Genomic DNA, 114,656 nt, shown 5'->3' with positions numbered 1-114,656 from the left:
GTGCAGATCACTGTAGACGGCCTTCACGGGGACACTCCTGTTGGATCGGCGGCTGAGCTGGACAGAGCGAGGGCAATGTGCCGCACGCAAGCTCTGGCTTGCGCGTTGTACACTATCAGCGTCGGCGACGATCTGAAACCGAGCGCGATTTCATGCTATGCCCGCATGCAGCGCAATGATTGAAAGACGCAGGACGCGAAGTCCGGCCATGGCCAGCGGCAAGACGGTGACAGAGGAAACGGCAACGGGGCGGCGCGGGCGGCCGCGTTCCGCCGCGACCACGGCCGCGATCCTGGAAGGCGCCTATCAGCTGATGGCGACGACCGGCCTCGCCGCGACCACCATCGACGCGATCGCCAGACATTCCAACGTCTCGAAGATGACGATCTACAAATGGTGGCCGTCGCGCGAAGCGTTGCTGATCGATGCCTTCCTCGACCAGGCCTCGCGGGCCGTGCCGCTGCCCGAAACCGGCAGTCCGGTGGCCCGCATCCGCCGCCATGTCGCAACCTATGTCGAGGCGTTGCAGGGCGAGTTCGGCCGGGTGCAGCTCGCCGTGATCTCGGAATGCATCTCGAAGACCGGCACGGCGGAGCTGTTCTACGAGCGTTACCTCGGCCTGCGTCGCAGCAGGATGCTGGAGATCATCGCCGCCGGCCAGAAGGACGGCAGCATCGGCGCGCCGGGCGTCCCCGGCGATATCTATGACGCGATCTATGGCAGCCTGTTCTATCGCTACGTCTTCGGCATCAAGCCGTTGACGCCGGCCTACGCCCGCAATCTCGTCAATCTGGTGCTGCGGCCCCGCGCGGACGCTTGACTATCAAGCAGAGCGCTGGCGCTGACGGCGGAACCAGGCCCAGGTCTCGCGCGTCACGGCCCGGTAACTGCTGCCGCGATACACGATGTGGCCATCGACGATGGCGTTGAGCTTCGGCAGCGCATGGAACGGCACCGTGGGATAGGCGTGGTGCTCGACATGGTAAGGCATGTTCCAGGCGAACCATTTCATGATCCTGCCGGTCATCGTTGTGCGCGTGTTCTCGAACGCGCTCCGCGTCCGCTCGCAGCCGGTGTGCTCGGCATAGAGATAGGGGCGCAGGATGAGCTGACCGGCCAGGAGCGGCACGATCCACACCCAGAGCAGGATCGCACTGTGCAGCGCGAACGATGCCGCGAGCAACAGCAGATAGCCCGCGAGATAGAGCCTCGCCTCCAGCACGATCGCGGCACGCTTGTGCTCCGGAATCCACGGCACGACCACCTTTCCGGTGAGTGCATGCCAAAACATCAGGCGGAAGCGAACCAACACCTGCAGCAGTCCCGAATAGGCGATCGCGAGCTGGGTGTCCGACGCGGGCTTGGGGCCGACGATCAGCTCCGGGTCCTTCTCCGGATCCTGCGTGTGGCGGTGATGGTCCCAGTGGAACAGGCAGTAGTACTGGTAGGGCAGGCCGATCATGAAGGCGGACAGATTGCCGACGACAAGATTGAGCGCTGGACTGCGGAACGCCGTCTTGTGCGCGGTCTCATGCACCACCATGAACAGGAACGCGACGAAGTAGCCCTGCACCGCAATCAGCGGCAGCGCCCATGGCAGACCGTAGCGCGATGAGACCAGGGAGATCAGCGCGCCGACGATGACGATCATCCCGTAATGGCTTGCCGCGCGCACCGCGCCGGCAAGGTTCGACTTGGTCGACAAATCGCGCAAGGTCAGCGGGCTGAGCGGCTTCAGGCGGGGTCCGGCGTCACTGGTCTCTGCGGTGCTCATGGTCGTCTCACCTGTCAGCGTTGCAGCAGCGCCGAGATTTCGGCGTTGATGAAGGCGCGGTCTTCGGCGTTGTTGGCGGGATTGCCGGCCCGGTGCCCATGGATCGACGGAATTGCGTGCAGCGCGGCCGAGCGCGCGTTGACCAGGCGGCCGAGTTCATCCTCGTTGTCGCGCGCGTCGAAATAGCGATCGGTACGCCCCGGCATCAGCAGGATATGCGCCCTGATCGCGGCGAGCGCGCGGTCGAAGTCGCCGCCGAATTGATCGCAACGGCTGATATCGCCGGCCTGCCAGATCGCGACCTGCGCCAGCAGATCATTCGCATCGCGCCGCGCGAAGGCACCGTCCCAGGACCCCGCGAGGTAGTGCTCGAGCGAGTTAAAGCCGGCCGCGCGCCAGACTTGCTCGCGATAGAACTCATGCGACATCGCCCAGCCGGCGTAGACGCGCCCCATCGCACGAAGGCCCGCCGCGGGCTTGCTGACGAAGCGGCCGTCCCGGTAGGCCGGGTCGGCGGTCAGCGCGGCCCTCACGCCTTCGAGGAACACATGATTGTACGGCGAGCATCGCGCGCTGCCGCAAACCACGGCTGCGCGCTCGACCATGTCGGGATACCGCGCGGCCCAGTGATAGGCCTGCATGCCGCCCATCGACCAGCCATAGACCAGCGCGAGCCTGGTCACGCCGAACCGCTCGACCAGCAGCCGCCGCTGGATCGCGACCGCGTCATGATAGGTGAAGGCAGGAAACGGCGCGCCGCCGAGCACCTCGACCGAATTCGACGGCGAGGACGACAGGCCATTGCCGAACAGATTCGCGATGACGATGAAGTAGCGCTCGGGATCGAGCGCACCGCCCGGCTGTACCAGCCATTCGATGTCGGTGTGCTGTGCGGCGAACGACGTCGGATAGAGGATGACGTTGTCCCGCGCCGCATTCAGCGTGCCATAGGTCTTGTAGGCGAGCCTCAGTTGCGGAAACACGGCACCGCCCTGCAGCGTCACATCACCTGCCTCGAACACCTCATAGTCGCGCGGCGTGGTCATCAGCATTCGATCTCGAGCAGCCGGGCGCAACGCTGCGCCCTTAATAACTGTACTATTGGTACACTAAATACGAAACCCTGGCAATAGCGGCAAAGGTGGAATGACACCGGGCCGATCCATTCAAAATCGGTATGGATCAATACCCGTTTCGGCTTGGACCCATTGTCGTCATCTCTCTAGGACAGACCCCGAGGAAATTTTCGAGGAGGCGCTAATGAGCGCAATTGTGTCCGCCGCAGACACGCGGCGATCCCGCGTCCGGCTCTTGATCGTGACGATGCTGTTTCTCGTCACCACCGTGAACTATGCCGATCGCGCTACGCTCTCGATCGCCGGCCCCGCGCTTTCCAAGGAACTGCATCTCGATCCCGTCGCGATGGGCTACGTGTTCTCGGCCTTCGGCTGGTCCTATGTGGTCGCGCAGGTGCCGTGCGGCTGGTTGCTCGACCGCTTCGGCTCCAAATGGGTCTATGCGATCAGCATCATCGTCTGGTCGATCTTCACCGCGATGCAGGGCCTGGTTGGGTTTCTGTCCGCGGGCGCGGCCGTGGTCCTGTTGTTCGCTCTGCGCTTCCTGGTCGGCATCGCCGAGGCGCCGTCATTCCCGGCCAATGCCCGCATCGTCGCCTCCTGGTTCCCCGGCAATGAACGCGGTACCGCCTCGGCCTTTTTCAATTCGGGGCAGTATTTCGCCACCGTGATCTTCGCGCCGCTGATGGGCTGGATCGCCCATGAGTATGGCTGGCGCCATGTGTTCTACGTGATGGGTGCGCTCGGTATCGTCATGGGCATTGCCTGGATCAAGACCATCTACGAGCCGAAGGAGCACCCCGCGATCAACGAGGCCGAGTTCGACTACATCAAGCAGGGCGGCGCGCTGGTCGACATGGACGCGGCGAAGGCCGGCAAGACACAGGACAGCGGCCCCAGCTGGGACCACATCCGTCAGTTGCTCGCCAACCGCATGATGCTCGGCGTCTATATCGGCCAGTACTGCATCAACACCCTGACCTATTTCTTCCTGACCTGGTTCCCGGTCTATCTGGTGAAGGAGCGCGGGCTCTCGATCCTGCAGGCCGGCTTCGTCGCGACCTTGCCGGCGCTGTGCGGCTTCATCGGCGGCGTGCTCGGCGGCGTGATCTCGGACTATATCCTGCGCCGCACCGGCTCGCTGACCATGGCGCGCAAGATCCCGATCGTCGGCGGCATGCTGCTGTCGATGTCGATCATCGCCTGCAACTATGTCGACGGCCAGGCACTGGTGGTCGGCTTCATGGCGCTCGCCTTCTTCGGCAAGGGCATCGGCGCGCTCGGCTGGGCGGTCGTCTCCGACACCTCGCCGAAGGAAGCCGGCGGCGTTTCCGGCGGATTGTTCAACACCTTCGGCAACCTGTCCTCGATCACGACGCCGATCATCATCGGCTACATCCTGGCCGCCACCGGCTCGTTCAACGGCGCGCTGGTGTTCGTCGGCGCCAACGCGCTGGTCGCGGCGATCGCCTATCTGTTCATCGTCGGCGAGATCAAGCGGGTGCAGCTCAAGGCGGCGTGAACGCGCTTCACCTCTCCCCGTAAGAACGGGGAGAGGGAGCAGAAAACCAAACGGCGGCTTAGGCCGCCGTCTTTGTCTGCTTGTTTGTCTGCTTTTTTGTCTTCTTGGCCAGTGGGAGGCATCGATGCTAGAACGTACAAATCCCCGCGCGATCAATTCCGGGCTTGCATCGATGTTCGACCTGAGCCAGCTCCGCTGCTTTGTCACGGTGGCCGAAGAATTGCACTTCGGCCGCGCCGCGGCGCGGCTCAACATGACGCAGCCGCCGCTGAGCCGGCAGATCCAGGTGCTCGAACACATCATCGACGCGCCGCTGTTGGAACGCACCAGCCGCTCGGTGCGGCTGACGCCGGCCGGACGCAGTTTCCTGCCCGAGGCGCGGCGCATCCTCAAGCTCGCGGAATCCGCCTCGCAGGTTGCCCGCCGCATCGCTCTCGGCAAGACCGGCTCGCTCAAGATCGGCTTCACCGCCGCGGCCGCCTACGGCTTCCTGCCCGACCTGATCGCAGCCTGCCGCTCGCGCCTGCCCGAGGTCGATTTTTCGCTGAAGGAGATGGTCTCCGGCGATCAGTTCGAGGCGCTCACCACCGGGCAGATCGACGCCGGCCTGCTGCGCCCGCCGATCGCGCGGCCGGAATTCGCCAGCCGGCGCGTCGTGGCCGAGCCGCTGCTCGCCGCGATCCCGAAGAAGCATCCGCTGGCCGCGGCCGAGACCGTCAGCATCAAGGATTTCGACGACCAGCCCTTCGTGATGTATTCGCCCTATGAGGCGCGCTACTTCCATGATCTCCTGGTGTCGATGTTCACGCGCGCCGACGTGCTGCCGCGCTATGTGCAGCATCTCAGCCAGATCCACTCGATCCTCGCCATGGTGCGCGCCGGGCTTGGCGTCGCGATCGTGCCGGAAGCGGCCGCCAGCCTGAAGATCGCGGAGGTCAAGCTGAAGCCGCTGAAGCTGCGATCACCCGTGCCGGTCGAGCTGTTCATGGTGTGGCGGCGCGATCACGAGAACCAGTTGCTGCCGCCGCTGATCGAGATCGCAACCGAAATCGCAGCGCCGCATCTGCGCGGCGATTGATGCAGAGTTAGCATCGCTCGATACCGCGTTTGGCTTGGACGCGCATCGAAGCATTCCCTAGAAATTCCGCCATGGACGCGCGCTGCTCGCGCATCCCGTTCCCAGAAACATTCAAGGAGTGGCGCCATGAGCAAGATGACCCCTCAGGAGATGGCCGCGAGAATCGGTGGCGGCCTCCTGTCCTTCCCCGTGACCCCGTTCAACGCGGACTATTCGTTCGACGAGGCGACCTATCGCGCCAACATGGACTGGCTGTGCGGCTATGACGTTGCCGGCCTGTTCGCCGCCGGCGGCACCGGCGAGTTCTTCTCGCTGACGCCGAGTGAAGTTCCCCACGTCGTGAAGATCGCGGTCGACGAGACCAAGGGCCGCGTTCCCGTGCTGGCCGGCACCGGCTACGGCACCGCGATCGCGCGCGAGATCGCGGTTGGCGCCGAGAAGGCCGGCGCCGACGGCCTGCTCTTGCTGCCGCCCTATCTCACGCATGCCGAGCAGGACGGCCTCGCCGCGCATGTCGAAGCGGTGTGCTCGTCGGTCAAGATCGGCGTCATCGTTTACAACCGCGACAATGCGATCCTGCAGCCCGATACGCTGGCGCGCCTCTGCGAGCGCTGCCCGAACCTCGTCGGCTACAAGGACGGTATCGGCGATATCGAGCTGATGACCCGCGTCTACACCCGGCTCGGCGATCGCCTGACCTATATCGGCGGCCTGCCGACCGCGGAGACCTTTGCCCTGCCCTATCTCGACATGGGCGTGACCACCTATTCGTCGGCGGTGTTCAATTTCGTGCCGGAATTCGCCACCAAGTTCTACGCCGCGGTGCGCCGGCGCGATCATCAGACCATCCATGCAGGTCTGAAGGATTTCATCCTGCCGCTGATCGCGATACGCAACCGCAAGAAGGGTTATGCGGTGTCGATCATCAAGGCCGGCATGAAGGTGATTGGCCGCTACTCCGGCCCGGTGCGGCCGCCGCTGACCGATCTCACCGCGCAGGAGACCGCCGAGCTCGCTGCACTGGTGGCCAAGCTGCCGCGGGCCGCCGCGCAGCAGGCGGCAGAATAAGCCGAACGGGCCAAGAAAACAGCAAAGGACGAAGGGAGGAGCAGATGATCCAGGACATGATCCGCACCGGCTTTGCCGGCGCACCTGTTGTCACGGCGATGGAGGTGATCCCGGTCGCCGGCCGCGACGGCATGCTCCTCAATCTGAGCGGCGCGCATGCGCCGTTCTTCACCCGCAACCTCGTTATCCTCGCCGACAACTCCGGTCACACCGGCGTCGGCGAGGTGCCGGGCGGCGAGAAGATTCGCAAAACGCTCGAGGACGCCCGCGACCTCGTCGTCGGCCAGACCATCGGCGCCTGCAACAACATCCTGGCCTCGATGCGCCAGGCCTTCGCCGACCGCGACGCCGGCGGCCGCGGCAAGCAGACCTTCGATCTCCGCGTCACCATCCATGCGGTCACCGCGGTCGAATCCGCGCTGCTCGATCTGCTCGGCCAGCATCTCAATCTCCCGGTCGCAGCGCTGCTTGGCGAAGGCCAGCAGCGCGCCAGCGTCGAGACACTCGGCTATCTCTTCTTTGTCGGCGATCGCAAGAAGACCAGCCTTCCCTATGTCGAGGGCGAGACCGGCAAGCCCGACTGGTTCGATCTGCGCCACCAGGTTGCGATGACGCCGGAGGCGATCGTGCGCCTCGCCGAAGCGACGCAAGCGCATTACGGCTTTGCCGATTTCAAGCTCAAGGGCGGCGTGCTCAGGGGCGAAGAGGAGATCGAGGCCGTCACCGCCATTGCAAAACGCTTTCCGAAGGCGCGCGTCACGCTCGACCCGAACGGCGCCTGGTCGCTCGACGAGGCGATCCGGCTGTGCAGCAACATGCATGGCGTGCTCGCCTATGCCGAGGACCCCTGCGGCGCCGAGGCCGGCTTCTCCGGCCGCGAGATCATGGCCGAGTTCCGCCGCGCCACCGGGCTGCCGACCGCGACCAACATGATCGCGACCGACTGGCGCCAGCTCTCGCACGCACTGCGGCTTGGCGCAGTCGACATTCCGCTCGCCGATCCGCATTTCTGGACCATGCAGGGCTCGGTACGGGTGGCGCAGACCTGCCGCGACAACGGCCTGACCTGGGGCTCGCACTCCAACAACCATTTCGATATTTCGCTGGCGATGTTCACCCATGTCAGCGCCGCCGCGCCCGGCAAGGTGACCGCGATCGACACCCACTGGATCTGGCAGGACGGCCAGGCGTTGACGCGCCAGCCGCTCCAGATCAAGGGCGGCAAGATCGCGATCCCGGATCGGCCGGGCCTCGGCATCGAGCTCGATCGCGGTGCCATCGAGGCCGCGAACGCGCTATACAAGCAGCATGGTCTCGGCGCCCGCGACGACGCGCTGGCCATGCAGTTCCTGATCCAGGGGTGGACCTTCGACGACAAGCGTTCCTGCCTCGTGCGCTAAACAAGAAAGGTTGGAAACATGACCGCTCACCAGAAGAACTTCATCGCCGGCGAATGGGTCGACGGAACAGGCATCACGCGGGACATCAACCCCTCCAACACCAAAGACGTGGTCGGCGAATACGCCAGGGCCGACAAGGCGCAGACCGAAAAGGCGATCGCCGCCGCGAAGGCCGCATTCCCGGACTGGGCGCGCTCGACGCCGCAGGAACGCTTCGACGCGCTGACCAGGATCTCCGTCGAAATCCTCGCCCGCAAGGAAGAGCTTGGCCGCCTGCTCGCCCGCGAGGAGGGCAAGACGCTGCCGGAAGGCATCGGCGAGGTGGCGCGCGCTGGACAGATCTTTGCGTTCTTTGCCGGCGAAGCGCTGCGGCTGATGGGCGAGAAAGGCGCATCGGTGCGCCCCGGCCTCGACGTCGAGATCACCCGCGAGCCGGTCGGCGTCGTCGGCATGATCACGCCGTGGAACTTCCCGATCGCGATCCCGGCATGGAAGATCGCGCCGGCGCTCTGCTACGGCAACACGGTGGTGTTCAAGCCGGCCGAGCTGGTGCCGGGCTCCGCCCATGCACTGTCCGAGATCATCGCGCGTTCCGGCATTCCGGCGGGGGTCTTCAATCTCGTGGTCGGCTCGGGCTCGGTGGTCGGCCAGACTCTGCTCGATCATCCCGATGTCGCCGCGATCTCCTTCACCGGCTCGGTGCAGACCGGCCGCAAGATCGCTCAGGCCTGCGTGCTCTCCAACCCCATGAAGAAGTTCCAGCTCGAGATGGGCGGCAAGAACCCGCTGGTCGTGCTCGACGACGCCGACGTAAAGGTCGCGGTCGAGGTCGCGGTCAACGGCGCCTATTTCTCGACCGGCCAGCGCTGCACGGCGTCCTCGCGCCTGATTGTCACCGCGGGGATTCACGACCGCTTCGTCGCCGCGATGACCGAGCGCATGAAGGGGCTCTCGGTGGATGACGCGCTGAAGAGCGGCGTGCATGTCGGCCCGGTGGTCGACCAGAGCCAGCTCGACCAGGACCTCCGCTACATCAAGATCGGCCAGGATGAAGGCGCCCGCCTGCACTGGGGCGGCGAATTGTTGAACCGCGAGACGCCCGGCTTCTATCTGCAGCCGGCGCTGTTCACCGAGGCGACCAACCAGATGCGCATCGCCCGCGAGGAGATCTTTGGCCCGGTGGCCTGCGTGATCCGCGCCAAGGATTATGAAGAGGCGCTGGCGATCTCGAACGACACCGAGTTCGGCCTCGCCTCGGGCATCTGCACGTCAAGCCTGAAATACGCCTCGCACTACAAGCGCAACAGCGAAGCCGGCATGGTGATGGTCAACCTGCCGACCGCCGGCGTCGACTACCACGTCCCGTTCGGCGGCCGCAAAGGCTCGAGCTACGGCGCACGCGAACAGGGTGCCTATGCCCGCGAGTTCTACACCACGGTGAAGACGGCTTACACGTTCCCGGGTTGAGACAGTTTGAGACGCGATGCAGCCGCGTAAGTGCTGCGCCCCCGCTTGCGGGGAAGGGTTGGGGTGGGGGCTCTCCCCGCGTGTCATGCCGTGGAGAGAGCCCCCACCCGGATCGCATCTTCGATGCGATCCGACCTCCCCCCGCAAGCGGGAGAGGTGAAGTGAAGCCAGGAGGAATACGGCATGGACCAGTCGATCGGCGCGCAGGAGCAGCCCCGCTACATCAAGCTCAACGAGCACGACAACGTCGCGATCGTCGTGAATGATTTCGGCCTGCCCGCCGGCTCGCGCTTCGCCTCGGGTCTGACGCTGCGTGCTTTCGTGCCGCAGGGCCACAAGACCGCGCTCGAAGACATCGCCGAGGGCGCGCCGATCGTCCGCTATGGCGAAGTGATCGGCACGGCGCTGTCGCCGATCCTGGCCGGTGAGTGGGTCGACGAGGCACGCATCCGCATGCCCGAGGCGCCACCGCTCGATCAGCTCGAGATCGCGACCGTGGTGCCGCCCGCGCTGCCGCCGCTCGAAGGCTTCACCTTCGAGGGCTATCGCAATCCCGACGGCTCGGTCGGCACCAAGAACATCCTCGGCATCTCCTCCTCCGTGCAATGCGTCAAGGGCACGATGGAATATGCAGTGAAGCGCATCCGCGCCGAGCTCTTGCCGAAATATCCCAATGTCGACGACGTCGTGCCGTTGACGCACGCCTATGGCTGCGGCGTCGCGATCACGGCGCCCGACGCCGTGGTGCCGATCCGCACCCTGCAGAATCTCGCGCTCAATCCGAATTTCGGCGGCGAGATCCTTGTCGTCGGACTCGGCTGCGAGAAGCTCGCGCCCGAACGGCTGGTGCCGGAGGGCGTCGGCGATGCCATCGTGCGGATGCAGGACGAGGCGTTTGACGGCTTCGGCGCCATCGTCGACGCCATCATGACCCAGGCCGAGGCCCGGCTGAAGGTGCTCAACGCGCGCAAGCGCGAGACCTGCCCGGCCGCTGACCTTGTGATCGGCCTGCAATGCGGCGGCAGCGACGCGTTCTCCGGCGTCACCGCGAACCCCGCGGTGGGCTTTGCCGCGGACCTCTTGGTGCGCGCCGGCGCGACCGTGATGTTCTCGGAAGTCACCGAGGTGCGCGACGCGATCCAGCTGCTGACCCGCCGCGCCGTCAACGAGGATGTCGGCCGCGCCCTGATCCGCGAGATGGAATGGTATGACGGCTATCTCGCGCGCGGCGGCGCCGACCGCAGCGCCAACACCACGCCGGGCAACAAGAAGGGCGGGCTCGCCAACATCGTCGAGAAGTCGCTCGGCTCGATCGTCAAGTCGGGCTCCGGCCCGATCGCGGGCGTGCTGTCGCCGGGCGAGAAGGCGCGGCAGAAGGGCATGCTGTTTGCGGCGACGCCGGCGAGCGACTTCATCTGCGGCACGCTACAGCTCGCCTCCGGCATGACCTTGCAGGTGTTCACTACCGGCCGCGGCACGCCCTATGGCCTCGCCGCCGCGCCGGTCATCAAGGTCGCGACCCGCAGCGAGCTGGCACGACGCTGGAAGGACCTGATCGATTTCGACGCCGGCTGCATCGCCACCGGCGAGAAGACCATCGAGGAAACCGGCTGGGACCTGTTCCGCCTGATCCTCGACGTCGCGAGCGGGCGCACCAAGCCATGGTCGGACCGCTGGGGCATCCACAACGATCTGACGCTGTTCAACCCGGCGCCGGTGACCTGAGCAACCGTGCCTCCTTAACCACCCGTTAGCCACGTCCTGATCGGCCGGGGAACGTCGCAATTCGATTCAAATTGTCTGGGCATGGAGGCACACATGACCCGGACCATCAATGATCTCAGAGATCAGGCCGACCGCGCGGAGCGGCTGGCACGCACCGGCATGGACTCGTTGACGGCCGAGCGCCTGCGTGCCTACGCGGAGGAATGTCGTATCGCAGCGGCCGAGCGGGAGAGGCAATCGGGGGCATCACCAGCGGCATAGATGTCCGGGGTTCGCCACCACACGCTCGTCAAAATTTCTCGAGTCCTCGCACTTCCCTGGCGGCGACCTTGATCAGCGGCTTGACCGCCTGTTCCTCTCGGCCAAGCACAACGCCCGAGGCAAAGGCGCTGGCGCGCTCCTTCCGATGCGGGGCCTTCAGCGCCGCATCGACCGCCAGCTTGCGGTGCGCAACAAAATCGTTGAGCGAGCCGAGCGCATCCTGGACCCGCTTCAGGTGCCTGGACAGCCGCGCGAGTTGCCTACGCTCACCCTTGCGCGGAAACAGGCTTTCGAAGAAATCGATCGCGTATCTGAGCTTCTTGGCCCTGATGCGCAGCTTGTGCCGCTCCCGGGCCGACAGCTCGTCGAGACGCCGGCCATCCTTGCGCAGCTTCCTGATGCGGCGATGCAGCAGCGCGGCGGCGAAGTCCTCGATCGGACCGCCTTCGTCCTCCGCGGCAATGGTCTGCTTTGCCTCGATCCATTGCAACGTGTCGATCAGCATGGAGCGATAGCGCCGCGAATTGACCGCGTGCCTCGCGCCGGCAAATGCGCGGTCGCGGCGACCGGAAAACTCCTGCCGGATCGCTTTGCCGCCGCGCCGCAGCAACGCGTCATGCGATGCAGGCTCGATATCTTCCTTGACGAACACGTCAAGCTCGCGCGCCGGGGCGAGCGCATTGGTGAGCCACTTCAGCTGCGTCTTGATGTCTTCCGTCGGGGCCACGGTCAGGATCTTCGAGAACAGCGAGATCGCGGCGCGCAGCCGCCGCAACCCGACCCGCATTTGGTGAATGCCTTCCGCCTCGCCCTCGCGGACGGCCTCGGCATTCGACGAGAAGTGACGAAGCGCGGCGCGCGCGATCACCCGGAACGCCGCGCCGGCGGTAAGTCCGGCGTCGAGCACGATGCTCCCGGCGGAGACGACGACATGCTCCTCGCCATCGGCAAGTTCATAGCCGTGTTCGGCTTTCGAGCGCAGATCGAGCTCCGCCGCCGCCTTCCGCTCCAGCGCCCTTGCGACCCGGAACAGGTCGAGCGGGCGGCCGCTCTTGAGTTCGAGTTCGACCTCGTCGATTCGGCGCGAACGGTGCCCGGCCGTGGTGTAGCCGCGATCGATCGCGAGTTCGATCTCGCTGCGTTTGGTCCGCAGCGGCACGGTGATACGCCGCACTGACGTCTCGAATACCGGCTTCAGCTTGCGACCCAGCCTGCCAGACGCGAGATCTTCGAGCGGCGTACCCTCGGCCTTATCGAGGTCGAAGTGTCCGTCCGCTAGGTCAGTCTCCCATTCGCCCCGTTCAAACTGCGGACCCGCTCCCGACTTGATAGTCTGAACATAGTTGCCGCCATCCCGCCGCACGCGCAACGTCAGTCCGTGCCGCTTGAGCTTGTGCTTCGTGGTGTCGAAATAAGTCGAGACGAGATCGCTCTCGGATGGTGCACCGCTCTTGCTGCCGGCGACCCGCGGTTTCTTCAGTCCCTTGAGCTTGCGCGCGGGAACGTGGAATTTGAGCTCCGTCTCGGCCGCCATCGTCGCTCCATCGCCTGGGGCACCAAGCAAACGTCCGCCGTGACGAGGTCAGCGACGGACGTTCATGCTCGCACAGGATCGCCTGAGTTGGCGTCAATCGTCGTCGTTATGGATGACGGTCTTGCTGCGATTGCCGAATTCGTCCCGCTTCTTGATGACCGTGGTCCGGTCATGGCGCGGCTCACGCTCCCTGATCACCGTGGTGCGATCACGATCGCGATCGCGATATTCGGGTGCCCGACCAACCGTTACGCCTGCGCCGACGGGACCTGCGCGGACACCGATATCATTGGCGAACACAGGCGATGCGATCGCGGTCACCATGGCCGCGGCTAGCAGATACGTCCTCATGCCGTCTCTCCTCCTCCAGTTGCGACGTGAAGGAGGAACGTCGACTGCGACGCACCGTTCCTGTATCGACCGTGCTGCAATTGCTCACGCTCAGTTGCGAAATATCGCGCCGGGAACTCGCTGAACAGGCATTCATCTGTGTGGCGAAATACCCATGTTCCACGCGTTGAATAGCCTGAATTGATGTCCCACGTCCTTAACTAATAGGAGGACGTTCCATGAAACAGTCACAGCACTTCCGCGACAATGCGGAGAACTGCGCGCAACTTGCCGAGCGTGCCGACGACGGGCCGACCTACAATCGCTTCAAGCGAATGGAAGCGGCTTGGCGCGCGCTGGCAAAGGAACAGGACTGGCTCGACGGCGAGACCTCGCCATCGGAAAATGCAGCCTAGATCCGGGCCGGCCGTGGCGGCAAATGCGACGTCGCCACGGCCCGCGGCCTACTCGGCGCTGCGCTGCCGCTGCCAGCGCAACAGATAGGCCTGCAGCCGCCAGATGATCGCCGACAGCACCACGCCGACCAGCATCAGCACCACGACCGCAACCATCATGCCCGAGGCCTCGCCGCGCGCCTCCGATTCGATGATGAGGCGACCGATGCCGCGCTCGGCGCCGATGAACTCGCCGACGATCACGCCGATCAGCGCGAAGGAGATCGCGGGCGTCAGCGAGGCGAACACCCAGGCCATGGTCGAGGGGATCACCACCGTCCTGGTGATCTGCCACTCGCTGGCGCCGAGCAGCCGCGCCGCGTTGGTGAAACCCTCGTCGATCGAGCGGGCGCCCTCGAATGTGTTGAAGAACACCAGGAACACAACGACGATCCACGACGTCACGATCTTCGACATGTCGCCGATCCCGAATGCCAGCACGATGATCGGCGCCAGCGCGATCCGCGGGATCGAATTCACCGCGGTGATGAAGGGCTGAAAGATCGCGCTCAGCCGGTCGGATCGTCCCAGGATCAGCCCGGCGACGAAGCCGCTGACCACGCCGGTGATGAAGCCGAAGAAGGTATTCTTCAGGGTGATGGCGGTCGCGGCCCAGAGGTTGTTCTCGTTGCGCGCCAGGCACTTTCCGAAGTCGCCGTTGAACCAGCCGTTGAAGGCGCCGAGCTTCGAGGTCAGGCAGCTCTGGATCAGGAAGTTGTCGAAGATCATCGACGGCTTCGAGATGAAGTAGGGATCGAGCAGGTCGGGCACCAGCCAGGGCAGTTTGGTGCGGAGGTCGTAGCCCCATTGCCAGACCGACAGCACGACAACGCAGATCAGGACCTGCCAGCCGACCGTGCCGAGCGTGCCGTACCGTTTCATGTGCTGCGGCCCTTGACGAATTCCTCGCCCAGCGAATGCCAGATGTGCTGGAACAGCTCGGCATAATGCGGGGTCTCGCGCACCTTCACCGCATCGCGCGGGCGGTCGAAATCGACCTCGAACATGTCCTTGATCCGGCCCGGCCGCGCCGAGAACAGGATGATGCGGTCGGCCAATGTCAGTGCCTCGCCGAGATCGTGGGTCACGAACAGCACGGTCTGCTGCTCGCGCTCCCAGATCCGGAGCAGCACCTCGTGCATGTCGATCTTGGTGTGGGTGTCGAGCGCGCCGAACGGCTCGTCCATCAGGAGAATCTGCGGCTCGACGATCAGCGTCCGCATCAGCGCCGCGCGCTGCCGCATGCCGCCCGACAGCGCCGACGGATAGGCGTTCTCGAATCCCTTCAGGCCGGCTTGCGCGACGCATTCGGCGATGCGTTCCTTCCGTTCGTGAGCCGGCACGCCTGATAGCTCCAGCCCGTAGCCGATATTGTCGCCGACGGTCCGCCATGGAAACAGCGTGTCGCGCTGGAACACATAGCCGACATTGGGCGTCGCCTTGCCGGCGACGACGCGCTTGCCGTCGATCCGGATCTCGCCGCCGGTCGGGCGGATCAGCGAGGCGATCATGTTGAGCACGGTGCTCTTGCCGGAGCCCGACGGCCCGAGCAGCGCGACGAACTCGCCGCGGCGGACGTCGAAGGTGACGTCGCGCACGGCCTCGATCGTGGTTTTGGCGAGCTGGAACGACTTGCTCAGGCCCTTGACCTCGACGCGGCGATCGGCCGAGGCGCGCGGCGATACGGTTGCGCTTGTCTCGAGCGCGCTCAACCCGGATAGGCCTTTCGCGCCGCTTCGATCAGGTTCGAATTGACCACATCGGCGATCTTGAGCGGCTTGATGCCGGTCATCTCGCGGAACCAGACCTTCTCGCCGCGAGCGAAGCTCGCGGCGTCGATCGAGCCCTCATAGTCCGCGACCTTCTGGATCGACGTAATCTCCAGCAGATTGGCCTCGCGCGAGGTGCTGCCGACATAGGGCTCGATGGCGTCATAGACCTCGGTCGGCTTGTGGGTCTTGATCCACTGCGAGGCCCGCCACAGTGCGGTGACATAGGCCTGCATCTTGGCCGGGTCCTTGTCGATGGTGGCTTGCAGCGTGAAATGCGCCGTCACCGGCACCTTGCCGCCGATATGCTTGTTCCAGATCGCCTCATCGGTGCCGTCGAACAGCAATTCGCCCCAGCCCTGCTGCTGTGCCTCGTTCAACAGCGACAGCGAGCTGACGAGGATATCGACCTGCTTCGACTTCAGCGATCCCAGCATGGTGTCGACATTGCCGGTGCCGATCCAGGTCACCTTGTCGTCGAGCCCCATGGTTTCCATGTAATAGGACGACCAGACATGGTTGGTGCCGCCGAGCGAGGAGACCGAGACGATCGGCTTGCGGCCGTCGGGCCGCTTCCATTGCGTGAACGCCTCCAGCGAGTTCATGCCCTGGTCCTTCAGATCCTTGCGGATAATGAACATCACCGAGTTCGATCGCGTGTCGACCGGCAACAGCACGCGCGCGGCGCGGCCGTGATTGGTCAGCTGCATCGGATGGGTGACGTCGCCGATGCCGATATCGCCCTGCGACGAGGCGATGATCTCGCGGGTCTTCACGCCGCTGCCGCCCTGCACCAGCTTGCAGTCGAGCCCGGCCTCCTTGAAGTAGCCTATACGGTCGGCGACGAACTGCGTCTGATAGACTGGCACCGCGACCGGATAGATAGCGCGGCCCGCGGCCGCCTGCGCCCACGCACGCCCGGTCGCCAGCGCGGCGCCGCCGGCGGCGATGACCGTCAGCGCCGATCGCCTTGAAATGTGGGGCATGGTGAGGCGCGCCATCACGCGTGCTCCTTGGCCGAGATCCTGTCGAGTGCGCCGAGCACCGCATCGCCCATCTGGACAGTCGACAGCTTTTTCGCCCCGGCCTCGGCGATATCGGCCGTGCGGGCGCCGGAGGCCAGCGCGGTCTGCACCGCCTTCTCGAGCAGGTCGGCGTCCTCGGGCCGGTTCAGCGTCAGGCGCAGCAGCATCGCGACACTCAGGATCGAACCGAGCGGATTGGCGATGCCCTTGCCCGCGATATCGGGCGCGCTGCCATGCACCGGCTCATAGAGCGCCTTGCGCCGGCCGAAGCGATCGACCGGGCCGAGCGAGGCCGACGGCAGCATGCCGAGCGAGCCCGAAGCCATCGCCGCGCAGTCGGACAGGATGTCGCCGAAGATGTTGCCGGTCACCATCACGTCGAACTGCCGCGGCTCGCGCACGATCTGCATCGCGGCGTTGTCGACATAGAGATGGGTCAGCTCGACATCGGAGAACTCCTCCTTGTGCAGCTTGATCACCTCCTCGCGCCAGACCACGCTGGTCTCCAGCACATTGGCCTTGTCGACCGAGCAGACCTTGTTGCGCCGGGTCCGCGCCAGTTCGAGGGCCGAGCGCGCCACGCGGCGGATCTGGTTCGTGGTGTATTGCTCGGTGTTGAAGCCGCGGCGCTGGCCGTCGGGCAGCGTCTCGATGCCGCGCGGCTCGCCGAAATAGATGCCGCTGGTCAATTCGCGGATGATGACGAAATCGACGCCGTCGAGCACCTCGGCCTTGAGCGGCGCGGAGGCCGACAGTGCCGGGCTCGCCACGATCGGTCGCAGATTGGCATAAAGATCGTATTTGCTGCGCAGGCCCAGCAGACTGCCGGCCTTGCGTGCCGCGGCCGGCACTTCGGTGGTCTCCGGCCCGCCGGTTGCCCCCCACAGGATCGCGTCGGCCTCGTCCATCGCCGCGGCGGTATCCTCGGGCAGCACCTTGCCGGTCGCCAGATACGGGATCAGGCCGTACTGCGCCTCGCGCAGCGTCATCGGAACGCCGCGCTTCGCCGCGAACCAGTCGAGCACGCGGCGCGACTGCGCGGTGACCTCGGGGCCGATGCCCTCGCCGCCGACGACGGCGACCTTGACCATGTTGGATTGCGTGCTCATGCCGGTGTCCTTGAAGCGGATGTCGTTGTCGAATGAATCCATGGCCGCGCCGCGCGGTCGGAGGCCTGGAAGGCGTGGATCTCGTCGTCGCGCTGCAGCGTCAGCGCCACCTCGTCGAGCCCCTTCAGCAGCCCCTCGCGCCGCCGCGGATCGATCTCGAACGAATGCCGCGCGCCCGACGGCGAGACGACGGTCTGGGCCTCGAGGTCGATCGAGACCTTGCCCGCGCCCTGCGTCGCCTCGATGTCGGCGGCAAGCTGATCGACCACCGCCTTGTCGACGATGACGGGAAGGATTCCGTTCTGGAAGCAGTTGGCGAAGAAGATGTCGCCGAAGCCGGAGCCGATGATGGCGCGGATACCGCGCTCCTGCAGCGACCACACCGCGCCCTCGCGCGAGGAGCCGCAGCCGAAATTCGGCCCGGTCACCAAGATCTCCGCCTCGCGGTACGGCTCGCGGTTCAGGATGAACTCCGGATTCTCCGAGCCGTCGGGCAGATAGCGCAGCGAGCCGAACGCCCATTTACCGAGCGTGCCGCGGATCGAATTGCCCACCAGCCGCTCGATGCGGATGATGACGTCGGTATCGATATTGCCGCGCATGATCGGCGCGGCGGTTGCGGTGAGCTTGTCGAACGGTTTTGGCATGCTCTAGCGTCCCATCATCCTGACATCGGCGATCGCGCCGGCAATCGCGGATGCTGCGGCGCTCGCGGGGCTCGCCAGATGCGTCCGCGCGCGCGGCCCTTGCCGGCCGACGAAATTGCGGTTCGAGGTCGAAACCGAGCGCTGCCCGGGCGCCACCACCTCGCCATTGGCGGCAAGGCACATCGAGCAGCCCGGCTCGCGCCACTCGAAGCCGGCGTCGATGAAGATCTTGTCGAGCCCTTCGGCGACCGCCTCGCGCTTGACGTTCTCCGAACCTGGTACCACCCAGGCGCGGACCCCGGCCGCGACCTTGCGGCCGCGCGCAACCTCGGCGGCGGCGCGCAGATCGCTGAGCCGGCTGTTGGTGCAGGAGCCGATGAACACCCAATCGACCGGCGTGCCCGCGATCGGCGCCCCGCCTTGCAGGCCCATATACTCCAGCGCGGTCTCGATCGCGGCGCGCCGCAAGGGATCGTCGACCGCCTTCGGATCGGGAATCACACCGTCGACGCCGACGACGTGCTCGGGGCTGATGCCCCAGGTCACCTGTGGGATGATCTTCTCGACATCGATCACGACCTCGCGGTCGAACACCGCGTCGGGATCGCTCGGCAGTTCGCGCCACGCTTTCACCGCGAGATCCCACATCGCGCCTTGCGGCGCATAGGGACGGCCGCACAGGAATTCGAAGGTCTTCTCGTCCGGCGCCACCATTCCCATTTTGGCTCCGAGCTCGATCGAGAGGTTGCAGATCGTGAGCCGGCCCTCGATCGGCAGCGCGCGGATCGCACTGCCGGCATATTCGACCGCATAGCCGGTGCCGCCGGCGGCGCCGATATGGCCGATCAGCGCCAGGATCATGTCCTTGGCGGTGACGCCGAGCGGCAGCTTGCCCTCGAAGCGCGCGCGCATCGTCTTCGGGCGGCGCTGGATCAGCGCCTGCGTCGCCAGCACATGGGTGAGCTCGCTCGATCCGATGCCGAAGGCGAGCGCCCCCAAGCCGCCGTGGGTGCAGGTGTGGCTGTCGCCGCAGACGATGGTCGCGCCCGGCAGGCTCAAGCCGAGTTCCGGACCGATGACGTGGACGATGCCCTGGCCGGGCTGATCGACGTCGAACAGGGTTATGCCGCTCGCCGAGGTCTCGACCCGCAGCGCAGCCAGCAATTCCAGTCCGATCTTGCTGGTTCCGGCGCGGCCGGGCGCCGTGGACAGCGCATGATCCGGCGTTGCAAAGGTCAGTTCGGGATTGTGGACCTTGAGGCTCCGGCTCTTCAGATCGAGCAGGCCGCGCGAGCCACCGAGATCGTGCAGCAGATGGCGGTCGATATGAAGGAGGTCAGTGTCTTCGCTGAGGCGAGCAATGACATGCTGGCCCCAGATCTTCTCGAGCAAACTTCGGCCGGGCATCCGCCTTCCCCCGCTCTGTGCGTTTCCATGCGGCTTGATCTTATTGACGCCAATCTGGGCCAAAGTTGTCGTCAAGTGAAGCAGTTTTGCCCTAACATCACATATGTGATGGAGGTGCGGTACTTGACCCGCCGAGGAGCCAGCCATGCCGAATCCGAATAAGACGGCCATCGTCAAATCGGCCATGCGGACGTTTGCAGTTCTGGAGTTCTTTCGGAAAACAAAGCGGGCTGCTTCCGTGACTGAAATATCGTCTGCGCTGGAGATGCCCCAGTCGAGCACGTCAGTGTTGCTTCGATGTCTCGTTGAATTGAACTACCTGGAATACGAGCGAAAGACCCGGCTCTTCATCCCGAGCTACCGGGTCAATTTGCTGGGTGACTGGATCCGTCGTTCCCCGTTCCGTGATACCAAGCTCACCGATCTGATGGAGGAACTCTGGACCGCGACGGGCGGCGAAACCGTCATGCTCGGACAACAGGCCGGCGCCGCCGGGATGCAATATCTGCACGTTGTCCCCGGCGGCTCTCAGCTTCAGTACACGGCACAAGCCGGTCAAATACGACCAATGGTACGGACCGCGCTCGGACATGTGCTGCTGAGCCAAATGCCGAACACCAAAATTCGTGGCATTATCCGGCGCAACAATGCCGAGGAGCCGAGTCAATCGGCGCGCGTTCGCGAATCCGCCTTTCTCGAGGAGGTCGAGCGCATTCGCCGCCGCGGCTTTTCCGAGACATGTGGCCGCACGACGCCGGGCGCAAACACGATAGGCATGCTTGTTCCCCTGCCGAAGCGACGCGCTCCGCTGGCTATCGGCATTGGCGGGCCGATCGAACGCATCGCGGCAAAGCGCGCGCACATCATTGAAGTCATGCAGAACCGGCTGAAACAACTGGCAGATGAAGCCGGGCCAAGATTCGTTGAGAAATGACCTCTTGGGACGCATAACGCGTCGTGCGGATGACGGAGCCGTAGCCCGGATGAAGCGAAGCATTCAGACTAAATATCTGTCTTCTCCTTCCCCCTGAAAGGGGGAAGGTCGGGATGGGGGTCAGCCGCAGGCGACGCTCTATGTGGAGAGAGTTGATCCCCACCCGCTTTGCTCTGGCGAGCAAAGCGACCTCCCCTTTTCAAGGGGAGGTTGGGACCCGCGCTGCAGTTAGATCTTTCGAATTTCCTACGACGCCAGCGCCTCCTCGGGCATCACGGCCGACAGATGCTGGCTTTCGGCCACGGCGCGGTTCGTGATGCGGCCGCGATGGACGTTGAGGCCGGCGCGCAGATGCGGATCCTCGACCAGCGCGCGCAGTCCCTTCGCGGCCAGCGCCAGGCCGAACGGCAGCGTGGCGTGGTTGAGCGCGTGGCTCGAGGTGACCGGCACCGCGCCCGGCATATTGGCGACGCAATAATGCACGATGTCATCAACGAGGTAAGTCGGCGCCTGATGCGTGGTCGGCTTCGAGGTCTCGAAGCAGCCGCCCTGGTCGATCGCGACGTCGACCAGCACCGCGCGGCGTTTCATGCCTGCAAGCTGCGCGCGCGACACCAGCTTTGGCGCGCTGGCGCCCGGCACCAGCACCGCGCCGATCACAACATCAGCCGCGAAGACTTCTTGCTCGATCGCTTCCAGCGTGGCGTAACGGGTGCGGACGCGGCCGAGGAAGAGGTCGTCGAGCGCGCGCAGCCGCGGCAATGAGCGGTCGAGAATGGTGACTTCGCTGCCAAGGCCTGCCGCCATCCGCGCCGCATGGGTGCCGACCACGCCGCCGCCGATGATCGCAACCCGCGCCGGCGGAACGCCGGGCACGCCACCGAGCAGCTTGCCCATGCCGTCGGCGGATTTGCGCAGCGCGGCGCCCGCGGCCTCGATCGCGAGCCGCCCGGCGACTTCGCTCATCGGCGCGAGCAGCGGCAGTCCACCTTGTGCGTCGGTCACCGTCTCATAGGCCACCGCCGTGCAGCCGGAGGCGATCAGACCCGCGGTCTGCGGCACGTCGGGCGCGAGATGCAGATAGGTGAAGAGGATCTGTCCCTCGTGCAGCCTGATCCATTCGGACGGCTGCGGCTCCTTCACTTTCACGATCATCTCGGCGACGGAGAACACCTCTTCGGCGGTGTCGGCGATGCGCGCGCCGGCCAGGGTGTAGACGTCGTCGCCGGCACCGATGCCGTCACCGGCGCCGCGCTGGACCACGACCTCGTGGCCGTGCGCCACATATTCCCGCACCGAGGCAGGCGTCAGCCCGACCCGATATTCCTCGACCTTGATCTCCTTGGGCACGCCGATGCGCATGGTCCGCTCCTCGAAGGATTCGTTTCCGCCGTCGTCAAGGCTATGCCCCGTCACCTGGCGTTTCTCAGCGATTTCCGGCTTGCTCACAGCCAAATACGCCCATATCCTTCGTATTCAGCTCAGCTCTTGAAGGAAATCTGCGTGGACGGTCTCGATCGTATCGATCTCAGAATCCTCGCCGAGCTGGTCAGCGATGCCCGCGCGAGCCAGATCGAGCTTGCCGAGAAGGTCGGGCTGTCGCCGACCGCCTGCGCGCGGCGGATCCGCCATCTCGAGGAGATCGGCGTGATCCGCGGCTATCGCGTCGACCTCGAACCATCAGCGCTTGGCCTCGTGACCACCGTCGTCGTCACCATCACGCTGGAGAAGCAGAGCGAGGATTATCTCGCAGCCTTCGAGGCGGCGATCGCACGCTGTCCCGACGTCGTGTCCTGCCATCTAATGTCGGGCAGCGACGATTATCATCTGCAGGTGATCGCCCGCGACATCGCCGACTTCGAGCGCATCCACAAGCAGCATCTGTCGCGGATGCCGGGCGTCGCCCGCATCCATTCCAGCTTCGCGATGCGCGAAGTGGTCCGCCGCACCATTCCCGAGACCGCGCTGCGCGGCTGACGGTCACGCACCACCACGCACTGTCACAATCGGGCACTGTCACAATCGGATCTGCCCGGCTTGCTCCCACACGCAATTTTTAATTCGTGATTCGCCGCCTTCTATGACAGAATTGCTACAGTTCAATATCAATTCGGTTACACGCGGAGCGGTGAATGAGCATGGAGTGGCGGGCACGGCCGGTTTCGCTGGCTTGGTCAAATCCAGTGGTCCGGTGGTGGGGCTTCTTGAGCCTCGTCAGCGCCGCCAACATCGCGGTCTGGTTCGCGCTCTACCGCCAGTTCAATGAACGGGCCAATGGCAGTTTCAGCAACACCTCGGGCATCGGCCTGATGATGCTGCTGTGCGCGGCCTATGTGTTCGGCTGCGCCTTCCGCTCGGTCCTGCCGCGCGCCGACGTGCAGCGCATCTGCCTGTTCGACACCTGGCTGTCGAGCGTCATGGTCGGCCGCACCGTGGCCACCGTCGCCGAGGTCTGCTTCGCCGCGCAATGGGCGATCATCCTGCATCAGCTCGGCACCATGACCGGCGCCGAGACCACCGTGAACATCGCCTGGATCATCGTGCCGCTGATCATGATCGCGGAATGCTTCTCCTGGTATGCGGTGCTGACCACCCATTATCTCTGCAACGCGATCGAGAATTCAATCTGGGCGGTTGTGTTCTTCCTGGTCGGGATTGCGCTGTGCCGACTGCTGCCGGAGTTTCATGGCCCGGTGCGCTGGGCCTTCATCGTCGCGATCCTCGGCATCGCCGCCTTCCTCGCCTTCCTGATGACCGTCGACGTCCCGATGTATCTGAACCGCTGGCGCGCCAACCTCGCCGCCGGCGGCACGCTGCTGCATCCGCTGGAAGGCCTGCGCGACGTCAGCCGGCGCTGGGTCGTGACCCATGACATCGCGGAATGGCGCGAGGAGATCGCCTGGATGTCGCTGTATTTCAGCATGGCGGTCTGGTCGAGCCTCGCACTCTGCGTCGGCTACGCGCTCGAGGATCAGCTGCCGCGCTACCGCACCGAGCCTGCGATCGTCGCAACGACGCCGGCGCCGACAGCGCAGCACACCGCCACGATCGACGCGGCGGCACCGTCGCGGAATTGATCGGCGACCGCCGCGCGCGGCTTGTCGCCGCCAGTGCTTTCGGAGTAAAGGCTGAGGCATCCCCGCTCATCTGTCAGCGCGTTCCATGCCCCGCATCACCATCATCGAAACCGGGCTCGTCAACCCGCAAGCCCGCGAGCGCCACGGCAGCTATCCGCAGATGTTTCAGCGGATGGTGGCGACCGCCGATCCATCTGTTGGCTGCGACGTCGTCAGCTTCGCTAGCGGCGAGACACTGCCGGATCCGGCCGCATTGGATGCGATCCTGATCACGGGATCAGCCGCCGGCGTCTATGACGATGTCGAATGGATCGCGCCGCTCGAAGCCTTCGTGCGCACGGCCCATGACAAGCGCATTCCGACTGTCGGCGTCTGCTTCGGCCATCAGCTGATCGCGCAGGCGCTCGGCGGCACGGTGCGCAAATCCGAGAAAGGCTGGGGCATCGGGCGCCATGTCTATCGGATCGCGCCGGACAACGGGCTGATCGACGGCGAGACGATCGCCGTCGCCTGCTCGCATCAGGACCAGGTGGTCGACGCGCCCGCCTCCGCGCGCACCATCCTGTCGTCCGAGTTCACGCCGCATGCCGGCCTGCTCTATGCCAACGGCACGACGCTGTCGGTGCAGCCGCATCCGGAATTCACCGCCGACTATGCCGGCGCGCTGTGCGACCTGCGCCGCGGCCTCGCGCCCGATAGCGTGGTCGAGACCGCCAAGACCTCGCTGGCAGAGCCGCTCGACCACGCCACGCTTGGCGGCGTGATCACGCGCTTCCTCGTGCGCCGTAGCAACTAGACATCGTGTTCGCTTGGCGGCCGCAACGGAACTGCGCTCCCTCGCCCCGTTCTTACGGGGAGAGGGTTGGGGTGAGGGGCTGTCACCACGTCAACGGCGCCAGAAAAATTCGCGGAGGCTCCCCCTCACCCGCATCGCATCTTCGATGCGATGCGACCTCTCCCCGCACGCGGGGGAGAGGTTAAGGAAGCGCTTGCTTCGCTGTAAAGCCTTCATTCGCAGCTAGCCCTTGCGCCACTGCGCGGCGGCGTCGCGGGCGAAATCGCGATAGGCCCGCGGCGCGCGGCCGAGCAGCTTCGTCAGGCGTGCCAGCTCGTCGGCCGTCGCGACCGCGCCGTCGCTCTGGTACCGGCCGAACATGAGGCGCATGTCGAGCGCGAGCCATGCCGGCATCGCTGCCTTGAAACGCTGCTCCATCGCCGCGAGATCGTCGCCGCCATAGCTGACCGCGCGGCCAAGCTCATCGCGCCAGATCGCAGCCGCGCCCTCGCCGGTCACGACGTCGGGGCCGATCAGCGCGTAAGTCTCGCGGCCGAGCGGGGCGGACGCCCGCTCGCGGCGCAGCAGCTCGATCGCGGCCGCCTCGCCGATGTCGCGGATATCGACCATCGAGATGCCCTTCGCGCCGATCGGCATGCCGTAGGCGCCGAAGTTCAGCAGCGGCTCCTTCAGCCGAAGATCGTTCTGGATGAAATAGGACGGACGCAGGATGGTCGCGGGAAGATCGAGCGCCTCGATCATCCGCTCGACCGTGTGCTTGCCGGCGAAATGCGGCACGTCCGCATAGGCCTCGCCCTTGAACACCGAGAGATAGACGATGCCCTTGACGCCGGCCTCGCGCGCGGCGGTCAGCGTCAGCATCGCCTGCGTCAGTTCGTCGGCGGCATTCGGCACCAGCAGGAACAGCGTGCTGACGCCAATGAGCGCCGCGCGGACCGAATCCACGTCGGCAAGATCGCCGCGAACCGCCGTCACGTGCTGCGGAAATTGCGCCTTGCCGGGCGAACGCGTCAGGGCCCGAACCTCGACGCCCTGACCGGCGAGATGATTGAGAACCTGGATGCCGATGGTGCCCGTGCTGCCTGTCACCAGAATAGCCATGTCGAATACTCCTTCTCTTCGGCAGACCGTCTGCCGTCGCCGAGAAGCTATCCGTTCCAATTTTACTTTGGAGATGCCATTATTTGGACATACCGTCTCGAATATGGAACAGAACCGATGGACCTTCAGGCGCTCACCGATTTCAACCTGGTTGCCGCGCATGGCGGGTTCGGCCGCGCCAGCCGCGCCTCCGGACGGGCCAAGGCCACGCTGTCCCGCCGCGTCGCCGAACTGGAACAGAGTCTCGGCGTCCGCTTGATCGAGCGGGGTTCGCAGAGTCTGCGATTGACCGATGAGGGCCGCGCGCTGCACGAGCGCACCAGCGGTCCATTGTCCGACATCGCCGAGGCCGGCGAAGCCGTGGTGCTCGGCGCATCGACACCGCGCGGCCGCTTGCGGGTCAGCGCGCCGGTCTTGCTCGCCCATGTCGCGTTCGGCCGGATCGGTGCGCGCTTTGCGCGCGCCTATCCCGACGTCCAGCTCGAGATCGTCGCCGAGGATCGCCTGGTCGATCCGGTGGAAGACGGCTATGACCTCGTCATCCGTATCAACCCGTCACCGGATGAACGTCTGGTCGGCCGCCGCTTCCTCAGCGACGAGTTGCTCGTCGTTGCGCATCCCGATCGACAGCCGCCGACGACCGCCGCGCGCGATCCGGATGGCGTCTCGGTCGATGCCGTTCTGATGTCGCAGACGCCGCCGGACACGCTCTGGCACATCCGGAATGAAAGCGAAGAGATCACGCTCAGGCCACGGGCGGTGCTGCGTCTCTCATCGATGCTGATGATGCGCGATGCTGTGCTCGCAGGCGCCGGCGCGGCCCTGCTGCCGAAGCTGCTGGTCGATGACGACATTGCCGCGGGGCGGCTTGCCTATTGGGGAACGGATGCCAGACCTCCGGTCGAGATCTGGGCGCTGCAGAGCTCGCGACGGCTGGTCGGCGCAAAGGTTCGCGCGTTTCTCGACGTCGTCGAGCAGGCATTCCCGAACCGGGTGTTCGTCCCGCCGGCCTGAGTTGCAGCCCGGACGATGCGCCTCAGGTCATGCTGCCCGGCATGAAGCAGCGCACGCGCGGGTGACCGTCGATATAGTGCTTCCACACCATGGTGCGCCCGATCTTGTTCGGCTCGGTGATCACTGCCTCGTTCGGCACGACAATCCATTCATTGTCGATGAGCACGCGATAGTGGCCGTGATCCGACTCCCAGTCGGGATCGGCGACCACATAACCGTCAGCATCCGAGCAGCATTGTCCATAGCCGCTGTGCAGGCTTTCGAACCAGGGTTTCAGCGGTGAATTGGCGTAGCGGCCGTCGTCCCGCGCCAGGGTCGGCGATGTCAGCCACATCGTCCCGAGCAGCAGTGCCGCACGCGTGATGGCGTGCATGTCGTCGTCTCCGTAAGTGTCGATCCAGCTGCGGGCGCGCGTCACAGACTGCTCGTCTGCGACGCTGCCGCCGCGGGCGAGAACACGACATATCCGCGCCCCAGCATCTGACATTGAGCGATGCAAGAGCAGGGCCAGACGGGAAGCCGGAAGACTACGGCCGACGAAAGTATAGGGCGTGCGGCACGATCAACGACCCGCTGCCGCAACCTCCGGAACGAGCGTGGGTGCGCTGCGCGACGCCGCCTGCAGCGCGCATTCGACGAACCGGCGCGGCAGCAGCGAGGCGCTGGAGCGCATCGCCACCAGCATGCGGCTTTCCGCATCCGGCGTGTCCAGCGGCTTCGCCACCACATTCATCACGCCGGCCTGCTGGTAGCACGACGGCAGGATCGAAAGCCCGATCCCGGCCGCAACCAGGCTGAGCACGGTGCGCAGCTCATGCGCCTCCTGCACCACGCGCGGGGCAAAGCCCGCCCACCGGCACAGCATCGCGGCCTGATCGCCGACACCGCAGCCGCTCTCGGCCATGCCGACGAATTCATGCTCGGCAAGATCGGCCATCTCGAGCGCGCCCTTCGCGGCGGCCAGCGGATGATCCAGCGGCAGGAACACCATCAGCCGGTCGCGCCACACCACATGGACCTGCAGATCGGCCGCCGGCCTGAAATCGAGCGGCGGGCGCATGATCGCAACATCGAGCTCGGCGTCGGCAAGCGCGCGCAGCTGCGTTGCCGTCGACATGTGCCGGAGTTCGATCTTCACCCGCGGATAGCTGGCGCGAAAGCTGCGGAACAGCTCGGCGAACATGTCGAGCATCGGGACCGAGCCGGTGAAGCCGACCCGGATCATGCCGGCCTCGCCGCGCGCCGCACGGCGCACCGTCTCCGACGCCAGATCAAGCTCGCTGACCGCGCGCCGCGCATGTTCCAGCAGCAACTGCCCGGCCTGCGTCAGTTCCACCGCGCGCCGCGTCCGCGCCAACAGGCGCGTGCCAAGCTCTTCCTCCATCGCCTTGATCTGTGTGCTCAGCGGCGGCTGGCTGACATGCAATCGTTTCGCTGCGCGGCTGAAGCTGAGCTCTTCGGCCACCGCGATGAAGTAACGAAGCTGCCTGTAATCCATCGCTTATTTCGATTCCCTATAAGTCGGGGGTCAACAAGGTATTTGACCTCACGGGGCCGTTTCCCGATCTTCGCGCGAAATCACCAGTCCTCCAAGGGAGAAGCGCGCGAAATGCGTCAGGTTCAGACACGACGGCGCGGCGCTCGCAGCGGGTCAGCCATGCAATATCGCAGCGGACGATAGAAGATGACCGTTCCGTTTCGCGTTCTCGTCACCGGCGACAGTCTCGCGCCGGCCGCTGTCAATGTCCTCAGCGAGATCGGTGCAGACGTCGTGCTGATGCGCGATGCCGTCACGCCCGAACGTCTCACGCACGAGATGGCGCGGGCGCCGACGCAGGCGATCCTGATGCGCGGCAATCCGGTGTTCTCCGCCGCCACCATCGCCGGCAATCCGCATTTGCGCGTGATCGCAAAGCACGGCGCCGGCGTCGACAGCGTCGATATCGATGCCGCAACAGCCAGGCGCGTGCTGGTGATGGTCGCGGGCGACGCGAATGCGCCCGCGGTCGCCGAGCACACCATCGCGCTGATCCTCGCGCTCGGGCGCGACGTCGTCAGCCTGAACGCGCGAACCCATTCCGGCGCCTGGGACCGCGCCACCTATCGCGGCCGCGAAGTCCGCGGCCGCACGATCGGCCTGGTCGGCTTCGGCCGCATCGCCCGGCACGTCGCGCGCGCGGCGGCCGCGCTCGGCATGAGCGTCGTCGCGCTCGGCCGAACCAGAGGCCGCGTCGATCCGGCACTGGCGCGCGAAGCCGCCGATCTCGCCGAATTGCTCGCGGTTTCCGACATCGTCAGCCTGCACGCACCGCTGACCGACGCGACGCGCGGCATGATCGATGCCGGGCGGCTCAACGCCATGAAGCCCGGCTCGCTCCTGATCAACACCGCGCGCGGCGCGCTGGTCGACGAAGACGCGTTGTGCGCGGCGCTGCGAAGCGGCCATCTCGCCGGTGCCGGCCTCGACACGCTGGCGGAGGAGCCGCCGGCGAAAGACAGGCCGATCCTGCAGGCGCCGAACCTGATCGTGACGCCACATATCGCAGCCCAAACCGGTGCATCGATCACGCGGACCGGCGTCGAGGCCGCGCGCAACATCGCAGCTGTCCTCACGCAACGCGACATCGATCGCGCCAATGTGGTCAACCCGGCGGCACTCGACGCGCCTTAAATCTCGCAGAAACGGCCCAGCAAGAGGCCGCGATATCAAGAGGAAACGAACATGAATCTGGGGTGGCTATCCAAGCTGTCCGCCGTCGAACGCAAGACCTTCTTCGCCGCCTTCGGCGGCCTTGCACTCGATTCGATGGACACCACGATCTACGCGCTGGTCACGCCGGCGCTGATCGCAACGCTGAGCCTGTCGCGGCCTGACGCCGGCATTCTGGCTTCCAGCTCGTTGATCGGCACCGCCCTGGGCGGCTGGGTCGCCGGCATTGCCGCCGACCGGTTCGGCCGGGTGCGGGTGCTGCAATTCACCATCCTCCTGGTCGCGGTCTCGACTTTTGCCGCCGCCTTTGCCGACGGCTTCTGGTATCTCTTGGTCGCGCGCGCCATCCAGGGCATGGGCTATGGCGGCGAGGCCGCGGTCGGTGCCGTGCTGGTCGCCGAAGTGGTTTCGGCCGGCATGCGTGGCCGCGTCGCCGCCGCGATCCAGAGCGGATACGCCGTCGGCAATGCGCTGTCGGTCGCACTGTTTCCCGTCATCTTCGGCTGGCTGTCGCAAGACATGGCCTGGCGCGTGTTCTTCGCGATCGGAATCCTGCCCGCCTTGCTGGTCTTCTTCGTCCGCCGCTTCGTGCCGGAATCCGCGATCTTCGTCGAGGAGCAGGCACAGCGCGCCGCCTTGCCGACGCACAGCTTCTGGACCATCTTCACCGGCGAGCATCTGTTCAAGGCTCTGGTCGCGACCTTCTTCACCACCGGCACGCTCGGCGCGGCCTATGTGATGATCACCTGGCTGCCGACCTATCTGCAAACCGGGCTGCATTTGCCGGTCACGCACACCGCCGGCTATCTCGCCGTCAACATCTTCGGATCGTTCGTCGGACCGATCGCCTTTGGCCTGATCGCCGATCGCATCGGCCGCCGCAAGGGTTTCATGCTGTTCTTGGTCTGCCAGGCACTGAACGTCGTCGTCTACACCCAGGCGCCGATCGGCCAGGGCATCACCATCATCCTCGGATTCTTTCTCGGCGCGCTGCAGGCCGGCCTCGCCTCCGGCCTGATGCCGACCTTTGCCGAGCTGTTTCCGACCAGCATCCGCGCCAACGGCGCCGGCTTTGCGCTGAGCGCAGGACGCGGCCTCGGCTCGATCGTGCCGGCGACCGTCGGCATTCTCTCGACGCGGATGCATCTCGGCGACGCAATGGCGATCTGCGCCATCTGCGGCTACACCGCCGCCTTCTGCGCGGCATTGCTGCTGCCCGAGCAGCAGGGCATCGACCTCAGAACAATGGCGACAGGCGCAGCTTCGGACGGCGCCGAACGGCTGCCTGCCGAACGAGAGGCCGGACACCCCAACAACATCCGAAATGGCGTCGCGACCCAATGAACGCCATCACAATGAACGGGAGGAATGCAATGGCCGGAGCGTCCGTCACTGAGCTCGAACAGCAGACCATCCGCCGCGTCTATTGGCGGCTGATCCCGATCCTGTTCGTGATGATGTTCTTCAACTATCTCGACCGCATCAATCTCGGCTATGCCGGGCTGACGATGAACAAGGATCTCGGTCTCAGCCCAGCGATCTTCGGCTTCGCGGCCAGCATCTTCTTCCTCGGCTACATGGTGCTCGAGGTGCCGAGCAACCTGATGCTGCACTGGCTCGGGGCGCGGATCTGGCTGGCGCGCATCCTGATCACCTGGGGCCTCGTCGCCGCGCTGACAGCCTTTGTCTGGAATCCGCTCAGCCTCTACGTCATGCGGCTCGGCCTCGGCGTCGCGGAAGCCGGCTTCATGCCCGGCGTGGTGCTTTACCTCACCTACTGGTTCCCGGCGCGCTATCGCGCCCGCGCGGTGGCGGGATACATCATCGCCGGCTCGTTCTCGGCGGTTTTGGGCGGGCCGATCTCGACCAGCATCATGACCTGGTTCGATGGCGCTGCCGGTCTCCACGGCTGGCAATGGATGTTCCTCGCCGAGGGCGTGCCGACCATTCTGCTCGGCCTGTTCACGCTCTATTATCTCACTGACCGCCCGGCCAAGGCGAGCTGGCTCACCAAGGAGCAGGCAGCCTGGCTGGAGGGCGAACTCGCCGCCGAGCGGGCCGAGATCGAGCAACAGGGGCAGCACAGGTTGATCGAATGCGTGCTCGATATCCGGGTCTGGCTGCTGGCGGCGCTGTTCGGCTGCGCACTGGTCGGGATCTACGGCCTCTTGCTGTGGCTGCCGCAGATCATCAAGGGCATGGGCGATCTCAGCAACATCCAGGTCGGCTTCCTCTCGGCGATCCCGCCGCTGCTCGGCGTCATTGGCACCATCGTGGTCAGCCGCAGCTCGGACAAGACCGGCGATCGCAAGTTTCATCTCGCAGCAGTTTACTTGCTCGCCGCGGTTGCGATGCTCGGCAGCGCCTATGTCGCGAGCCCGGTGCTGGCCTTCGTGTTCCTGTGCATCGTCGGCTTCAGCCTCAACGCCGGCAACCCGCTGTTCTGGAGTATCAATGCTTCGCTGCTGACCGGCGCGGCCGGCGCAGCCTCGATCGCGCTGGTCAACACGCTGGCGCAGTTCGGCGGCCTGATCGGGCCGTGGTGCATCGGCCTGATCAAGGACTCCACCGGAAGCTTCTCCTGGGCATTGGTCGGCATCGCCGGCTTCCTGCTCATCGCCTCCGCCATCGCCGCCACCATGCGCGTCAAGCCGCGCGAGACGGAATTGACGGGCGCGATCCCGTCATCCGTCGCCCACTGACACCCCTACCAAGGAAGCAACCATGATCATCGATTGTCACGGCCATTACACCACCGAGCCGGCCAAGCTGCAGATCTTCCGCGACAAGCAGCTCGCCGGCCTCGCCGACAAGTCGCGCCGGCCGCTCACCACCAATCTCGGCATCACCGATGACGAGATCCGCTCTAGCGTCGAGGGCGCGCAGCTTCGCCTGCAGAAGGAGCGCGGCACCGACGTCACCATCTTCTCGCCGCGCGCCGCCGGCATGGCGCATCACGTCGGCAAGGAAGCGACCAGCCGCGAATGGACCACGATCTGCAACGACCTCGTGCACCGGGTCTGCACGCTGTTCCCGCAGAACTTCGTCCCCGTCTGCCAGCTGCCGCAGAGCCCGGGCGTCAAGCCCGCGAACTGCATCGAGGAGCTGGAGCGCTGCGTGACGCAGCTCGGCTTCGTCGGCTGCAATCTCAACCCCGATCCCGCCGGCGGCTATTGGTGCGATCCGCCGCTGACCGACGAATGGTGGTATCCGCTGTATGAGAAGATGGTCGAGCTCGACGTGCCGGCGATGGTCCATGTCTCCTCGTCCTGCAATCCCTGCTTCCACGGCACCGGCGCGCATTACCTCAACGGCGACACCACCGCCTTCATGCAGTTCCTGACCTCGGACCTGTTCAAGCGCTTCCCGACCCTGCGGTTCATCATCCCGCATGGCGGCGGCGCGGTGCCCTATCACTGGGGCCGCTACCGCGGCCTGGCGCAGGACATGAAGCTGCCGCCGCTGTCGGAGCATCTCTTGAAGAACGTGTTCTTCGACACCTGCGTCTATCACTTGCCCGGCATCGAGCTGTTGACCAGGGTGATTCCCGTCGAGAACATCCTGTTCGCGTCGGAAATGGTCGGCGCCGTGCGCGGCATCGATCCCGAAACCGGCCATCACTTCGACGACACCCGCCGCTATATCGACGCGCTGCCGCTGAGCGCGGCGGACAAGGCCAAGATCTTTGAAGGCAATGCCCGCCGCGTCTATCCTCGCCTCAGCGCCCATCTCGACCGCCGCCCACATTGAACGAAGCGATCGATGTTTACGGCCCCGTCATTGCGAGGAGCGTCAGCGACGAAGCAATCCATCGCTCCGCATCTGCGGAAGCATGGACTGCTTCGCTTCGCTCGCAATGACGGTGATGGTCCTACAAGCAAGATATTTCCGTCGTCCCGATTGCAAACGTACGATCACGCCCAACACACCGGAGAAAACCGATGGCCATAGGATTTGCAATTCACAAGGCGAAGCGGAAAGTGTCGCCTGACCTCGTCGCGCGCTACCGCACGCTGCCGGTCGCCAATATCAGCGATTCGATGTCGCGGATCGCGGGCACTAACCGGCTGCGGCCGATGCACGCGGGCGGCTGGCTCGGCGGCCCGGCGCTGACGGTCAAGACCCGGCCCGGCGACAATCTGATGGTGCACAAGGCGATCGACCTGGCGCAGCCCGGCGACGTCATCGTGGTCGATGCCGGCGGCGTGCTGGTCAACGCCATCATCGGCGAGATCATGTCGACGCTGGCCGAGAAGAAGGGCGTTGCGGGCTTCGTGATCGACGGTTCGATCCGCGATGCTGGCGCGATCCGCGCCGGATCATTCCCGGTGTTCGCCGCCGGCGTCGCCCATCGCGGCCCCTACAAGGATGGCCCAGGCGAGATCAATTGCGCCATCTCGATCGACGGCATGATCGTCGAGCCCGGCGACCTCATCGTGGCCGACGACGACGGCGTGCTCTGCGTGCCCTATGACGACGCCGAGGCCATCTGCAAGCTGACCGAGGCCAAGAAGGCCACCGAGGAAAAGGCCATCCAGCAGATCCTCGCCGGCACCAGCGACCGCCGCTGGGTCGACGAGGCCCTGCAGCGCCTCGGCTGCGAGTTCAAGGACTGAGACGATAGGCGGTCCCAAAAGGCGGCGATGCCCGCCTTTTGGGCACGAATTTGCGCCAAGTCGGCCGGAATCATCCCGCCCGTATCGTGTGCGTGTGCCCGTCCATCAAAATCGGGAATTTTTCCCGATTACAGTTGGAAAAGAATCCCGGTCCCCCGGGATTGATCTTGTTTGCCAAAGCAAGGGCGTTCCCGCAGTCTCCGAGCCAAGGTTCGTCGGGGATCAAGCCGAACCGCGGCTTGGGGGTGGGCGTCATGGCTGCTGCGTTGTTGCGTGCGGCAACACGGTCTTTGTCTTCTTCGGTCTATACGCGAGGCGCTGCGGCCGTGCTGGCTGTTATTGGCTCTGCACTGCCATCGACTGTCCTGCATGCTCAGACGGCCGATCCGGTCCCCACTGAACTGCCGCCCGTCAACGTGATTGCGCCCACACCTCTGGCCGGCACCCGCAGCGCAAGGCCGACGGCACGGCCGGTGGTTCGGACCACGCGAACCGCGCGAACCCGAACCGGACCTGTTGCTCCGGCAGCGGGCCCCGATGTCGGCACCGCTGCACCCGGCCCCTCCGATCGCGACTCCACCCTGATTGATCGCGACAAGGTCCCGTCCAACACCGCGGTGATGACGACGCAGGATTTCAGCCACAACTACTCGACCAACTTCCTCGATGCTGTGAACCGCAAGCTGCCCGGCGTCACGCTCGGCGACCAGACCGGCAATCCGTTCCAGCGCAATCTCGACTACCGCGGCTTCACCGCCTCGCCGGTCCAGGGCACGCCGCAGGGCATCGCGGTCTATCAGAACGGCGTGCGCATCAACGAATCCTGGGGCGACGTGGTCAACTGGGATTTCATCCCGGAAAAGGCCATCGACAGCGTCGCATTGTTTCCGAACAATCCGGTGTTCGGCCTCAACGCGATCGGCGGCGCGCTGAGCATCCAGATGAAGAACGGCTTCACCTATCAGGGCTCCGAGGCTGAACTGTTCGGCGGCTCCTACGGGCGCGTGCAGGGCAGCGTGCAGGCCGGCGGCCACAGGGACAACATCTCCGCCTACGCTGCGTTCGAATCCGCGTATGATCGCGGCTGGCGCGACCACGCCAATTCGTCGCACATCAACCGCATGTATGTGGACGTTGGCGCACGCAACGACGACACCGAATTTCACGTCAATTTCACCGGCGCCAGCAACCTGCTCGGCAATGTCGCGGCAACGCCGGTGCAGATGCTCAATCAGCGCTGGTCGAGCGTCTACACCTGGCCGCAGACGACGCTGCTTCAACTCGCCTTCGTCAACGCCACGCTGAACCACAATTTCTCCGACACCTGGTCCTTCCAGGGCAATGCCTATTTCCGCGGCTTCCGGCAGACCCATGTCGATGGCAACGGCACCGACGTGCATGCCTGCGACGGGGGAGACAGTTTGTGCATCGGCGACGACCTGCCGATTTTCGGTCCGGCGGGAGGTCCCTCGGTTCCGAACACGCTGGGCAACGCCTTCCTTGGCGAAGTCGACCGCAACCGGGCCGCGACCAACAGCTTCGGCGGCACAGCCCAGCTGACCAACTCGGACAAGCTGTTCGGACACGACAACCACGTCGTGATGGGCGTCAGCGTCGACCACGGCAACACGAAATTCACGGCGACCAGCGAGCTCGGAACGATCGATCCGAACAACCTGTTCGTGACCGGCACCGGCATCTTCATCAACCAGCCCGATGCCGGTCTCGCCCCGGTCGACCTGCGCGCCACCAACACCTACACCGGCGTCTATCTCACCGATACCTTCGACGTGACGAACAGGTTCTCGGTCACTGCTGGTGGACGATTCAACTATGCCCAGATCGATCTGCAGGACCAGACCGGGACAAATAACCAGCTCAACAGCAGCAACCGATTCCAGCGCCTCAACCCGGTGATCGGCGGCACCTACAAGATCACGCCGAACCTCACCTTCTATGCCGGCTATTCGGAGGCCAACCGCGCGCCGACGCCGCTCGAGCTCGGCTGCTCCGATCCGGCCCGCCCCTGCGTCATCGATTCCTTCCTGGTGTCCGATCCGCCGCTCAAGCAGGTGGTGTCGCACACCATCGAGGCCGGCTTCCGCGGCACCTGGGGCAACGACGCCAGGACCGGCATGCTGAGCTGGGGCGTCGGCGCGTTCCACACTCTGTCCGACGACGACATCATCCGGGTGCAGAGCCCCATCGGCACAGGCAATTTCGGCTATTTCCAGAATGCGGGACAGACCCTGCGGCAGGGCATCGAAGCCAAGCTCGACTACCGCGTCAATCGCTGGAACGCCTATGCCAACTACACCTTCATCGACGCGACCTATCGAAGCGCAAACACGTTGCCGGCTCCCGACAACCCGAACGCCCTGACCGACCCGAACAACGATGACGTCCGGTTCATCAACGTCAAGCCGGGCGACCATATCCCGGGCATTCCGGCGCACCGCTTCAAGGCAGGTGTCGAGTACCTCGCCACCGACGCATGGAAGGTCGGCGCCGACATCAACGTGGTCGGCAGCCAATGGCTGATCGGCGACGGCACCAACCAGAGCCAGAAGGTCCCGGCCTACGCGGTCGTGAACCTGCACACCTCCTACAAGATCACGCCGAATATCGAGGTGTTCGGCCTGATCAACAACGTCTTCAACCAGCATTATTATCTCGGCGGCGCGTTCTACGAGACCGGCGGCTTTGCCAGCGCCGGAGCTGCGCCCAACCTGATGGCGCAGCTGACCGATCCGCGCACCTTCGTGCCCGGCATGCCGCTCGCGGCCTATGCCGGCATCAGAGCGAAGTTCTAAAGCGCGATGAGATTAGGTTGAATCGTCATCGCGCTTTAGCTCTTTGTTTGAGCATGATCTTTTCGGAAAACCGCTTCGCACTTTTCCGGATCATGCTTTAGGGCAATTCCTGGAAGACGCTACGCCACCGTCCCGCCATCGACCGGCATCGCGATGCCGGTGACGAACGACGCCTTGTCCGACAGCAGGAACACCGCGACCTCCGCGATCTCCTCGGGACGCGCGGCGCGGCCCATCGGATTGCGGGTGACCGCGGCCTTGATCAGTTCCTCCGCATCGGCCTCGTTGTGGCCCGGCTGGTCCGGCCGGTTGACGAACACCCGCAGCATCGGCGTGTCGATCGCACCGGGGCAGATCGCATTAACGCGGACGCCGTCCTTGGCGTGGCGCTTGGCGAGCGCGCGCGCCAGCCCGATCACGCCGGCCTTCGCCGCCGAATAGGTCGGGCTCCACGGCGAGCCGATCAGGCCCGAGGTCGACGCCGTGAACAGGATGCTGCCCTGGCGCCGCGCGGTCATCTGGCCGAGCGCCGCATTGGTGGTGATCAGCTGCGAGCGCAGGTTGAGATCGACGCTGAGATCCCAGCCCTCGAGATCGTCGATCACGGACGGACCGGGAATACCGAGGTGGTTCCACACGCAGTCGAGCGCGCCGAATTCCTTCACCGTCGCTGTGACGATGTCGCGCGCAAAGCCGTCATCGCGCAGATCGCCGGTCAGCGCCAGCGCGCGCCCGCCGCTCTTTTTGATCTCGTCGACCACCGCCTTCGCGCCGGCCTCGTTCTGGTCGACCACGGCGACCGCCGCGCCTTCGCGCGCGAGGATGCGTGCCCCGGCGCGGCCGGCACCGGATGCCGCGGCGGTGACGAGTGCGATCTTGCCCTGCATGTCCATGTTTCGATCCTGACTGTGCCCGTGACTTCGAGCCTTCTTGGGTTCTGACGTTTTGGTTGAATCAGGACCGCAGCGCTGCCGTCTTGCGCTGACGCGCTAAAGCATGATCCGGAAAAGTGCGAAGCGGTTTTCCGAAAAGATCATGCCCAAACAAAGAGCTAAAGCGCGATGACGATTCTCATCGCGCTTTACCGGCCGCCGAACAGGACCGGAGACTGGCCGGGCAGCAGCTGCGAATGGATGTCGCTGTCCATCCGCTCCGCCCCTTGCTGGGTGAAGCTCGCGCCGAAGGACAGGCTGAGATTCGAAGTCGGCCGGAACTCGAGGCCCGCGCGCGCAGAATAGCCGGCGTTGACACCGGGATTGCCGCTGAACGGCGCCAGCGGCCCGCCGGCACCGGGCGGATTGTATTTCAGGGTGTCGAAGCCGGCGAAGAAGGTCACGGGCGTATTACCGACGCCCCTGAAATTGTATCCGAACTGCGCGCCCTGATATTCCAGCGAGCCGAACGCCGCCGATTGGCCGAGTGCGTTCCAGCCGACGCGACCGCCTTCGCTGCCGGCGAACCAGCCGTCGGGCCGGCCGTTCAGATATGAGAAATCGCCGCCTTGCGCGCCGGCGGCGTCAAAGCTCGGAAAGTTTCCGTAAGTATCCGCCTTCTGGCCGTCGGCAAGGCTGCCGCCGAAGCCGAACAGCGAGCCCGGCGTCCAGTAGCGCACCGGGCCGGCCTGGGCACTGGCCTGCTGGCCGCTCAGGCACAGCGCCAACACTACGCTTGCAGGGCCGAATTTACTTACCAAAGTGGTCATCAGGTTACCGTCACGAGCGCCGGGATTATACGTCCCACCGACCGGGAACGCCAGCCTGCGCCCCTACTCCGCCGCGAGCAGCTTCTGTTTCAGCAAATCCGTCAGCCAGTCGGCAAACACCTGCAGCCGCCGCGACAGATGCTGACGGTGCGGATAGAGCAAGGTCATCGGCATCGGCGCGGCGCGGTGCCGCGGCATCAGCTCGACGAGCTCTCCGGCATCGAGGTGCCGCTTCACGTCGTAGGCGGGAATCTGGATCAGGCCAAGGCCGGCGAGGCAGCAGGCGATATAGGCCTCGGCGCTGTTGACGGTGACGCGGCCGCGCAGCGCGATGCCGCGCGACGCGCCCTGCTCGCTCCACTCCCACTCCTCGATGCGGCCGGTGGAGGGCGAGGCGTAGTTGACCGCCCAATGCGCGCCGAGATCGTCGGGCGTTCGCGGCGTGCCGTGGCGCGCGAGATATCCGGGGCTTGCGACATTGATCAGCGTCAGATCGCCGAGCGGCCGCGCGATCAGACCGGAATCGCTGAGCGGGCCGACGCGCACGACGCAATCGGCGGAATCCTCGATCAGGTTGATAGCGCGATCGGTGACGCCGAGATCGATGTCGATCTGCGGATAACGATCAAGGAAAGCCGGCAACGCCGGCGCGATGATCAGGCGGCCGATCCGCCCGGGCACGTCGACCCTGAGCCTGCCGGACGGTTCGGCGGCGGCGTGGCGAAACAGGGTCTCGGCCTCCTCGACATCGGCAACGACGCGCAAGGCTCGTTCGTAGAAGGCCGCGCCGTCATGCGTGGGCGACACCTTTCGCGTCGTGCGATGCAGCAGCCGCGCGCCGACGCGCTGCTCCAGTTCTGCGACCGCTGACGAGACCGACGAGCGCGGCAGGCCCAGCGTATCGGCCGCCCGCGTAAAGCTCGCGCACTCGACGACGCGAGCGAAGATGCGGAACAGGTCGATGCGGTCCAAAATCGTCCACGATTGTTCGCCATTCCCGACAAGTGAGATCAGGATGCATGGCTTTATCGGCAAATTCTAGACGATATCGTCCTCTCCAGAAAGCGGCCGCAGGGCGCGGCCGCGAGACCTGGAGAGGCGAACGCCATGACCGACCACAGCATCAAGGGCAAGACCGTCATCATCGCCGGCGGCGCCAAGAATCTCGGCGGCCTGATCGCGCGCGATCTCGCCGCCCACGGCGCCAGGGCGATCGCGATCCACTACAACAGCGCGGCCACCAAGGCCGATGCCGACGCGACGGTGGCGGCGCTGCAGGCCGCAGGCAGCAAGGCGGTCGCCTTCCAGGCCAATCTCACAACAGCAGGCGCGATGGAGAAGCTGTTCGCCGACGCGGTCGCCGCGATCGGCCGCCCCGACATCGCGATCAACACCGTCGGCAAGGTGTTGAAGAAACCGATGATCGAGATCTCGGAGACCGAATATGACGCGATGAGCGCGGTCAACGCCAAGTCCGCGTTCTTCTTCCTCAAGGAGGCCGGCCGCCACGTCAACGACAACGGCAAGATCTGCACGCTGGTGACGTCGCTGCTCGGCGCCTACACGCCGTTCTATGCGGCCTATGCCGGGACCAAGGCGCCGGTCGAGCACTTCACCCGTGCGGCATCGAAGGAGTTCGGCGCGCGCGGCATCTCGGTCACCGCAATCGGACCCGGCCCGATGGACACGCCGTTCTTCTATCCGGCCGAAGGCGCGGACGCGGTCGCCTACCACAAATCGGCGGCGGCGCTGTCGGGCTTCTCCAGGAACGGGCTCACCGACATCAAGGACATCGTGCCGTGGATCCGCCTGCTGGTGTCGGACGGCTGGTGGATGACCGGCCAGACCATCCTGGTCAACGGCGGCTACACCACGAAGTGAGGGGCGATCTCGGTCGCCTTTACCATTCGAATCGCGTGCCGACACCGACGGATGTCGAGCCCTTCGCATCGACATCCGACTCGACGCGGATATGGCGCGTCACGTCGACATTGGCCGACACTCCTGACTGGCTGGCGCTCGCGCCCGTCCGCACGCCCACGCTCAGCCTGTCGCCGATCGCGCGCGAGGCGCCGACCATCGGACCGCCCGCTCCGGCGCCCACATCCAGATTGTCGACCCCGAGCGAGCGGCGCATGCGGTCCACCGTTCCCTCGCCACCGCTTGCGAACTGAGCCGCGGCCCCTGCGAGCTGCACGGCCTGCGAGGTCGTCAGGCTGCCCGAAGCTTTCTGAAAGAGAATGCGCGACAGGATCTCGTCCTGCGGCAACTCGGGCTGCGAATGGAAGGCGAAGACCGGCGCGGCCGCCGGGCCCGAGATTCCGACCTGCGCGGTGATGTCAGGGGCCTGTATCTCTGCCGCGAAATCGAGCTCGGGCGCGAGATCGCCGTTGAAGGAGAGATTGCCCTTGGTGAAGGTCAGCGTCTTTCCGAGCACCACCAGCTTGCCCTGATAGAGCGAGAAGGCTCCCTTCGGAACCGGCGCGTTGCTCGTGCCGCCGACATGAACGGAGCCGCCGAGTTCCGCGGTTACCCCGCGGCCATGGATGAAGACGTGGTTCGGCGCCGAAACTGTCACGTCCAGCGCGGCATTGAAGAGCGCCGGACGCTTCTTGTTGCCTTTCGGCGTCTCGGCCTTGCGCGCAGCTGCGAGCCGTGCAGCGGCCTGTCCCGAGGCGTTCACATGGTTGATGCCGTCGATCGGCTTCAGCGTCGACGGCAGGCGATCCGGAATATCGACGTTGACGCGAGTCAAGTCGACGCGACCGACGATCCGCGGATCGCGCGCCAGGGCGCCTGTGACGTCGATAGCGAGATTGGCCTGCGCGGTCGCCAGCGCGCTGGAAGCAAGCGTCGCCTGCTGACCGCGAATCGAGACCGTGCCTGGAAAACCTGCATCCGGGGCGACCCGTACCTCACCGGAGCCGGACAACGTACCGCCGTTGGGCGTCACCGCGGTCAGGCGCTCCACGACGATGCGCTCTCCTTCGGCGGTGATTTTCGCCTCGACGGCATCGAGGCGCGTACCGAGCATGCTGTCACGGAAGGTACCTCCGCTCATGGTGGCGACACCGCCGATCTGTGGCCTGGTACGCGTGCCGCCGACACGGGCATCGAGCGTAACGCTGCCGGACACGGTACGGCCGGAGGCGGAAAGCGCGGCATTGGCGATGGCGGCATCGAGGCGGCCCTTCGCGGTCAGCGCGATCGGACCCGTGGCGTCGAGCGGCACCGTGCCCGACGCCGCGATCGCACCGGCTCTTCCCGCAGCAATTGTGGTGTTCAGGCTCGCGCGGCTGCCATCGAGCCGTCCGTCCGCGGCAACGTCGATCGGCGGCAGGCCGGCGCTTCTGGTCTGCGGCGCGGTAAGCTGCTTGACCGCGACCTTGTACTGGCCGGTCGGCGCGCTCATGGAGCCCGCAATGGCCGCTGACGCGTCGAGGGTCCCGCTCAGGCCCAGACCGGGTATCGCGACATCGGCCTCGCCGAGCGGGATCGCGTTGGCCACGGCCTTGAGGTCGAGCACCTGGCCGGCCTTGCCGTCCACCGTGAAGCGGCCACGTCCAATTGCGAGCGCCAGATGCTCGATCAGCAGCGTGCCATCGTCGAGCGTGAAGCCCGCGGGGCCCTGCAGCGCAATCGCTTTGGCGCCACGGCGCACGGTGAAGCGGTTGAGATCGAACCGCACCCGCTCCCTGGTGGTCAGTGCGCCCGCGGCATCGAGATCGAATCCGGCAGCCTTGGCGGACAGGCCGATCGTGCTCGCATCGGCATTGCCCGTGGCCGCCAGCGTGACGTTTGAGATTGTCTGACCGCCGAACTCGGCACCATTGACCTGCACATCAGCATTGAGCACCGGATGGCTGTAGAGATCGGCGCCATCGGCGCGCAGATCGAAATTGCGGACGGCCGCACCCGCGGCACGGATTCCGGCACCCTTGCCGGCAAGCCGGACCGACTGTTGGCCGCCGTCGGCCGAAGCGGCAAGGTCGAGTGAGGCCGAACCGGCGAGCTCTGTGAGGGCAAGCGGCGAGAGATCGGCGAGCGCCCCGGCTGCGAAGCGAATCTGCCCGCCGGCGAATCTCTGGGCGTCGATCGTTGCTGCCCCCTTCAGGGATACCGATCCGATCGCGATGTCGATGGTCTTTGCGTGCCATCCGGCAAAGGCGGGAGAAGCGCGATCGTCGGGCTCCGACGATCGACGACTCAGCTGAACAATCCCGCGCGCTGGCTTGCCGTCGACGGAGCCGTCGAGCTTGGCCTCGACAGCACAGACTCCGTTGATGTCGCTGACCGTCGCGGCGAGCGCCAGATGCGGAATCGGACGCCGCATGGCGGTGGCGCGATCCACCGAGGCCGCGAACGAAACCCCGGGATGCGCGAGCCCGCCGGTCAGGCCGACGTCGAGAGCTCCCGCACCGGTGAGGCGCGCATCGGCCGCCGAGAGATCCGGCAGGTCAACACGCGCCGACAGGTCGCTCGAGTCGCGCGTCACTGTTCCTTTGGCGCGAACCGCAACATGGGCTCCGTCGATCGACGCGCCGCGGACCGTGTAAGTGTCGCGGCCATCGCCAGAGATGTCGGCGGCGAGTGCGAGCCGCGCCCCCGCAAGCCCATCGAGCGCCGCAAGTCCCGTCGCAAGCTTCTCGCCGGCACCTGACATTCTGATATCGAAGTTGCCACGCTGTAAATCCGTGTCGAGATCGAGGCCGAACGCCACCGAGCCCGCAAGCTTCAGCCCGGCAAGGTCGGCAAAGGCGCCGAGGTCGGGCACGGTTCCGGTTGCCCGGCCATTCAGGCGATCGGCGCTGACATCGCCTGTATAGGTGGCCTGAACCGTTGATGTGCCGATCTCGAGACGCTCGATCCTGGCGTGGCCGCCCAGGTCCGTATCGCCGTGGAGCACGAGCGATGCGGTGTTGCCGATCGCGGCCGCCAAACTCGCGTCGCGTGGCGCAATGCCGGAAGCGCGCAGGTTCGCGTCAAGGACGATGCGCGTTGCGGGACCGCTGGCCTCGGCACGAGGAACGGCCGTGATCGAAGCATCAAGCGTCTCGACGTCTCCGTCCGGCAGATGAGCACCCGACAGCGCGAGCTTGACCGATGCTGTCGGAGCCTTGATTGGGCCGTTGACGCGGCTGTCGAAAACGAGGCTGCGGATCGAGCCTTGGTCAGTCTCGGTCACGTCGCCGTTGCTTGGCAAAGCGCGGACCGAAGCCGCGAAATCCACGACCTTATCGGCTCGGAGCAGACCTTTCGCGTCGAGCCGCGCGAGACGGCTCGTCAGCGTCAGCCCGTCCAGGGCGATGCTGCCGTCGTCACCAAAATGTGTCGTACTGTCGAGATGGGTTTCGCCGGCGAAGACCGGCGCGGCGATCGCCGGCAACAACGGTTCGAGGTGACTGGCAAGGCGCGTTGCGAGCACTCGGGCCGCGCCGTTTCGGTCAAGCGCAATCGTGCCGGTCGCATCGATCGTGGGGCCGGCCTGCAACTTCAGGGCACCGCGAAAGCTGTCGAGCGTGCCCTTGCCGCCCAGTGCGAATGTGACGGGCGGCTCGCCCGGCAGATGGCCGAGCTTCGACATGAGTCCGTGGGCTGGCTCGTCGAGCGTGACGTCGAGGGTAAGCGCATTTCCCTGCGGAACGTAGGCGAGAGCGGCCTTGAAGTGGCCCGGAAAATCCTTGCGGGTGGCATCGAGGTTGAAGACGAGCCCTTCCGAGGGCGAGCCGAGCTCGGTATTGCCGGTCGCCGCGACACTCAAAGCTTCACCCAGAATCGACTGTCCCAGCGTCAGGGCCCGCAGGTCGAAAGCCTTCACCTGCACCTTCACCGGAAGGTCAGGCAGCATCGGCTGATCGGACTCGGCGGCAGGCTGGTCGGACGGAAGCGGCTTTCGCCTGATCTCAAGCGTGCCGATCTCGAGACGGTCGATTTCCAGCCGCCCCAGCAACAATGCACTGCGTCGCCAGACGAGGCGCGCCTTGTCGAGCGTCAGCCAGACTCCGTCCTTGTCGGTGATGCTAACGTCGCGGACCGTTGCATCCGAGGACAGCACACCATCGACGGCGCCGACATGGACCTGGGTCGCCGGCGTCGAGAGCGTCCGCGAGACAAGACTGGCCAGCACATCCTGCTGGTTCTCGCCGCTCCCGCCCACCATTCCGTAGAGAACGACACCAAGCACCGCGGCAGCGATGAGACCCAGGGCCGCGACGGCGGAACCGATAATGAACAGCCGTCGGATGCGCATCAGAAGGCTTGCCCAATGCTGACATAGATCGCGTAACGGCTGTCTCCGGGGCGAGGGTTCAGCGGTGTCGCAACGTCAAGGCGGATCGGGCCGACTGGCGTGAGATAACGCAAGCCAAGTCCCGCGCCGTAGCCCACATAGTCGTCGAAGCCTGGCAGGGATGATCGGGAGGCGGTGCCAAAGTCGAAGAATGGCACGAGGCCGATGGTGGGCGTGATCCTGACCCGCACCTCGGCGGAGCCCTCGATCAGGCTGCGACCACCGGTGATTTGACCGAACATCATCGGCGAAATGGTGTTGAAGCCGTAACCGCGCACGGATCCGCCGCCGCCAGCGAAGAAGCGATGTGCATCCGGAATCTGGTCGAGCGGCGCGCCCGCAAGCGAGCCTGCGGCCAACCGACCCGCCAGAACGTAGTCGGCCTGCTCGTCGAGCGCATAATAGGCCGAGCCCGCAACCCGCGCTTCGAACAGATCGATCGTGGAACCCATCAGCTTCGGATAGGCATTGACGGTCGCCGAGAGGCGCACACCGCGCGTGGGGTCGAGCGGATTGTCTGTCGTGTCGTAGCGGCCGGTCGCCGTGAAGCCGATCAATGTCGCATCGACCCGCCCCAGCACGTCCTGCGATTTCGATTGCTCGACCTGGAGACCGGCCTGCAGCGAAGCCGCCTCCGAAAAGCGATGGATCACGCCGAACGTGCCGCGCACCGTGTCGTCAGTGTAACCGCCGAGGTCGTTGTTGCCGACACGCTCGCGGAACGCAGTGGCCTCGATCAGTAGATCGTTGGCCGTACCGAACAAGCCCGGCTTGATGAAGGTGCCGGTAAAGCGTGCGCCGAAATCCGAGCCGCTCAGATTATTGAAGCCGGTGAAGGACGTGCCGTCGATCCGTTGCAAAAGCGAGGCGGACGCTTCGAGCCTCAGGCGCTCGCCGCCGCCGAATATGTTCCGATCCTCGTAGTAGCCAGCAATGCCGGGACCATCGACGGTGGAATATTTCGCCGAGAGGCCCACCGCGTGCCTGGGCCTTTCCGTCAAATCGATGAAGACCGGCAGATTGCCATTCTCATCGAGCTGGTCCGCCTCGCGGACCCGAATTCCCCCGATGGCCGGGATCTTTGCGATCGAGGTTTTCGCCAAGGCGAGCCGCTCTGGCGAATAAGGCTCGCCTTCCCTCAGGTAGACGTGCGTGGCCACTACTCTCGGATCGACGTCTCCGCCCGAGATCGTCACGGCGCCGATGCCGGCCTTGGGGCCCGCTTCGACCCGCAGCCGAAGGTCCATCGCGGCGGCGCCATGATCGACGGTGGCCTTGACGTCGGCGACCTTCGCGAGCGGATGTCCGTTGCTGCGGAACCAGTCGACGAGCTTCACCTGCGCGGCGCGCAGGTCGGCAGAGATCGCGGGATCGCCGGACTTCAGCGCAAACGCGCGGCGCGGCAATCCCTGCGGCGCTTGGTCGCGCGGATAGTCTACATCAACGGCGCGCAGCTTGAACAACGGACCAAGTCGCGCGATGACCTTGACGGGCACAACGGTCCGATTGCGAAAGCTGTCGGCCCGACGCGCCGCCGCGGCGAGCCCGATCTCGTCGAGGGAGATTGGAACTCCATCTATCGTCACATCGATCTGGGCGTTGTAGCGGCCAAGCCCCCAAAGGGCATCAAGTAGCGGATTGATGTCTGCCTGCAGCCGGCGCGCGAGACCTTCCCCGTCCGGGGGCGGTTCCTGTCGAAGGCGATAGGTGCCGGCGGCATCGCGCAATGCCTGTTCGGCGTCGCTATCGTTCTTGCCCTCCGGCGTCTTGGCTTCGATCTCCAGCCGATAGGACAGCGTCGTGGCGCTGACCGGCGGCGGATCGTCGGAACCGAACAGGCCAAAGAAGTCGAGCGCGTGAGCCTGCTCGCACAGCGAGCAACCGACGACAGCGACGCACGCCGAACGCAGAACGCGCCGCGCTGCAGCGATGAAATACCTTCGCCTTGCCCGCCCCGGCAAAGGCGGCAGGCATCGTCGCACCACTATTTGCTTGATTGTTCCGCTCCGCCTGCCTGTTGACGCGACCCGAGTCTGTGCACCTCGGGTTCCGGCGATCCCCTGTCTCCGCATTCAACAGGCACCACACGCGAAGTTGATAGACTCATGATGGACAATGTTGGGCAAACGCAAGGGAACTTCTACGTTCGTCCCAATTATCGAAATCTCCGACGCGCGCCACCATCGGTTCCGGCAGCCACATCTTGCGACCAATCCGCCACGCGCGTCGCGAGGGGCGCTTCGCAATCGTCACGGACGCGGTGTGAGATGCGGTGGACGCCGAGCGTGAAACTGACGAGAGCGCGCAAGTCGAATGGCGAAGTCGTGCAGGCTTGACGCTTAGTGGCAGGTGTCCCCCCGTGAGATGCGAAGCATCTTCGCGGCAGCGGCGACAACCAAGCCCGTCTCGCCGGGGGGAGCGCGCGCGGAGAAAGCCGGATGTTTCCGATTACATCTGTGGTCTTACATCCCGCGCTTTCCATTTGCACGGGACCCATGGGGTGCGATCGGTATCCGGGTTTCCCTGCGCCTCTTCAAGAGCCAGGGCGGAACGAAGAGCAAAGCTCGGACAGATCATGTCGCGAGAACACAAAAGCATGACTTACCAGCCGCGCAACACATTCGGTGTCGTCCCGGCGAAGGCCGGCAACTGTTATGTTGGATTGGTCTGCAGGTACGGCTTTCGGTCTCGCATCATGGCATTGAGGACCGTCAACAGCTTCCTGGCGACGGCGATGAGGGCGAGTTTGGCTGGTTTTCCGGCCTGTCGCAGTCGTGCATAGAAGGCCTTGAACGGATCGGCCCTGCGAACTGCGTTGAGGGCCGCCATATAAAGGGCGTCACGAACGCGCTTTCGGCCGCCCGCAATCTTGCGCTTGCCGCGGAAGGCGCCGCTGTCGACGTTGAAGGGAGCAAGGCCTGCGAGCGCTGCGAGTTGTTTCGGTCCGACCCGCCCGAGTTCCGGCATCTGGGCGATGAGCTGCATGCAGGCCACCGGACCCACGCCGGGCAGCGAACGCATTAACTTCGCATCGTCCGCGATCTCCGCTTCGGCTTTAATCAAGGCGCCGATGTCGGCCTCGATCTCGGCGATCTCGCTGTCGAGGACCTCGATGAGGCGGCCAATGCGTTCGGCCATTGCACGATCGTCGGCCTCGCTGCGCCGGTTCTTCTCCTGGGCGCGCATGAGGACCAGCTGATCCCGCCGTTTTGCAAGCCTCGCCAAGGCGCCCCGTGCAGGATCGGCGACCTGCTCGGGGGCGGGCTGCATGGCCCGCGCAAAGGCCGCCAGCATCCGCGCATCGATCGGATCGGTCTTGGCCAGCAGGCCGCTAGCCCGTGCAAAGTCGCGGGCCCGGGCCGGGTTGATCCGTGCGAACTGGATCCCGGCCTGACGCAGCGCCTCGCGCAGCGCGAGGTCATAGATACCCGTCGCCTCGAAGACCACCAGCGCATCGCATTGCCAACGCGCCACCTGCTGTGTGATGGCCTGTGTCGCGTTGGCAATGCGCCTCGGCACACCGTCAGCCTCATCAAAGATATCGAGGTGCTTCTTGGAGATGTCGATTCCGACGTAACGAAGAGCTATGGTCACGGTGCCTGTCCCTGTGATGCGAGGTCTGTTGGCGCAGCCTCGTGCAACTGTTCAGGTTGATAGATGGAACGGGCGGGAGACCGAGCCGGCTCACGGCGTCAAGCGCCAAGGACCCAACGGCTTCCCGCCCACCCACATCGTGACAGACTTCCAAGACACAGGGACCCATAACCACCGAGCGTGATTGTTGAACGACGTGGAACGACGAGTCCCGTTCACGACACCCGCCGCGGCGTATGGGTCCCGGCTTTCGCCGGGACGACGTGCGGAGAGAGCCATGGACGGCATTCTCTCCGGTGTCATGCCCGCACATGCGGGCATCCAGTGCGCCGTGACTCGCGGCTCAAGCAGGACCGTTCTGGAATACTGGTCACCAGCTTGCCCGCTGACGACACCGAACAAGCTCCACGGCATTGCGCCGCGAGCCGCGCTGCGGCGCAACAATCAAAATGAGACTGCCCGTTAAGCCACCACGCGCCGACGACATCCGCGCCGCGCCCGCCTTCGGCTAGCTTTGCCGGCAACAACCGGACGCCATCAGCCTTCGCACGCCAGGTGGACGCCGGCGACAACACAGAGGGAGGAGCGCGATGTTGAAAGGCAGTTTGGGACTGATTGCGTTGAGCAGCCTGTTGCTTTCGGGCACAGCGTTCGCTCAGGAGAAGATCAAGGTCGGCGTCACCGCGACGCTCGAGGGCACCTACACGGTGCTCGGCGAAGACGGCATGCGCGGCTTCCAGACGGCGCTCAACGTGCTCGGCAAGAAGATCGGCGACAAGGAGCTTGAATTCGTCGTCGCCTCGACCGACGCGACGCCCGACTCCGCGGTGCGCGCGGTGCGCAAGCTGATCGAGCAGGACAAGGTGCAGATCCTGCTGTCGCCGCTGTCTGGCGACGAAGGCATCGCGGTCAAGAACTTCGCCAAGACCCATCCGGAGCTGACCTTCGTCAACGCCGCCTCCGGCGCGCAGGAGACGACCTATGTCGATCCGGCGCCGAACTTCTTCCGCTACAACATGGACGGCGCGCAGTGGCAGGTCGGCCTCGGCAAATACGCCTATGAGACCAAGGGCTATCGCAAGATCGCGACCGTCGGCGAGGACTACTCCTTCATCTACACCCAGGTATTTGGCCTGGTGCTCGAGTTCTGCGGCGCCGGCGGCCAGGTCACCAACCGGCAATGGGTGCCGCTCGGCACCAAGGACTTTGCCTCCGTGATCGCCGCGCTGCCTGATGACGTCGACGCGATCTATCTCGGCCTCGGCGGCGCCGACGCCGTCAACTTCCTCAACCAGTATCAGCAGGCCGGCGGCAAGGCGCATCTGATGGGCGGCTCGATCATGATCGACCAGACCATCCTGTCGTCGAAGGGCAACGCCAAGAACGCGCTGATCGGCACCATCGCCGCCAGCGGCCAGGCCGATACCTGGGAGGATCCGGGCTGGCAGAAATTCGTGAAGGCCTATCAGGATGCCTTCCCGCCGGCCAAACGCTTCCCGAGCCCGTCGCTGCTCGCGACCAACTATTACGGCTCGACGATGGCGCTGATCCTGGCGCTGCGCCAGGTCAATGGCGATCTCTCCAACAACCAGGCCAAGCTCAAGGACGCGCTGGCGAAGATCGAGATCGACGCGCCGAACGGCAAGATCAAGCTCGACTCCAACCGCCAGGCGATCGGCACCAATTTCGTCACCGAGGTGGTCGATGACGGCAAGGGCGCGCTGTTCAGCAAGGTCGTCAAGGTGATCCCGAACGTCAACCAGACGCTGGGCTACGATCCGGCGGTGTTCGCCAAGATCGGCCTGCCGAGCCGCACGGTCCCGGAGTGCAAGAAGTACTGACGTATTTGTTGCAGTGCAGGCTGAACGGCCGCGGCATGGTACGCGGTTGCATCAAGAGCCCTGCTCGCCCTTGCTTTCCGCGGGCGGATGATGAACCCTTGTCGAAAAGACAAGAACATCCCGCGGGAGGGGAGGCATGAGCAGGGCGCTTGCCGTCTTCCACGGCCGGTTCGGTCGCGCGACGGTCTATCAGTTGAACCGTCCCTTCAACGTGCATGCGCACCGCGAGGGGCATCTGATCTTTCATGTCGGCGGAACGCCGGCGCAGATCGACGTTTCGGAGCAGCGGCTGCTGCTCAAGGACGACACCGTCGTCGCGGTCAACCCGTGGGAACCGCACAATTTTCTGCCGACCGACATGGACCACGGCGCGATCTTCTTCGTGCTCTATGTCAACGCCGAATGGTTCGCGCCGCAGCCCGCGACGGCACAGGGCCTGCGGTTCGGCCGCACCTTCTTTCCGCGCACCGAAGCGCTCGACCGGCTGATCCGCCGCACCGCAGCACTAGTGTGCGGCGCGCCGTCGCTGCGCAGCCTCGATTGCGAACTCCGGCAGCTGATCGACTCCTGCTACGAGGAGAGCTGGCAGGCCGCGCAGGATGCGCGCGCGGCGACCGCGGTGACCGATTTCCGGGTCCGCAAATCGATCAAGCTGATGTCGGAAAGCCCCGGCGCCGAGATCGAGCTCGATGCGATCGCGCGCGAGGCCGGGCTGTCGCGGCCGCATTTCTACCGGCTGTTCCGCACCCAGACCGGCGTCACCCCTCACCTCTACATGAACACGCTGATCATGGAGCAGGCGCTCGATGCGCTGGTGGCGACCGAGACGCCGATCGCCGATATCGGCTTCGACCTCGGCTTCTCCTCGCAGAGCGGCTTCACCCGCTTCTTCGCCGCCAATGTCGGCATGGCCCCGACCGACTATCGCCGCGCCGCCAAGGTGTTGCGGCCGTGAAGGAGTTCCGGAGCGCACGATAAAAGATACTGTCGATCAAATCCTGAGCTTACGCCCTCGGTAGGATACTGGACACGCGGCCCGGCAGACGGTCGCGACCAGTGAGGGAACGCGACGGAGATGGCCAGGTTCATCGAACGCCATCCGGCCTGGGCGCTGATCGTGATCATCGCGGTCGCGGTGCTCGCGTGGCTGGTGTTCGCGATCTGGCCGCCGGGGCTGGAGGCCGCGATCGGCCGCAAGCGCGTGTTCCTCAACGCGGTGCTGAACGGCATCACGCTCGGCGGGCTCTACTTCCTGGTGGCTAGCGGCTTCACGCTGATCTTCGGCCTGATGCGCAATGTCAACCTCGCGCACGGCTCGCTCTATCTGTTCGGCGGCTATGTCGGCTACGCGATCAGCAGCTGGACCGGGTCGTGGCTCCTCAGCTTCATCATCGCCTTCATCGCGGTGGCGCTGGTCGGCGTGATCCTGCAGCTCGTCGTGTTCCGACGCATGGAGGGTCAGGACCTCAGGCAGACCATGGTGACGATCGGGCTGTCGATCGTGTTCGCCGATCTGATGCTCTGGGTGTTCGGCGGCGACTTCTACCAGATCCAGACCCCGAGCTGGCTGATCGGCCCGATCCAGCTGCCGCTGCTGACCGCGATCAAATCATCGGGCGAACCGGTCTATCTGCAATACCCGCTGGTGCGGCTGGTGATCTTCGCTGCGTCCGTCGTGATCGGAATCGCGATGTGGCTGGCGCTCAACCGTACGCGGATCGGCATGATCGTGCGTGCCGGCGTCGACGACCGCGACATCCTGGCCGCGACCGGCGTACGTATCCAGCTGGTGTTCGTGCTGGTGTTCGCGCTCGGCGCGGGCCTTGCCGGCATTGCCGGCGTGGTCGGCGGCACCTTCCAGTCGCTGTCGCCGGGCGAGGATACGCGGTTCCTGCTCGCCTCGCTCGTCGTCGTGATCGTCGGCGGCATGGGATCGATCCCGGGAGCGGCACTCGGCGCTGTCATCATCGGCCTCGCCGAGCAGCTCGGCTCGGTCTACATCCCGACCTACGCCATCGTCGTCACCTTTCTGATCATGGTGCTGGTGCTGGCGCTGCGGCCGCAGGGCCTGCTCGCGAGGCGATGACCGATGTCGCTGCTCCAGAGCACCCAGTTCCGCCCCGATCCATCCGCCAACGCGACCCGCCGCGCCTTTGTCCGTGCCTGGCCGGAATTCCAGAACCCGGCGGCCTGGCTGGTCGCGCTGATCCTCGTGATCATGCCGCTGATCGCCAACGGCTTCTTCCTGATCGAGATCTTCGCCACCACGCTGATCCTCGGCATCATCGCGCTCAGCCTGATGTTCCTCGCCGGCTATGGCGGCATGGTCAGCCTGATGCAGCTCACCATCGCGGGCTTCGCCGGCTACATGGTCGCGGTGTTCGGCATCAGCGGCAACGCCAATATCAGCCTCGGCTGGCCGTGGTGGCTGGCAACCCCGATGGCGCTGGCGCTGGCGACGCTGTTCGGCACGCTCGGCGGCGCGCTCGCGGTGCGCACCGAGGGTATCTACACCATCATGATTACGCTCGCGATCGGCGCCGCGTTCTACTACTTTACCAACCAGAATTGGGCGATCTTCAACGGCCACACCGGCATCAACACCGTCGCGACGCCGCAGTTCTGGGGCGTCGACTGGCGCGCCGATATCGCCTTCTATTATGTCACGCTCGGCGTCGCCGCGATCTGCTACTTCGCCGTCCAGTATGCCTCGCGGGCGCCGTTCGGCCTCGCGCTGCAGGGCGTCCGCGACAATTCCCGCCGCATGGCGGCGCTCGGCTTCAACCCCAATGCGCACCGCATCGCGGCCTACGCCTTCGCCGCCTTCATCGCCGCGCTCGGCGGCGTGCTGCAGGTCTGGAACTACCGGCAGATCTCGCCCGGCTCGGTCAGCGTCGGCGCCTGCATCGACGTCCTGATCATCGCCGTGGTGGGCGGCATCACGCGGCCGATCGGACCCTTCATCGGCGCGCTGATCTTCGTGCTGCTGCGGACTTTCGCGCTCGACGTGCTGATCAAGTTCGGACTCGACGGCAACCGCTTCCGGCTGCTGATCGGGCTCGGCTTCCTCGCCATCGTGTTCTGGTCATCCGACGGTGTGATCGGCCTGTGGGAACGCTGGCGGCGGCGCAACGCATCCTCGACGCAACGTTCAGGCGGAGGTCGCCATGGATAGCGTCGCGCAGCGGCTGTCCGTGGTCGGCGCCGGCGCGGCGCTCGAGCTGCGCGGCGTGACAAGGCTGTTCGGCGCGCTGGCCGCGCTGACCGACGTCACCATCACCGTGCGGCCCGGCGAAAGGCGCGCGGTGCTCGGCTCGAACGGCGCCGGCAAGACGACGCTGTTCAACTGCATCACCGGCGACTTCCCGCCCTCCTCCGGCACGATCCGCTTCTTCGGCGAGGACATCACCCAATTCCCGCCCTATGAGCGGATCCGTCGGGGCCTGCGCCGCACCTACCAGATCTCGGCGCTGTTCCCCGGCCTGACGGTGCAAGACAACGTCTACCTCGCCTGCCGCGGCGTCTCGCGCGGCCGATTCTCATTCCTGCGCCCGGGGCAGAACGATGCGCTGATGCACGCGACCGAAACGCTGGTGCAGGCGGTTCACCTCAGCGGCGTGAAGGACCAGCGCGTCGCCGAGCTTGCGCATGGCCAGCAGCGACAACTCGAGATCGCGCTGGCGCTCGCCGGCGCGCCGCGCTTCATCCTGTTCGACGAGCCGGCGGCGGGGCTGTCGCCGACCGAGCGGCGCGAGCTGATCGAGATCCTGACCTCGCTGCCGGCGCATATCGGCTACATCATCATCGAGCACGACATGGACGTCGCGCTGCGCGTGGTCGAGAGCGTGACGATGATGCACAACGGCCGCATCTTCAAGGAAGGCCTGCCGCGCGAGATCGAATCCGATCCCGAGGTGCAGGAGCTCTATCTCGGAGGCGGCCATGAATGACCGCCGAGCAGTGCCCGCGCTCGAGGTGAAGGGCCTCGACGTCTATTACGGCCATTCGCATGCGCTGCAGGGCGTCGATCTCACGCTCGAGTCCGGCGTGTTCTCGGTGGTCGGCCGCAACGGCATGGGCAAGACCACGCTGTGCAAGGCCATCATGGGCCTCGTGCGCGCCAGCGGCGGCTCGATCCGGATCCGCGGCGAGGAGGTCACGCGGCTCAATCCGGCGCGGATCGCCCGGCTCGGCGTCGGCTATGTGCCGCAGGGCCGCCGCCTGTGGCGCTCGCTGACCGTCGACGAACACCTCGCGCTTGCCGGCGGCCTGCGGCGCGGCGCCTGGACCATCGAGCGGATCTACGACATCTTCCCGCGCCTTGCCGAGCGCAAGAGCAACGGCGGCAACCAGCTGTCCGGCGGCGAGCAGCAGATGCTCGCGATCGCGCGCGCGCTGCTGACCAATCCGCATCTCTTGATCATGGACGAGCCGACCGAAGGCCTTGCGCCCGTGATCGTCGCCCAGGTCGAGGACATGCTGCTGCGGCTCGGCGATGAGGGCGACATCTCCGTGCTGGTCATCGAGCAGAACATCGGTGTGGCGACGGCGGTGTCGCGCAACGTCGCCATCATGGTCAATGGCCGGATCAACCGGATCATCGATTCCGCCCGCCTTGCAACCGACCGCGAGCTGCAGCAGCGGTTGCTCGGCGTCGGCACCCATGGCGCCGACGAGACCGACGCCGAGCCAGCACCGGCGAAGGCCGAAGCGGTCGGTGCCCCGCAGCCGGAACGCAAGGGGCCGACCCGCATCTACGTCTCCAATCCCGTGCTGCCGACCCGCTGGTCGCAGCCGGTGCCGATCGCCCGCATCGAGGCCGCCGCACGGACGCAGTCCACCGGGGTCACTCGGCTCGAGGAGGCAACCCGGCAGCGACGCGAACCGACGACCTCCCGAACGTCCGGGCCACCGGTCGTCCTCATCGTCGGCACGCTCGACACCAAGGGTGCCGAGCTGCGCTTCATCCGCGATATCATCGCCGGCAGCGGCCTGCGCACGCGACTGGTCGACGTCTCGACCAGCGGCAAAGCGGCGAGCTGCGATGTCACCGCGCAGGAGATCGCACTGAACCACGGCCGCGGCGGCTCCGGCGTGTTCGGCGCCGATCGCGGCGCCTCGGTGACGGCGATGGCGGAGGCGTTCGAGCGATGGCTGCGTCGCCAGGGCAATATCGCCGGGATCATCTCCGCCGGCGGCTCCGGCGGCGCGTCGCTGGTCGCGCCGGGCATGCGCGCGCTGCCGGTCGGCGTGCCGAAGCTGATCATCTCCTCGGTCGCGTCCGGCGACGTCGGTCCCTATGTCGGTCCCGCCGACATCACCATGATGTATTCGGTGACCGACGTGCAGGGTCTCAACTCGATTTCGCGCACGGTGCTCGGCAACGGCGCTCATGCGCTGGTCGGCATGGTTAAGGCGCGGCTCGATGAGCAGGCCGGCAAGCAGCGCAGCGCAGGCGCCAACCTTCCGGCGATCGGCATCACCATGTTCGGCGTCACCACCCCGGCCGTGCAGAAGATCGCGGCCGACCTGCGCGAGGATTTCGAGTGCCTCGTCTTCCACGCCACCGGCGTCGGCGGCCGCTCGATGGAGAAGCTGGTCGAGTCCGGCCAACTCGCCGGCGTGATCGACCTCACCACGACCGAGGTCTGCGACCTCCTGATGGGCGGCGTGTTCCCGGCGACCGAGGATCGCTTCGGCGCCATCATCCGCAGCCGCGTGCCCTATGTCGGCTCGGTCGGCGCGCTGGACATGGTGAATTTCGGCGCACCCGACACGATCCCGGAACGCTATCGGCAGCGTAAATTCCACATCCACAATCCGCAGGTCACGTTGATGCGGACCACGCCGGAAGAGAACGAGCGCATGGGCCGCTGGATCGGCGAACGGCTCAACCAGATGGACGGGCCGGTGCGCTTCTTCCTGGCCGAGGGCGGCGTCTCCGCGCTCGATGCACCCGGCCAGCCGTTCTGGGACCCGGAGGCCGATGCAGCGTTGTTCCGCGCGCTGGAGCGCACCGTGCGCCAGACCGGCAACCGGCAGATCATCCGCATCAAGCGCAACATCAACGATCCCGAGTTCACCGCCGCCATCGTCAACGCGTTCCGCCCCTTGCTCGGACGCGCCGGTGGTCGGCGGAGAGTGGCGAGGTGACCCATGGCCAGGTTTGAACGCACGGCGCTGTTGAAGAAGTTTCACGCCATGATCGCACGCGGCGAGCCGATCGTCGGCGGCGGCGCCGGCACGGGACTGTCGGCGAAATGCGAGGAGGCCGGCGGCGTCGACCTGATCGTGATCTACAACTCCGGCCGCTACCGCATGGCCGGCCGCGGCTCGCTCGCCGGACTGATGCCCTATGGCGATGCCAATGCGATCGTCGTCGAGATGGCCGGCGAGGTGCTGCCGGTCGTGACCAGGACGCCGGTGCTCGCCGGCGTCAACGGCACCGATCCGTTCCGCGACATGGATGCGTTCCTCGACCAGCTCAAGGCGCTTGGCTTTGCCGGCGTGCAGAACTTCCCGACCGTCGGCCTGATCGACGGCATCTTCCGCGCCAACCTCGAAGAGACCGGAATGTCCTATGCGCTCGAGATCGACATGATCGCGAAGGCGCATGAGAAGAACATGCTGACCACGCCCTATGTGTTCAGCGAGCAAGAGGCCGCCGCGATGGCGATCGCCGGCGCCGACATCATCGTCTGCCACATGGGCCTGACCACCGGCGGCACGATCGGCGCGCAGACCGCGCCGAAGCTCGCCGACTGCCCTGCCCGCATCGAGGCCTGGGCGGAAGCTGCGCTCAGCGTCAATTCGAACATCATCGTGCTCGCGCATGGCGGTCCGATCGCGGACCCCGCCGACGCCGATTTCATTATGAAGAAGACCCGCAACTGCCACGGCTTCTACGGCGCCTCCTCGATGGAGCGCCTGCCGGTCGAGCGGGCGCTCACGGATCAGGTTCGCAAATTCAAGGCGATCGGCGCGCGCTAGCCGCCGTGACCAAGGGAGGAAGAGATGTCGGGGATGCTGGTCGGTGAATTGATCCTCTGGCTCATCGTCGCAATCGTCGCGATCGTCATCATCGTCTATGTCGTGAACTGGCTGTATCACCGCTCGTCGAAGGAGGTCTCCTTCGTCCGCACCGGTTTCCTCGGTGAGCGCGTGGTGATCAATGGCGGCGCCTTCGTGCTGCCCTTCATCCACGACTACACGCCGGTCAACATGAACGTGCTGCCGATGGGGATCGTGCGCTCCAGGCAGGACGCGGTGATCACCCGCGACCGCATGCGCGTCGACATCGAGGCCGATTTCTACGTCCGGGTCCAGCCGACCCGCGAAGCGGTCTCGATCGCTGCCGCCACGCTCGGCCGCCGCACCATGGAGCCCGAGCAGCTCCACACCCTGCTCTCCGGCAAGTTCATCTCCGCGATCCGCTCGGTCGCCTCCGAGATGACGATGGAGCAGATGCACGAGCAGCGCGGCGACTATGTGGCGCGCGTCAAGGCCAATGCCGCCGAAGCACTGGCGCAGAACGGCCTCGAGTTGGAGTCGGTCGCGATCACCGATCTCGATCAGACCGACCTCGAATATTTCAATCCCTCGAACCGCTTCGACGCCGAAGGCTTGACCCGCCTGATGGAGGACATCGAGGCCAAGCGCAAGCTGCGCAACGACATCGAGCAGGACTCGATGATCAAGATCCGCTCCCGCAATCTCGAGGCCGAGCGGCAGGCGCTGGAGATCGAGCGCGAAAGCGAGACCGCCCGCCTCGAGCAGGAACGCGACATCGAGATGCGCCGCGCCTTGCAGCGCACTGAAGTGGCCCGCGAGCGCGCGCTGCGTGAGACTGAGTCGGAGCAGGCCCAGATTGCGGCGCGCGAAGCCATCGAGAAAGCGCGGATCGCCAACGAGCAGGCGATCACCGAAGCCCGGATCGCCTCGGAGCGCGAGACCCGGCACAAGGAGATCGAGCGGACGCGGGCGGTCGAAGAGAAGGAGCTGCTGGCCCGGGAGGAGATCGAGAAGGTCCGGATCGCCAACCAGCGTTCGGTCGACACCACCCGCATCGCCTCCGAGCGCGAGGTGCGCCAGCGTGAGATCGAGCGGATGCGCACGGTCGAGGAAGCCGAGATCGCCGCCCGCGAGGCGATCGAGAAGGCCCGTATCCAGCAGGACCGCGTCGTCACCGATGCCCGCATCGCCAATGAGGAGGAGACCCGGCGCCGCGAGATCGAGCGCACCCGCGCGGTCGACGAGGCCGAGATCGCCGCCCGCGAGGCCACCGAGAAGGCGCGGATCGCCCAGACCATGACGGTCAATGTCGAACGCATCTCCTCGGACGAGCGCACCCGCGCGCTGGAGATCCAGCAGGTCCGCACCATCCAGGAAGCCGAGATCGAGGCGCAGAAGGCGGTCGAGGCCGCCCGCATCGCGCGCGAGAAGATGCTGGCCGCCGAGCGCATCGCCGCCGACCACACCACGCGCAAGCTCGAAATCGAGCGCAACCAGGCGGTCGAGATCGCCGGGATCAGTGCCCGCGAAGCCACCGAAGCGTCGCGGATCGCCCAGGAAGAGCACGTCCGGGCGCTTGAGATCGCGCGCACCCGTGCGATCGAGGAAGCCGATATCGCCTCCCGCGAGGCGATCGAGGCGGCGCGGATCTCGCAGGAGAAGTCGGTCGCCGCGCAGCGCATCCGCGCCGAGCGCGAAACCCGCGGGCTCGAGATCGCGCGCACCGAGGCGATCGAGGCCGCCGAGTTGAAGCGCCGCGACGCCATCGAGCGGCAGCGCATCGATGTCGAGCTGACGCTGGAGAGTGAGCGGATCGCCTCCTCCAGGACCCGCGAAGTGCTCAACATCGACCAGAAGAAGGCGATCGAGCTCGCCGACGAGGAGCGCGTGATCGCGCTCGCCGCCAAGCGCTCCGAGCGGATCGATGCCGACCGGCAGGTCCGGCAGGCCGAAATTGTGGCGCGCAAGGACATCGACACCACCGACGTCTCCCGCGAGCAGGCGCTGGAGGCGGCCCGGATCGAGCGGCGCCGTGCGATCGAACAGCTCGAGGTCGCTCGCAACCAGTCGCTGCAGGAGGCCGAGATCGTCGCCCGCGAGGAGGTCGAACGCGCCCGCATCGCCTCCGACCGTGGCCTCGACGAGGCCCGCATCGGCCGCGAGCGCGAGCTGCGCAAGCTCGAGGTCAACCGCGAGAAGGATGTCGAGACCGCGCTGATGGAAAAGGCCATCGCGCTGCATCAGAAATCACTGGAAGAATCCGCGGCACGAGCCGCGGCCGAGGACGCCCGGATCCACGCCACCGAAGCGGCCGAACGCGTCGTCACCGCGCGCGAAAGCGAGATCGCAAAGCGGCGCAAGACCGTCGAGGTGCTGCTCGCCGAAAAGCAGGCCGAGGAAACCAGGATCGCAGCCGGGGCCGAACGGGTCCGTGCCACGGTCGAGGCCGAGGCGCAGCGTCTGCTTAACGAGGCCGAGAACGTGCTGACCGATCAGGCGCGCTACTCGCTGTTCCGCCGCAAGCTGCTCGACCGGATCGAGGGCATCGTGCGCGAGAGCGTCAAGCCGATGGAGAAGATCGAGGGCATCCGCATCCTCCAGGTCGACGGCCTCAACGGCAATGGCCACGGCAACGGCACCGGCCGCAGCGCCACCGACGAGGTGATCGACTCGGCGCTGCGCTACCGCGTGCAGGCGCCGCTGATCGACTCGATCCTCTCGGATATCGGCGTCGAGGGCGGCAGCCTCGCCAAGATGCCCGGCCTGATCCGCGAAGCCCGCGACATGCAAGGCATCAAGGACTCCGCGCGCAAGAGCGGCGGCGAGGCCAAGCCGGCGGCGCCCGAGGGCGGCGGCGAGCCGGCGCGCCCTGAGCGCACGCCGCGCCAGAAGGACTGAGCTGACGCCATGGCACGGGTTTACGTCTCCACCGTCGTCAACGCCCGCAACGACCGGGTCTGGGCCCGCGTCCGCGATTTCAACGGGCTGCCGAACTGGCATCCCGCGATCGCGGAAAGCCGGATCGAGGGCGGCGAGCCCTCCGACAAGATCGGCTGCGTCAGGGATTTCCGGCTGCGCAACGGCGATCGCATCCGCGAGAAGCTGCTCGGGCTGTCCGATTACGACATGTTCTGCACCTATTCGATCCTGGAATCGCCGATGGGCGTCGAGAACTACGTCGCGACGCTGCGGCTCACGCCGGTCACCGACGGCGACCAGACCTTTCTGGAATGGACCGCCGAATTCGACTGCGCGCCGGAACGCGAGGCGGAGCTCGTCAACAATATCGGCGGCGGCGTGTTCCAGGGTGGCTTCGACGCGCTGAAACGGGCGTTCGGGGGATAGGCCGTGCCGCATATCGTCAAGAGCACGATCCTGGATGCGCCGACCGATGCGGTGTGGGCCGTGCTGCGCGATTTCAACGGTCATGACCGCTGGCATCCGGCGGTCGCAACCAGCGGCATCGAGCGCGCGCAGCCGTCCGACAAGATCGGCTGCGTCAGGCGCTTCAAGCTGAAGGACGGCGCCGAGCTGCGCGAGCAACTGCTGGCGCTGTCCGATCTTGAGCAATCGTTCAGCTACTGCCTGCTCGATACGCCGATCCCGATGTTCAACTACGTTGCGCATGTCCGCCTGCTGCCGGTCACCGACGGCGACCGCACCTTCTGGCACTGGGAGTCGCGCTTCACGACGCGGACCGAAGACAGCGAGCGCATCACGCAGATGGTTTCGGAAGACATCTACCAGGCCGGCTTCGACGCCATCCGCCGGCATTTGAAGGAGGCCGCGTAAGCGGAGAGCACCATCATGCCAGTCACGGTGAAGACCTTCACCAGCACCCATGACGCCGCGGCGGCGCTGTCCTCGGATCGCAGCGCCCGCTATCTCGGCGGCGGCACGTTGGTGATGCGAGCGCTGAACGAGGGCGACATCTCGATCTCGACCATCGTGCGCGCCAGCGACCACGCCCTGACACGGATCGATGCCACGGGCTCGCGCATCACGCTGGGTGCCGGCGTCACCTTCGCGCGCATCCTGGCCGAACGCGACCTCGCCTTCCTGCACGCCCCGGCGCGCTCGATCGGCGGACCGGCGGTGCGCAACATGGGTACCGTCGGCGGCAATCTGTTCGCGCCGGTGCCGTATGGCGACTTCACGGTCGCGATGCTCGCGCTTGATGCCACGGTGTCGGTGCAGGGCGGCCTCGGCGGGCGCGATATCCCGATCGAGGAATTCTTGCAATCGCGCGACCGGCAGGCCGGATCGCTGGTGCTGGCGATTTCGTTTGCCAGGCCCGGCAGCACTGAGGCCTTCCGCTACCGCAAGATCGCGCGGATCAAGCCCAAGGGCGGCGCGGTGATCACGCTCGCGGCGTACCTGCCGGTCAACGGCAGCCGCATCGTCGGCGCCCGCATCGCGCTCGGCTCGATGGCGCCCACCCCGATCCGCGCCCGCGCCGCCGAGCGCGCACTGGAAGGCCGCGCGCTCGACGCCTCCACCATCAGCGCCGCCGCCGCGGCAGCGGTCGAGGGAACGTCGCCCGGCGACAATGCGCTCGCCAGCGCCTGGTATCGCCGCGAGATCGTCGGCGTGCATCTACGTCGTCTGTTGTCCGGTCAGGAATAAATCGTGATGGCCAAGACTGCCCTTCAATTCCGGCATAACGGCCGTGACGTCGCGATCTTCGTCGACGGCGGCACCAACCTTCTGGTCGCGCTCCGCGAACTGATCGGCGACATGACGCCGAAATTCGGCTGCGGCCAGGGCGGCTGCGGCACCTGCAGCGTGCTGATCGACGGCGAGCTGCATCTCTCCTGCCTGACGCTCGCCGAAACGGTCGCCGGCCGCTCGGTCGAGACGCTCGACGGCATCAAGGACGGCCCCAATCTGCACCCGCTGCAGCGCGCGTTCGCCGACAATTTCGCCGCGCAGTGCGGCTACTGCACGCCGGGCATGCTGATGGCTGCGAAGGCGCTGCTCGACCGCAATCCGCAGCCGAGCCGCGCCGAAGTGGTCGAGGCGATCTCCGGCAACATCTGCCGCTGCACCGGTTACGAGCCGATCATCAACGCCGTGCTATCAGCCGCTTCCGGCGGCCGGGCGCGTGCGTAAGGGAACAGTGCCATGCTGGAACTGCGCAAGGATATCTTCGCCGACGAGCGCGACGACAATCTGAAAGAGATCGGCAAGGGCACGCAGCGCCAGGACATGCTCGGCCATGTGACCGGCACCTCGCCCTATTTCGATGACCACAAGCTGCAGGGCATGCTGCATCTGAAGGTGGTCCGCAGCGCGCATTCTCACGCAAGACTCCGCCGCATCGATACCTCCGAGGCCGAGCGATCGCAGGGCGTGCGGCACGTGATCCGCGCCTCCGACGTGCCGCGCAACCTGAACACGCTGCTCAGCCTGATCAATTTCGGCAAGGACGACGAGCCCTCGCTCGCGGTCGACAAGGTGCGTTACAAGGGCGAACCCATCGTCGCGATCGTCGCCGACAGCCCGCGCGAAGCCTATGAGGCCATCGCAAAGGTCAAGATCGACTATGAGCCGCTGCCGGCGGTGTTCGATGTCGAGGACGCGCTGAAGCCGGGCGCGCCCGTGGTCAACGAGGTCTATCCCAAGAACACCTTCACCTATCACGAGACCTATGATCACCAGCAGCTGCGCTTCGGCGATGCCGACCGCGCGCTCGCGACGGCCGACCATGTGCTGGAACAGCGCTACCAGATGTCGCCGATCGAGCACGCGCCGACCGAAACCAACGGCTCGATCGCAGCTCCCGACACCAACGGCCGCTACATCGTCTACACCTCGACGCAGGCGCTGTTCTTCTCGGTCGACACCTGCGCGAAGATCCTCGACGTGCCATCCAACACCTTCCACTTCATCGGCGGCACGGTCGGCGGCGGCTTCGGCGGCAAGGTCGATACGCTGACCGAACCGCTCTGCATCCTCGGCGCGATGCTGACCGGTCGCCCGGTGCGCTATGTGTTCGGGCGCGAGGAGGAGATGCAGTACGGCCCGCCGCGCGGCGCCGAGCGCATCTACATCAAGGACGGCGTGATGCGCGACGGCCGCGTCGTCGCCCGCAAGGCGCGCGCCTATTTCGACAGCGGCGCCTATACGCGGCTGTCGAGCTATGCGGCGGTGAAATGCGCCGCCCATCTGCCCGGCCCCTACACGATCCCGAACGTTCATGGCGACGTCTATTGCGTCTTCACCAACCGCACGCCGGCGACCGCGATGCGCGGCTTCGGCGTCACCGCGATGGATTTCGCCATCGAATGCCAGATGGACAAGCTCGCTCATCTGGTCGGCATGGATCCCATGGAGTTCCGGATCCTCAATGCGTATCGCGACGGCGACATGAAGGCGCACCGCCGCGAGGCCAAGAACACCGCGCTGATCGAATGCGTGCAGGTCGCCGCGGAGAAGGCCAAATGGCCGCTCCGGGAGGACTTCAAGCGGATGTCGTCGCGCAAGGATGGTGGCGGCGCGCGCGCCGCCGTGACGCCGACCCCGCGCGAGCCACATGCGCCGTCGGCCGCGCCTTCCCAGCAGCGCACGACGTATGACCGCGCGCCGGCCGCTACCCGCGAGCCGCCGCCACCGCCCTCTTCGCCGCCGCCGTCACCTCCGCCACCGCGGCCGGCCGCACCGTCGCATGGCGCCACCCGCTTCTCTTCCGTCTTCGGCACCAGGAGGCGCTGACCATGACCAGGCACCGCGGACGCGGCATCGCGTCGGTGAATTATCCCATCGGCATGAATCTTGGCGGCGATCCGAGCCAGGCGCTGGTGCATTCCAACCCCAGCGGCAAGTTCACCGTGGCGCTGTCCTCGATCGATCTCGGCCAGGGCATGAAGTCGGTGACGCGGCAGATCTGCGCCGAGACGCTCGGGGTGCCGGTCGAGGACGTCTATGTCGACACCGCGGATTCCGACACCGGCCCGCACTGCATGGGCTCGTTCGCCTCGCGCGGCACGCATCGCGTCGGCAACGCCGTGATGGCGGCGGCGCGCGAGGCGCGCGGCGTGATGATGGAGGCCGCCGCCGAGGAACTGGAGGTGAATGCCGCCGATCTCGAGACCGATGGCCGCGGCAACATCCACGTCAAGGGTGCTCCGCATCGCTCGATCTCGACCAAGGACGTCGCCATCGCCGCGCAGTTCAAGCAGGGCAAGACCATCTCCGGCCGCGGCATCTTCCTGGTGCCGCTGTCCGACGTCGATCCTGAAACCGGCGAGATGTCGCCGGCGACCTGCTACGCGCATGCCTGCCTCGTCGCCGAGGTCGAGGTCGACGACGAGACCGGCGAGGTCGACATGGTCAGGATGGACTCCGCCTATGAACTCGGCCGCGCGCTCAATCCGCGGCTGGTCGAGCAGCAGCTGGTCGGCGGCGCCTGGATGGGCGTCAGCCACGCGCTCTACGAGACGCCGGAGCCTTATTATCCGGAGCCGGTGCACGGTCCGCGCGATTTCGTCGAATATCTGATGCCGGGCCCGGGCGACATCTGCCCGCACGACATCGCGGTGCTGGAACGCCCGGCGCCCGACGGTCCGTTCGGCGCCAAGGGACCGGGCGAGATGTGCGCCAATCCGGTGCTTCCCGCGGTCGCCAATGCGATCTTCAACGCGGTTGGGGTGCGGATCGACGATCTGCCGATCACGCCGGAGAAGGTGCTCCGCGCGATCAAGGCGCAGGGCGGCGCGCGGCCGCAGCCACGGCGCTGAGGTTTCTCCATGCCGGTCCGCAGCAACATCGTCGGCATCGACAGCCCAGAGGCGCTGGAGAAGGCGCTGCGCGCGGCCTATTACCTCGCCGACAACGGCATCGCGACCGCCTCCTATCTCTCGCTGGCGCTCGGTAAGCCGCTGCTGCTCGAGGGCGCGCCGGGTGTCGGCAAGACCGAAGCTGCAAAAGCGATCGCCGCCGTACTCGGCCGCAGGCTGATCCGCCTGCAATGCTACGAAGGCATCGACGCCGCCGCGGCCCTCTACGAGTGGAACTACCCGCGCCAGATGCTGGCGATCCGGCAGGCCGGCGAGGAGAGCATCGACATCTACGGCGACGCCTTCCTGATCGAGCGTCCGATGCTGGCCGCGCTGCGCGCGCCCGACGCGACGGTGCTGCTGATCGACGAAATCGACCGCGCCGATCAGGAGTTCGAGGCCTTCCTGCTCGAATTCCTCTCCGACTTCCAGATCTCGATCCCCGAGCGCGGCACGGTGCGCGCTGCCGAACATCCCGTCGTGGTGCTGACGTCGAACCGGACGCGCGATCTGCACGAGGCGCTGCGGCGGCGCTGCGTCTATCACTGGATCGATTATCCGAATGCCGAGCGCGAGGCGCGCATCGTGATGATGCGCGCCTCCAGCGTCGCCGAGGCCACCGCCCGCGCGGTGGTCGCCGCCGTCGGCCGGCTGCGCCGCGAGCCGCTGAGCAAAGCGCCCGGGATCGCCGAGGCGGTCGACTGGGCGGAGGCCGCGACCTTGCTCAACAAGGGCGGAGCGCGCTGGCCGGACGCGTTCAAGCGCTCGATCGGCGTCGCGCTGAAGGACGAGGAGGATCTGCATTTCATCTCACCGCGGCTCGATGCGATCATCGCGGAGGCGGCCGCATGAGTGACGACCAGCAACTGCCGCGCGCCGCGCGGATATTTGTCTCGTTCGTCGCGCTGCTGCGCGCCAACGGCTTCGCGGTCGCGCCGGAGCAGACGACGAGCTTCCTCGCCGCGATCGAGCTGCTCGGGCCGCGCAGCCTGGAGCACATCCGCCAGGCCGGGCTCGCGACGCTGGCGCCGCCGCCGGAGCGTCGCGCAACCTATGACCGGCTGTTCGACATCCATTTCCGCGGCGCTGATGCCATCGAGCAGGCCGAGGGCGAGGATGAGGAGACCGTTCGCCTGCAGGAGGAAGGCCGCGGCGAGGACGAGCCGCCGCTCGCCGACGAGGCCAATGAATCCGGCCTCGCCGCAGCGCGGGCCGAGGCATTGGTCGAGCGACGCTTTGCACAGACTACAACCAGCGATCCGCTGCGAAAACTGTCGCGCGAGGCAGCACGGCGGCTGCCGCGACGGCGCGGCCACCGGCGCCGCCGTGGACGCAGTGGCCCGTTCGCCGATCTGCGCCGCACGCTGCGCGACAGCGTCCGCAATGACGGCGAGGTGCTGCGGCTCGGGCGGATGCGACGCCGCCAACGCCCGCGAAAGATCCTGTTCCTGATCGACGTCTCCGGCTCGATGAAGGCGCGCACCGAGGAGAACATGAAGCTCGCGCATGTGCTGGTGCAGGCGGCGGGCAATGTCGAGGTCTTCACCTTCGGCACAAGACTGACCCGCGTCACGCCGGCGCTGCGGCTGAAGCGGCGCGAGCAGGCGCTGAACGCGGCCTCCTTCCTGGTCAGCGACTGGGACGGCGGCACAAGGATCGGCGATGCGCTGCAGGCCTTCCTCGCCGTGCCCCGGTTCGGCGGATATGCGCGCGGCGCCGCGGTCGTGATCGTCTCCGACGGCCTGGAACGCGGCGATCCGGCTGCGCTGCGCGATGCCGTGGCAAAACTGGCACGGCGGGCCTGGCGCGTTAGCTGGCTGACGCCGCTCGCAACCTCGCCCGGCTTCACGCCGCAAACCGAGGCGCTGATCGCGATCCAGCGCTTCATCGACGATCTCGTGGACGGCGGATCCAGCGCGGCTGTTGTCGCGCATCTGCTGTCGCTTGGAACAAGGAGAGCCGCGTGACTGGCATTGTCGACGGACATCATCACATCTGGCGGCAGGCCGATCTCGCCTGGCTGTCCGGCCCGATGCAGCCGCGCATCTTCGGCCCCTACGAGCCGATCCGCCGTGACTATCCGATCGAGGAGTATCTGGACGACCTCAAGGGCACCGGCGTCACCCGCTCGGTCTATGTCCAGACCAACTGGCCGAACGGCCAGTTCGAGGACGAGGCGGCCTGGGTGCAGCAGACCGCGGACCAGCACGGCTGGCCGCACGCCCTCGTCGCCTATGCCGATTTTTCCGTCGCCGACGTCCGGCCGCAACTCGATCGGTTGAAGCACTATCCGCTGGTGCGCGGCGTGCGCATGCAGCTGCACTGGCACGAGAACCCGCTCTATCGCTTCGCCGCCCGTGCCGATCTCTGCACCGATCCCGTGATCCGGCGCAATGTCGGCCACCTCGCCGACTATGGCTGGAGTTTTGACCTGCAGGTGTTCGCGCCGCAGATGGCCGATGCGGCCGGCCTTGCGGAGGCCTGCCCTGACGTGACGTTCATCCTGCAGCATGCCGGCATGCTGGAGGATCTGTCGCCGCAGGGCCGCGCCACCTGGCGCACCGGGATGACGCGGCTCGCGCGATGCCCGAACGTGGTGTCGAAATTGTCCGGGCTCGGCACCTTCATCCATCGCAACGATGCCGCGCATATCGCCGGCGTGGTGACCGATACCGTCGCGATCTTCGGCGCCGACCGCTGCCTGTTCGGCTCGAACTTTCCGATCGAGAAGCTGTGGACCAGCTATCGCGATCTCATCGCCGCTTTCAAGACGGCGGCCGAACGGCTCAGTCCCCAACAGCGCAATGCGATCTTCAGCACGACGGCGGCGCGGGTCTATCGGCTGGAGCCATAGCCGCACCGCGGGCACGAACATAACAACAAACAGGAATTGGGAGGGAGACAGATGCCGCTAGAGATCAAGATTCTGGACTATGGCGATATCGAGCTGGAATCGAGCTTCCTCGTGCTCGGGCACAATTGCGGCCGCACTCGCCGCGTGCTGACGCTCGGCTTCCTGATCCTCGGCGGCCCTTACCCCGTGCTGGTCGACACCGGCTATCGCTCCAACCAGATCATGGAGACGCTCGGCATGCGCGGGCTCCAGTTCCACGAGAACATGATCGAGAACCAGCTTGCCCGCCACGGCGTGCGGATGGGCGACGTCCGCTTCGTCTGTCACACCCACCTGCACATCGACCATGCCGGCAAGGACGACCTGTTCCCGATGAACACGACCGTCGTGCTGAACCGCAAGGAGCTGGAATACTCCGTCTCGGGCCTGATGCACCCTCAGTATCCGGCGCCGGACATCAAGCACCTGATCGACCGCCTGCACACCAAGAGCGCGCTGCGCTTTCTCGACCTCGAAATCACCGGCCCGGTCGAGCTGATGCCGGGCGTGTATTGCGACGCCGCCAACGCCCATACCGAAGGCTCGATGAACATCCATGTCCACACGGCTGACGGAATCGCGACGATCTGCGGCGACGTGATCTACGATTTCAACGACCAGATCGTGAATCCCTTTAACGAGATCCACGACGCCGAGCCGCGCACCACCGGCAACCACGGCACCAGCAAGCGCGCCGAGAAGGCCGCGATCAAGAAGCGGCTCTCGAGTTCGCGCTATCTGCTGCCGGTGCACGATCGCCCGGCCAAGATCGAGGGCGGCATGGTGGTCGGCCGCCTGCATGACCAGGTACCCGGGCCTGTCGTGCAGAGCCTGCCGCAGCGCAACTGGTTCCCGGCGTAGAGGATCGAGGCGATGACGCATGTCACGCTGCGCAGCGAGTTCGAAGACCTGATCGATCCCTACGCGCCGGTCGGCCAGGTCGGGACCGGCTTCGATTTCACGGAGGGACCGATCTGGCATCCGGCCGATCATTTCCTGCTGTTCTCCGACATGCCGGGCGATGTGCGCCGGCGCTGGGATGCGCGGCGCGGCGTCGTCGAGGTCAGGCGGCCATCGAACAAATGCAACGGCATGACCTATGACGCGGACCTCAATCTGATCGTCTGCGAGCACGCGACGTCTTCGCTGATCCGCGAGCGGCCCGACGGGCGGCGCGAGGTGCTGGCTTCGCATTACGAGAACCAGGAGCTCAACAGTCCGAACGATGTCTGTGTGCATTCCTCCGGTGTGATCTATTTCTCCGATCCCTGGTACGGCCGGATGCCGGTCTATGGCGTCGAACGGCCGCGCCAGCTCGGCTTCCAGGGCGTCTATCGCGTGCCGCCCGGCGGCGGCGCGCCGAAACTGCTGGTCGACCGCTATCTGTTCGAGCAACCGAACGGGCTGTGCTTCTCGCCCGACGAGCGCATCCTCTATGTCAACGACACCGTGCAGGCGCTGATCCGCGCCTTCGACATCACGGCAGACGGCTCGCTCGGTAATCCGCGCGTGTTCGCCTCCGGCATCCGCTCCGAACTCGAGCCCGGCCTGCCCGACGGCATGAAGTGCGACCAGCGCGGCAATGTCTGGGTCACCGCGCCCGGCGGCGTCTGGGTCTATTCGCCCGCCGGCGACCTGCTCGGCAAGGTGCGCCTGCCCGAGCTCGTCGCCAACCTCGCCTGGGGCGGCGCCGACTTCCGCACGCTCTATCTGACCGCCACCCATTCGGTCTATGCGATCCCGACCAAGGTCGGCCCCCGCCACGAACCCTATATGAGCGGCAAGCGCGGCGGCGCGGGTGCCGCTTCGTCCACGCCTGCGCCGAATCTCGCCGCCGGTGAGATGCAGCTCGATCCGCAACGCTGCGCGATGATCATCCAGGACATGCAGAACGACGTCATCATGGACGGCGGCGCGTTCGCCGAGTCCGGTGCGCCCGCACACGCCCGCCAGCAGCATGTCGTCGAGAATGTGCGCCGCGTGGCCGAGGCTGCGCGAGCGCGCGGCGTCGTCATCATCCATGTCTGGTTCGTCGTCGAGCCGGGCGCGCCCGGCGTCACGCTCAATGCGCCGCTGTTCGAGGGGTTGGTCGACAGCAAGGCGATGGTGCGCGGCAGCTGGGGCGCGGCACCAGTCTCGGGACTCGAGCCGCGCCCGGGCGACTTCGTGGTCGAGAAGATGCGGATGAGCGCCTGGGAAGGCACGCGGCTCGAGACCATCCTGAAGGCAACCGGCCGCGACATGATTATCAATACCGGAGCCTGGACCAACATGTCGGTCGAGCACACCGCGCGCACCGGCGCCGACAAAGGCTATTTCATGATCGCGCCGGAGGATTGCTGCTCGACCATGAATGCCGACTGGCACAACGCCGCGATCAATTTCGCGCTCCAGAACGTCTCCGTCGTGACCAACGCCGACACCGTGATCAAGGCACTCGGCTAGGGAGGCGCGGTGCCGAAGCTGCTGCACCTTAACTGCTCACCGCGCCCCGATTCGGAATCGGCGGCCGGCGCGCGTGCCTTTCTCGATCGCTTCCGTCAGGCGCGGCCGGACTGGGAGATCGACGCGATGAACCTCTGGCGCGAACCGCTGCCGGAATTCGAGGGTTATCTGCTCGAGGCCAAATACGCCCGGATCGGCGGCAAGAGCTTCACCAGTTCGCAGCACGACGCCTTCGCAATCGCCGAGCGCCTCGCGCTGCGGCTGTCGCTGGCCGATCGCGTGCTGATCTCGACGCCGATGTGGAATTTCGGCATTCCCTACAAGCTTAAGCAATGGCTCGACGTCATCATCCAGCCCGGGCTGGCCTTCCGCTTCGATCCGGCGCAGGGCTATCTGCCGCTGTTCAACGACCGCCCGACGGTCGTGATCCTGGCAAGCGGCAGCGACTTCGTCACCGGCATGAACCGCGGCCGCATCGACATGGCAACGCCCTATCTGCGCGAGGCGCTGCGCTTCATCGGCATCAGCGACGTGCGTTTCGTGCCGATCGGCCCGACCACCGGGCCCACCGAACCGATCCGCGCCGCCCGCGAGGCGGCGCACCGGCGGCTAGTGGAGATGGCGGGGAGGTTTTGAAAGAGACTCCACTCCGTCGTCGTCCCTGCTTTCGCACTAGGGGATGCACACATCTGGTGCGACGGATTGACTCGGGTCAGAGATTGGGGATTCCAGAATCGGGGGTCTCGGTGACTTCTATTACGGCACTTCGGCTTGGGCGGAGGTGCCAGCATGTTGTCGCGGATTGACTGGACGTTGGGCCGGTTCGAGGATGGTCGTCTCGATAAAGGGGGGCGGCGCTCATCGGACGCATGGTCGCGGGCAAGGATGTATGCCTTCGGCGGCTTTCCAAGGGAGACCGCGCGCTGGAGGTGCGGTTCAACCGCTTTCTCGGTAACTCCAAGGTGACGAAGGAGCGCATCATCGAAAGCTGGAGCGAAAGCACTGCTGCGGCGGTTACAGGCCGCCATGTTTTGGCGATCCAGGACACCAGCGAGATCCACTTCAACACCACGCCGCAACGCCGGCGCGGGCTCGGGGAGATCGGCAAGGGCAATCACCACGGCGTGCTGCTGCACCCGATGCTGGCGGTGGATGCGGACAATGGCACCTGCCTGGGACTTTTGAGCGGCGAGGTGTGGACGCGTGAAGGCCCTCGGAGCGTCTCGCATGACAGCCGCGACCTGTCGGACAAGGAATCGCAGCGCTGGATTGCCACCGCCCTTGCGGCCAAGCCGCTGCTTACCGGTGCTGCAATGGTGACCCTGCTTGGTGACCGCGAGAGCGACATCTTTGCTCTTTATGCCAGCGCAGCCGAGCAAGACTACCGCGTGATCGCCCGCAGCATGCATGATCGCAAGCTGGCCGACACGACGGGTTTGTATGCGGCGATCGACGCCATGACGGCGGTAGAGCGTCGCATCATCGAGTTGCCTGCGCGTGCGGGGCGGCCTGCACGTCCGATGGACCTCGAACTTCGCTTCGGCGCAATCGAGCTGGCCCGGCCGCAAAGCAAGTTCCTGCGCCATTTGCCGAAAAGCCTGCATCTGGCCATCGTTGACGTCCGCGAGATCAATGCCGATCCCAACGTCGAGCCGTTGCACTGGCGTCTTCTCACCTCTCACGAGGTCACCAGTTCAGACGATGCCTGGCGCATCGTCGCCTGGTACAAGCAGCGCTGGATCATCGAGCAGTTCTTCCGCGTCCTCAAGACGCAGGGCTTCAAGCTCGAGGATAGCCAGATCGGCACCGCCGGCCGGCTTCTCAAATTGGTTGCCATCGCTGCCAAGGCCGCGATCATCACCATCCAGCTCCTGCAAGCGCGCAACGGGAGCCAGCAGTCGCTTCACGTTGCCTTCAATCCCAGCGAGATCGATGCGTTGACCGCCCTCAATCAGCAGCTTGAAGCCAGGAACAGACGACTGAAGAACCCGCATCCGTCCGATCGTCTTGCCTGGGCGGCCTGGATTATCGGCCGCATTGGAGGATGGGACGGCTATCCGTCCTCCAAGCCACCAGGCCCCATCACCTTCAAAAACGGTCTCGATTACTTCCGCGCCGTTGCTCTCGGATGGAGCCTCAGAAATGTGTGCATGCCCTAGTGCGAAAGCAGGGACCCATAACCACAGGGTTGCGTTGTTAAAGTGAACTGTGGCCCCACCGGCGCAAGCCAATCAGTAGCGGTGGCTATGGGTCCCTGCTTTCGCACTAGGGCATTTACACATCTCTTCGAGGCTAGAAAACCGACTCATCATCAAGGGGTTAGCTACTAGGCGAGAGCCGAAATCGGCGGGCGCAACCCTAGTGCAGATGAGTAAGTTCTCTGCGGTTTTCGGCCAACTCTTTGAGAAGACTCCGGAAAGACTGCGGAGGATATGTATATACGCTAGTGCTTTCGCAGGGACGACATCGAATGTATAGCTTGGCCGGCGGGTCATACGCTTTCATTCTCGCGAAACGATTTTGTGGGTCACTCCGCGCTAGCCCTACGTTTCCGCGGCGGGAAAGACCAGCCTGCACAACAATCCCGGCGCATTGTCGCGCAATTCGATCCGTGCACCGTGCAAGCTCGCGACCGCCGCGACCAGGCTGAGGCCAAGGCCGTTGCCCGGCGTGTAGCGGCTCTGCTCGAGCCGGTAGAACCGCTTGAAGACGCGGTCGTGCTGCTCGGCGGGTATGCCGGGGCCGTCATCGGCGATCGAAATCACCGCGCCTCGCTCATCGTTGTCGCAGATCACCATCACCCGCCCACCCGGGCGGCCATGCTTGATGGCGTTGTCGACGAGATTGGCAATCGCATCGAACAGCAGGTCACGGTCCCCGGTAACCAGCACCGCCTGATCGCCGGCAAGGTCGAGCCGGGTGGTAACCTCCTCAGCCGCGGCATCGTAGAGCTCGACCACCTCGGCGGCGATCTCGACGAGATTGACGGTGCGAAACGCACCCTTGCGGGCTCGCGTCTCGATCTCGGAAATCCGCGTGATCGACGCAAACATCCCGAGCACCGCGTCGAGATCGGCGATGGTGTCGCCGATCAGCGCGGCATCGCCCTCCCCGCTCCGCGGGGCGTGGTAGGCTTTCTCGAGCCGGCCGCGCATCCGGGTCAGCGGCGTGCGTAGGTCGTGGGCGATATTTTCGCTGACCTGCTTGACGTCCCCCATCAAGGTCTGGATCCGGTCCAGCATCAGATTGAGATTCTCGGCGACGCGATCCCACTCATCATGGCTGCCGCGGAGCGGGATGCGCTGGTCGAGGCCGGAGAGCATGATGGCACGACTGGTCGCATTGATCGACTCGATCCGGCCGACCGTTCGCCGCGTGACGCCGATGCTGGCAGCGGCCGCAAGCCCGATGATCAGCACGACGACGGCAATGCCGGCGGCCCTGATCTGGGCCATGAAGCCGTCGAGATCGCTGATGTCGTGGCCGACCAGCAGCCGATCGCCGTTCGACAGGGTTTCCGTCACACCCCGCAGCAGGGAGGTTCCCTGGGAGAGCTGTGGCAGGGAGGCACGAAATTCAGCCCATCCCTTCTCGGCGGCGCCCGCCGGCCACTGCCTGAGATTACCCGCCAGCACCGTCGATCCGGGACCGACCAACAAATACACATGATCGGCGAAGCCCTTGTCCGCGACGCGTTGCGCGATCAGCGCGGTCAGGCCATCGCGGCCGGACCGCGCATAGGCGTCAGCCAGGCTCGCCTGCTCGGTCATGATCGCGCGGTCGGACCTGTCGCGTACATAGGACAATGTCGACCAGTAGACATAGGCGAAGATCGCGGAAACGATCAGGCCGAAGGCACCGATGGCGATCAACGCCAGGCGGAACGTCGACGACTTGAAGGTCTTAGCCAGGAGCACGGAGGCAGTATCCGATGCCGCGGATCGTGTGGATCAGCGGGTAGGCTTGCTGGTCGTCGACCTTGCGGCGCAAACGCCCGACATAGACGTCGATGATGTTGGTCGAGGGATCGAAGTGCAGGTCCCACACATGCCGCAGCAGCATGGCGCGCGACACCACGCGGTCTTCGTTGCGCGCGAGGTATTCGAGCAGCTGGAATTCCTTCGGCAGCAGCGGAATCTTGCGACCGCGGCGGCTCGCCGTGCGCGAAATCAGATCGATCGCGAGATCGCCGACCCGCAGGATGGTCTCCTTGGCAACGGTCTCGCTGCGGCGGCCAAGTGCCTCCAGCCGCGCCAGCAGTTCGACGAAGGAGAACGGCTTGACCAGATAGTCGTCGCCGCCGGCGCGCAAGCCCCGCACCCGGTCGTCGATTTCGCCGAGCGCGCTGATGATCAGGAACGGCACCGCAATGCCGCCGTCGCGCATCTGACGCATTACCGTGATGCCGTCGATGTCGGGCAGCATGCGATCGATGGTGATCACGGCATAGTCGCGCGCCGCACCCTGGCTCAGCGCCTCGCGGCCGTTCGCCGCCAGATCCACATCATAACCGCTGGTGGTGAGCTCCTCGACGAGCTGATCCGCGGTTTCGGGATCGTCCTCGACGACGAGAATGCGGCGGTGAGCACCGGTCATATTCCTGAACTCTCCGAGCTGTGTTGAACTCTCCGAGTTCTCAAACTCTCCGAGCGGCCGCCCCGCGACGATCGCCGCCAGACTATCCCATTCCGGGGCAGGATGGAACGTCTGGCGACGACCGCGACAACGGTGCGGTTGGTTGGGCGATCACCAATAGTCCCCGCACACATTGACCCATTGCAGACCGTAGGCCGTCCATACCCTGCGGTAGCAGCCGTAGTCATAGCCGGCATAGAGATAGGGCGCGCCGATGAACGCGAAGCGATGGAAGCGGTGGTGGCGGAAGAAGCCGCCATGATGGAAGAAGCGCGAACCGCGGAATCCGGCGCCGGCAAACCGCGGGCCGATTGCCGGTGCACCGACGAAGCGTGGACCACCAAAGCGCCCGCCAGCGAAATGGCCGCCGCCGCCGCCCATGGCGGCGAACGCCGCGCCGCCACCACGCATCCCGCCGCCGAAACCACCGCCATGCATGCCGCCGCCAAAGCCGCCACCATGCATGCCGCCACCCATGGCACCACCGTGGCCGCCACCGAAGCCACCGCCGCCATGTCCGCCACCACCACCGCCGCCTCTGGCGAGGGCAGCGGGTGCAAGCGCAACGCTGACAGCGAGCGTCGCTGCCGTGAGACACGTGAGAAGCCTGTTCTTCATGAAACCCTCCCTGATTGGGACCGCGGCGAACTCGTATCGCCGCACGCGAGCATGATCAGAAGACGCAAGCCGATGCCCGACTTCAACTGACAAATGCGCCAGATTCTGACACCGGATTTAGAATTCGCGTGCCGGCATGCCGAGCGGCAGTTGCCCGGACCGGCGGCCACGATTGCGTTGGCCGGGATCGACGGACATTTGGCTGGAATCGGCGGATAGCGCTCGTTGAATCGATCGGCCGCGGTTCTTAATCCTGCAGCTATCGGAGAACAACGACGGCGTCGAGGGATCGCAAACCCGCTTCACAATTTGTCGATCACCGGGCTCTCCCTTCCTCGCCGGCCGTCATCCATCCGCGATGCAATCGCCTTTCGCCTGGCCTCCCCGCGGGCGTCGGGACGGCGAAGTGCTGACCTTCAGCAAGGAGCTTTCGATGAACGACGAGACCAAAAGACCGTTTCTGACCCACGCCTCCGGCGCCCCCGTTGCCGACAATGTGAACATCCTGACGGCGGGGCCGCGCGGACCCGCGCTGCTGCAGGACGTCTGGCTGATCGAGAAGCTGGCGCACTTTCACCGCGAGGTGATCCCGGAGCGGCGGATGCACGCCAAGGGCGCCGGCGCGCACGGCACCTTCACCGTCACCCACGACATCACGCGTTACACCAAGGCCAGCATCTTCTCTGAGATCGGCAAGCAGACGCCGATGTTCGCGCGGTTCTCGACGGTCGCCGGCGAGCGCGGCGCGGCGGACGCCGAGCGCGACATCCGCGGCTTCGCGCTGAAATTCTACACCGATGAAGGCAATTGGGACGTGGTCGGCAACAACACCCCGGTGTTCTTCTTCCGCGACCCCTTGCGCTTCATCGACCTCAACCACGCCATCAAGCGGCATCCGCGCACGGGGGTGCGCGACCCCGACATGAACTGGGATTTCTGGACGCTGCTGCCGGAAGCGCTGCACCAGGTCACCATCGTCATGAGCGAGCGCGGCATCCCGAAAAGCTTCCGGCACCAGCACGGCTTCGGCAGCCACACCTACAGCATGATCAATGCCGACAACGAGCGCGTCTGGGTGAAATTCCATTTCCGCACCCGGCAGGGCGTCCAGAACCTGACCGATGCCGAGGCCGAGGCGCTGGTCGGCAAGGACCGCGAGAGCCACCAGCGCGACCTGTTCCAGAGCGTCGAGCGCGGCGACTTCCCGCGCTGGACGCTGTTCATCCAGGTGATGACGGATGCACAGGCCAAGGCATTCCCGTTCAATCCGTTCGATCTGACCAAGGTGTGGCCGAAGGCGGATTATCCGCTGATCGAGGTCGGCACCTTCGAGCTCAATCGCAATCCGGAGAACTTCTTCGCTGAGGTCGAGCAGGCGGCGTTCACGCCGGCGAATGTCGTGCCCGGCATCGGCTATTCGCCGGACAAGATGCTGCAAGCGCGCCTGTTCTCCTATGGCGACGCCCAACGCTACCGGCTCGGCGTCAACCACCACCAGATTCCGGTCAACGCGCCGAAATGCCCGTTCCACAGCTATCATCGTGACGGCGCGATGCGCACCGACGGCAATCTGGGCGCCACGCTGACCTACTGGCCGAACAGCCATGGCGAGTGGACCGACCAGCCGCAACTGAACGAGCCGCCACTCGAATTGTCAGGCGCGGCCGCGCATTGGGATCATCGCGTGGATGACGACCACTGGCAGCAGCCGGGCGATCTGTTCCGCAAGATGAATGCCACGCAAAAGCAGGCCCTGTTCGACAACACCGCCCGTCAGGTCGGCAATGCGTCGAAGCACATCCAGGAACGGCACGTCGCGAATTGCAGCAAGGCCGACCCGGCCTACGGCAAGGGCGTCGCGGATGCGCTGGCGAGGTTTGCCGCCGGAATGCTGTAGCCAGGACGGCCCCCTTCGGCCCCGTCATCCTGAGGTGCCCGCGGAGCGGGCCTCGAAGGATGAATCGGCCAGAGATGGGGCCGTGCATCCTTCGAGGCTCGCAAGAGCTCGCACCTCAGGATGACGGGGACAGCTTAGGCAACTCAGCCAGAAGCGTCAGGTGGCCGATTTCGAACAGGGCGGCGAACTCGGCTTGCCGCCCTCCTCCGCGGCTCAGGTCGGCTTGCCGCGTCCGCTCTTCTCGGCCGCGCGGCGCAGTGCGTCGGCGAGCGCGCTGCCGCCGGATTGCTCCTGCGGCCGGCGCGGAGCCGATGACGTCATCTTGCCGCGCGAGAAATCGCGCGACGGCGCCGCATTGTCCTTCTTCGGCCCGATCTCGTCGTCAAGCCGCAGCGTCAGCGCGATGCGCTTGCGCGCGACCTCGACGTCCAGCACCTTGACCTTGACGATGTCGCCCGGCTTCACCACCTCGCGCGGGTCCTTGATGAAATTCCGCGACATTGCCGAGATGTGCACCAGCCCATCCTGATGCACGCCGATATCGATAAAGGCACCGAAGGCGGCGACGTTGGTCACGGTGCCCTCGAGGATCATGCCCTTCTTGAGGTCCTTGACCTCCTCGACGCCTTCCTTGAACACCGCCGCCTTGAACGCCGGACGCGGGTCGCGGCCGGGTTTTTCCAGCTCGCGCAGAATGTCGGTGACGGTCGGCAATCCGAACGTATCGTCGACGAAGGACTGCGGCTTGAGACCCCGCACCACGTCGGCATTGCCGATCAGCGCCTTGATGTCGCTCTTGGTCGCTTCGAGGATGCGACGTACCACCGGATAGGCTTCCGGATGCACGCCCGATGAATCAAGCGGGTCCTCGCCATTGCTGATGCGCAGGAAGCCGGCGCACTGCTCGAACGCCTTCGGCCCGAGCCGCGGCACCTCCTTCAGCGCCTTGCGCGACTTGAACGGGCCGTTGGCATCGCGGTGCTGCACGATGCTCTGCGCCAGTCCCTGGCCGATGCCCGACACTCGCGCGAGCAGCGGCACCGAGGCGGTATTGGCATCGACACCGACCGCGTTCACGCAGTCCTCCACCACGGCATCGAGCGAGCGGGCGAGCTTGGCCTCGCCGAGATCGTGCTGGTACTGGCCGACGCCAATCGCCTTCGGATCGATCTTGACCAGCTCGGCCAGCGGATCCTGCAGGCGCCGGGCGATCGAGACTGCGCCGCGAATGGTGACGTCGAGGTCGGGCAGTTCGTTCGAGGCGAAGGCCGAGGCCGAATAGACCGATGCGCCGGCTTCGGAGACCACGATCTTGGTCATCTTGCGCTCGGGCAGCCGCTTCACGAGCTCGGCGGCGAGCTTGTCGGTCTCGCGCGAGGCGGTGCCGTTGCCGATCGCGATCAGCTCGACGCCATGCTCGATCGCGAGCTTGCCGAGAATGGCGAGCGCCTCATCCCACCGCCGCTGCGGCTCGTGCGGGAAGATCGCCGTGTGCGCCACCACCTTGCCGGTCGCATCGATCACCGCGACCTTGACGCCGGTGCGATAGCCGGGATCGAGCCCCATGGTGGCGCGCGCGCCGGCCGGCGCCGCGAGCAAGAGGTCGCGCAAATTCGAGGCGAACACGCGCACCGCCTCGGTCTCGGCCGCGGTCCACAGCCGCAGCCGCAAATCGATATTGAGATGGATCTGGATCTTGGTGCGCCAGGCCCAGCGCACCGTCTCCGTCAGCCACTTGTCGCCCTTGCGGCCCTGGTTGGAGATCGCAAAGCGGTTCATGATCTTGAGCTCGTAGAGGCCGGGCTGGCCTACGACCGGCTCCTGCGCCTCCGGCTTGATGGCGAGGTCGAGGATCTCTTCCTTCTCGCCGCGGAACAGTGCCAGGATGCGGTGCGACGGCAGCTTCGGCAGCGGCTCGGAGAAATCGAAATAGTCCTTGAACTTCTCGCCTTCGGTCTTCTTGCCGGTGCGGACGGTCGAGGCCATGATGCCGTTCGACCACATCTCCTCGCGTAGCGCACCGATCAGGTCGGCATCCTCGGCGAAGCGCTCGACCAGGATCGCGCGCGCGCCATCGAGCGCCGCGGCGACGTCGGCGACCTGCTTCTCGGCATTGACGAAGGGCGTCGCGGCCTCGTTCGGATCGCTCTCGGGCTGCGTCAGAAGCTGATCGGCGAGCGGCTCGAGGCCGGCCTCCTTGGCGATCTCGGCCTTGGTGCGACGCTTCGGCTTGTACGGCAGATAGATGTCCTCGAGCCGGCCCTTGCTGTCGGCGGCCATGATCTGGGCCTCAAGCGCGGCGTCGAGCTTGCCCTGCTCGCGGATCGAATTGAGCACCGCGGTGCGGCGCTCCTCGAGCTCACGCAAATACGTCAGCCGTTCTTCCAGCGTGCGCAGCTGGGCGTCATCAAGCGCGCCGGTGAGCTCCTTGCGGTATCGCGCGATGAACGGCACCGTGGCGCCGCCGTCGAGCAGCGTCACCGCCGCCTCGACCTGTTCGTCGCGAACCCCAAGCTCCTGCGCAATCTGATGATGAATCTTTGCCACGCTCATCTCTCTAAAATTCCGTTGCGCCAGGGATCACCGACGGCGCGGACGCCGCTTATGGACCATCCCGGAATGATTCATCAAGGCGCGCTGTGGATCAAATTGGGCGCACGCCGCAATCTATTTCCGGGATGTTGGCCGTCCGCGGCTTGACAAATAAACCCGCGCCGCATTGCCGCCGAAAATCGCAGCTCTTGCTTCACTTGACAAATCAGCAAGCAGGCTCTCCGCGGCTGCCAACCAGTGCGCATAGCCGCCGGCGAGGTTGACGACGGGCCAGTCGCTGCCCCACAGCATCCGCTGCGGCCCGAAACATGCCAGTGCATGATCCACAGCCTCGCTGAGATCGGCAACCTGCCAGTTCGGTGCCGCCTCGGTCGCAAGGCCCGAGAGTTTGCAGACGACGTTGGATCGTGTGGCGAGGCTTGCGATGTCGTCCTTCCAGGCTGCGATGTCGCCGGTCGCAAGGTGCGGCTTGCCGAAATGGTCGAGCACGAATTGCAGGTCCGGATGGCGATCGACCACCTGAATGAGCCGCGGCAAATGGCGCGGCAGCACCAGCGCGTCGAAGACGAGGTCATGCCGCGCCATGGCCTCGAGCGGCGCCGCCAGTTCGGGGCGCAGCAGCCAGTCGTCATCGGCGATGTCCTGCACCATCGGCCGCAGGCCGACCAGGAGCTCGCGCCCGGCAAACGCGTCAATCCGCGCCGCGGCATCGGCGGCGTCGAAGTCGACCCAGCCGACCACGCCGCGCACCTGCTCGGCGCCCTTTGCGATATCGAGCAAAAATGCCGTCTCCGCTTCGGTCGGCGCGGCCTGCACCAGGATGGTGCCTTCGATCCCGGCCGCGGCGAGATGCGGCGCGAGATCGGCCAGGCCGAAGTCGCGGTAGATCGGCCCGCGCTCGGGCGTCAGCCAGCCGTAATCGGCGCGCGCTAGGGTCCAGACATGGTGATGGGCGTCGATCCGCATCATGCCGGCACCGGCGCATGCTGGTCGAGCAGCCCCTCATTCTTCAGGTCGCGCCACAGCGCGGCAGGCACGGGCGACGACAACGCGGCGACGTTGCGCTCGACCTCCTGCGGCGTCTGCGCGCCGAGCACGAGGCTTGCCACCGCCGGATGGCCGAGCGCGAAATGCAGCGCCGCGGTCGGCAGCGCCACGTTGTGGGCGCGGCAGACCCGATCGATCGCCGCCACCTTCTGCATCACGTCCGGCGGCGCATCCTTGTAATTGTACTTGGCGCCGGCAACCGCGCCGGTAGCCAGGATGCCGGAGTTGAAGACGCCACCGAGCATCATGCCGATGCCCTTTGCTTGCGCCAGCGGCAGGAATTCGGCAAGCGCGGGTTGCTCGAGCAGCGAGTAGCGGCCGGCAAGCAGCATGGTGTCGAACGTTCCGGCCTTGGCGAAGCGCACGCACATCTCGGCCTCGTTGACGCCGATCCCGATGCCCTTGACCACGCGCTCGGAACGCAACTTGTCGAGCGCGACATAGGCGCCTTCCATCGCCTCGCGAAACCGCGCCTCGATCGCGTCAGTTCCGTGGGTCCAGACGTCGACGTCGTGGATCAGCAGCAGGTCGATGCGATCGGTGCCGAGCCGCAGCAGCGACTGCTCCACCGAGCGCATGGTGCCGTCATAGGAATAGTCGAACACCGCGCGATGCGGCGCGCCGCCGGCGAAATTGGAGCCGTCGCCGCGGCCGTGGAACGGGTCCATCCAGCGCCCGACCTTGGTGCAGACGACGACGTTGTCGCGCGTCACGCGGCGCAGCGCGGTGCCGCTGCGGTGTTCGGCGAGGCCATGGCCGTAGAGCGGCGAGGAATCCAGTAGGTTGACGCCCAGCGCAAACGCCCGCTCCGCTGCTGCGATCGCAGCAGTGTCGTCGAGCCGTGCGAACAGGTCGCCGAGCGGCGCCGTGCCGAAGCCGAGAATGGAGACCTCGAGCCCGGTGCGGCCGAGCCTGCGGCGTGGCAGTGCCGGGGAGCCTGGATCGGAGGATTGTTGTTGGGTCATTATGGCCTCCCGCCTGCGTTTCTTGTTAGCCCCTCATCAGACTAGCGTCGTTGACCGGGATCGTGAAGAGACCTTGGCGGCCGACGCCGCGGTGAGGTCTCTCATCGCGCACGCACCACATCGCTAAAATGCAATGCACGGCTTCACGTTGCCTAGCGGCGGGAAATAGGCTATGGGAGCGCTCCGCAATTCAACGCAGGAGGCGACGATGTTCAGGTCTGTGCGCTTCCCCGGTTCGCCGCGCGATATTTGACGCGCGTCCCGGGATCGTATCCCGGGTGAAATCGCAACACCCACCCGCAATCAAATCTGCCGCGGGCCTTCGGCTCCGCGCTTGCGGAACTTCTGTCATGACCTCGACGCTTCTGGTGGCCTCTCGTCGCGAGGCCACACGCTCCGTGCTGCTCGAACATCAGCTGCGGAGGTATCATCCGCACGTTCAGGGAAAGGTCCGCGCGCTGGCCATGCGGCACACGCGTCTTGCGGACCTTGCCGCGAGCTTCCCTGCGCTGCTATTCGCGCTGGCGGTCCCGCGAGCCGGGATCGCGTCGGCGCGCGCACGCGCATGCGTCATCCGCTCGCTCGCGGACGCCGCGGCCGCGGCGGGCATTCCGCTGTGGCTGCGCAGATTGCCGCCGGAAGCATTCACCGCTCCGATCACGGGACTGCCCGATGACGAGCTGTTTCGCCGGCAGATCGCGAACCACCTGCCGCCGTCACCGAAGCTCGCGCCGATCTGGCTGAAATCCGTCGCGGCGGTTGCCGAGCTCGCACATGGGCCGGCGGCGGTCTGGATCGCGCGCGAGCTGGTCCGGGCGCCGCCACGCACCGATCCTGCGCGATTGCGGCTCGTCGGCCTGTGGGCTTGGTTCTCCACGCAGCCGGCGACGCTGGGACATACACTGATCGACCGGAGGTGGACGCCGAGCATGCAGATCGGCTCGGCGCTCGCGGCCGCCGATGCGTGGCGCACGATGATCGCGCTGCATGTCAGCCTCGGCTCGGAGCAGATCGCGGATATGTGGCTGCAGCCGGGCCGCGTTGACGGTTACGACTTCATCCCGCTGAACTCGACCACCGATATCTCGGAGGAGGCGGAAGCGATGCAGAATTGCCTGCGCACCTACGGTCCCAACCTCGCCCACAATCGCTCGCGGCTGTGGAGCGTCAGGCGGAGCGGGCAACGCGTCGCCACCCTGAGAGTTGCGGCGCGTTTTGAGGGTCCGTTGCCAGGTATCGCCGAGCTCACCGGTATCCGGAACGCCGTGATGCCGCGCGAGGTCTGGTGGGCGGCACGCCAATGGCTGCATGGCCACGACCTGTTGCGGATGGAGATCGAGCAACGCAGATGGGGCACCGCGCCTCTCGACCGCCCAACCTGGCGCGCGATCTGGCGGCCGTACTGGCTCGCCAGGCGGCAGATTCCAGAATGGCTGCCGCTCGCTCCGTCGCGCAAGGCGCTCAATGCGCTGTGATGCGCATCCGCCAGCGCTGCATCGTTGCTAATCGTCGGCAACAATCTGCTGGGCAAGGTTGTCGACCACCACAGGACTCTCGAAATAGGTCACCGTCGGATCGGCGCCATATTTCTCGCGGGCGCGGACGCGCCACGCGTCGGTATACAGTGCTTCCGCCTCCACCCTCGAGTTCCAGAAATAGATACCGCCGGCCGTCATCCCGTCCTCGGACAGCACATAGGTCTTTCGGAACAGCCCCTGAATGCCGCGATAGATCGGCGCGGTGCTCAGGAAGATGCTGCGAGCTTCCTCGCGCGTGATCGGCTTCGGCAGCTTGAACGTCGTGACAGCGGTAATCATCTGGATCTCCTCAGGTTCATTCTTGACATCATTGTCAATATTGACGATTGTGTCAAGAATGACCCGGTGGAGTAGATCGAATGGTGGGCGTGCGTCAGTTCGACGAAGACGAGATGATCGCAACCGCGCTCGACGTGTTCTGGCGCAAGGGCCTGCACGATGCGACCATGCAGGACCTCGCGGCTGCGACCGGCGTCCAGCGCGGCAGCCTCTACAATGCCTATGGCGACAAGGAAGCGATCTTCCTGCGCGCCTTCGACCAGTATGCCGCGCAATTCCTGGACGCGGCCGGCAGCGCATTGGCGCAGGGCGATACCGCAGCGAGGCTGAGGGGCTTCTTTGACATGATCATCGTCAACATGACCGACGGCACGCCGCAACGGGGCTGTCTGACCACGCGCACCGCGCTCGACGCGTCCGTTTCGAGCGCGGATGTGCGTCAGCGCGTGCAGGACGTGCTCACCCGGCTCGAGCAGCTGGTCGGCAAGGCCATCAGCGCGGCGCCGAACAGGCGCAGCACGGCCGATGCGAACCGGCTGGCGCGCGTCATCGTGACGTTCACGCGCGGGCTCGCCGTGATGGAGCGCGCCGGATACAGCCGCAAGCAGTTGAGGGAATCCGCCACCACATTCATCGATGCCGTGATTGGCGACGCCTGAGGCGGCGTCCCTGTCGCGGCGACGGCGTCATCGGATGGGAGAAACCAGCATGCAGGAACGGAACGGCGGCTGCCTGTGCGGCGCGGTGCGTTACACGCTCAAGAGCGAACCGCGGAGCATCGCGATATGTCATTGCACACATTGCCAGCGGCAAAGCGGCAGCCTGTTCTCGTTCAACCTCGTGATCCGCGAAGCCGACTACCAGCAGTCGGGCGAGACGGTGGTGTTCGTCGACAAGGGCGACAGCGGCTATCCGGTCCATCGTCATTTCTGCGGGCGCTGCGGGTCCCCTCTGCTTGCGAAGACCGCATTGATGCCCGGCAAGGTCGTGGTGAAGGCCGGCACGCTCGACAGCATGGAAGGATTGCAGCCGCAAGCCGAGATCTATACCGATCGCGCCGTCGCATGGCTCACGCCGATCCTCGGCGCTGCGCGCTTTGCCCGGAACGTGTGACCGGACGCGCCGGTCACGAACGCAGCGGGAAACGATTCAGCCTGGCCAGGGTTGCCACCGTTCCGATTGCATCGGAACGGTGGCTCTCGATTTTGCTCTGACGCGTTTTCTTCACGCGAACCGATATCAGCTTCGCTCGAAAACGCTCCGGCGATCATTGACCGGCCGGCAGTTCGGCGTAGTTGCCGTCCTTGTCGCGGCGGTACACGACGTAGTCGATCAGGGTGATGTCACCCTTCGGCGTGTAGCTGATCTTGCCGAGCACGGTATCCCAGCTTCCGGCCTTGATGGCCGCCGCGACCTTCTTGGCGTCCGTGGTCTGGGCACGGGCTGCGGCCTGGCTCCAGATCTGGAACGCGGCATAGCTGTAGAGCGTGTAGCCGTCGGGATCGATGCCCTTGTCCTTGAACTTCTTCAAGGTCGCGGCCGCGGTCGCCTTTTTGCGCGGGTCGGGCGAGAAGGTGAACAGAGAGCCTTCGGCGAGCGGACCTGCGATCGCGGCGAACTGCTTGTCGACCAGGGCGTCGCCGCCCATCAGCACCGCATTGACGCCCTGCTCGCGCATCTGGCGCAGGATCAACGCTGCCTCGGCATAATAGCCGCCGACATAGACGAAATCGATCGACTCCTTCTTGAAGCGGGATACCAGGGCAGCAAAATCCTTGTCGCCCTTGGTATAGGCCTCATAGAGCTTTTCCTTCACGCCCGCGGCGTTGATGGCGTTCTTCGTTTCGTCGGCAAGGCCTTTGCCGTAGGTCGTCTTGTCGTGGATGATCGCGACGTTCTTGGTCTTGTAGTTCTTGATAATGTAGGCGGCCGCAACCGTGCCCTGCTGGTCATCCCGGCCGCAGACACGGAACGTGTTCCACAACCCGCGCTCGGTGAATTGCGGATTGGTCGAGCCCGGCGTGATCTGCAGCACATTGCCCTCGGCATAGGCGTCCGACGCAGGGATCGAGGTCGATGAGCAGAAATGCCCAACGACGAACGGAATCCTCGCGCCTGCCATCTTCTCGGCAACCGACACCGCCTGCTTCGGATCGCAGGCATCGTCGCCGACCTCCAGCTTCAGCTTCTTGCCAAGCACGCCACCCGCCGCATTGATGTCGGCAATCGCGAGATCAGCACCGTTCTTGAACTGCTGGCCAAAGCTCGCCTCGGAGCCGGTCATCGGCCCGACCACGGCAACACTGATATCCTGTGCCGTGGCGGCGCCGGACAAGGCCAGGCTCGCGCCGAGCGCAAGAAAATATCCTCGAAGTGCAAACTTCATCACATTCTCCTCGATGGTCTCAAGTCGCCTCAATGCATCGCAGTCGACGAATCCGCCGATTGCAACGATCACCGGGGGCTGCCTTTTAAGCGCGAGACGATCGGCAGGCTCGGACTGAGGCGACGGGGGATTGGACATATGCGACATCGGGCAACAATGTGAAACACGTTGTCGTGCATTGATGTCTGAAATCGCCCGCAGCGGACGTGATTGGGCGGCGATGTTGTGTGCGCGACAGCACACAGGCTGGCCGAGAGCGCTGTTTGCGACGTCGCCCGAGATCGACCAGATGCCGGACGACGGCGCCGCGCAGCTCGGGCGTCGCGAGCTGGTAGCTGTCGTCAAGCTCCCTGATGTAGAGCGCCGGCAGACGCATCGCCTCGGTGTTCGCGGGCAACGACCGGTTCAGCATGTCCTCGGGATCGCGGACCAGCAGTGCCAGCGCCTTGCGCGGGAGCCTGAGACCGACGAAACGGCTCGGCGAGACCGGGACCACCATGTTGCCGACCTCCGCGTTCGACTCCAGCACGGCCTGCCCCGGGCCCAGCTCGATGTCGCGGCCGCGCTGCGACGCGCGGGCGTTGCCGCTCGTGATGATCGTCAGCACAAGGTCGTCATTGCCGTCGAGCAGCTCGCGCGGCCGTGCGATCTTGAGGTTGCTGCACGCCCAGGATCCGATCCCGAGCCCAGGCAGCTCGCGCACATTGGCTTCGGCATGGAACGCGCCGACGCTCAGTGGCTCCGGATCGAGCTTCGCGATCATCCGCCCGATCTGCTCGCGAAAGATCGGCAAGCGGTCGCGCTCGCCGAAATCCGCGGTCGAGAACCGAAACCCGGCGATATCCGGCGACTGCATCGTCATCGGCCAATCCTCATGGCGGCAGGAGGTCGCCGGTGATATTCGGCCGATTTGTGGCAGCATGACACCGTTCGAGTGCACGGGACCGTGCTTACGTGTCGGCACTTTTGCTGCAGACAGGCGATGCTCGCCGGATCATCCTGACGTTCTTGTCGGGTCTGAAATGCAACCGAGACCGAAATCGTGCTCGCTCGATATTGCCCGGTGTCGTCATCCATGCGTTACGCGGATTATAATTGACTGACCGGACGGTCAATAGTAATCCAAGTACAGGTCACGCAACCTTCGGCCGCCAGAAGCCGCAACGGGAGGTCATCATGGTCAGCGATCTGGTGTTGACCAACATCCGAGCCGGATATCGTGACACTCAACGCCTTTCTCGAAAGCGCGCGACGCGCTTTGTCGGACGAGCCAAAGCTTGAACGTTCGGATTGAACATTCCGCCGTCAAGGCGAGACGCATCATTGATCACAAGTCAGAAGGTCCAATTGCGATGACACAGCCTCAATCCAGTGGTGCACGGACGGCGGGCAACGTCATGAAGCTCGACAGCTTCGTGCGCGGAAAATGGTCCGGCCCGGGCGAACCGGCAGCCGAGATTCACAGTGCCGTCACCGGCGATGTGGTGGCGGTCACCACCAGGAGCGATCTCGACATGCGCGAGATCCTCGCCTATGGCCGCGCGATCGGCGGCAAACATCTCAGAAAGCTGACGTTCCATCAGCGCGCGGGCCTACTGAAGGCGCTGGCCGACTATCTGACCCAGCACAAGGACCGGCTCTACAAACTGTCATTCCACGCAGGCGCAACCCGCACCGACGCAATGATCGACGTCGACGGCGGCATCGGCACGTTGTTCGCCTATGCCGGCAAGGGCCGCCGCGAGCTCCCGAACAGCAAATTCCTGCTCGATGGCAACGTCGAAGGGCTCTCCAAGGCTGGCGCATTCGCCGGTCAGCATATCGTGACGCCGCTGCACGGCGTCGCCGTGCACATCAACGCATTCAACTTCCCGTGCTGGGGCATGCTGGAGAAGCTGGCGCCCGCGCTGCTGGCCGGCGTGCCCGTCGTGACCAAGCCCGCGACGGTCACCTCCTATGTCGCCCACGAGTTGGTCCGGATCATCACCGAATCCGGCGTGCTGCCCGAAGGCGTGCTGCAATTCATCGTCGGATCGACCGGCAACCTGCTCGACCATCTGACCTGCCAGGACGTGGTGTCCTTCACAGGCTCGACCGACACGTCGCAAAAACTGCAGCGGCATCTGGTCATCGCGCGCGAGGCGGTCAGGTTCATCGCCGAACGGGATTCGCTGAACGCCGCAATCCTCGCTCCGGACGCAGTGCCGGGAAGTCCGGAGTTCGACCTCTTCGTCAAGGAAGTGGCGAAGGAGATGACGGTCAAGGCCGGCCAGAAATGCACCGCGATCCGTCGCGCGCTGGTGCCGTCGGCACGACTCGATGCCGTGATCACGGCGCTGCGCGACCGTCTGGCCAAGGTCACGATCGGCAATCCCGAAAACGACAAGGTCAGGATGGGGCCGCTTGTCGGGCTCGGCCAGCGCAGCGATGTGCTTGCCCATGTCGCGAAGCTTCGCGCCGAAGCCGAACTGGTGGCCGGCGATCCCGGCAACTTCGCGCTGCTCGATGCCGACGCGAAGCGCGGCGCCTTCGTTCCGCCGCTGCTGCTGCATTGCGCCAAGCCGCTCGCCGCATCCGCAGTCCACGCGATCGAGGCGTTCGGCCCTGTCAGCACCGTGATGGGTTACGACGATCTGGAGCAGGCGATCGCGCTGACCAATCGCGGCGGCGGCAGCCTCGTCGCATCCATCTACACGCACGACATCCCCGCCGCGACCGAACTGGCATTTGGCATCGGCAGTTTTCACGGCCGCGTCGCGATCATCGACCGCGACTGCGCGAGCGAGCACACCGGACACGGTTCGCCGATGCCGCAGATGGTTCACGGCGGCCCCGGCCGGGCCGGCGGCGGCGAGGAACTGGGCGGCGTCCGCAGCCTCCAGCACTACATGCAGCGCACCGCATTGCAGGGATCGCCGGCGATGCTGAGCGGCGTCACCGGCCGCTGGTTCAAGGGCAGCCCGATGCTCGAAGGCGACCTGCATCCGTTCCGCTATCACTATGACGATCTCGAGATCGGCCGCACGCTGGTCTCGAAGTCGCGGCAGATCACGCTCGACGACATCGAGCACTTCGCGCATTTCACGGGCGACACCTTCTACGCCCATATGGACGAGGAAGCGACCAAGGGGCATCCGTTCTTCCCAGGCCGCGTCGCGCATGGCTATCTGCTGCTGTCGTTTGCGGCCGGCCTGTTCGTCGATCCCGACTACGGGCCGGTGCTGGCGAATTACGGCCTCGACTCGCTGCGCTTCGTCAAACCCGTCCAGCCCGGCGAACAGATCCAGGTGCGGCTGACCGCGAAGGAGAAGATGCCGCGCAACAAGCAATATGGCGAGGTACGCTGGGACGTCGAGATCACGACCGGCACCGGCGAAACCGCGGCGACCTACGAGCTGCTGACGATGAATGCGATGCGGGCTTAACGGCCCGCGTCAGAGCAACTCGGCCTGCCGGCTGCGGGCCGGCCGATTTCGCCCTGCCGCGCGGCCGGGTGGCGGCGGCCGCGGCATCGTCGGCACCGGCCAGCACGAGTTGCGCGACGAAACCGGCATATTCGGCGCGGGTCATCGGCCCGCCCTCGCGAAACCACATGTAATGCCAGTTCAGCATGCCGAAGACGCTCATCGTCAGCGGCTTGAGCAGGCGCTTGTGCTTCGCCGCCGGCACGGCGGCGGCGAGTGCGTCCGACATGATCCCGACCAGGATCCGCTCGCTTGCGAGCAGCGGCTGCTGCTTGTCCTTCGGCAACAGCTTGAGACTTGAGATCTGGACCTGATGTTCGGCGTCGGCATGCCGGTAGAGCTCGAGCAGGGTCGCAACGATCGTCCTGAAGCGTGCGACCGGATCGCCGGCCTGTGCGCTCGCCTTGCGGACCGCCGCCACCAGCTTCGCGAGGTGCGACGACAGGATATCGAACAGGATCGCTTCCTTGTCGGGATAATAGTGATAGAGCAGCGCCTTCGAAACCCCGCAGGCATCGGCGATGGTGTTCATCGACGTGCCGACATATCCCGATGCGGCAAACAGCTCGGCCGAACGATGCAGCATCGAGAGGCGCTTGTCGTCATAGTCCTTGGCGCGCGATCGGGCCATGTCTTGTCCGTTTCACCAGGCGGCCGTTCGGCCATCGTCCAGAGATGTCAGTCAATAGTCGCAAAGTTCCGGGACCACAGCCCCGCCTCCGAACCGCTATTTATTGACCATCCGGTCGGACAATTCCATAAGCTCGGCGATCGGGCAACATTGCCCGGAATGAATTTTCCTGGCGCCGCGTCGCGAGAGCATCTCTCTGCTGCAAATCGCCTCGCCATGCGCGTCTAATTGCAAAGTTCGCGGCGCCGCCGAGTTTCGCGCGCGTCCCGAACAGGAGCGTGTTATCGTTCATCGAACGGCTCGGAATGCGAAGGAGGCTCTGGGTGCGGACATCCTCTTGGCTCCACGTCCTTCGTCGCGCGGCCCGTCGGCTGAAGAGATGGCAGCGGCGGCTGGCGCGCGCTGCCAACCCGGACGGCAAGGACATGCACGAACTCTTTCTGTTTGGTCCTCACGGCTGATCGCTCGTTGCCGCGACGCATGCCCAATCGAGACCGCGGCAGATGTGATCCTTCGCGACGCTGACGTCAGTCTGCCCACGCCGCACATGTCGTGCGGCAAGATCACGCACAGAGCGATAGCATGACAGCGCCCGCTCTACCGGTTCGCGCCGACGAGGAACGGCGGCTCGCATCCTTCGCGCGCGTCTAGAGCCCCGTTCCGATGGAATCGGAACGGGGCTCTAGATTCTAGTTTTTGACGCGCTTTCCTGCCGCGAACCGGCGTCCACTTCGCTCGAGAAAGCTCTAGCTGCCGAAGCCGGCCGGAATGAACGCCGGCAGCTTCTCCTCGATGAAGTGCTTGACCTCGGGTGAATTGAAGACCTGGATGAAGGCCTTCAGGCGCGGATCGTCCTTCTTGTCCGGCCGCGCGGCAAAGCGCAGCACGAGACCGTCATCGACCGTGCGGTCGATCACCAGCGCCGATTTTGGATCACCGCCGGCCGGTATCAGATAGGTGATGTTGACGAGCGCAAGCGTGACGTCATCGAGCGACCGGTAGGTCTGCGCCGGATCGAGCTCGACGATCTTCAGGTTCTTGGGATTTTCGATGATATCAAACCGATTGACCGAAAAACCCTTGCCCGGCGCCAGCTTGATCAGTCCGGCGCGTTCGAGCAGGATCAAGCCACGCGCGCCGTTGAGCGGCTCGTTCGGGATCGCAACGCTGTCGCCGGACTTGATCTCCTCGAGCGACTTGATCTTCTTCGAGAACAGCCCGACGGGCGCGATCACGCCGACCTTGTCGACCTGGACCAGGTCGAAGCCGCGCTGCTTGTTCTGGATCGCGAGATAGGTGGCGTGCTGGAACAGGTTGGCGTCGACGTCGCCGCTGTTCACCACCTCGTTCAACGCGACCCAGTCCGACAGCTCGACGATCTTGACGTCCTGCCCCTTGTCCTTGGCGAGCTTGGCGGCAAAGCCAGCCAGCTGACCGACCGGGCCGGCGCTGGTCGCGATCTTGAGAGGTTCGTCCGCAACGGCGGCCGCAGTCATGGCAAGCAGCACGCCAGCCGCCTGCGCCAGGCGCAACAATGTCTTCATGGTCTCGGTTTCAACTCCGTCTTCAGGGATCGATCAGGCCGCCTTGCGGCCGCTGCTTCCCGCCTCAGCATCAGTCAATGCCTGGGTGAGGTCGGCGAGGATGTCGTCGGGATGCTCGATGCCGACCGAAAGCCTGATGTAGCCGGGCGTCACGCCTGCCGCGAGCTGCTCTGCGCCGCTCAGTTGCTGATGGGTGGTCGATGCCGGATGGATCGCCAGCGAGCGCGCATCGCCGATATTGGCGACGTGATAGAACAGTTTCAGCGCATCGATGAAACGACGGCCGGTCTCGACGCCCCCCTTCAGCTCGAAGCCGACCAGCCCGCCATAGCCGCCCTTCAGATAGAGATCGGCGCGGCGCCGGTCCTCCCCGCTCTGCAGTCCGGGGAAGATCACGTGCGAAACGGCGGGATGTCGTGCCAGGAAATTCGCGACCTTGATCGCGTTCTCATTGTGCTGACGCAGCCGCAGGGGCAAGGTCTCGAGTCCCTGGATGAACTGAAATGCGTTCTGGGGAGCGACCGCGGCACCGAGATCGCGCAGCAGCTTCACGCGTGCGCGCAGGATGTAGGCGATCGGACCGAGCGGCTTGGCTGCCTCGGTCCAGATCGCGCCGTGATAGGCATCGTCCGGCTGCGTCAGCAGCGGGAAGCGCTCGGCGTGCGCCGCCCAGTCGAAATTGCCGCCATCGATGATCGCTCCGCCAATCGACGTGCCGTGGCCGCCGATATACTTTGTCGCGGAATAGACGACGATCGCTGCGCCGTGCTCGAACGGGCGCGCAATGAGCGGGACGGCGGTGTTGTCGAGAATCAGCGGCACGGCGAGCGAACGGCCGATATCCGCGACTTCCCTGATCGGGAAGACGTTGAGCTTGGGGTTCGGCAGCGTCTCGGCGAAATAGGCCCGGGTCTTCGCATCGGTCGCCCGGCGGAAGTTTTCCGGATCGGCCGGATCGACGAAGCGAGCCTCGATGCCGAACTGCTTCAGCGTCTGCGACAGCAGCGTCCAGGTGCCGCCGTACAGATCGGTCGATGAGACGATATTGTCGCCGGCTTGCGCGATGTTGAAGATCGCGTAAGCCGTCGCCGACTGGCCCGACGCCACGGCCAGCGCGCCAACGCCGCCTTCCAGCGCGGCCAGGCGCTCCTCGAACGCGTCAGCCGTCGGATTCTTGATCCTGGTGTAGATCTGTCCGATCGCCTCCAGGGCGAACAGCCGCGATGCGTGATCGGTATTCTCGAATTGAAAGGACGTCGTTTGGTAGATCGGAACGGCGACGGCGCCGGTCGCCGGGTCGGACCGGTACGATCCGCCATGCAAGGCGAGCGTCTCGACATTCTTGGTTTCGATCGGCATCTCGAAATTCTCCTGAAATCCGTGGACCCAGCATCAAAAGGCAAAGAATGATGCGCAGCAGCGTCCGCGACTGTCGAGACATCGGAGAAAATAGCGATGAGCGTGCTGGCGGCGCGTCTGATGGCGTCGCTAATTTTTCAGCCGCGGCGCCTGTCGCGTAACATTTGTTTCACTGCTCCGCCGGTTTGAACGGCTCAGTGGAGCTGATGAGTCATCTGCCGATCGCGCCTGCAAATCAGTACGCAATGTCGTGCATACCGTCATTTCGAACAGCACGATGACGTCGAACAAACGAATCTCTGCTGCGCCGGATCGAAGACAAAGCACGATTTTGATCCTGTCTTTCCATATAGAAAATAAAGCCGCGCAGCTGACGTGATAAATCACCTCTCAGTCCTCAATTAGCGGAATCGCGCAATGACCAGACCAAAGGCACTTCGCTTCAACGCGTTCAACATGATGGCGCCGAGCCACAACTGGGCCGGTCTCTGGTCGCATCCGCGCGACACTTCACTTAACTACAACTCGCTCGACTATTGGGTCGACTACGCCAGAACCGCCGAACGCGGCCTGCTCGACGGCATCTTCCTCGCCGACGTCTTTGGTATCTATGACGTCTACGGCAGCAGTCCTGACACTGCGCTGCGTCACGCCGTTCAATTGCCGAACGCCGAGCCGACCCTGCTCGTCTCCGCCATGGCTTACGCAACGAAGCATCTCGGCTTCGGCATCACATCCAACCTCACCTACGAGCATCCCTACCAGTTCGCCCGCCGCTTCTCGACGCTCGATCATCTCACTCGCGGGCGGATCGGCTGGAACATCGTCACCGGCTATCTCGACAGCGGCGCCCGCGGAATGGGCCTTGAGGCCAACCGCGCGCATGATGAACGCTACGAGGCGGCCGAGGAGTTTCTCATTGCGAGCTATAAGCTATGGGAAGGCAGCTGGGAGGACGGCGCGGTTCGCCGTGACCGGACAGCGCGCGTGTTCACGGATCCGGCAAGGATCCACAATGTGCGGCACCAGGGACTTCATTACCAGGTCGACGGCATCCACCTCGCCGAACCCTCGCCACAACGCACACCGTTGCTGTATCAGGCGGGAACCTCGAAGCGCGGCCGCGCCTTCGCGGCGAGGCACGCGGAGGCGATCTTCCTCAACGGCCAGACCAGGCCCATTCTGGCCCGTGCCGTACGCGAGATCAGGGAAGCGGCCAAGGCGTTCGGACGAGATCTCTATGATATCCGCCTGTTCGCCGGCGCGACCGTGATCGTTGCCCCGACGCGCGCGGAGGCCAGCGATCTGCTCGAGGAGTACGCAGGGTATGTCGATCAAGCCGGCCAGCTGGCTCTGCTCTCGGGCTGGACCGGCATCGACTTCTCGAACTATCGTCCCGATCAGGCGGTACAATATGTCGAGAGCAACGCGATCCAGTCGATGGTCGAGAATTTCACGTTGCGGAGCGAGCGGCCGGTCAAGGTCGGTGATCTCGCGACGCTGAGCCGGATCGGCGCACGCTCGCCATTCGTGGTCGGCTCGCCCCAGGACGTGGCCGATGAGCTGATCGCCTGGGCCGACGAAACCGACGTCGACGGCTTCAACCTGTTCCGCCTCGTCGCGCCGGAATCACTGACGTCATTCGTCGACCTCGTCGTGCCAGAATTGCAGTCACGCGGAGTCTACAAGACAGCCTATCGCGAAGGCACGCTCCGCGAGAAGCTGTTCCCCGGACGCGGACCCTATCTTGACGCCACGCATCCCGGCGCCGGCTTCCGCCGCGCCTCGACGGCAGCGCGCACCGAAGCCGCCGAATAGATCAGCCTGGAAACCTCCTGGCGATGGGCGATCAACGCCCGTCACCAGGTTGCGATGTAGGTGCCCTTGAAGCGTTTCTCGAGGAATGCCTTGACCTCCTCGGAATGGTAGGCATCGATCAGCTGCTTGACCCAGGGCTTGTCCTTGTCCGCCTCGCGCACGGCAACGATGTTGACCCACGGGCCATCGGCCGCCTCGCGGGCAATTGCATCGGTGGCGGGATTGAGCCCGGCCTGAACCGCATAATTGTTGTTGATCGAGACCAGATCGACATCTTGCAGGGAACGCGGCAACTGCGCGGCATCAAGCTCGACGAAGCGCAGATGCTTCGGATTGTCAGTGATGTCGGCAATGGTCGACGCGACGTTGTTGGGGTCCTTGAGCTTGATCACGCCGTGCAGCGCAAGGATCATCAGGCCGCGCGCACCATGGAAGGATCGTTGGCGATCGCCACCCGCCCGCCATCCGGAAGATCGGCCAGCTTCTTGTATTTCAACGAGTAGACACCCTGCGGCGACGCAATCGTGTTGGCGACCTTGACGATCTTCCAGCCGGTCTTCGATATCTGGTTCTTCAAATAGGGTTCGTGCTGGAACGAATTGGCCTCGAGATCCCCGAGCGCGAGCGCCTGGTTCGGGATCACATAGTCGGTGAATTCGACCACCTTGATATCGATCCCGCGGCCGGCCGCCACCTTCTTGACGACTTCAAGGATCTCCGCGTGGGGTCCGGCGGTGACGCCGACCCGGATGGTCCCGGCCCTGGCGGTGCCGATCAAAAATGCTACGGCGGCAACCGCCGTCATCACGATGCGCATGGCTCTTCCTCAACAGTCAGGTCGGCGACTACCAGCTCGGCAACACCGCGCCCTTGAACTTGGTGAGCACAAATTCCTTGATCTCAGGCGTGTGGTAACTATCGACCAGGATCTTGACCCACGGCTTGTCCTTGTCGGCGGAGCGCACCGCAATCAGATTGACGTATGGCCCTTTCGGATCCTCGCGCAGGATCGGATCCTTGACCGGATCGAGACCGGCCTGTGTCGCATAGTTGGTGTTGATGACCGCCGCATCGACATCGTCGAGCGCGCGGGGCGCCTGGGCTGCGTCGACCTCGACGAATTTCAGGTTTTTGGGATTGTCGGCGATGTCGATAACGGTCGGCTTGAAGCCGACGTCGCTCTTCAGCTTGATTGCGCCCTTGTCGCGCAGCAGAAGCAGCGCCCGGCCGCCATTGGTCGGATCATTGGGAATTGAGACCTTGGCTCCGTCAGGAACGTCGGCCCAGCTCTTGTGCTTGCGCGAATAGACGCCGATCGGAAAATTGACCGTCAGTCCCACCTGCTCGATCTTGTAGCCGCGATCGGCTTTCTGGTTGTCCAGATAAGGCTGGTTCTGAAACGAGTTGGCCTGGATGTCGCCGGCGTCGAGCGCCGCGTTCGGAACGACATAGTCGGAGAACTCGATAAGCTGAAGCTCGAGCCCGCTCTTCGCCGCGATCGGTTTCACGGCCTCGAGGATTTGTGCATGCGGCCCGGGCGTCACGCCGATCTTGATCGTTTCTGCCGCGGCGGCGGTCGACCAGATCGCAACAACGCCTGCAACAGCGAAAATGGATCGAAGCAACATCTTGGTCTCCATGGAACTGAACTCGCTATCAAGCTCATCGCCCGCGCTGGGGACGAAATCAATGAAATGAGAATCCAAATTTTTCCCCATGACGAGTCACCGCTGCTGTGGCCGCGATGAAAAGAGAATGGAGCCGGCCGGGCATGTTGGCGCAGCGAGCGACTTATCTGCTGATGCCGGCGGCAACGCGTAGGCCAAAAATACTTTTCTCGCTGACTTCGCTTGCAGAGAAAATAGCACTCGTTCGGACGATTTCTCCGCGATTGCCTCCGGCGCACCGATTGCACACAAATGGCAACAGATCGAACCGGCTCAGGACAACTTGCCATGCCCATCATTGCCCGCCCCATCCCGCAAGCGCAGGCCGCATCATCGGCGACTGCGATGTCACGCCGTCTTGCTGTCGCCGCCATCGGGCTGCTTGCGATGACCTCGCTGGTCCGGCCTGCGGCCGCCGAGGAAATCCGGATCGGCTACCAGAAATCGTCGACGCTGACCGCGATCCTGAAGACCAACGGCGCGCTGGAGAAGGCGTTGGCGCCGCTCGGCATCACCGTGTCGTGGCACGAGTTCACCAGCGGCCTGCCGCTGCTCGAGGCCATCAATGTCGGCAGCATCGATTTCGGAGCCGACGTGGCCGACACCGTGCCGATCTTCGCCCAGGCCGCCGGCGCCAAGCTCGCTTACGTCGCCGAGGAAGCCGCTTCTCCATCGGCGCAGGCGATCCTGGTGCCGAAGGATTCCGCGATCAAAGCGCCGGCCGATCTCAAGGGCAAGAAGGTCGCGGTGACCAAGGGCGCGGGCAGCCACTTCCTGCTGCTGGCGGTGCTGGCCAAGGCCGGACTGTCCTTCAAGGACATCACGCCGGCCTATCTGACGCCGGCCGATGGCCGCGCGGCATTCGTCAGCGGCAATGTCGACGCCTGGGTCGCTTGGGATCCGTTCCTCAGCAGCGCGCAACGCCAGTCCGGCGCGCGCATCCTGACCGACGGCAGCGGCGGGCTCGCAAGCTACAAGCGCTACTATCTCGCGTCGGCCGCGTTCGCCGAAAAGCGGGCCGATGCACTGAATGTCATCTTTGCCAGGCTGGTCGAAACCGGCACCTGGGTCAAAGCCAATCCGAACGACGCCGCGGCGCTGCTCGCCGGCCTGTGGGGCATCGACGCCGCCACGGTGGAGGAGGCCAACAGCAACCGCTCCTACAAGGTCGGCGTAGTCACCGCGGCCGACCTTTCCGAGCAGCAGAAGATCGCCGATACCTTCACGGCCGAAGGTCTGCTGCCACGCAAGGTCGATACCGGCGACGTCAGGATCTGGGCGCCGAAGGGATCGTGACGGCGCTGCCTAGCGATGGCGCAGGCGGCGGTTGACGCGGCGCGCCAGGTAGTCGCCGGCGGTCTGCACGGTCTGAACCAGCGCGATCAAAACGACGACGACCGCCAGCATCATTTCGGGCATGAAGCGCTGATAGCCGTAGCGAATGCCGAGGTCGCCGAGGCCACCGCCTCCGACGGCCCCGACCATTGCTGAGTAGCCGAGCAGGCTGACCACCGCGAGTGTCAGGGCCAGCACCAGGCCCGGCAACGCCTCCGGGATCAAGACCTTGAACACGATCTGCAACGGGCTTGCACCGAACGAGGACGCCGTCTCGATCAGACCGGCATCGACCTCGCGGATCGCCGCCTCGACCAGACGGGCAATGAACGGCGTTGCCGCGATGGTGAGCGGCACGATTGCCGCGCCCGATCCGATCGAGGTGCCGGCAATCAGCCGCGTGAACGGAATGATCGCAACCACCAGGATGATGAACGGCGTCGAGCGGGCCGCATTGACGATGACGCCGAGCACGCCATTGGCTGACGGCGCGGCGAACAGCTCCCCTTTCCGGCTGGTCGCCAGGAAGACCCCAAGCGGAAGGCCCAGCGCGGTCGCAACCAGCGCGGCCACCGAGACCATGAAAAGGCTCTCGCCCGTGGCCTGAACGATCAGGTTGATGAGTTCACGCGACATAGCCGAGACGCTCCACCAGAATGTCATGCTGAGAAAGATAGGCCAGGGCCTGCCTGGCCGCGGCTTCACCGCCGGGAATGCCAAGGATTAGCGAACCCACGTGCTGGCCGCCGATCTCATCGATGCGGGCCGATAGCAGCGCCACGTCATGGGACAGTTCGCGCGAAAGCCGCGCCACCACGGTGTCGCCGGCTTCAGTGCCGCGCACCTGCACGCGAAGGACCGTCTGCCCGCCGGCAACCGGCTGTGGCGAAAGGCGGCTCGCCAGCGAGACCGGAACACTGTCCCCGATCACCTCGGAAAGGAACGCCTGCGTGACCGGATGCCGGGGATGCGTGAAGATCTCCGCGACATGACCTCGCTCGACGACCTGGCCGCCGTCGATCACCGCAACCTCCTTGGCGAGCTGGCGGACAACCGACATCTCGTGGGTGATCAGCACGATCGTGACCCCGAGCTCGCGATTGATGTTGGCCAGCAGGTCCAGAATCGCACGCGTGGTCTGCGGATCGAGCGCCGACGTCGCCTCGTCGGACAGCAGCACATTCGGCCGAGTCGCCAGCGCGCGGGCGATGCCGATGCGCTGCTTCTGGCCGCCGGACAATTCCGAGGGATAACGATCGTACTTGTCGGCAATGCCGACGAGTTCGAGCAGCTCGGCCACACGGACGGCGATGTCGGCCCTGGACCAGCCGGCGATCTCGAGCGGCAAGGCGATATTGTCCGCCGCCGTCCGCGACGACAGCAGGTTGAAGTGCTGGAAGATCATGCCGATCGAGCGCTGCGCCAGGCGCAGCTCGCGACCGGCAAGCGCCGAGATCTCGCTGTTATCGACGACGACGCGGCCGCTCGACGGCTTCTCAAGCCCGTTGATGAGGCGGACGAGGCTCGATTTGCCAGCGCCGGAGCGGCCGATCACGCCGGTGATCGAGCCGCGCGGGATCGCGAAGTCGATCGCCTGCAAGGCATGCACGCTCGGCTTGCCGCGATAGGCCGGATAGACCTTCGAGACCGCCTCGAAGCGGATCATGGCTTCGCTCGCGTTGGAAGCGAGCGGAATGGACGGCAGCGGCGCAACATGCTGCGCCGTCGTCAGGGATTGATGTACATTCATTCAGTCGGTCCAATTGGGAAATGGCTTCGGTCGCCGGGCACAGCCCGGGCTCAATGACCAAAGAGCAGATAGCTGCGGTCGATGCCGCGGAGATCGCGCGTCTCGTCGGTCCAGCCGACCGCGCGGCGGTAGCTGCCCAACGCGGCAGTCTGCCGCAACGCGACCACGTCGGTCGGGCGAGGTTCCTCCGCATAAGGCGACACGTAAAGCGCGTCCTCGGGACAATACAGTTCGCAGAGGAAACAGGTCTGGCAATCGCCCTGACGGGCGATCACCGGAATCCCCTCCGTCTTGTCGAAGACATTGGTGGGGCAGACATTCACGCAGATGTCGCAGGACGTGCAGCGCTCGGCGTCGATCACCTCGATCATTCCGCCGCCTCTGCATAGCTGGCCTCGGCATGCGGCCGCACCGTGGTCCAGACCTCGTCCAAGCCGCCGCTCGTCACGTAATGGCGTTGGCGGTCGTCCTGATCGGGATAGTCGTCGCGGCGATGCATGCCGCGGCTTTCGTTCCGCGCCAGCGCGCTGCGGTACATCCAGCGCGACGTCGCCAGCATGGCCGCGCTCTCGCGGGCACGTAGCAGATCGTCCTTGCTCGCCGCAACGGCCGATGATGCATCGACCCACGCCGCATCCAGCCGCGCCAGCGCGCCTTCAAGACGCGAGGCGTGCCGGAAGTAGTTCAGCTCATACGGATAGACTTCGTCCTGGACCGCCTTTGCCAGCGCGGCGGGCTCAAACGCGCGACCCGCATTGCTCCGGAACGCGACGGTGCCGGCGGACGCCAGTCGTCGCTGACGCGCCGGGCCCAGCTGCCTTGCATAGCCAGCAGCGCCCCATCCGGCCCAGGTCCCCGATGACATCGCCCAGGCGGCGTTGTGGCTGCCGCCGCCGGTGAAGCCGCCGCAGATCAATTCGCGCGTCGCTGCATCACCGGCGGCATAGAGCCCGGGCACGCTGGTGGCGCAGCTGTCGTCGACAATGCGCAGGCCGCCGGTGCCGCGCACGGTGCCTTCGAGCCGCAAGGTGACGGAAAAACGCTCCCTGAAGGGATCGATGCCGGTGCGATCGAACGGCAGGAAGAAATTCGGCTGCGATGCGCGCATGTGACGCTGCACGTCGTCGTCGGCCTTGTCGAGGCGCGCGTAAACCGGCCCCTGAAGCAACGCGCGCGCAATCGCCGATCGCCCGCCCTTGGATGCCGCACCGGGAACGACGCTGCCGTCCTCGTAGCTGAAGGTCGCCCAGCCGTAGAACAGTGTCTTGGTCACGGAGCCGAACGCCGGCGAGATCGCATAGGGATTCGAGAATTCCATGCTGCTGAACTCGGCCCCGACCTCCGCGGCCATCAGATAGCCGTCTCCGGTCAGCACATTCGATCCCAGCGTCTTGCTCAGGAACGCGCAGCCGCCGGTCGCGATGACGACAGCCTTGGCGCGCACGATCCAGCGATCGTGCTTCTGGCGGCGCACGCCACTGGCTCCCGCCACCGAGCCGTCGTCATCCACCAGCAGCTCAAACGCCGGGCTGTGATCGAGAATGGTGACACCGGCCTGCTTGGTGCGCTTGCGCATCAGGCGCATGTATTCCGGCCCTTGCAGCGAGTTGCGCTGCGACTTGCCACCGTCGTCGACCGGGTAAGGGTAACCCCAGGCAGCCAGGCGATTGCTGTCCTCGTAGGTCTGGTCGAGCACGCGCGTCATCCAGCGGCGATCCTGCAGGTGCCCGCCCATCTTTTCGCGATTGGCCATCGCGGCCTCGCGCAGCGCCGGATTGGGATCGACATACCAGACGCCGGTGCCGGCAGCCGCGGTGGCACCCGACGTGCCGCAAAATCCCTTGTCGGCGAGCACGACGCGTGCGCCGCGCTCGGCGGCGCTCACCGCAGCCCACGTCCCCGCCGGCCCGCCGCCGATCACCAGCACGTCAGCGTCGAATTCGACCGAGCCGCCTGGCGCGGTTCGCTGTTCGGCGCGTCGCTCGTGGACTGTCATCGTTCAATTCTCCGGGCGGCACCGATTGCTTGCAATGCGCCGCAACAACATCGTTACGCGCGGAGGCTTCCCTGGCAATTTCAGATATTTGCGCAGACTTGGACGAAGCTTCCCCTGCCGCTGCGCACCGAAGAATATTCATGCGGCGACGGACAGGCCGTTCCGTTCATCGCAGAGGATCGACACGGGATTTGTCCGCAGATCGCACGGGAGAGACGGATATTTCTTTTTGCATGGACGCGCCGGCCATTCGTTTTCATGCGGCCAGACAGGCGATACTTCGTGAATCGTCTCACCTCAATGCGTGGCAGCCATGTCCGATCGTCAGCTTCACCTCAATGTCAACCTGCTGCACTCCGGCGTATACGCGTCGGCGTGGCGGCTGCCCGAAAGCGATCCTCGCGCCTGCTTCGACGTCGGCCATTATGTGCGCGTGGCTGAGATCGCCGAGCGCGGCAAGCTCGATGCGATCTTCCTTGCCGACACACCGGCGATCACCGACCGCATCGACTACCGCGCCTTCATGTCGATGGAACCGACGATCGTGCTGGCATCGGTGGCCGCGGCGACCAGCCATATCGGGCTGATCGCGACCGTCTCGACCACCTACAACGAGCCGTACAACATCGCGCGCCGCTTCGCGACCCTGGATCTCGCGAGCGGCGGCCGCGCCGGCTGGAATGCGGTGACCACTGCCGACGCGTCGGCCAGCCGCAATTTCGGCCTCAGCAACGTGCTGGAGCACAAGGCCCGCTACGAGCGCGCCAAGGAGTTCGCCGAGGTCGTCCATGCGCTGTGGGACAGTTGGGAGGACGACGCCTTTGTCGGCGACAAGTCCTCGGCGCGATTTGTCGATACGTCGAAGGTTCATCCGATCGCGCATCGCGGCGCCCATTACTCCGTGGCCGGTCCGCTCAACGTGCCGCGTTCACCGCAGGGCCGCCCGGTGACCGTGCAGGCCGGCGGCTCGAGCGACGGCCGTGACCTCGCTGCCGCGCAGGCTGAAGCCGTGTTCACGCTGGCCCAGACGATCGAGGAAGGCGTCGCCTATGCGCGCGACCTGCGCGCCCGCGCCGCGGCCTACGGTCGCGCCGGTGACTCCATCGTCATCCTGCCGGGCCTTGCCACCGTGATCGGCAGCACTGAAGCCGAGGCGAAACGGCGGCAGGATGAGCTGTGGGAGCTGGTTCCGATCGAGTACAGCCTCGCGCGTCTCGCGGGCACATTGCAGGTCGATCCTGCGATCCTAGAGCTCGACAAGCCGCTACCCGATCCACTCCCACTGCCGGCCAACGCCAACCACACAATGTTCCAGGGCACGGTGAACCTTGCGCGCCGCGGCAACCTCACCGTCCGGCAATTGTTGCGGGCACTCGGCGGCGGGGTCGGACACCGCATCATCGTCGGCACGCCCGAGCAGATCGCCAACGACATCGAAGCCTGGTTCAGGGCTGGCGCGGCCGACGGATTCAATCTGATGCCCGACGTGTTGCCGACGGGGCTCGAAATCTTCGTCGACAGCGTGGTGCCGATCCTGCAGCGCCGTGGTCTGTTCCGAACCAATTACGCCGGCACCACCTTGCGTGAGCATTTTGGCTTGCTTCGGCCGATCAGCCGCTTTGCGCGTCAGACGGAAGCCGCCGCAACCGCGTGACGCAGCTACCGCGAACCCGCCGGCAGTGCTCGCGTATCATTTGCAACAGATGACGCTGCGCGGACGCGCGGGATGATCTCCTTCGCAAAGCGTTCCATCTCGGCCTCGAAAGGCTGGAACTGCAGCATGAACAACTCGATGCCCGCGGCATGGAACGCCCCGATCCGGGCGGCCACGTCATCATAGCTGCCGACCAGCCCGGCAGCGGTGCCGCCGTTGCTGCCGACCCGCTCCGACTTCTGCATGGTCTGCATCATCACGACCTTCGGATCAGTGTTCTGCCGCTGGATCACCTTCATCGAGGCGTCCTTCCGCGACAGCTCAAGCAGCCGCTCATAGGCGGCCTGGCCCTCGGCCTGCGTCTGGCGCGCGATGACGAAGGCGGACAGCCCGAAGCGAAGCGGCACCGACGTCCGCGGCCGCGCCGCCACGTCGGCAATGAGGCCCGCGACATCCTCGAGCGGCTGACCATTGATGAACCAGACGTCGCCGTGGTCGGCGACCAAAGCGCGCGCCGGCTCGGATTCGCCGCCGACATAGATCAATGGTCGCGGTCGGTAGAGGCTCGTCGGCCGCAACAGATAATCGCGGACGTCGAAATGCTCGCCCTTGTAGGTCAACCGCTCGCCCTGCATCAGGCGCGAGACAATCGTGATCCACTCGCGGCCATAGGCGTAACGGGCATCGTGCTCGGCAAAGCCGATGCCGGCCTTGTCGAGTTCGGGCCGGTTCCAGGCGTTGACCAGGTTGATCGCGAAGCGTCCGCGGCTGATGTTCTCGATCCCGAGCGCGAGCTTGGCGAGAACCACCGGATGATAGAGATAGGGCTTGATGGCCGCGATGATCTCGATCCGGCTGGTCAATGCCGCAACGGCCGCCGCCGCGCTCCAGGCCTCGAGCTGATCGAAATCCTCCCGATGCGGATTGATGGTGTGCTGCGCGATCAGCGTGGAATCGTAGCCCAGTGCCTCGGCGGCAAGCACGAGGTCGCGATTGCGCTCCCACGATGCGTCATACGGCTCCTCCGGATCCTGATAGGCCGCGCGCGAACCATGGACCAGTGCCCAGATGCCAAAGCGAAGCGGTCGTGTCGACATGCCGTCTCTCCGATTTCCCTGACGTTACGTCGGCGTGTTTTCAAAGAAGCACGGCGACAGATCAAGCAGCGGCGCATCAAAAGATTTTCCTTGCCGCGCCGCGCGCGTCGATAAACCAGAAAACTCCGGACGCAGCGACAATTGGAATACGGCTCTATTTCTGTTCGAGAAAATTCGTGGGACAGTTTGCGCGACATGAACAACGCCTTCTTTCGTGCGGCGACGCGCCGTTCATCGAGAGAACGGCGAACCATGCCGCGCGCGATCAATGATGCTCGCGCGCAATGTTAGACGAGGACAGAACAGACTTGAGCAACCTCGAACAGGCTGCGTCATCGATCGCGTTTGATTCAACGCCGCGCAGCGTTCAAACGGCATCGCCGTCCCGGAAGCCACGAGTAGAGATCGGCCGGCGCGGCATGCTGCTGCTGTCGTGGCTCGCCCCGGTCGTGCTTCTGATCGTCTGGGAATTGCTGGCGCAGGCCGGCTGGCTCTCGCCGCAGGTGCTGCCGGCACCGAGCAAGGTCGTCCGCACGGCATTCAAGCTGGCGACGTCCGGAAGCCTGCTGAACGATCTCGGCGTCAGCCTGCTGCGCGCAACGGCCGGTTTTGCGATCGGCGGCAGCGTCGGATTCGCGCTCGGCATCCTCGTGGGCTTCTCGCGGATCGCGGAGGCTGCCATCGACCGCAGCATCCAGATGATCCGCGCGATCCCGTTTCTCGCCGCGCTACCGCTGGTGATCGTCTGGCTCGGCGTCGGCGAAGCCCAGAAGATCTTCCTGGTCGCGCTCGGCGTCGCCTTCCCGATCTACATCAACACCACGCTGGGCATCCGGCAGGTCGATCCGAAGCTGCTCGAGCTCGGCCGCGTCCAGGGCCTCGGGATACTCGAGCTGATCCGGCGCGTCATCCTGCCCGGCGCCCTGCCATCGATCCTGACCGGTGTGCGCTATGCGCTGGCGACCGCGTGGCTGGCGCTGGTGGTCGCGGAGACCATCGGCGCCCAGTCCGGCATCGGCTTTCTCGCCATGGATGCGCGCGAGTTCCTGCGCACCGACGTGATCGTGCTGACGATCGTGATCTATGCGCTGATCGGCGTCTCCGCCGACGGCATCGCGCGCGCCCTGGAGCGACGGCTATTGGCCTGGCATCCGAACTATGGAGGCGCGCGATGACGCTGCACGCCGTGCCCTCACCGGCCGCGATTGCGCCGGCCGTCGTGGTGACGGGACTGCATCGCGCCTATGGCAGTCGCGTGGTGATCGAGAACCTCAACCTGCGCATCGAGCGCGGCGAGTTCGTCGTCCTGCTCGGCGAAAGCGGCTGCGGCAAGACCACGCTGCTGCGGGCGCTGGCCGGCCTCGATGCGATCGACGGCGGGCGCATCACGGCACCACGGCGGCCGGCCGTCGTTTTCCAGGAGCACCGGCTGCTGCCGTGGGACAGTCTGTGGCGCAACGTCTCGCTCGGCCTCAATGCGACCGACGCCCGTCAGCGCGCCGCCACCGCGCTCACCGAGGTCGGACTCGGCGGCCGTCTCGATGACTGGCCGCGCAACCTCTCGGGCGGACAGGCGCAGCGCGTGGCGCTGGCGCGCGCGCTGGTGCAGGAGCCCGAGTTGCTCCTGCTCGACGAGCCGTTCGCAGCGCTCGATGCGCTGACTCGCATTCGCATGCACGATCTGGTGCGCGAGCTGGTCGCCGTCCATCGACCCGGCGTGCTCCTGGTCACCCACGACGTCGACGAGGCGATCGCGCTCGCCGACCGCATCCTGGTGATGCGCGAGGGCCGGATCGCGTTCGAGCATCCCACGAAACGTAACGGCGCAGCGCCGATCGCCCGCACCGACCTGCTGGCGGAGCTCGGCGTCGACACCTCTCACCCCATTCCTGCCTGAGGACCACTCAATGTCTATCCCCCGGTTCACCAACCCCACCCGTCGCAGCTTCCTTGGCGGCGCCGCCTTCGGCATCGGCGCGCTTGCCGGCTTTGACCTGTCCGAGCCGGCGCATGCGGCGACCGGCCGCGTCACCGACACGGTGCGTCTGACCTGGGGTTTGAGCGGCCTCAATCTGATCGCCAAGGAGCGCGGCGAGTTCGAGAAGCTGCTGGCCAGGGACGGCATCAAGGTCGAGTGGCTCGGGCCGTTCCCCAATCATGCGCCGACGCTGCAGGCTGTGACCGGCGGCAGCGCCGATTTCAGCTTCGGCGGCAGCACGACGCCGGCACTCGCCGCGATCATCGCCGGCTCGCCGCTGGTGTTCACCCAATTGGTGGTCTACGAGCCGCGCACCACGGCGATCATCGCGCGGGATGACTCTGGCATAAACAAGGTCGAGGATCTCGTCGGCAAGTCGGTGGCGGTGAACCGTTCGGGTCTCGGCGAATTCCTGCTGGTTGCCGCGCTCGAGAAGCACAAGATCGACCGCTCCAAGGTGACGTTCGTCTATCTCAACCCGCCGGACGCAGCGCCGGCGCTGGCCTCCGGGAAGGTCGACGCCTGGTCGATGTGGAGCCCGGGCGTCGATATCGCGCGGCTCGAATACAAGGCGCACGACATCTTCCTGGAAGGTCGCGATCTCGAGTTCCAGATCGACTACACGTCCTACCTGACCACCCGAAAATTCGCGACCGACAATCCTGCGCTGGTCCGGGCCGTCAACGATGCCTTCCGCGCCGAGGGCAAGTGGATCTCCGCGAACAGCAAGGATGCCGAATACATCGCGCAGAAGGCCGGCAAGTACAGCGACCAGGTCCGCGACCAGTTCATCGCTCTGAACCGGCAGTATCGCTACTTCGCCGCCAACGACGAAAACTTCCTCGCCGAGCTGCAAAGGGCCGCCGACTGGCTGGTCGCGCGCAAGGTGCTCCCGGAGCCGATCAAAGTCACCGACCACCTGGCCCAGCTCTGATCAGTAGCCGTCATATCAATCAACGCCATTTGGGTGATACCAATGAACAAGCCTCTGTCCGCCACCTCGCTGGAGCCTTCCGACCGCCTTCACAGCCGCGCACCCGATATCGACGCGCTGCTCGGCCGCATCGCGGAAGGCGCCGCCGACCGCGAACGCGAGCGCGTCCTGCCGTTCGCGCAAGTCGATCTCATTCGCAAGGCCCGCCTCGGCGCGTTGCGGCTTCCGATCGAAGCCGGCGGCGCCGGCCTGTCGATTCGCGCATTGTTCGAGATCGTCATCGGTCTCGGCGAGGCCGACGCCAATGTCGCGCATATCCTGCGCAACCATTTCAGCGTCGTCGAACGCCTGGTGCGCCGGCCGAAGGACGATCAGCACAGGCAGTGGCAGAAGGCAGTTGCCGACGGCGCGATCATCGGGCTCGCGGCGACCGAGCTCGACACGCCGAAGGTCGGCAATGTCACGCCGAACACGACACTCACTGCCGACGGCGACGACTACCTGCTCAACGGCACGAAATACTATAGCACCGGCACACTGTATTCGGACTACGTCCTCGTTCGCACCGCCGACACATCCGCCACCAATGCTGCCGTGCTGATTCCGGTGAACCGCGAGGGCATTGAGCTGATCGACGACTGGGACGGTCTCGGGCAGCGGCTGACGGCGACCGGCACCACCCACTTCCGCAACGTGCGCGTCAAGCGCCAGGAGGTCGTGTTCGATGCACCGGATACCGGCTACGGCATTCCCTACTCCAACACATTTGCCCAGCTGTTCCTGACCGCGATCAATGCCGGCATCGCGCGCGCCGTGCTGCGCGACGCCAGCGCCCTGGTGCGGACCCGCAAGCGGACGTTCTATTACGCGCCGAGCGAAGTTCCGGCGGACGACCCGCTGCTGCAACAGACCGTCGGTCAGATCGCCAGCGGCGCATTCGCCGCCGAGACCGTGGTGCTTGCGGCCGGGGAGGCGCTCGATGCCGCCACCGACGCCTTCGATGCAGGTGACGAAAGCGCCGTCGATGCCGCGCACAAGGCCGCGCTGCTGTCGGCAAAGGCCAAGATCGTTGCGGACGAATTCGCGATCCGGAGCGGCAGCCTGCTGTTCGATGTCGGCGGCGCATCGGCCACCAAGAAGGCGACCAATTTCGACCGCCACTGGCGCAACGCGCGCACCCTGGCGTCGCACAATCCAAACACCTTCAAGGCGCGCTCGATCGGACAATACGAGATCAGCGGCACGCCGCTACCCGCCAAGGGCTTCTTCTAGAGCCCCACTCCGATCGAATCGGAACGGAGCTCTGGATTGTTGTTTTGATGCGTTTTCTTCGCGCGAACCGGTATCCACTTCGCTCGAAAACGCTCTGGCGAGGTCCAATCCGGCGAGGCAATGCAAGGGAGAATCCCGATGAGCAAGCCGGATATTCATCTTGTGGACGCCGACCACGAGATCGAGCGTCAATTTCGCCTTGTCATGCGCCGCCTCCCGGGCGGCGTTTGCATCATCACCGCAGGACAGGGTGAGGACATCACCGGCATGACGGTGACCTCGCTGACGTCGCTCAGCGCCAGCCCACCCCGGCTGCTGGTTAGCATCAATCGGCAGGCATCGTCCTTCGCACCGATCGCCCGCCATCGGCTGTTCGGCGTCAACATCCTCGGCTCCGACCAGCAGGTCCTGGCCGAGCGCTTCAGCAATGGCCGGCTGAAAGGCTGGGAGCGCTTCGAGGGCACCGACTGGACCCATGGAGCCTCGGGCGTGCCGTTGCTGCAGCGGTCGCTCGCGATGATCGAATGCCAGGTCGAGGAGATCATCGAGCGGCATTCCCATGGCATCATCGTGGGCCGCCTCGCCAGCATGGAATTGTCGCACCGGCTGTCCGGCCTCACTTACTGGAATGGACAGTATGTCCAGATCGATCACGAGGCCGATCTCGACCTATTGGCCGAAGTCAGCATTCCTCTGGCGCATGTCCGTTAGGGCAGAGAAAGGGTGCTGCATGAAATGCGAATTGCCGCCAGCATCGCCTCCGTCAACGGCCGGCGCGGTCAGCAGACCACCAAGCCGCTGGCAGCTCGACCGGATCGTGGCCGAGTTGCGCACCTCCCGCGAGGAGACCCACAGCATCCGGCAAGACGGCGAGGCTCGCCGTGCCCCCTCGCGCGACGCGCTGGAGGTGATCCTCGACGGCCTCACCGAGGCGCTGTTTCCCCGCCACTACGGCCAATCGGACCTCGACGGCGAGAATATCGACTATTTCGTCGGCAATACGCTGAGCACAGCATTGGATTCGCTCAGCGCGCAGATCCATCGCGGCGCGTTGTTCGTCGGCGACGAGCTGGAGCCCGGCTTTGCGCATGAGGAGGCGATCGAGCTGACACGCGCATTCGCCACCCAACTGCCGTCGGTCCGCGGACTTCTGATCAACGATCTGCGGGCGGCATTCGTTGGAGACCCGGCGGCGCGGAATTTTCCCGAGATCCTGATCGGCTATCCTGGGATGACCGCCATCATCCACCATCGCCTTGCGCATCTGCTTTACCAGATCGGCGCGCGGCTGGTGGCGCGCCTGATGTCGGAGATCGCTCACACAAGGACCGGCATCGATATCCATCCCGGCGCCCGGATCGGCTCCGGATTCTTCATCGATCACGGAACCGGCGTCGTGATCGGCGAAACCGCCATCATCGGCAACAACGTCCGGATCTATCAGGCGGTCACGCTCGGCGCGCGGCATTTCCCGACCGACGACGAGGGCCATGTGATCAAGGGCGACGCCCGCCATCCGATCGTCGAGGATGACGTCGTGATCTACGCCAGCGCAACCATACTCGGCCGGATCACGATCGGCCGCGGGTCGACCATCGGCGGCAACGTCTGGCTGACCAAGGACGTGCCGCCGAACAGCATTGTGACGCAGGCCACTGCACGAAACAGTCCGAGCGGCGCCTGAACCACGATCTCACGCCGAGACCTGTGCCTTCCATCGCATCAAGCGCCGTTCCAACGCCTCCAGGACGGCATTGAATGCCAACCCAATCACGGTGATCCCGATGATGCCGAAATACATCTGCGGGATCAGGAAGCTGTACTGGCTGTTGATGATGAGATAGCCGAGACCGGCCTTGGCGCCGACCATCTCGGATGCGACCAGCACCAGCATGGCTGACGCACTGGCGAGGCGAATGCCGACAAAGATCGTCGGAAGCGCCGCCGGAAGGATCACCTTGCGGAACAGCTGCTGCGAGGTCGCGCCCATGGTCCGCGCCGACTTGATCAAGAGCGGATCGACCTGCTTCACCGCGGCGATGGTGTTGAGCAGGAGCGGCCAGGCACAGCTATAGACCACCATCGTAACCTTCGAGAGCTCGCCAATGCCAAGCAGCAGGATGAACACCGGCAACAGCGCGAGCGGCGCGGTATTGCGGCAAATCTCGATGAACTGGTTCAGCAGATCGCCGAGCCTTGTGTACCAGCCGACGGCCAGCCCGAACGGGACGAACAACACGACCGACACCAGAAACCCGCTCAGGGCGCGGAGCAGGCTCGCGGAGGCGTCGTCATAGAGCTCGCCGGTTTGCGCGAGCTGCCAGCCTGCGGCGATGACATCAGAGAATGGCGGCAGAAACACCGCGTCGATCAAGCCGAGCCTCGGCGCGGCCTCCCAGATCGCCAGAAGGGCGATCAGCAGCAGGGAGCGGCGTCCGAAAGCTGCCAGACCGCGGGTCGCGGCGCGGACCGCGCTCACTAGCGGTGACCGCGCCGCCGCCGCTTGCTCGTCTCGCCGTCCATGCGCGAGCTCCAGCAATGTCAGCATCTCCAGGCTAGACATGAGCGACTTCCTTTACTTCACGCTCGACACGGCCTGCGCTGACCCTGCCCGCTGATTGCCCCAGCTGCGCTTTCTGCACTTCCTCGCGGAGCAGGCTCCAGATCTCATGGCGCACGCGGCCGAATTCCGGCAGCGAGCGCACGTCCTCGGCTTCGCTGCGCAAGGCCGCGAGGATGTCGACAATCTCCTTGATCCGCCCCGGACGCGACGTCATGACCGCCACGCGCTGACCGAGCACGACGGCCTCATCGATGCCGTGGGTGATGAAGATGATGGTCTTGCCGGTGGCACGCCAGATCCGCAGCAGCTCGCCCTGCAGCGTTTCGCGCGTCTGGGCATCGAGCGCAGCGAACGGCTCGTCCATCAGCAGCACTTCCGGATCGTAGGCCAGGCTCCGCGCAATCGCGACACGCTGCTTCATGCCGCCGGAAAGTTCGTGCGGGTAACGGTCGGCAAAGCCGGACAGCCCGACCAAGTCGAGGAAGTGCCGCGCGATCTCTCCGCGCTGCTTCGGCTTGAGGCCGGCAATGTCGAGCCCGAACTCGACGTTCTGCGCGGCGGTGCGCCATGGAAACAGCGCATACTGCTGGAACACGACGCCGCGGTCGCGTCCGGGACCGATGATCGGCCGGCCATCGAGCAGGATGCGGCCGCTGGTCGGCGTTGCGAGCCCGCCGAGCAGATCGAGCAATGTCGACTTGCCGCAACCGCTTGGACCGACCAGGGCAAGGAATTCGCCGGCGCGGACGTCGAACGTGATGTCCTCGAGCGCGGTGAAATGGCCCGCCGGCCGGCCTCCCTCGCCTCGGGTGACGAACTCCTTGCGGACCTTGTCAAAGCTGATCTTGACCGACGTCATCGCGCCTCCGCCGTCTTTCCGGGACAGAAATAGTTGAACTCGTTGGTGTAGGTGTCCGAGGCCTTGATCTGGCCCGGCTTGAGCAGGCCATCCTTGACCAGCCAGTCGACCCAGACCTGCAGCTCGGGATCCGAGATCACGCCGCCCTTGGACGCGACGCCGGTGCTCTTCCAGTACTTGATCGAGGAGGCGTCCTCGTTGCGCTTGCGCTCCGCGATGATCCGGTTGAAGCGAGCCCGCACTTCATCGGGCGGCGCCGTCTGCGCCCACTGGATCGCGCGCGAGATCCCCTCAACCAGCTTGCGGGCGGTGTTCGGATTGTCCTTGATGAACTTCTCCCGCAGCACATAGGCACCGCCGGTGAACTGTCCGAACAGATCGGTATCGTTGAAGAGCGAACGGATCCCGCCACGCTCCAGCGCCTTGTCGCGTAACACGCCGCTGAGCGCGCTCACCTCGACCTGCCCTTGCCGCAGCGCCTGCTCGCCGGTGACGGGTGGGACTGCCACCAATGTCACCTGCTTGGCTTCGCCGGCGCTAAGACCGTTCCGCGCCAGATACTCACGCAGCACGAACTCCAGATGGGCGCCAAGCGTATTGACCGCGACCTTCTTGCCGATCAGGTCGCGGGCCGTCTTGATCGGACTGTCATCCTTCACGTAGTAGCCGTAATAGGTGTTCGCGTCGGAGCCGTAGTAGCCGACCACCGCCTTGATCGGTGCCTTGGCCGCGATCAGCTTGATAATCGCGCCATAGAAAGCGCCGCCGACGTCGATGTCGCCGGTGACGACGGTCTGGATGTCCTGCGGTCCGCTGATGGTGTTGCCGATCCATTTGAGCTTGAGCGGCGCAAGGTAGCCGAGGTCCTCGGCAAGCTCGGTGAACGTCACCTGCCCGGCCCAGCCTTGATAGCGGATCTCGGTCTTCTCGAGCGGTGACTCGGCGAAGGCCGGAGCGATCAGACCCAACGCAAAGGCACCGGCCAGCAGCAATCGCGCCGTCCGGTGGGCGGCGGCTCGCCGCGCACGCAGAATTTGAATGATGGCATTCATTGTGTTGCTCCAATAGGCGACATGCTCAGGCTGCCTTCGCCGACTGCGGCTTCGGCGATTTGATCCGCGTCACGCTGTGGCGGCCGTCGACGCTGACCGGAACCTCGCCATCAATGGTGGCGCGGCGCACCACGCGATGCTGATCGCCGTAGTCATTGACGGCGTAGTGCTGGGTCGCGCGATTGTCCCAGATCGCGACGTCTCCGGCCCGCCAGCTCCAGCGCACGGTATTCTCCGGAGCCGTGATGTGGGACTGGAACAGATCGAACAGCTTCTGGCCGTCATATTTCGGCAGGCCGACAAAGCGCTGGACGAAATTGCCGAGCACCAGCGTGTGCTCGCCCGTTTCGGGATGGACGCGCACGACCGGATGCTCGGTCTCATAGATCGTCCCGGTGAATACCTCGTCAAAATGCTTTCTGTCGGCGTCGGTGGCGCGAGACTTCACCGCGTAATCATAGGCATTGCTGTGAACCGCCCAGAGCTCGTCGGCGAGCTTGCGCAACGGTGCTGGCAGATCGAGATAGGCGGCAGCCGTGTTCGACCAGACGGTGTCACCGCCATAGGGCGGGATTACCACGCCGCGCAGCACCGAGATCTTCGGATAGGAATCGACGAACGTGACGTCGGTATGCCATTGGTCCGCGCGGCCGCCACCACGCCCCGAATCCAGCTCGAGGATCGACGACGTACCCTTGCTCGGGCCGATGGTCGGATGCGGCACCAGTTTGCCGAGCCTAACCGCGAAGCGCTCCTGCTCGGCGTCGCCGAGGTGCTCCTGGTCGCGGAAGAAGATCACCTTGTGCTCGAGCAGCACCTGGTTGACAGCACGGATGACCGCGTCGGGAAGGTCACCCGACAGCTTCACATTCTTGATCTCGGCACCAAGCCGGGCGGCACGCTTGACGATGTCGGCGCGCGGAATGACGTTGTCGATGGTAGTCGTCTTGCTCATGATGCTGGTCTCGTCGCCGCGATCCCCTGGACAAGGCTCCGCCATGCGCCGGTCGCGGAAACGACGGCGGAGATCAATGATGTGGTCGTGATCCTCGCTATTCCGCCGCGACGGGCTGCGGCGGTCGCCAGACAGCCGGTGCATAGAGCTCGGCGGTGAAATCCTCCGCGATCTCTCCGTTGATGCGCGCCTCGTGAGATGCAAGGTCGGCCAGGAACAGATCGCGGCTGACCCTGGCCGTGATCCCCGGAATGTCGCGCTTGAAGCTTGGAACGTCGCCGATCGGCAGGCCGAAGCTGACAAATGCCGCCGGGTTGAAGACGTGAATGTCCTTCAGATACGGCGCGCGGCCCGGAACTTTCTCCAGATACTCGTGCCCGGACCCGAGATAAGGATAGGCTGCCAAACCATCGTCTTTTTCGCCGTCAGGCGGCACGAAGCGATCTCGCCACAGCAGGATTTCGTCGGCGAAGTCGCCGAGCTCGGACTGCGCGCCAAGATCGACGGAATAGCCGGTCCCCGCAATCGCGAAATCGAACGCGAACTCGC

The 114,656-nt window shown here is 65.3% G+C and carries 101 protein-coding genes and 2 pseudogenes (2 of these 103 running past the window's edge); 57 read left to right on the top strand and 46 right to left on the bottom strand.

Annotation, left to right across the window (positions count from 1 at the left end):
- Positions 1 to 27, bottom strand: the 5' end (the start) of a protein-coding gene (locus tag J6525_RS06385; protein ID WP_225642914.1) for a histone deacetylase family protein. It extends 999 nt beyond the left edge of the window; the window shows 27 of its 1,026 coding nt (coding positions 1-27); the start codon lies at positions 25 to 27; its stop codon lies off the left edge, out of view.
- 181 nt (positions 28 to 208) lie between these two features.
- Here J6525_RS06385 and J6525_RS06380 point away from each other — a divergent pair, with 181 nt between their 5' ends.
- Entirely contained in the window at positions 209 to 820 is a 612-nt protein-coding gene (locus J6525_RS06380) for a TetR/AcrR family transcriptional regulator (RefSeq protein ID WP_092089640.1), read from the top strand.
- Between the two features lie 3 nt (positions 821 to 823).
- Here J6525_RS06380 and J6525_RS06375 read toward each other — a convergent pair whose 3' ends face one another.
- Complete coding sequence (locus tag J6525_RS06375) at positions 824 to 1,774, bottom strand: fatty acid desaturase (RefSeq protein ID WP_225642912.1); 951 nt, start codon at positions 1,772 to 1,774, stop codon at positions 824 to 826.
- Positions 1,775 to 1,788: 14 nt separating this feature from the next.
- A complete protein-coding gene (locus J6525_RS06370; protein ID WP_225642940.1) occupies positions 1,789 to 2,820 on the bottom strand; it encodes an alpha/beta fold hydrolase in 1,032 nt (343 codons plus the stop codon).
- A 214-nt stretch (positions 2,821 to 3,034) separates the two neighbouring features.
- Between J6525_RS06370 and J6525_RS06365 the strand changes: the two genes are divergently transcribed.
- The 7 genes from J6525_RS06365 (at position 3,035) to J6525_RS06335 (ending at position 11,371) form a co-directional block, all read left to right on the top strand.
- Positions 3,035 to 4,372, top strand: coding sequence for an MFS transporter (locus J6525_RS06365; protein ID WP_225642910.1), 1,338 nt, complete (start codon positions 3,035 to 3,037; stop codon positions 4,370 to 4,372).
- A gap of 172 nt (positions 4,373 to 4,544) precedes the next feature.
- Entirely contained in the window at positions 4,545 to 5,450 is a 906-nt protein-coding gene (locus J6525_RS06360) for a LysR family transcriptional regulator (RefSeq protein WP_092089636.1), read from the top strand.
- A 126-nt stretch (positions 5,451 to 5,576) separates the two neighbouring features.
- Entirely contained in the window at positions 5,577 to 6,518 is a 942-nt protein-coding gene (gene kdgD, locus J6525_RS06355) for a 5-dehydro-4-deoxyglucarate dehydratase (protein WP_092089635.1), read from the top strand.
- A 44-nt stretch (positions 6,519 to 6,562) separates the two neighbouring features.
- Positions 6,563 to 7,918, top strand: a complete 1,356-nt coding sequence (gene gudD, locus J6525_RS06350) for a glucarate dehydratase (protein ID WP_225642908.1) — start codon at positions 6,563 to 6,565, stop codon at positions 7,916 to 7,918.
- 18 nt (positions 7,919 to 7,936) lie between these two features.
- Complete coding sequence (locus tag J6525_RS06345; RefSeq protein WP_225642906.1) at positions 7,937 to 9,385, top strand: aldehyde dehydrogenase family protein; 1,449 nt, start codon at positions 7,937 to 7,939, stop codon at positions 9,383 to 9,385.
- Between the two features lie 183 nt (positions 9,386 to 9,568).
- Positions 9,569 to 11,110 (top strand): galactarate dehydratase, encoded by a 1,542-nt coding sequence (gene garD, locus J6525_RS06340; RefSeq protein WP_225642904.1) that lies wholly within the window; start codon positions 9,569 to 9,571, stop codon positions 11,108 to 11,110.
- A gap of 93 nt (positions 11,111 to 11,203) precedes the next feature.
- Positions 11,204 to 11,371 (top strand): hypothetical protein, encoded by a 168-nt coding sequence (locus tag J6525_RS06335; protein WP_225642902.1) that lies wholly within the window; start codon positions 11,204 to 11,206, stop codon positions 11,369 to 11,371.
- Positions 11,372 to 11,399: 28 nt separating this feature from the next.
- Here J6525_RS06335 and J6525_RS06330 read toward each other — a convergent pair whose 3' ends face one another.
- The gene (locus tag J6525_RS06330) at positions 11,400 to 12,905 is read right to left on the bottom strand and encodes a CYTH and CHAD domain-containing protein (protein ID WP_225642900.1); all 1,506 of its coding nucleotides are present in this window, start codon (positions 12,903 to 12,905) and stop codon (positions 11,400 to 11,402) included.
- A 93-nt stretch (positions 12,906 to 12,998) separates the two neighbouring features.
- A complete protein-coding gene (locus J6525_RS06325; RefSeq protein ID WP_225642898.1) occupies positions 12,999 to 13,256 on the bottom strand; it encodes a hypothetical protein in 258 nt (85 codons plus the stop codon).
- Between the two features lie 218 nt (positions 13,257 to 13,474).
- Between J6525_RS06325 and J6525_RS06320 the strand changes: the two genes are divergently transcribed.
- On the top strand, positions 13,475 to 13,651 hold the full coding sequence (locus tag J6525_RS06320; RefSeq protein ID WP_168857282.1) for a hypothetical protein: 177 nt from the start codon (positions 13,475 to 13,477) through the stop codon (positions 13,649 to 13,651).
- Positions 13,652 to 13,699: 48 nt separating this feature from the next.
- Here J6525_RS06320 and J6525_RS06315 read toward each other — a convergent pair whose 3' ends face one another.
- The 6 genes from J6525_RS06315 to leuC are packed head-to-tail and all read right to left on the bottom strand — an operon-like array spanning position 13,700 to position 19,647.
- On the bottom strand, positions 13,700 to 14,572 hold the full coding sequence (locus tag J6525_RS06315) for an ABC transporter permease (protein ID WP_225642896.1): 873 nt from the start codon (positions 14,570 to 14,572) through the stop codon (positions 13,700 to 13,702).
- Positions 14,569 to 15,402: an ABC transporter ATP-binding protein gene (locus tag J6525_RS06310; protein ID WP_225642894.1), complete on the bottom strand. Its 834-nt coding sequence runs from the start codon at positions 15,400 to 15,402 to the stop codon at positions 14,569 to 14,571. Before J6525_RS06310 ends, J6525_RS06315 begins: the two co-directional genes overlap by 4 nt.
- Complete coding sequence (locus tag J6525_RS06305; RefSeq protein ID WP_225642892.1) at positions 15,399 to 16,460, bottom strand: ABC transporter substrate-binding protein; 1,062 nt, start codon at positions 16,458 to 16,460, stop codon at positions 15,399 to 15,401. The genes J6525_RS06310 and J6525_RS06305 overlap by 4 nt, the downstream gene beginning before the upstream one ends.
- Complete coding sequence (gene leuB / locus J6525_RS06300; RefSeq protein WP_225642938.1) at positions 16,460 to 17,593, bottom strand: 3-isopropylmalate dehydrogenase; 1,134 nt, start codon at positions 17,591 to 17,593, stop codon at positions 16,460 to 16,462. The genes J6525_RS06305 and leuB overlap by 1 nt, the downstream gene beginning before the upstream one ends.
- Positions 17,590 to 18,240, bottom strand: coding sequence for a 3-isopropylmalate dehydratase small subunit (gene leuD / locus J6525_RS06295; RefSeq protein WP_225642890.1), 651 nt, complete (start codon positions 18,238 to 18,240; stop codon positions 17,590 to 17,592). Before leuD ends, leuB begins: the two co-directional genes overlap by 4 nt.
- Positions 18,241 to 18,243: 3 nt before the next feature.
- Positions 18,244 to 19,647 carry a 3-isopropylmalate dehydratase large subunit gene (gene leuC, locus J6525_RS06290; protein ID WP_225642888.1) on the bottom strand — a complete coding sequence of 468 codons (1,404 nt, stop codon included), beginning with the start codon at positions 19,645 to 19,647 and terminating at the stop codon, positions 18,244 to 18,246.
- 145 nt (positions 19,648 to 19,792) lie between these two features.
- Between leuC and J6525_RS06285 the strand changes: the two genes are divergently transcribed.
- Entirely contained in the window at positions 19,793 to 20,581 is a 789-nt protein-coding gene (locus tag J6525_RS06285; protein WP_225642886.1) for an IclR family transcriptional regulator, read from the top strand.
- A 246-nt stretch (positions 20,582 to 20,827) separates the two neighbouring features.
- Here J6525_RS06285 and ald read toward each other — a convergent pair whose 3' ends face one another.
- Positions 20,828 to 21,943 carry an alanine dehydrogenase gene (gene ald / locus J6525_RS06280; protein WP_225642884.1) on the bottom strand — a complete coding sequence of 372 codons (1,116 nt, stop codon included), beginning with the start codon at positions 21,941 to 21,943 and terminating at the stop codon, positions 20,828 to 20,830.
- A 126-nt stretch (positions 21,944 to 22,069) separates the two neighbouring features.
- Here ald and J6525_RS06275 point away from each other — a divergent pair, with 126 nt between their 5' ends.
- The 3 genes from J6525_RS06275 to J6525_RS06265 all read left to right on the top strand — a co-directional run bounded on the left by J6525_RS06275 (position 22,070) and on the right by J6525_RS06265 (position 24,454).
- On the top strand, positions 22,070 to 22,558 hold the full coding sequence (locus tag J6525_RS06275; protein WP_028333294.1) for an Lrp/AsnC family transcriptional regulator: 489 nt from the start codon (positions 22,070 to 22,072) through the stop codon (positions 22,556 to 22,558).
- A 155-nt stretch (positions 22,559 to 22,713) separates the two neighbouring features.
- Entirely contained in the window at positions 22,714 to 23,658 is a 945-nt protein-coding gene (locus J6525_RS06270; RefSeq protein ID WP_376708440.1) for a hypothetical protein, read from the top strand.
- Between the two features lie 85 nt (positions 23,659 to 23,743).
- A complete protein-coding gene (locus J6525_RS06265; protein WP_225642882.1) occupies positions 23,744 to 24,454 on the top strand; it encodes a type 1 glutamine amidotransferase in 711 nt (236 codons plus the stop codon).
- Between the two features lie 222 nt (positions 24,455 to 24,676).
- Here the strand turns inward: J6525_RS06265 and J6525_RS06260 are convergent, their stop codons facing one another.
- The gene (locus J6525_RS06260) at positions 24,677 to 25,555 is read right to left on the bottom strand and encodes an NmrA family NAD(P)-binding protein (RefSeq protein WP_225642880.1); all 879 of its coding nucleotides are present in this window, start codon (positions 25,553 to 25,555) and stop codon (positions 24,677 to 24,679) included.
- 117 nt (positions 25,556 to 25,672) lie between these two features.
- Between J6525_RS06260 and J6525_RS06255 the strand changes: the two genes are divergently transcribed.
- Positions 25,673 to 26,569, top strand: a complete 897-nt coding sequence (locus J6525_RS06255) for a LysR family transcriptional regulator (protein WP_225642878.1) — start codon at positions 25,673 to 25,675, stop codon at positions 26,567 to 26,569.
- A gap of 22 nt (positions 26,570 to 26,591) precedes the next feature.
- Here the strand turns inward: J6525_RS06255 and J6525_RS06250 are convergent, their stop codons facing one another.
- Together J6525_RS06250 and J6525_RS06245 are read right to left on the bottom strand one after the other, a co-directional pair.
- On the bottom strand, positions 26,592 to 26,942 hold the full coding sequence (locus J6525_RS06250) for a hypothetical protein (RefSeq protein ID WP_176937210.1): 351 nt from the start codon (positions 26,940 to 26,942) through the stop codon (positions 26,592 to 26,594).
- Between the two features lie 189 nt (positions 26,943 to 27,131).
- Positions 27,132 to 28,067 carry a LysR substrate-binding domain-containing protein gene (locus J6525_RS06245; protein ID WP_225642876.1) on the bottom strand — a complete coding sequence of 312 codons (936 nt, stop codon included), beginning with the start codon at positions 28,065 to 28,067 and terminating at the stop codon, positions 27,132 to 27,134.
- Between the two features lie 186 nt (positions 28,068 to 28,253).
- On the opposite strand from J6525_RS06245, the gene J6525_RS06240 reads away from it, so the two are divergent.
- From J6525_RS06240 to J6525_RS06215, 6 genes are all read left to right on the top strand, one after another.
- On the top strand, positions 28,254 to 29,240 hold the full coding sequence (locus tag J6525_RS06240) for an NAD(P)-dependent oxidoreductase (RefSeq protein WP_225642874.1): 987 nt from the start codon (positions 28,254 to 28,256) through the stop codon (positions 29,238 to 29,240).
- A gap of 51 nt (positions 29,241 to 29,291) precedes the next feature.
- Complete coding sequence (locus J6525_RS06235; RefSeq protein ID WP_225642872.1) at positions 29,292 to 30,623, top strand: MFS transporter; 1,332 nt, start codon at positions 29,292 to 29,294, stop codon at positions 30,621 to 30,623.
- Positions 30,624 to 30,652: 29 nt separating this feature from the next.
- A complete protein-coding gene (locus J6525_RS06230) occupies positions 30,653 to 31,981 on the top strand; it encodes an MFS transporter (RefSeq protein ID WP_225642870.1) in 1,329 nt (442 codons plus the stop codon).
- Between the two features lie 22 nt (positions 31,982 to 32,003).
- The gene (locus J6525_RS06225) at positions 32,004 to 33,029 is read left to right on the top strand and encodes an amidohydrolase family protein (protein WP_225642868.1); all 1,026 of its coding nucleotides are present in this window, start codon (positions 32,004 to 32,006) and stop codon (positions 33,027 to 33,029) included.
- Between the two features lie 191 nt (positions 33,030 to 33,220).
- The gene (locus J6525_RS06220; protein ID WP_028333303.1) at positions 33,221 to 33,895 is read left to right on the top strand and encodes an RraA family protein; all 675 of its coding nucleotides are present in this window, start codon (positions 33,221 to 33,223) and stop codon (positions 33,893 to 33,895) included.
- A 326-nt stretch (positions 33,896 to 34,221) separates the two neighbouring features.
- Entirely contained in the window at positions 34,222 to 36,708 is a 2,487-nt protein-coding gene (locus J6525_RS06215; protein ID WP_225642866.1) for a TonB-dependent receptor, read from the top strand.
- A gap of 119 nt (positions 36,709 to 36,827) precedes the next feature.
- Here J6525_RS06215 and J6525_RS06210 read toward each other — a convergent pair whose 3' ends face one another.
- The 3 genes from J6525_RS06210 to J6525_RS06200 all read right to left on the bottom strand — a co-directional run bounded on the left by J6525_RS06210 (position 36,828) and on the right by J6525_RS06200 (position 39,382).
- Positions 36,828 to 37,601 carry an SDR family NAD(P)-dependent oxidoreductase gene (locus J6525_RS06210; protein ID WP_225642864.1) on the bottom strand — a complete coding sequence of 258 codons (774 nt, stop codon included), beginning with the start codon at positions 37,599 to 37,601 and terminating at the stop codon, positions 36,828 to 36,830.
- Between the two features lie 188 nt (positions 37,602 to 37,789).
- Positions 37,790 to 38,410 carry a hypothetical protein gene (locus tag J6525_RS06205; RefSeq protein WP_225642862.1) on the bottom strand — a complete coding sequence of 207 codons (621 nt, stop codon included), beginning with the start codon at positions 38,408 to 38,410 and terminating at the stop codon, positions 37,790 to 37,792.
- A 63-nt stretch (positions 38,411 to 38,473) separates the two neighbouring features.
- A complete protein-coding gene (locus J6525_RS06200) occupies positions 38,474 to 39,382 on the bottom strand; it encodes a LysR family transcriptional regulator (RefSeq protein ID WP_225642860.1) in 909 nt (302 codons plus the stop codon).
- Positions 39,383 to 39,517: 135 nt separating this feature from the next.
- Here J6525_RS06200 and J6525_RS06195 point away from each other — a divergent pair, with 135 nt between their 5' ends.
- Positions 39,518 to 40,291, top strand: coding sequence for an SDR family oxidoreductase (locus J6525_RS06195; protein WP_225642859.1), 774 nt, complete (start codon positions 39,518 to 39,520; stop codon positions 40,289 to 40,291).
- 19 nt (positions 40,292 to 40,310) lie between these two features.
- Here J6525_RS06195 and J6525_RS06190 read toward each other — a convergent pair whose 3' ends face one another.
- The 3 genes from J6525_RS06190 to J6525_RS47230 form a co-directional block, all read right to left on the bottom strand.
- Positions 40,311 to 44,660 (bottom strand): translocation/assembly module TamB domain-containing protein, encoded by a 4,350-nt coding sequence (locus J6525_RS06190; protein WP_225642857.1) that lies wholly within the window; start codon positions 44,658 to 44,660, stop codon positions 40,311 to 40,313.
- Positions 44,660 to 46,681 (bottom strand): autotransporter assembly complex protein TamA, encoded by a 2,022-nt coding sequence (locus J6525_RS06185; protein WP_225642854.1) that lies wholly within the window; start codon positions 46,679 to 46,681, stop codon positions 44,660 to 44,662. Before J6525_RS06185 ends, J6525_RS06190 begins: the two co-directional genes overlap by 1 nt.
- 670 nt (positions 46,682 to 47,351) lie before the next feature.
- Positions 47,352 to 48,293, bottom strand: coding sequence for a transposase (locus tag J6525_RS47230; protein WP_225164687.1), 942 nt, complete (start codon positions 48,291 to 48,293; stop codon positions 47,352 to 47,354).
- 277 nt (positions 48,294 to 48,570) lie between these two features.
- On the opposite strand from J6525_RS47230, the gene J6525_RS06175 reads away from it, so the two are divergent.
- The 22 genes from J6525_RS06175 to J6525_RS06070 all read left to right on the top strand — a co-directional run bounded on the left by J6525_RS06175 (position 48,571) and on the right by J6525_RS06070 (position 72,420).
- On the top strand, positions 48,571 to 48,759 hold the full coding sequence (locus J6525_RS06175) for a hypothetical protein (RefSeq protein ID WP_225642852.1): 189 nt from the start codon (positions 48,571 to 48,573) through the stop codon (positions 48,757 to 48,759).
- Positions 48,760 to 48,883: 124 nt separating this feature from the next.
- Positions 48,884 to 50,134: an ABC transporter substrate-binding protein gene (locus J6525_RS06170; protein ID WP_028333311.1), complete on the top strand. Its 1,251-nt coding sequence runs from the start codon at positions 48,884 to 48,886 to the stop codon at positions 50,132 to 50,134.
- A gap of 136 nt (positions 50,135 to 50,270) precedes the next feature.
- The gene (locus tag J6525_RS06165) at positions 50,271 to 51,089 is read left to right on the top strand and encodes a helix-turn-helix transcriptional regulator (RefSeq protein ID WP_225642850.1); all 819 of its coding nucleotides are present in this window, start codon (positions 50,271 to 50,273) and stop codon (positions 51,087 to 51,089) included.
- A 120-nt stretch (positions 51,090 to 51,209) separates the two neighbouring features.
- Positions 51,210 to 52,220 (top strand): branched-chain amino acid ABC transporter permease, encoded by a 1,011-nt coding sequence (locus J6525_RS06160; RefSeq protein WP_050387450.1) that lies wholly within the window; start codon positions 51,210 to 51,212, stop codon positions 52,218 to 52,220.
- A 3-nt stretch (positions 52,221 to 52,223) separates the two neighbouring features.
- Positions 52,224 to 53,309, top strand: a complete 1,086-nt coding sequence (locus J6525_RS06155; RefSeq protein ID WP_225642848.1) for a branched-chain amino acid ABC transporter permease — start codon at positions 52,224 to 52,226, stop codon at positions 53,307 to 53,309.
- Positions 53,302 to 54,084, top strand: coding sequence for an ABC transporter ATP-binding protein (locus tag J6525_RS06150; protein ID WP_016847809.1), 783 nt, complete (start codon positions 53,302 to 53,304; stop codon positions 54,082 to 54,084). Before J6525_RS06155 ends, J6525_RS06150 begins: the two co-directional genes overlap by 8 nt.
- A complete protein-coding gene (locus J6525_RS06145) occupies positions 54,077 to 56,287 on the top strand; it encodes an ABC transporter permease (RefSeq protein ID WP_225642846.1) in 2,211 nt (736 codons plus the stop codon). The genes J6525_RS06150 and J6525_RS06145 overlap by 8 nt, the downstream gene beginning before the upstream one ends.
- A gap of 3 nt (positions 56,288 to 56,290) precedes the next feature.
- Positions 56,291 to 57,124 (top strand): phosphoenolpyruvate hydrolase family protein, encoded by an 834-nt coding sequence (locus tag J6525_RS06140; protein ID WP_092081347.1) that lies wholly within the window; start codon positions 56,291 to 56,293, stop codon positions 57,122 to 57,124.
- 24 nt (positions 57,125 to 57,148) lie between these two features.
- Positions 57,149 to 60,043 carry a flotillin family protein gene (locus J6525_RS06135; protein ID WP_225642844.1) on the top strand — a complete coding sequence of 965 codons (2,895 nt, stop codon included), beginning with the start codon at positions 57,149 to 57,151 and terminating at the stop codon, positions 60,041 to 60,043.
- A gap of 9 nt (positions 60,044 to 60,052) precedes the next feature.
- Entirely contained in the window at positions 60,053 to 60,490 is a 438-nt protein-coding gene (locus J6525_RS06130) for an SRPBCC family protein (protein WP_016847814.1), read from the top strand.
- Positions 60,491 to 60,493: 3 nt separating this feature from the next.
- The gene (locus tag J6525_RS06125) at positions 60,494 to 60,937 is read left to right on the top strand and encodes an SRPBCC family protein (RefSeq protein WP_050387585.1); all 444 of its coding nucleotides are present in this window, start codon (positions 60,494 to 60,496) and stop codon (positions 60,935 to 60,937) included.
- 15 nt (positions 60,938 to 60,952) lie between these two features.
- Positions 60,953 to 61,771 carry an FAD binding domain-containing protein gene (locus tag J6525_RS06120; protein ID WP_225642842.1) on the top strand — a complete coding sequence of 273 codons (819 nt, stop codon included), beginning with the start codon at positions 60,953 to 60,955 and terminating at the stop codon, positions 61,769 to 61,771.
- A gap of 6 nt (positions 61,772 to 61,777) precedes the next feature.
- Positions 61,778 to 62,257, top strand: coding sequence for a (2Fe-2S)-binding protein (locus J6525_RS06115; protein WP_057016874.1), 480 nt, complete (start codon positions 61,778 to 61,780; stop codon positions 62,255 to 62,257).
- A 12-nt stretch (positions 62,258 to 62,269) separates the two neighbouring features.
- Positions 62,270 to 63,859 carry a xanthine dehydrogenase family protein molybdopterin-binding subunit gene (locus J6525_RS06110; protein ID WP_225642840.1) on the top strand — a complete coding sequence of 530 codons (1,590 nt, stop codon included), beginning with the start codon at positions 62,270 to 62,272 and terminating at the stop codon, positions 63,857 to 63,859.
- A gap of 2 nt (positions 63,860 to 63,861) precedes the next feature.
- Positions 63,862 to 64,884, top strand: a complete 1,023-nt coding sequence (locus J6525_RS06105; protein WP_028333322.1) for a xanthine dehydrogenase family protein molybdopterin-binding subunit — start codon at positions 63,862 to 63,864, stop codon at positions 64,882 to 64,884.
- A gap of 9 nt (positions 64,885 to 64,893) precedes the next feature.
- Positions 64,894 to 65,775 (top strand): AAA family ATPase, encoded by an 882-nt coding sequence (locus J6525_RS06100; protein WP_092081356.1) that lies wholly within the window; start codon positions 64,894 to 64,896, stop codon positions 65,773 to 65,775.
- The gene (locus tag J6525_RS06095) at positions 65,772 to 66,890 is read left to right on the top strand and encodes a vWA domain-containing protein (protein ID WP_225642838.1); all 1,119 of its coding nucleotides are present in this window, start codon (positions 65,772 to 65,774) and stop codon (positions 66,888 to 66,890) included. Before J6525_RS06100 ends, J6525_RS06095 begins: the two co-directional genes overlap by 4 nt.
- Positions 66,887 to 67,777, top strand: a complete 891-nt coding sequence (locus J6525_RS06090) for an amidohydrolase family protein (RefSeq protein ID WP_092081360.1) — start codon at positions 66,887 to 66,889, stop codon at positions 67,775 to 67,777. The genes J6525_RS06095 and J6525_RS06090 overlap by 4 nt, the downstream gene beginning before the upstream one ends.
- Before the next feature lie 51 nt (positions 67,778 to 67,828).
- On the top strand, positions 67,829 to 68,677 hold the full coding sequence (locus J6525_RS06085; protein WP_225642836.1) for an MBL fold metallo-hydrolase: 849 nt from the start codon (positions 67,829 to 67,831) through the stop codon (positions 68,675 to 68,677).
- A gap of 12 nt (positions 68,678 to 68,689) precedes the next feature.
- Positions 68,690 to 70,261 (top strand): isochorismatase family protein, encoded by a 1,572-nt coding sequence (locus tag J6525_RS06080; RefSeq protein ID WP_225642834.1) that lies wholly within the window; start codon positions 68,690 to 68,692, stop codon positions 70,259 to 70,261.
- 9 nt (positions 70,262 to 70,270) lie between these two features.
- Positions 70,271 to 70,897: an FMN-dependent NADH-azoreductase gene (locus J6525_RS06075; protein ID WP_225642832.1), complete on the top strand. Its 627-nt coding sequence runs from the start codon at positions 70,271 to 70,273 to the stop codon at positions 70,895 to 70,897.
- A 233-nt stretch (positions 70,898 to 71,130) separates the two neighbouring features.
- Entirely contained in the window at positions 71,131 to 72,420 is a 1,290-nt protein-coding gene (locus J6525_RS06070) for an IS4 family transposase (RefSeq protein ID WP_225642830.1), read from the top strand.
- Between the two features lie 384 nt (positions 72,421 to 72,804).
- On the opposite strand, the pseudogene J6525_RS06065 reads toward J6525_RS06070, so the two are convergent.
- From J6525_RS06065 to J6525_RS06055, 3 genes and pseudogenes are all read right to left on the bottom strand, one after another.
- Positions 72,805 to 73,740 (bottom strand): annotated as a pseudogene (locus J6525_RS06065) (sensor histidine kinase); the annotation flags it as partial.
- 424 nt (positions 73,741 to 74,164) lie between these two features.
- Positions 74,165 to 74,857: a response regulator transcription factor gene (locus tag J6525_RS06060; protein ID WP_225642827.1), complete on the bottom strand. Its 693-nt coding sequence runs from the start codon at positions 74,855 to 74,857 to the stop codon at positions 74,165 to 74,167.
- Between the two features lie 150 nt (positions 74,858 to 75,007).
- Entirely contained in the window at positions 75,008 to 75,514 is a 507-nt protein-coding gene (locus J6525_RS06055; RefSeq protein ID WP_225642826.1) for a hypothetical protein, read from the bottom strand.
- A 433-nt stretch (positions 75,515 to 75,947) separates the two neighbouring features.
- On the opposite strand from J6525_RS06055, the gene J6525_RS06050 reads away from it, so the two are divergent.
- The gene (locus tag J6525_RS06050) at positions 75,948 to 77,411 is read left to right on the top strand and encodes a catalase (protein ID WP_225642824.1); all 1,464 of its coding nucleotides are present in this window, start codon (positions 75,948 to 75,950) and stop codon (positions 77,409 to 77,411) included.
- Between the two features lie 213 nt (positions 77,412 to 77,624).
- On the opposite strand, the gene J6525_RS06045 is transcribed toward J6525_RS06050, so the two are convergent.
- The 3 genes from J6525_RS06045 to J6525_RS06035 all read right to left on the bottom strand — a co-directional run bounded on the left by J6525_RS06045 (position 77,625) and on the right by J6525_RS06035 (position 81,976).
- On the bottom strand, positions 77,625 to 79,964 hold the full coding sequence (locus J6525_RS06045) for a Tex family protein (protein ID WP_225642822.1): 2,340 nt from the start codon (positions 79,962 to 79,964) through the stop codon (positions 77,625 to 77,627).
- A gap of 114 nt (positions 79,965 to 80,078) precedes the next feature.
- Positions 80,079 to 80,933 (bottom strand): amidohydrolase family protein, encoded by an 855-nt coding sequence (locus J6525_RS06040; RefSeq protein ID WP_225642820.1) that lies wholly within the window; start codon positions 80,931 to 80,933, stop codon positions 80,079 to 80,081.
- On the bottom strand, positions 80,930 to 81,976 hold the full coding sequence (locus J6525_RS06035; protein ID WP_225642818.1) for an aldo/keto reductase: 1,047 nt from the start codon (positions 81,974 to 81,976) through the stop codon (positions 80,930 to 80,932). Before J6525_RS06035 ends, J6525_RS06040 begins: the two co-directional genes overlap by 4 nt.
- Before the next feature lie 350 nt (positions 81,977 to 82,326).
- Between J6525_RS06035 and J6525_RS06030 the strand changes: the two genes are divergently transcribed.
- Positions 82,327 to 83,451 (top strand): hypothetical protein, encoded by a 1,125-nt coding sequence (locus J6525_RS06030; RefSeq protein ID WP_225642816.1) that lies wholly within the window; start codon positions 82,327 to 82,329, stop codon positions 83,449 to 83,451.
- 27 nt (positions 83,452 to 83,478) lie between these two features.
- On the opposite strand, the gene J6525_RS06025 is transcribed toward J6525_RS06030, so the two are convergent.
- Positions 83,479 to 83,793 (bottom strand): monooxygenase, encoded by a 315-nt coding sequence (locus J6525_RS06025; protein ID WP_092081380.1) that lies wholly within the window; start codon positions 83,791 to 83,793, stop codon positions 83,479 to 83,481.
- 80 nt (positions 83,794 to 83,873) lie between these two features.
- Here J6525_RS06025 and J6525_RS06020 point away from each other — a divergent pair, with 80 nt between their 5' ends.
- On the top strand, positions 83,874 to 84,452 hold the full coding sequence (locus J6525_RS06020; protein ID WP_092081382.1) for a TetR/AcrR family transcriptional regulator: 579 nt from the start codon (positions 83,874 to 83,876) through the stop codon (positions 84,450 to 84,452).
- A gap of 49 nt (positions 84,453 to 84,501) precedes the next feature.
- On the top strand, positions 84,502 to 84,906 hold the full coding sequence (locus J6525_RS06015; protein WP_225642814.1) for a GFA family protein: 405 nt from the start codon (positions 84,502 to 84,504) through the stop codon (positions 84,904 to 84,906).
- A 154-nt stretch (positions 84,907 to 85,060) separates the two neighbouring features.
- Here the strand turns inward: J6525_RS06015 and J6525_RS06010 are convergent, their stop codons facing one another.
- Positions 85,061 to 86,179, bottom strand: a complete 1,119-nt coding sequence (locus J6525_RS06010) for a branched-chain amino acid ABC transporter substrate-binding protein (protein ID WP_092081746.1) — start codon at positions 86,177 to 86,179, stop codon at positions 85,061 to 85,063.
- An 85-nt stretch (positions 86,180 to 86,264) separates the two neighbouring features.
- Positions 86,265 to 87,041, bottom strand: a complete 777-nt coding sequence (locus J6525_RS06005) for a cupin domain-containing protein (RefSeq protein ID WP_225642812.1) — start codon at positions 87,039 to 87,041, stop codon at positions 86,265 to 86,267.
- 535 nt (positions 87,042 to 87,576) lie between these two features.
- Here J6525_RS06005 and paaZ point away from each other — a divergent pair.
- Positions 87,577 to 89,604, top strand: coding sequence for a phenylacetic acid degradation bifunctional protein PaaZ (gene paaZ / locus J6525_RS06000; RefSeq protein ID WP_225642933.1), 2,028 nt, complete (start codon positions 87,577 to 87,579; stop codon positions 89,602 to 89,604).
- On the opposite strand, the gene J6525_RS05995 is transcribed toward paaZ, so the two are convergent.
- The 4 genes from J6525_RS05995 to J6525_RS05980 form a co-directional block, all read right to left on the bottom strand.
- The gene (locus J6525_RS05995; RefSeq protein ID WP_225642810.1) at positions 89,537 to 90,274 is read right to left on the bottom strand and encodes a TetR/AcrR family transcriptional regulator; all 738 of its coding nucleotides are present in this window, start codon (positions 90,272 to 90,274) and stop codon (positions 89,537 to 89,539) included. The genes paaZ and J6525_RS05995 overlap by 68 nt on opposite strands.
- A gap of 746 nt (positions 90,275 to 91,020) precedes the next feature.
- A complete protein-coding gene (locus J6525_RS05990; protein ID WP_225642809.1) occupies positions 91,021 to 91,818 on the bottom strand; it encodes a MetQ/NlpA family ABC transporter substrate-binding protein in 798 nt (265 codons plus the stop codon).
- A 33-nt stretch (positions 91,819 to 91,851) separates the two neighbouring features.
- A complete protein-coding gene (locus J6525_RS05985) occupies positions 91,852 to 93,177 on the bottom strand; it encodes an O-acetylhomoserine aminocarboxypropyltransferase/cysteine synthase family protein (protein ID WP_225642799.1) in 1,326 nt (441 codons plus the stop codon).
- 129 nt (positions 93,178 to 93,306) lie between these two features.
- Positions 93,307 to 93,564 (bottom strand): hypothetical protein, encoded by a 258-nt coding sequence (locus J6525_RS05980; RefSeq protein ID WP_225642798.1) that lies wholly within the window; start codon positions 93,562 to 93,564, stop codon positions 93,307 to 93,309.
- A 30-nt stretch (positions 93,565 to 93,594) separates the two neighbouring features.
- Here J6525_RS05980 and J6525_RS05975 point away from each other — a divergent pair, with 30 nt between their 5' ends.
- Positions 93,595 to 94,995 (top strand): LLM class flavin-dependent oxidoreductase, encoded by a 1,401-nt coding sequence (locus tag J6525_RS05975; RefSeq protein WP_225642796.1) that lies wholly within the window; start codon positions 93,595 to 93,597, stop codon positions 94,993 to 94,995.
- Positions 94,996 to 95,036: 41 nt separating this feature from the next.
- Here J6525_RS05975 and J6525_RS05970 read toward each other — a convergent pair.
- Positions 95,037 to 95,812: pseudogene (locus J6525_RS05970) on the bottom strand (MetQ/NlpA family ABC transporter substrate-binding protein).
- Positions 95,813 to 95,840: 28 nt separating this feature from the next.
- Complete coding sequence (locus J6525_RS05965; RefSeq protein ID WP_225642794.1) at positions 95,841 to 96,635, bottom strand: MetQ/NlpA family ABC transporter substrate-binding protein; 795 nt, start codon at positions 96,633 to 96,635, stop codon at positions 95,841 to 95,843.
- A 315-nt stretch (positions 96,636 to 96,950) separates the two neighbouring features.
- On the opposite strand from J6525_RS05965, the gene J6525_RS05960 reads away from it, so the two are divergent.
- Entirely contained in the window at positions 96,951 to 97,958 is a 1,008-nt protein-coding gene (locus J6525_RS05960) for an aliphatic sulfonate ABC transporter substrate-binding protein (protein ID WP_225642792.1), read from the top strand.
- Positions 97,959 to 97,967: 9 nt separating this feature from the next.
- Here the strand turns inward: J6525_RS05960 and J6525_RS05955 are convergent, their stop codons facing one another.
- The 4 genes from J6525_RS05955 to J6525_RS05940 are packed head-to-tail and all read right to left on the bottom strand — an operon-like array spanning position 97,968 to position 101,743.
- On the bottom strand, positions 97,968 to 98,633 hold the full coding sequence (locus J6525_RS05955) for a methionine ABC transporter permease (RefSeq protein ID WP_038382360.1): 666 nt from the start codon (positions 98,631 to 98,633) through the stop codon (positions 97,968 to 97,970).
- The gene (locus tag J6525_RS05950; RefSeq protein ID WP_225642790.1) at positions 98,623 to 99,747 is read right to left on the bottom strand and encodes a methionine ABC transporter ATP-binding protein; all 1,125 of its coding nucleotides are present in this window, start codon (positions 99,745 to 99,747) and stop codon (positions 98,623 to 98,625) included. Before J6525_RS05950 ends, J6525_RS05955 begins: the two co-directional genes overlap by 11 nt.
- A 50-nt stretch (positions 99,748 to 99,797) precedes the next feature.
- Complete coding sequence (locus tag J6525_RS05945; RefSeq protein ID WP_016840109.1) at positions 99,798 to 100,118, bottom strand: 4Fe-4S dicluster domain-containing protein; 321 nt, start codon at positions 100,116 to 100,118, stop codon at positions 99,798 to 99,800.
- Positions 100,115 to 101,743, bottom strand: a complete 1,629-nt coding sequence (locus J6525_RS05940; protein WP_225642788.1) for an FAD-dependent oxidoreductase — start codon at positions 101,741 to 101,743, stop codon at positions 100,115 to 100,117. The genes J6525_RS05945 and J6525_RS05940 overlap by 4 nt, the downstream gene beginning before the upstream one ends.
- Before the next feature lie 313 nt (positions 101,744 to 102,056).
- Here J6525_RS05940 and J6525_RS05935 point away from each other — a divergent pair, with 313 nt between their 5' ends.
- Entirely contained in the window at positions 102,057 to 103,397 is a 1,341-nt protein-coding gene (locus J6525_RS05935) for an LLM class flavin-dependent oxidoreductase (protein WP_225642786.1), read from the top strand.
- A gap of 5 nt (positions 103,398 to 103,402) precedes the next feature.
- Here J6525_RS05935 and J6525_RS05930 read toward each other — a convergent pair whose 3' ends face one another.
- Positions 103,403 to 104,494 (bottom strand): LLM class flavin-dependent oxidoreductase, encoded by a 1,092-nt coding sequence (locus J6525_RS05930; protein WP_225642776.1) that lies wholly within the window; start codon positions 104,492 to 104,494, stop codon positions 103,403 to 103,405.
- Positions 104,495 to 104,913: 419 nt separating this feature from the next.
- Here J6525_RS05930 and J6525_RS05925 point away from each other — a divergent pair, with 419 nt between their 5' ends.
- The 6 genes from J6525_RS05925 to epsC all read left to right on the top strand — a co-directional run bounded on the left by J6525_RS05925 (position 104,914) and on the right by epsC (position 110,362).
- Entirely contained in the window at positions 104,914 to 105,669 is a 756-nt protein-coding gene (locus J6525_RS05925; RefSeq protein WP_312009744.1) for an ABC transporter permease subunit, read from the top strand.
- Positions 105,666 to 106,391 carry an ABC transporter ATP-binding protein gene (locus tag J6525_RS05920; protein ID WP_225642772.1) on the top strand — a complete coding sequence of 242 codons (726 nt, stop codon included), beginning with the start codon at positions 105,666 to 105,668 and terminating at the stop codon, positions 106,389 to 106,391. Before J6525_RS05925 ends, J6525_RS05920 begins: the two co-directional genes overlap by 4 nt.
- Positions 106,392 to 106,401: 10 nt before the next feature.
- Complete coding sequence (locus tag J6525_RS05915; RefSeq protein WP_225642770.1) at positions 106,402 to 107,406, top strand: NrtA/SsuA/CpmA family ABC transporter substrate-binding protein; 1,005 nt, start codon at positions 106,402 to 106,404, stop codon at positions 107,404 to 107,406.
- Between the two features lie 42 nt (positions 107,407 to 107,448).
- Positions 107,449 to 108,678 carry an acyl-CoA dehydrogenase family protein gene (locus J6525_RS05910; RefSeq protein WP_225642768.1) on the top strand — a complete coding sequence of 410 codons (1,230 nt, stop codon included), beginning with the start codon at positions 107,449 to 107,451 and terminating at the stop codon, positions 108,676 to 108,678.
- 138 nt (positions 108,679 to 108,816) lie between these two features.
- A complete protein-coding gene (locus tag J6525_RS05905; protein WP_092081419.1) occupies positions 108,817 to 109,389 on the top strand; it encodes a flavin reductase family protein in 573 nt (190 codons plus the stop codon).
- A 106-nt stretch (positions 109,390 to 109,495) separates the two neighbouring features.
- Positions 109,496 to 110,362 (top strand): serine O-acetyltransferase EpsC, encoded by an 867-nt coding sequence (gene epsC / locus J6525_RS05900; protein ID WP_225642766.1) that lies wholly within the window; start codon positions 109,496 to 109,498, stop codon positions 110,360 to 110,362.
- Positions 110,363 to 110,371: 9 nt separating this feature from the next.
- On the opposite strand, the gene J6525_RS05895 is transcribed toward epsC, so the two are convergent.
- From J6525_RS05895 to J6525_RS05875, 5 genes are all read right to left on the bottom strand, one after another.
- Positions 110,372 to 111,241, bottom strand: coding sequence for an ABC transporter permease (locus J6525_RS05895; protein ID WP_225642764.1), 870 nt, complete (start codon positions 111,239 to 111,241; stop codon positions 110,372 to 110,374).
- Positions 111,234 to 112,100 carry an ABC transporter ATP-binding protein gene (locus J6525_RS05890; protein WP_225642762.1) on the bottom strand — a complete coding sequence of 289 codons (867 nt, stop codon included), beginning with the start codon at positions 112,098 to 112,100 and terminating at the stop codon, positions 111,234 to 111,236. The genes J6525_RS05895 and J6525_RS05890 overlap by 8 nt, the downstream gene beginning before the upstream one ends.
- Positions 112,097 to 113,152, bottom strand: a complete 1,056-nt coding sequence (locus J6525_RS05885; RefSeq protein ID WP_225642760.1) for an ABC transporter substrate-binding protein — start codon at positions 113,150 to 113,152, stop codon at positions 112,097 to 112,099. Before J6525_RS05885 ends, J6525_RS05890 begins: the two co-directional genes overlap by 4 nt.
- Positions 113,153 to 113,177: 25 nt before the next feature.
- Positions 113,178 to 114,107: a TauD/TfdA dioxygenase family protein gene (locus tag J6525_RS05880; RefSeq protein WP_225642757.1), complete on the bottom strand. Its 930-nt coding sequence runs from the start codon at positions 114,105 to 114,107 to the stop codon at positions 113,178 to 113,180.
- Positions 114,108 to 114,204: 97 nt separating this feature from the next.
- Positions 114,205 to 114,656, bottom strand: the final stretch of a protein-coding gene (locus J6525_RS05875; protein WP_225642755.1) for an FAD-dependent oxidoreductase. It continues 985 nt past the right edge of the window; 452 of the gene's 1,437 nt are visible here — the last part of the coding sequence; its start codon lies beyond the right edge, outside the window — the gene reads right to left on this strand; the stop codon is at positions 114,205 to 114,207.

It is taken from the genome of Bradyrhizobium australafricanum (assembly GCF_020329495.1).
GTDB lineage: Bacteria > Pseudomonadota > Alphaproteobacteria > Rhizobiales > Xanthobacteraceae > Bradyrhizobium > Bradyrhizobium australafricanum.
The sequence above is the reverse complement of the archived record's forward strand: the minus strand, read 5'-3'. Positions and strand labels throughout refer to the sequence as shown.

Excerpts from the sequence above, each read along its gene's own strand:
- J6525_RS06380 (WP_092089640.1), top strand. The coding sequence starts at position 209 with ATGGCCAGCGGCAAGACGGTGACAGAGGAAACGGCAACGGGGCGGCGC.
- J6525_RS06375 (WP_225642912.1), bottom strand. The coding sequence starts at position 1,774 with ATGAGCACCGCAGAGACCAGTGACGCCGGACCCCGCCTGAAGCCGCTC.
- J6525_RS06370 (WP_225642940.1), bottom strand. The coding sequence starts at position 2,820 with ATGACCACGCCGCGCGACTATGAGGTGTTCGAGGCAGGTGATGTGACG.
- J6525_RS06365 (WP_225642910.1), top strand. The coding sequence starts at position 3,035 with ATGAGCGCAATTGTGTCCGCCGCAGACACGCGGCGATCCCGCGTCCGG.
- J6525_RS06360 (WP_092089636.1), top strand. The coding sequence starts at position 4,545 with ATGTTCGACCTGAGCCAGCTCCGCTGCTTTGTCACGGTGGCCGAAGAA.
- kdgD (WP_092089635.1), top strand. The coding sequence starts at position 5,577 with ATGAGCAAGATGACCCCTCAGGAGATGGCCGCGAGAATCGGTGGCGGC.
- gudD (WP_225642908.1), top strand. The coding sequence starts at position 6,563 with ATGATCCAGGACATGATCCGCACCGGCTTTGCCGGCGCACCTGTTGTC.
- J6525_RS06345 (WP_225642906.1), top strand. The coding sequence starts at position 7,937 with ATGACCGCTCACCAGAAGAACTTCATCGCCGGCGAATGGGTCGACGGA.
- garD (WP_225642904.1), top strand. The coding sequence starts at position 9,569 with ATGGACCAGTCGATCGGCGCGCAGGAGCAGCCCCGCTACATCAAGCTC.
- J6525_RS06335 (WP_225642902.1), top strand. The coding sequence starts at position 11,204 with ATGACCCGGACCATCAATGATCTCAGAGATCAGGCCGACCGCGCGGAG.
- J6525_RS06330 (WP_225642900.1), bottom strand. The coding sequence starts at position 12,905 with ATGGCGGCCGAGACGGAGCTCAAATTCCACGTTCCCGCGCGCAAGCTC.
- J6525_RS06325 (WP_225642898.1), bottom strand. The coding sequence starts at position 13,256 with ATGAGGACGTATCTGCTAGCCGCGGCCATGGTGACCGCGATCGCATCG.
- J6525_RS06320 (WP_168857282.1), top strand. The coding sequence starts at position 13,475 with ATGAAACAGTCACAGCACTTCCGCGACAATGCGGAGAACTGCGCGCAA.
- J6525_RS06315 (WP_225642896.1), bottom strand. The coding sequence starts at position 14,572 with ATGAAACGGTACGGCACGCTCGGCACGGTCGGCTGGCAGGTCCTGATC.
- J6525_RS06305 (WP_225642892.1), bottom strand. The coding sequence starts at position 16,460 with ATGGCGCGCCTCACCATGCCCCACATTTCAAGGCGATCGGCGCTGACG.
- leuB (WP_225642938.1), bottom strand. The coding sequence starts at position 17,593 with ATGAGCACGCAATCCAACATGGTCAAGGTCGCCGTCGTCGGCGGCGAG.
- leuD (WP_225642890.1), bottom strand. The coding sequence starts at position 18,240 with ATGCCAAAACCGTTCGACAAGCTCACCGCAACCGCCGCGCCGATCATG.
- leuC (WP_225642888.1), bottom strand. The coding sequence starts at position 19,647 with ATGCCCGGCCGAAGTTTGCTCGAGAAGATCTGGGGCCAGCATGTCATT.
- J6525_RS06285 (WP_225642886.1), top strand. The coding sequence starts at position 19,793 with ATGCCGAATCCGAATAAGACGGCCATCGTCAAATCGGCCATGCGGACG.
- ald (WP_225642884.1), bottom strand. The coding sequence starts at position 21,943 with ATGCGCATCGGCGTGCCCAAGGAGATCAAGGTCGAGGAATATCGGGTC.
- J6525_RS06270 (WP_376708440.1), top strand. The coding sequence starts at position 22,714 with ATGAGCATGGAGTGGCGGGCACGGCCGGTTTCGCTGGCTTGGTCAAAT.
- J6525_RS06265 (WP_225642882.1), top strand. The coding sequence starts at position 23,744 with ATGCCCCGCATCACCATCATCGAAACCGGGCTCGTCAACCCGCAAGCC.
- J6525_RS06260 (WP_225642880.1), bottom strand. The coding sequence starts at position 25,555 with ATGGCTATTCTGGTGACAGGCAGCACGGGCACCATCGGCATCCAGGTT.
- J6525_RS06255 (WP_225642878.1), top strand. The coding sequence starts at position 25,673 with ATGGACCTTCAGGCGCTCACCGATTTCAACCTGGTTGCCGCGCATGGC.
- J6525_RS06250 (WP_176937210.1), bottom strand. The coding sequence starts at position 26,942 with ATGCACGCCATCACGCGTGCGGCACTGCTGCTCGGGACGATGTGGCTG.
- J6525_RS06245 (WP_225642876.1), bottom strand. The coding sequence starts at position 28,067 with ATGGATTACAGGCAGCTTCGTTACTTCATCGCGGTGGCCGAAGAGCTC.
- J6525_RS06240 (WP_225642874.1), top strand. The coding sequence starts at position 28,254 with ATGACCGTTCCGTTTCGCGTTCTCGTCACCGGCGACAGTCTCGCGCCG.
- J6525_RS06235 (WP_225642872.1), top strand. The coding sequence starts at position 29,292 with ATGAATCTGGGGTGGCTATCCAAGCTGTCCGCCGTCGAACGCAAGACC.
- J6525_RS06230 (WP_225642870.1), top strand. The coding sequence starts at position 30,653 with ATGGCCGGAGCGTCCGTCACTGAGCTCGAACAGCAGACCATCCGCCGC.
- J6525_RS06225 (WP_225642868.1), top strand. The coding sequence starts at position 32,004 with ATGATCATCGATTGTCACGGCCATTACACCACCGAGCCGGCCAAGCTG.
- J6525_RS06220 (WP_028333303.1), top strand. The coding sequence starts at position 33,221 with ATGGCCATAGGATTTGCAATTCACAAGGCGAAGCGGAAAGTGTCGCCT.
- J6525_RS06210 (WP_225642864.1), bottom strand. The coding sequence starts at position 37,601 with ATGGACATGCAGGGCAAGATCGCACTCGTCACCGCCGCGGCATCCGGT.
- J6525_RS06205 (WP_225642862.1), bottom strand. The coding sequence starts at position 38,410 with ATGACCACTTTGGTAAGTAAATTCGGCCCTGCAAGCGTAGTGTTGGCG.
- J6525_RS06195 (WP_225642859.1), top strand. The coding sequence starts at position 39,518 with ATGACCGACCACAGCATCAAGGGCAAGACCGTCATCATCGCCGGCGGC.
- J6525_RS06190 (WP_225642857.1), bottom strand. The coding sequence starts at position 44,660 with ATGCGCATCCGACGGCTGTTCATTATCGGTTCCGCCGTCGCGGCCCTG.
- J6525_RS06175 (WP_225642852.1), top strand. The coding sequence starts at position 48,571 with ATGGACGGCATTCTCTCCGGTGTCATGCCCGCACATGCGGGCATCCAG.
- J6525_RS06170 (WP_028333311.1), top strand. The coding sequence starts at position 48,884 with ATGTTGAAAGGCAGTTTGGGACTGATTGCGTTGAGCAGCCTGTTGCTT.
- J6525_RS06165 (WP_225642850.1), top strand. The coding sequence starts at position 50,271 with ATGAGCAGGGCGCTTGCCGTCTTCCACGGCCGGTTCGGTCGCGCGACG.
- J6525_RS06160 (WP_050387450.1), top strand. The coding sequence starts at position 51,210 with ATGGCCAGGTTCATCGAACGCCATCCGGCCTGGGCGCTGATCGTGATC.
- J6525_RS06155 (WP_225642848.1), top strand. The coding sequence starts at position 52,224 with ATGTCGCTGCTCCAGAGCACCCAGTTCCGCCCCGATCCATCCGCCAAC.
- J6525_RS06150 (WP_016847809.1), top strand. The coding sequence starts at position 53,302 with ATGGATAGCGTCGCGCAGCGGCTGTCCGTGGTCGGCGCCGGCGCGGCG.
- J6525_RS06145 (WP_225642846.1), top strand. The coding sequence starts at position 54,077 with ATGAATGACCGCCGAGCAGTGCCCGCGCTCGAGGTGAAGGGCCTCGAC.
- J6525_RS06140 (WP_092081347.1), top strand. The coding sequence starts at position 56,291 with ATGGCCAGGTTTGAACGCACGGCGCTGTTGAAGAAGTTTCACGCCATG.
- J6525_RS06135 (WP_225642844.1), top strand. The coding sequence starts at position 57,149 with ATGTCGGGGATGCTGGTCGGTGAATTGATCCTCTGGCTCATCGTCGCA.
- J6525_RS06130 (WP_016847814.1), top strand. The coding sequence starts at position 60,053 with ATGGCACGGGTTTACGTCTCCACCGTCGTCAACGCCCGCAACGACCGG.
- J6525_RS06120 (WP_225642842.1), top strand. The coding sequence starts at position 60,953 with ATGCCAGTCACGGTGAAGACCTTCACCAGCACCCATGACGCCGCGGCG.
- J6525_RS06115 (WP_057016874.1), top strand. The coding sequence starts at position 61,778 with ATGGCCAAGACTGCCCTTCAATTCCGGCATAACGGCCGTGACGTCGCG.
- J6525_RS06110 (WP_225642840.1), top strand. The coding sequence starts at position 62,270 with ATGCTGGAACTGCGCAAGGATATCTTCGCCGACGAGCGCGACGACAAT.
- J6525_RS06105 (WP_028333322.1), top strand. The coding sequence starts at position 63,862 with ATGACCAGGCACCGCGGACGCGGCATCGCGTCGGTGAATTATCCCATC.
- J6525_RS06100 (WP_092081356.1), top strand. The coding sequence starts at position 64,894 with ATGCCGGTCCGCAGCAACATCGTCGGCATCGACAGCCCAGAGGCGCTG.
- J6525_RS06095 (WP_225642838.1), top strand. The coding sequence starts at position 65,772 with ATGAGTGACGACCAGCAACTGCCGCGCGCCGCGCGGATATTTGTCTCG.
- J6525_RS06085 (WP_225642836.1), top strand. The coding sequence starts at position 67,829 with ATGCCGCTAGAGATCAAGATTCTGGACTATGGCGATATCGAGCTGGAA.
- J6525_RS06080 (WP_225642834.1), top strand. The coding sequence starts at position 68,690 with ATGACGCATGTCACGCTGCGCAGCGAGTTCGAAGACCTGATCGATCCC.
- J6525_RS06070 (WP_225642830.1), top strand. The coding sequence starts at position 71,131 with ATGGTCGCGGGCAAGGATGTATGCCTTCGGCGGCTTTCCAAGGGAGAC.
- J6525_RS06060 (WP_225642827.1), bottom strand. The coding sequence starts at position 74,857 with ATGACCGGTGCTCACCGCCGCATTCTCGTCGTCGAGGACGATCCCGAA.
- J6525_RS06055 (WP_225642826.1), bottom strand. The coding sequence starts at position 75,514 with ATGAAGAACAGGCTTCTCACGTGTCTCACGGCAGCGACGCTCGCTGTC.
- J6525_RS06050 (WP_225642824.1), top strand. The coding sequence starts at position 75,948 with ATGAACGACGAGACCAAAAGACCGTTTCTGACCCACGCCTCCGGCGCC.
- J6525_RS06045 (WP_225642822.1), bottom strand. The coding sequence starts at position 79,964 with ATGAGCGTGGCAAAGATTCATCATCAGATTGCGCAGGAGCTTGGGGTT.
- J6525_RS06040 (WP_225642820.1), bottom strand. The coding sequence starts at position 80,933 with ATGATGCGGATCGACGCCCATCACCATGTCTGGACCCTAGCGCGCGCC.
- J6525_RS06035 (WP_225642818.1), bottom strand. The coding sequence starts at position 81,976 with ATGACCCAACAACAATCCTCCGATCCAGGCTCCCCGGCACTGCCACGC.
- J6525_RS06030 (WP_225642816.1), top strand. The coding sequence starts at position 82,327 with ATGACCTCGACGCTTCTGGTGGCCTCTCGTCGCGAGGCCACACGCTCC.
- J6525_RS06025 (WP_092081380.1), bottom strand. The coding sequence starts at position 83,793 with ATGATTACCGCTGTCACGACGTTCAAGCTGCCGAAGCCGATCACGCGC.
- J6525_RS06020 (WP_092081382.1), top strand. The coding sequence starts at position 83,874 with ATGGTGGGCGTGCGTCAGTTCGACGAAGACGAGATGATCGCAACCGCG.
- J6525_RS06015 (WP_225642814.1), top strand. The coding sequence starts at position 84,502 with ATGCAGGAACGGAACGGCGGCTGCCTGTGCGGCGCGGTGCGTTACACG.
- J6525_RS06010 (WP_092081746.1), bottom strand. The coding sequence starts at position 86,179 with ATGAAGTTTGCACTTCGAGGATATTTTCTTGCGCTCGGCGCGAGCCTG.
- J6525_RS06005 (WP_225642812.1), bottom strand. The coding sequence starts at position 87,041 with ATGACGATGCAGTCGCCGGATATCGCCGGGTTTCGGTTCTCGACCGCG.
- paaZ (WP_225642933.1), top strand. The coding sequence starts at position 87,577 with ATGAAGCTCGACAGCTTCGTGCGCGGAAAATGGTCCGGCCCGGGCGAA.
- J6525_RS05995 (WP_225642810.1), bottom strand. The coding sequence starts at position 90,274 with ATGGCCCGATCGCGCGCCAAGGACTATGACGACAAGCGCCTCTCGATG.
- J6525_RS05990 (WP_225642809.1), bottom strand. The coding sequence starts at position 91,818 with ATGAAGACATTGTTGCGCCTGGCGCAGGCGGCTGGCGTGCTGCTTGCC.
- J6525_RS05985 (WP_225642799.1), bottom strand. The coding sequence starts at position 93,177 with ATGCCGATCGAAACCAAGAATGTCGAGACGCTCGCCTTGCATGGCGGA.
- J6525_RS05975 (WP_225642796.1), top strand. The coding sequence starts at position 93,595 with ATGACCAGACCAAAGGCACTTCGCTTCAACGCGTTCAACATGATGGCG.
- J6525_RS05965 (WP_225642794.1), bottom strand. The coding sequence starts at position 96,635 with ATGGAGACCAAGATGTTGCTTCGATCCATTTTCGCTGTTGCAGGCGTT.
- J6525_RS05960 (WP_225642792.1), top strand. The coding sequence starts at position 96,951 with ATGCCCATCATTGCCCGCCCCATCCCGCAAGCGCAGGCCGCATCATCG.
- J6525_RS05955 (WP_038382360.1), bottom strand. The coding sequence starts at position 98,633 with ATGTCGCGTGAACTCATCAACCTGATCGTTCAGGCCACGGGCGAGAGC.
- J6525_RS05950 (WP_225642790.1), bottom strand. The coding sequence starts at position 99,747 with ATGAATGTACATCAATCCCTGACGACGGCGCAGCATGTTGCGCCGCTG.
- J6525_RS05945 (WP_016840109.1), bottom strand. The coding sequence starts at position 100,118 with ATGATCGAGGTGATCGACGCCGAGCGCTGCACGTCCTGCGACATCTGC.
- J6525_RS05940 (WP_225642788.1), bottom strand. The coding sequence starts at position 101,743 with ATGACAGTCCACGAGCGACGCGCCGAACAGCGAACCGCGCCAGGCGGC.
- J6525_RS05935 (WP_225642786.1), top strand. The coding sequence starts at position 102,057 with ATGTCCGATCGTCAGCTTCACCTCAATGTCAACCTGCTGCACTCCGGC.
- J6525_RS05930 (WP_225642776.1), bottom strand. The coding sequence starts at position 104,494 with ATGTCGACACGACCGCTTCGCTTTGGCATCTGGGCACTGGTCCATGGT.
- J6525_RS05925 (WP_312009744.1), top strand. The coding sequence starts at position 104,914 with ATGCTGCTGCTGTCGTGGCTCGCCCCGGTCGTGCTTCTGATCGTCTGG.
- J6525_RS05920 (WP_225642772.1), top strand. The coding sequence starts at position 105,666 with ATGACGCTGCACGCCGTGCCCTCACCGGCCGCGATTGCGCCGGCCGTC.
- J6525_RS05915 (WP_225642770.1), top strand. The coding sequence starts at position 106,402 with ATGTCTATCCCCCGGTTCACCAACCCCACCCGTCGCAGCTTCCTTGGC.
- J6525_RS05910 (WP_225642768.1), top strand. The coding sequence starts at position 107,449 with ATGAACAAGCCTCTGTCCGCCACCTCGCTGGAGCCTTCCGACCGCCTT.
- J6525_RS05905 (WP_092081419.1), top strand. The coding sequence starts at position 108,817 with ATGAGCAAGCCGGATATTCATCTTGTGGACGCCGACCACGAGATCGAG.
- J6525_RS05895 (WP_225642764.1), bottom strand. The coding sequence starts at position 111,241 with ATGTCTAGCCTGGAGATGCTGACATTGCTGGAGCTCGCGCATGGACGG.
- J6525_RS05890 (WP_225642762.1), bottom strand. The coding sequence starts at position 112,100 with ATGACGTCGGTCAAGATCAGCTTTGACAAGGTCCGCAAGGAGTTCGTC.
- J6525_RS05885 (WP_225642760.1), bottom strand. The coding sequence starts at position 113,152 with ATGAATGCCATCATTCAAATTCTGCGTGCGCGGCGAGCCGCCGCCCAC.
- J6525_RS05880 (WP_225642757.1), bottom strand. The coding sequence starts at position 114,107 with ATGAGCAAGACGACTACCATCGACAACGTCATTCCGCGCGCCGACATC.